Origin of the sequence: Rubrivirga marina (assembly GCF_002283365.1) — a bacterium.
GTDB lineage: Bacteria > Bacteroidota > Rhodothermia > Rhodothermales > Rubricoccaceae > Rubrivirga > Rubrivirga marina.
Window position 1 is genome coordinate 2120622 of sequence record NZ_MQWD01000001.1, and the last position, 97026, is coordinate 2217647.

At 72.8% G+C, this 97026-nt stretch carries 67 protein-coding genes (1 of these 67 cut by a window edge); 39 read left to right on the plus strand and 28 right to left on the minus strand.

The window, feature by feature from the left end; all coding sequences use genetic code 11:
• Window positions 1–84, minus strand: partial view of a NupC/NupG family nucleoside CNT transporter gene (locus BSZ37_RS08705; RefSeq protein WP_095510178.1) — the beginning only. The gene continues 1308 nt to the left of window position 1, outside the view; only the first 84 of its 1392 coding nucleotides appear in the window; it begins with the start codon at window positions 82–84; the stop codon falls past the left edge of the window.
• 360 nt (window positions 85–444) lie between these two features.
• Between BSZ37_RS08705 and BSZ37_RS08710 the strand changes: the two genes are divergently transcribed.
• On the plus strand, window positions 445–633 hold the full coding sequence (locus BSZ37_RS08710; protein WP_095510179.1) for a hypothetical protein: 189 nt from the start codon (window positions 445–447) through the stop codon (window positions 631–633).
• 32 nt (window positions 634–665) lie between these two features.
• On the opposite strand, the gene BSZ37_RS08715 is transcribed toward BSZ37_RS08710, so the two are convergent.
• Window positions 666–2435: a DEAD/DEAH box helicase gene (locus BSZ37_RS08715; protein ID WP_218830451.1), complete on the minus strand. Its 1770-nt coding sequence runs from the start codon at window positions 2433–2435 to the stop codon at window positions 666–668.
• A 170-nt stretch (window positions 2436–2605) separates the two neighbouring features.
• Between BSZ37_RS08715 and BSZ37_RS08720 the strand changes: the two genes are divergently transcribed.
• Window positions 2606–3010, plus strand: a complete 405-nt coding sequence (locus tag BSZ37_RS08720; RefSeq protein WP_095510180.1) for a BLUF domain-containing protein — start codon at window positions 2606–2608, stop codon at window positions 3008–3010.
• Window positions 3011–3063: 53 nt separating this feature from the next.
• Here the strand turns inward: BSZ37_RS08720 and BSZ37_RS08725 are convergent, their stop codons facing one another.
• The 7 genes from BSZ37_RS08725 to BSZ37_RS08755 all read right to left on the minus strand — a co-directional run bounded on the left by BSZ37_RS08725 (window position 3064) and on the right by BSZ37_RS08755 (window position 12829).
• Window positions 3064–3951, minus strand: coding sequence for an outer membrane protein (locus BSZ37_RS08725; RefSeq protein ID WP_095510181.1), 888 nt, complete (start codon window positions 3949–3951; stop codon window positions 3064–3066).
• Entirely contained in the window at window positions 3948–6089 is a 2142-nt protein-coding gene (locus BSZ37_RS08730) for a serine/threonine-protein kinase (RefSeq protein WP_095510182.1), read from the minus strand. The genes BSZ37_RS08725 and BSZ37_RS08730 overlap by 4 nt, the downstream gene beginning before the upstream one ends.
• A complete protein-coding gene (locus BSZ37_RS08735; RefSeq protein ID WP_218830452.1) occupies window positions 6086–6901 on the minus strand; it encodes a PP2C family protein-serine/threonine phosphatase in 816 nt (271 codons plus the stop codon). The genes BSZ37_RS08730 and BSZ37_RS08735 overlap by 4 nt, the downstream gene beginning before the upstream one ends.
• A gap of 40 nt (window positions 6902–6941) precedes the next feature.
• Window positions 6942–8162: a serine/threonine-protein kinase gene (locus BSZ37_RS08740; RefSeq protein ID WP_095510184.1), complete on the minus strand. Its 1221-nt coding sequence runs from the start codon at window positions 8160–8162 to the stop codon at window positions 6942–6944.
• Between the two features lie 54 nt (window positions 8163–8216).
• Window positions 8217–9902, minus strand: coding sequence for a trypsin-like peptidase domain-containing protein (locus BSZ37_RS08745; RefSeq protein ID WP_095510185.1), 1686 nt, complete (start codon window positions 9900–9902; stop codon window positions 8217–8219).
• 115 nt (window positions 9903–10017) lie between these two features.
• Entirely contained in the window at window positions 10018–10716 is a 699-nt protein-coding gene (locus BSZ37_RS08750) for a hypothetical protein (protein ID WP_095510186.1), read from the minus strand.
• Window positions 10717–10840: 124 nt separating this feature from the next.
• On the minus strand, window positions 10841–12829 hold the full coding sequence (locus tag BSZ37_RS08755) for a M1 family metallopeptidase (protein WP_095510187.1): 1989 nt from the start codon (window positions 12827–12829) through the stop codon (window positions 10841–10843).
• Window positions 12830–13008: 179 nt separating this feature from the next.
• On the opposite strand from BSZ37_RS08755, the gene BSZ37_RS08760 reads away from it, so the two are divergent.
• Both BSZ37_RS08760 and BSZ37_RS08765 read left to right on the plus strand, forming a co-directional pair.
• Window positions 13009–13962, plus strand: a complete 954-nt coding sequence (locus BSZ37_RS08760; protein WP_095510188.1) for a T9SS type A sorting domain-containing protein — start codon at window positions 13009–13011, stop codon at window positions 13960–13962.
• Window positions 13963–14018: 56 nt separating this feature from the next.
• Complete coding sequence (locus tag BSZ37_RS08765) at window positions 14019–14774, plus strand: ABC transporter ATP-binding protein (RefSeq protein WP_095510189.1); 756 nt, start codon at window positions 14019–14021, stop codon at window positions 14772–14774.
• A gap of 65 nt (window positions 14775–14839) precedes the next feature.
• On the opposite strand, the gene BSZ37_RS08770 is transcribed toward BSZ37_RS08765, so the two are convergent.
• From BSZ37_RS08770 to aspS, 4 genes are all read right to left on the minus strand, one after another.
• Window positions 14840–16411 carry a glycoside hydrolase family 43 protein gene (locus BSZ37_RS08770; protein ID WP_095510190.1) on the minus strand — a complete coding sequence of 524 codons (1572 nt, stop codon included), beginning with the start codon at window positions 16409–16411 and terminating at the stop codon, window positions 14840–14842.
• Window positions 16412–16489: 78 nt separating this feature from the next.
• On the minus strand, window positions 16490–18391 hold the full coding sequence (locus BSZ37_RS08775; RefSeq protein ID WP_095510191.1) for a DUF5060 domain-containing protein: 1902 nt from the start codon (window positions 18389–18391) through the stop codon (window positions 16490–16492).
• A gap of 56 nt (window positions 18392–18447) precedes the next feature.
• On the minus strand, window positions 18448–19629 hold the full coding sequence (locus BSZ37_RS08780; RefSeq protein WP_095510192.1) for a hypothetical protein: 1182 nt from the start codon (window positions 19627–19629) through the stop codon (window positions 18448–18450).
• Between the two features lie 151 nt (window positions 19630–19780).
• Window positions 19781–21658, minus strand: coding sequence for an aspartate--tRNA ligase (aspS, locus tag BSZ37_RS08785; protein WP_095510193.1), 1878 nt, complete (start codon window positions 21656–21658; stop codon window positions 19781–19783).
• 162 nt (window positions 21659–21820) lie between these two features.
• Here aspS and meaB point away from each other — a divergent pair, with 162 nt between their 5' ends.
• The 4 genes from meaB (at window position 21821) to BSZ37_RS08805 (ending at window position 25996) form a co-directional block, all read left to right on the plus strand.
• Window positions 21821–22759, plus strand: coding sequence for a methylmalonyl Co-A mutase-associated GTPase MeaB (gene meaB, locus BSZ37_RS08790; protein ID WP_218830453.1), 939 nt, complete (start codon window positions 21821–21823; stop codon window positions 22757–22759).
• Window positions 22760–22847: 88 nt separating this feature from the next.
• Window positions 22848–24455 carry a peptide MFS transporter gene (locus tag BSZ37_RS08795; protein ID WP_095510195.1) on the plus strand — a complete coding sequence of 536 codons (1608 nt, stop codon included), beginning with the start codon at window positions 22848–22850 and terminating at the stop codon, window positions 24453–24455.
• Window positions 24456–24557: 102 nt separating this feature from the next.
• Window positions 24558–25019, plus strand: coding sequence for a dUTP diphosphatase (gene dut / locus BSZ37_RS08800; protein ID WP_095510196.1), 462 nt, complete (start codon window positions 24558–24560; stop codon window positions 25017–25019).
• A complete protein-coding gene (locus BSZ37_RS08805; protein WP_095510197.1) occupies window positions 25019–25996 on the plus strand; it encodes a hypothetical protein in 978 nt (325 codons plus the stop codon). The genes dut and BSZ37_RS08805 overlap by 1 nt, the downstream gene beginning before the upstream one ends.
• A gap of 3 nt (window positions 25997–25999) precedes the next feature.
• Here the strand turns inward: BSZ37_RS08805 and BSZ37_RS08810 are convergent, their stop codons facing one another.
• From BSZ37_RS08810 to BSZ37_RS08840, 7 genes are read right to left on the minus strand one after another with little or no spacing between them, the layout of a single operon-like run.
• Window positions 26000–27145 carry a glycosyltransferase family 4 protein gene (locus BSZ37_RS08810; protein WP_095510198.1) on the minus strand — a complete coding sequence of 382 codons (1146 nt, stop codon included), beginning with the start codon at window positions 27143–27145 and terminating at the stop codon, window positions 26000–26002.
• On the minus strand, window positions 27142–28410 hold the full coding sequence (locus BSZ37_RS08815) for a glycosyltransferase family 4 protein (RefSeq protein WP_143537603.1): 1269 nt from the start codon (window positions 28408–28410) through the stop codon (window positions 27142–27144). The genes BSZ37_RS08810 and BSZ37_RS08815 overlap by 4 nt, the downstream gene beginning before the upstream one ends.
• The gene (locus BSZ37_RS08820; RefSeq protein WP_179299539.1) at window positions 28403–29611 is read right to left on the minus strand and encodes a glycosyltransferase; all 1209 of its coding nucleotides are present in this window, start codon (window positions 29609–29611) and stop codon (window positions 28403–28405) included. The genes BSZ37_RS08815 and BSZ37_RS08820 overlap by 8 nt, the downstream gene beginning before the upstream one ends.
• A complete protein-coding gene (locus BSZ37_RS08825; RefSeq protein WP_095510201.1) occupies window positions 29608–31020 on the minus strand; it encodes a flippase in 1413 nt (470 codons plus the stop codon). The genes BSZ37_RS08820 and BSZ37_RS08825 overlap by 4 nt, the downstream gene beginning before the upstream one ends.
• Window positions 31007–32446: an O-antigen ligase family protein gene (locus BSZ37_RS08830; RefSeq protein WP_095510202.1), complete on the minus strand. Its 1440-nt coding sequence runs from the start codon at window positions 32444–32446 to the stop codon at window positions 31007–31009. The genes BSZ37_RS08825 and BSZ37_RS08830 overlap by 14 nt, the downstream gene beginning before the upstream one ends.
• Window positions 32447–32449: 3 nt before the next feature.
• Entirely contained in the window at window positions 32450–33730 is a 1281-nt protein-coding gene (locus tag BSZ37_RS08835) for a GumC family protein (RefSeq protein ID WP_095510203.1), read from the minus strand.
• A gap of 5 nt (window positions 33731–33735) precedes the next feature.
• Window positions 33736–35517, minus strand: coding sequence for a polysaccharide biosynthesis/export family protein (locus BSZ37_RS08840; protein WP_095510204.1), 1782 nt, complete (start codon window positions 35515–35517; stop codon window positions 33736–33738).
• A gap of 134 nt (window positions 35518–35651) precedes the next feature.
• Here BSZ37_RS08840 and ispE point away from each other — a divergent pair, with 134 nt between their 5' ends.
• Entirely contained in the window at window positions 35652–36506 is an 855-nt protein-coding gene (gene ispE / locus BSZ37_RS08845) for a 4-(cytidine 5'-diphospho)-2-C-methyl-D-erythritol kinase (protein WP_179299540.1), read from the plus strand.
• Window positions 36507–36553: 47 nt separating this feature from the next.
• Here the strand turns inward: ispE and BSZ37_RS08850 are convergent, their stop codons facing one another.
• The 4 genes from BSZ37_RS08850 to BSZ37_RS08865 form a co-directional block, all read right to left on the minus strand.
• On the minus strand, window positions 36554–37822 hold the full coding sequence (locus BSZ37_RS08850; protein WP_095510206.1) for a metallophosphoesterase family protein: 1269 nt from the start codon (window positions 37820–37822) through the stop codon (window positions 36554–36556).
• Between the two features lie 185 nt (window positions 37823–38007).
• A complete protein-coding gene (locus BSZ37_RS21975; RefSeq protein WP_179299541.1) occupies window positions 38008–41508 on the minus strand; it encodes a malectin domain-containing carbohydrate-binding protein in 3501 nt (1166 codons plus the stop codon).
• A gap of 319 nt (window positions 41509–41827) precedes the next feature.
• Window positions 41828–44605, minus strand: coding sequence for a penicillin-binding protein 1A (locus tag BSZ37_RS08860; RefSeq protein WP_095510208.1), 2778 nt, complete (start codon window positions 44603–44605; stop codon window positions 41828–41830).
• Window positions 44606–44637: 32 nt separating this feature from the next.
• A complete protein-coding gene (locus BSZ37_RS08865) occupies window positions 44638–45498 on the minus strand; it encodes a UDP-2,3-diacylglucosamine diphosphatase (protein ID WP_179299542.1) in 861 nt (286 codons plus the stop codon).
• Window positions 45499–45658: 160 nt separating this feature from the next.
• On the opposite strand from BSZ37_RS08865, the gene BSZ37_RS08870 reads away from it, so the two are divergent.
• From BSZ37_RS08870 to BSZ37_RS08895, 6 genes are all read left to right on the plus strand, one after another.
• Entirely contained in the window at window positions 45659–46375 is a 717-nt protein-coding gene (locus tag BSZ37_RS08870) for a rhomboid family intramembrane serine protease (RefSeq protein WP_218830454.1), read from the plus strand.
• A 19-nt stretch (window positions 46376–46394) separates the two neighbouring features.
• Complete coding sequence (locus tag BSZ37_RS08875; RefSeq protein WP_095510210.1) at window positions 46395–47273, plus strand: rhomboid family intramembrane serine protease; 879 nt, start codon at window positions 46395–46397, stop codon at window positions 47271–47273.
• Window positions 47266–48441, plus strand: a complete 1176-nt coding sequence (locus tag BSZ37_RS08880; protein WP_095510211.1) for an endonuclease/exonuclease/phosphatase family protein — start codon at window positions 47266–47268, stop codon at window positions 48439–48441. Before BSZ37_RS08875 ends, BSZ37_RS08880 begins: the two co-directional genes overlap by 8 nt.
• A 77-nt stretch (window positions 48442–48518) precedes the next feature.
• The gene (locus BSZ37_RS08885) at window positions 48519–49478 is read left to right on the plus strand and encodes a calcium/sodium antiporter (protein WP_095510212.1); all 960 of its coding nucleotides are present in this window, start codon (window positions 48519–48521) and stop codon (window positions 49476–49478) included.
• Window positions 49479–49636: 158 nt separating this feature from the next.
• Window positions 49637–50608 carry a L,D-transpeptidase gene (locus BSZ37_RS08890; protein WP_095510213.1) on the plus strand — a complete coding sequence of 324 codons (972 nt, stop codon included), beginning with the start codon at window positions 49637–49639 and terminating at the stop codon, window positions 50606–50608.
• 140 nt (window positions 50609–50748) lie between these two features.
• Entirely contained in the window at window positions 50749–52752 is a 2004-nt protein-coding gene (locus tag BSZ37_RS08895; RefSeq protein ID WP_095510214.1) for a monovalent cation:proton antiporter family protein, read from the plus strand.
• A gap of 39 nt (window positions 52753–52791) precedes the next feature.
• On the opposite strand, the gene BSZ37_RS08900 is transcribed toward BSZ37_RS08895, so the two are convergent.
• Window positions 52792–53244 carry a hypothetical protein gene (locus BSZ37_RS08900; RefSeq protein ID WP_095510215.1) on the minus strand — a complete coding sequence of 151 codons (453 nt, stop codon included), beginning with the start codon at window positions 53242–53244 and terminating at the stop codon, window positions 52792–52794.
• A gap of 174 nt (window positions 53245–53418) precedes the next feature.
• On the opposite strand from BSZ37_RS08900, the gene BSZ37_RS08905 reads away from it, so the two are divergent.
• Together BSZ37_RS08905 and BSZ37_RS08910 are read left to right on the plus strand one after the other, a co-directional pair.
• On the plus strand, window positions 53419–55434 hold the full coding sequence (locus tag BSZ37_RS08905) for a tetratricopeptide repeat protein (RefSeq protein ID WP_095510216.1): 2016 nt from the start codon (window positions 53419–53421) through the stop codon (window positions 55432–55434).
• 80 nt (window positions 55435–55514) lie between these two features.
• Window positions 55515–56450: a calcium/sodium antiporter gene (locus BSZ37_RS08910; RefSeq protein ID WP_095510217.1), complete on the plus strand. Its 936-nt coding sequence runs from the start codon at window positions 55515–55517 to the stop codon at window positions 56448–56450.
• A gap of 40 nt (window positions 56451–56490) precedes the next feature.
• Here the strand turns inward: BSZ37_RS08910 and BSZ37_RS08915 are convergent, their stop codons facing one another.
• Window positions 56491–57771, minus strand: coding sequence for a phospholipase D-like domain-containing protein (locus BSZ37_RS08915; RefSeq protein WP_095512346.1), 1281 nt, complete (start codon window positions 57769–57771; stop codon window positions 56491–56493).
• Window positions 57772–57929: 158 nt separating this feature from the next.
• On the opposite strand from BSZ37_RS08915, the gene ispG reads away from it, so the two are divergent.
• On the plus strand, window positions 57930–59075 hold the full coding sequence (gene ispG, locus BSZ37_RS08920; RefSeq protein ID WP_095510218.1) for a flavodoxin-dependent (E)-4-hydroxy-3-methylbut-2-enyl-diphosphate synthase: 1146 nt from the start codon (window positions 57930–57932) through the stop codon (window positions 59073–59075).
• A gap of 30 nt (window positions 59076–59105) precedes the next feature.
• Here ispG and BSZ37_RS08925 read toward each other — a convergent pair whose 3' ends face one another.
• Window positions 59106–60671, minus strand: a complete 1566-nt coding sequence (locus tag BSZ37_RS08925) for a S8 family serine peptidase (protein WP_143537604.1) — start codon at window positions 60669–60671, stop codon at window positions 59106–59108.
• Between the two features lie 181 nt (window positions 60672–60852).
• On the opposite strand from BSZ37_RS08925, the gene BSZ37_RS08935 reads away from it, so the two are divergent.
• The 13 genes from BSZ37_RS08935 (at window position 60853) to BSZ37_RS08995 (ending at window position 86440) form a co-directional block, all read left to right on the plus strand.
• Window positions 60853–61890, plus strand: coding sequence for a LacI family DNA-binding transcriptional regulator (locus tag BSZ37_RS08935; RefSeq protein WP_143537605.1), 1038 nt, complete (start codon window positions 60853–60855; stop codon window positions 61888–61890).
• The gene (locus tag BSZ37_RS08940) at window positions 61887–63575 is read left to right on the plus strand and encodes a peptidylprolyl isomerase (protein ID WP_095510220.1); all 1689 of its coding nucleotides are present in this window, start codon (window positions 61887–61889) and stop codon (window positions 63573–63575) included. Before BSZ37_RS08935 ends, BSZ37_RS08940 begins: the two co-directional genes overlap by 4 nt.
• Before the next feature lie 3 nt (window positions 63576–63578).
• On the plus strand, window positions 63579–66422 hold the full coding sequence (locus BSZ37_RS08945; protein ID WP_095510221.1) for a TonB-dependent receptor: 2844 nt from the start codon (window positions 63579–63581) through the stop codon (window positions 66420–66422).
• A 3-nt stretch (window positions 66423–66425) separates the two neighbouring features.
• Window positions 66426–70406, plus strand: coding sequence for a hypothetical protein (locus BSZ37_RS08950; protein WP_095510222.1), 3981 nt, complete (start codon window positions 66426–66428; stop codon window positions 70404–70406).
• A gap of 8 nt (window positions 70407–70414) precedes the next feature.
• Complete coding sequence (locus BSZ37_RS08955; protein WP_179299543.1) at window positions 70415–71449, plus strand: PorV/PorQ family protein; 1035 nt, start codon at window positions 70415–70417, stop codon at window positions 71447–71449.
• Between the two features lie 127 nt (window positions 71450–71576).
• Window positions 71577–73712 (plus strand): T9SS type A sorting domain-containing protein, encoded by a 2136-nt coding sequence (locus BSZ37_RS08960; RefSeq protein ID WP_095510224.1) that lies wholly within the window; start codon window positions 71577–71579, stop codon window positions 73710–73712.
• Window positions 73713–73815: 103 nt separating this feature from the next.
• Window positions 73816–76716 (plus strand): alpha-amylase family glycosyl hydrolase, encoded by a 2901-nt coding sequence (locus BSZ37_RS08965; RefSeq protein ID WP_095510225.1) that lies wholly within the window; start codon window positions 73816–73818, stop codon window positions 76714–76716.
• Window positions 76717–76741: 25 nt separating this feature from the next.
• Window positions 76742–78646: a glycoside hydrolase family 13 protein gene (locus tag BSZ37_RS08970; RefSeq protein ID WP_095510226.1), complete on the plus strand. Its 1905-nt coding sequence runs from the start codon at window positions 76742–76744 to the stop codon at window positions 78644–78646.
• Window positions 78647–79945 carry a tetratricopeptide repeat protein gene (locus tag BSZ37_RS08975; protein WP_095510227.1) on the plus strand — a complete coding sequence of 433 codons (1299 nt, stop codon included), beginning with the start codon at window positions 78647–78649 and terminating at the stop codon, window positions 79943–79945.
• 107 nt (window positions 79946–80052) lie between these two features.
• Complete coding sequence (locus BSZ37_RS08980) at window positions 80053–81297, plus strand: extracellular solute-binding protein (RefSeq protein WP_095510228.1); 1245 nt, start codon at window positions 80053–80055, stop codon at window positions 81295–81297.
• Window positions 81298–81375: 78 nt separating this feature from the next.
• Window positions 81376–82335, plus strand: a complete 960-nt coding sequence (locus BSZ37_RS08985) for a carbohydrate ABC transporter permease (protein WP_095510229.1) — start codon at window positions 81376–81378, stop codon at window positions 82333–82335.
• Between the two features lie 119 nt (window positions 82336–82454).
• Window positions 82455–85610, plus strand: a complete 3156-nt coding sequence (locus BSZ37_RS08990; RefSeq protein WP_095510230.1) for an amylo-alpha-1,6-glucosidase — start codon at window positions 82455–82457, stop codon at window positions 85608–85610.
• Window positions 85611–85612: 2 nt separating this feature from the next.
• Window positions 85613–86440 (plus strand): sugar ABC transporter permease, encoded by an 828-nt coding sequence (locus BSZ37_RS08995; RefSeq protein WP_095510231.1) that lies wholly within the window; start codon window positions 85613–85615, stop codon window positions 86438–86440.
• A 28-nt stretch (window positions 86441–86468) separates the two neighbouring features.
• On the opposite strand, the gene BSZ37_RS09000 is transcribed toward BSZ37_RS08995, so the two are convergent.
• Window positions 86469–87782: a glycosyltransferase gene (locus BSZ37_RS09000; RefSeq protein WP_179299544.1), complete on the minus strand. Its 1314-nt coding sequence runs from the start codon at window positions 87780–87782 to the stop codon at window positions 86469–86471.
• 67 nt (window positions 87783–87849) lie between these two features.
• Between BSZ37_RS09000 and BSZ37_RS09005 the strand changes: the two genes are divergently transcribed.
• From BSZ37_RS09005 to fmt, 8 genes are all read left to right on the plus strand, one after another.
• Window positions 87850–88509, plus strand: coding sequence for a CDP-alcohol phosphatidyltransferase family protein (locus BSZ37_RS09005; protein WP_095510233.1), 660 nt, complete (start codon window positions 87850–87852; stop codon window positions 88507–88509).
• Between the two features lie 157 nt (window positions 88510–88666).
• Entirely contained in the window at window positions 88667–89635 is a 969-nt protein-coding gene (ftsY, locus tag BSZ37_RS09010; protein WP_095510234.1) for a signal recognition particle-docking protein FtsY, read from the plus strand.
• A 176-nt stretch (window positions 89636–89811) separates the two neighbouring features.
• A complete protein-coding gene (locus tag BSZ37_RS09015; RefSeq protein ID WP_095510235.1) occupies window positions 89812–91179 on the plus strand; it encodes a GWxTD domain-containing protein in 1368 nt (455 codons plus the stop codon).
• On the plus strand, window positions 91176–93440 hold the full coding sequence (locus BSZ37_RS09020) for a carboxypeptidase regulatory-like domain-containing protein (protein ID WP_095510236.1): 2265 nt from the start codon (window positions 91176–91178) through the stop codon (window positions 93438–93440). The genes BSZ37_RS09015 and BSZ37_RS09020 overlap by 4 nt, the downstream gene beginning before the upstream one ends.
• Window positions 93437–94243 carry a DUF4249 domain-containing protein gene (locus BSZ37_RS09025; RefSeq protein ID WP_095510237.1) on the plus strand — a complete coding sequence of 269 codons (807 nt, stop codon included), beginning with the start codon at window positions 93437–93439 and terminating at the stop codon, window positions 94241–94243. The genes BSZ37_RS09020 and BSZ37_RS09025 overlap by 4 nt, the downstream gene beginning before the upstream one ends.
• The gene (locus BSZ37_RS09030; RefSeq protein ID WP_143537606.1) at window positions 94240–95085 is read left to right on the plus strand and encodes a DUF4249 family protein; all 846 of its coding nucleotides are present in this window, start codon (window positions 94240–94242) and stop codon (window positions 95083–95085) included. Before BSZ37_RS09025 ends, BSZ37_RS09030 begins: the two co-directional genes overlap by 4 nt.
• Complete coding sequence (locus BSZ37_RS09035) at window positions 95082–95924, plus strand: hypothetical protein (RefSeq protein ID WP_143537607.1); 843 nt, start codon at window positions 95082–95084, stop codon at window positions 95922–95924. Before BSZ37_RS09030 ends, BSZ37_RS09035 begins: the two co-directional genes overlap by 4 nt.
• A gap of 49 nt (window positions 95925–95973) precedes the next feature.
• Complete coding sequence (fmt, locus tag BSZ37_RS09040; RefSeq protein ID WP_218830455.1) at window positions 95974–96912, plus strand: methionyl-tRNA formyltransferase; 939 nt, start codon at window positions 95974–95976, stop codon at window positions 96910–96912.
• Window positions 96913–97026: the final 114 nt, after the last annotated feature.

Sequence of the window (97026 nt, forward strand, 5' to 3'; positions counted from 1 at the left end):
GCGGCGGTCGGACGAGAGGGCGAAGGCGATGGCGAGGATGCCGAGGAGGCCGAGGAGGCCGCGGCCGATCGAGACGAGGTCCATGCGGGCGGGTGTGGGAAGCCGCGAAGATACCGGGTGCCAGAGCCGGCCTGCTCTGCCGGTGCCTCCGCCTCGGTCCCGTCGTGGAGGGCGTCGCTTCCTGGCGCCCGAGAGTCCCTCCCCTGGCCGGCTCCTCCACGTGTTCCACGGCGACGCCGGAACGCGTACGGAGGTCGGCCTCGTCGTCGGCTACTTCGACCAGTCGCACCTCATCCGGGACTTCCGGACGCTCGCCGGCATGACGCCGGGCGCCTACCGCCACCGGCGCGCCACGCCGGGCGAACGGCGCTGCTGGAGTGGGAGGCCACGTTCGAGCGGCTGCTCGGGCTCGTTCGCCCTGGCGGCCGCGTCGTCCTGTTCGACGTGTTCGCGGCGGAGCGGACCCCAACCACGCGGTCCGTCGAGCTCGTCGCGCGTGCCGACCTCTCCCGCCAGACGTGGCGTCCGCTGGCCGAGGCCACCGTCGACTTCGAGCGGGTACTCCTCCCGGCCGACCCGAAGGCGTTCGGCGGCGAGCTCTACGTGGCGTCTGGGACGCGTCCCCCGTCGTAGCCCCCTCCGCCTCGGCGCCGAGGCGGGCCGGGTCAGAGGAGCCGTCCCGCGCGGAGCGAGCGCTCCAGCCACGTCATCTTCTTCGCCAGCTCGACCACGCTCGCGTCGGCTTGCGCCTGCCCGCGGACCTGGCGCTTCCACGCGGCGTGGACCTCGCGGACCGACACGTCGGCGGCGTAGCTCAGCTCCTTCGCCAGCTCGGCGCACGCCTGGCGGAGCTCGCGCTCGCGCGCGGCCATGTCGACGGCGACCGGGCGGGGGCGCTCCTGCGGGACCTCGCGGTGGAAGTCGGCCGAGGACCGGTAGCCGGGCATCTGCTCCAGCGACAGCGTCTGGCTGTTCCCTTGGCGGACCGACTTGAGCTCCCAGACGCTGTGATCGGTCGGCTCGACGGTGGCGCCCTCGCCGCCCCCCTGGCCGCCCTTCGACGTCTTCGTGCCCAGCTTCTCCTCCGCCGCGATCCAGCGGAGCGTCTCGGCCACGCCCGAGTCCTCGGCCGCGTAGAGGTCGCACGTGTTGGCCTCCTCGGGCCACTGTGGGACGTAGCGCATCCCGCGGAACACCTGCTGCATCGTCTTGCCGACGGCCCGGACGAGGTCGGCCTTCACGAGCACCGAGATCGGCTTGATGTCCGTGCCCTCGCCGATCATGTCGACCTGGACCATCACGTCGATCTGGCCGCGGCGGTAGGCGTCGAGCAACTCCTGCCGCTCGCCGGCCGGGACGTCCTGGCCGATGCGGGCGCTCCGGACGTCCGGGAACTGGCGACGGACGAAGTCGAGGATGGCGGCGGCGTGCGCGTTGCTCATCCCGATGACGAGCATCTGGTGGTCGCGGTAGCCCGAGAAGCTGCCGGATCGCGCCATCTGCCGCGCCAGCGCTCCGCGCTTCTGGGCGAACCGCTCGAACGCCGGCCGGAGGAGCGTGTCGAGGTAGACCTCGTGGAACCGGAGCTTCCGCCGGGCGAGGTAGGCGTCGACGTCGCGGCTCGCCTCGGGGTCGTCGCGGAGGGCGGCCAGCGAGACCTCGACCTCCTCGCCCGTGTCGGTCCGCACCATCCGCACGGCGTAGTCGACGACGTGGGCGTCGACGCGCTTGAGGATGCCGCCCTCGGCGTGCGCCTCGCGCATCCCGACCTCGTGGAGCGCCTCGTAGTACTCGAACCCCTCGGCGTCGGTCGTGACGGGCACGCCGAACAGCGACTTGTTGTCGCTCCGCATCGGGGTGCCCGAGAGGGCCACCGAGGCGGCGTGGGGGAACTTCTCGATGGCCCTCGCCCACGTCCCGTCGTCGGCGAGGTGGTGGACCTCGTCGAACACGAAGAGGGCCTTGGCGCGGCGGCAGTACTCGACGAGCGCCTCGTTGCCGCGCTCGCCGCTCGCGTACTGGTAGGTCGTCACCACGACCTCAGTGTCGAGGTTCTTGAGGAAGACGCGGTCCGAGTCGGCCGAGCAGAAACTGACGGGCGGGGCGCCGAGCCAGTGGAACACCTGGGCGAGCTCGTCGGCGTCGGCGTACTGGTCGCGGAGGTTGCCACGGGGGACGAACACGACGAGCCGGTCGCAGATGCCGAGCGCGCGGGCGACGGCGTAGCTCGCGAGCGCGGTGATGGTCTTGCCGTAGCCCGGGACGAACACGCCGAGCGCGTTCCGCTCGCCGGACTGGAGCGCCTCGGCCCACCGCTCCAGGAACGTCCGCTGGCCCTCCCGCAGCGCGAACCCGTCGCGCGGCTGGATGCCCGGGAGGGCCAGCGGACGTTCCTGGAGCGGCGCTGGCGGCAGCGGGCGGGCGGGGGAAGACAACGGGCGATCTGCGGGGGGCACCCAACCTAGGCACGCCCGAGGCGACAGCGCCGTGTCAGGACTCACGAATTCCCGTCGCCGCCGGCCAGCGTGGGAGAGTCCTCGAGAGCCATCGTGCCTTAACTCCGGGTCAAACAGGGCGATGCTCCTGGCGAACGGTCCTCACGCCCATGCTGACCCAACTCGTCTACGCCTCGTCCGCCGTCGGCGCGCTCAGCGGCGACGACCTCGCCCAGATCCTGCGCGCGAGTCGAGCGAGGAACGGCGCGGCCGCCGTGACGGGCGCGTTGCTCTATCACGAGGGCAACATCATGCAGGTGCTCGAAGGCTCGCCCGAGGCGGTCGAGGCCGTCTACACCCGCGTTGAGGCCGACCCCCGCCACCGCGGCGTCATCATGCTGTACCGGGCCTCCGCCGAGGAGCGCGCGTTCCCCGACTGGTCGATGGGGCTCGTCCGGCCGGAGGACGTCGCAGGCGAACGCGACGGCGTCCACTCGTTGTTCGACGTGGCCGTGCCGGGTCCGGACCGCGCGCGGCGCTTGCTCCACGCCTTCCGCGCGCTCGTCAGCCGCTGACGAGCGCGCCCGCCTCGGCGGGCGGGTCGAGGTGGGCGGACCGAGACGAGAGGCTACGGCTGCCAGGTCAGTCCGGCGCCGAGGAAGACGGTCGTCGCCGCCACCGTGTCGGTCTGGCCACCGGCCTCGTAGGAGAGCGAGGCGAACGCGGCCGAGAGGCCCGCGTCGACGGCCAGCGACGGCGAGAAGAAGTACCGGACGCCGCCCTCGACCTCGCCCGCGGGGCCGGTGTAGTCGACCGAGCCGGTGGCGCCCGAGGTCGCGTCGGCGGAGTAGGTCGCCGTCTGGAACTCGACCCCGGCGCCGACGAACGGCACGAGCTGGGCCCGCCCGCCGCCGAAGTGGTACCGCCCGCCGAGGCCCGCGCGCCCGAGCTGGAGGTCGTAGGGCGCGTCGCCAGTGGCCGAGGACCCGCTGAGCTGGGCGTGAACCGAGAGCGTTGGTGACACCCCGTAGCTCAGGGTGAGGGCGCCGCCGCCGCCGCTGAACGAGTCGTCATCGTCGTCGGAGTAGCCGAGGGCGTGGGCGCCGAACGAGACGGAAAACCCGTCGCGGGTGGAGGCCACCGCGCCACCGGTGCGCGCCGGGGCCGGCCGGCCCCGCCGCATCTCGCTCACGAGGCGGACGAACGGGGGCGGGTCGAGGGCCGGGTCGGGCTCGTAGTTCGGGGCCACCTCGAGAAGGGATGCGACGGCCTCGCGGGCGTCGGCCTCGCGGTCCTTCCCGATGTAGCTCAGGCCGATGAGCCGGTAGGCTGCGCGGCGCTCCTCGATCGAGAACGCGTCGGCCTCCAGGCAGGTCGTCAGCCGGTCGATCGTCTGGTCGAACTCGCCGGACTGGTAGCTCGACTGGGCCCGGTCGAGGGCCTGGGTGCAGTTCTGGGCCGCGGCCGGGGTGAGGGCGAGGGCCGCGAGCAGGGCGGCGAGGGGGAGGCGCGTCATGGCGTCTGGAGAGGAGAGAGGGTGAGCGTGATGCGGGAGGGGGCGCGGCCGGCCTCGACCGTGACCGTCTGCGAGGCCGGCGCGAAGCCGTCGCGCTCGACCCCGATCGTGTGGCGCCCCGGTGGGACCGTCACCACGGCCGGCGTGTAGCGCCCCGTCGGCCGCCCGTCGAGGAGGATCTCGGCGTTGTTGGGGTCCGAGACGACGGTGACCTCGGCCGGCGTGGCGAACTGGAGGCGGACGTCGGCCGTCTCGCCGGCCCGCACGCGGACCGTCTCGGTCAGCTCGCCGAACTCGGGGTGGGTGGCGCGGACGGTGTAGGTGCCGGGCGCGAGGTCGGCGGTCACGGGCGCGTTCGTGCCCCGCGCCAGCCGCCGCCCGTCGATGTACACGTCGCCGAAGGGGCGGACGAGGACGCGGGCCGTGCCGGTCCGCGGCGCTGCGGGCTCGGCCGGCGCAGGCCGAGACTCAATGTGCTCGGGTGGGGCTGGCTCTTGGCGCTCCGTCGCGCGTCGCTCCTCCACCCGCCGGGGTAGCTCCGCTGGCGACGGGGACCGGGAGGTCTCCGGCGGGGGGCGCTCGGCACTCGAGGCGGCGTCGGCCGGCGCGATCGTCTCCCCCGGCCCCGCAGTCTCGGGCGAGCCGATGGCCGGGCCGTCCGGCCGTGCCGGCACGGGTTGGAGGGCCCGCGGCACGGGCTCGAGCGCGGATACCGAGCCCTCTCCCCGAGCCTCGGCGATCGGCTCGGCGGTGAGCGGGTCGGCCCCCCCGTTCGGCCAGACCGCCCACGCGGCCGCGGCCAGCAGCACGCCGGCGGCCGCCGCCAGCGCCGGCCGGGGGAGCGCGGCGACCCGGTCCCGGAGCGTCGGCTGCGGGGACCAGTCCCCACCCGGAGTCGGCACGGGCGCCGTCATGCCCGCGGGCGCGATCCGCGTCGGCGGCACGACGCGGGGCGCGGGGCCCGGAGTACCGCCCTCCGGGACGGCGAGGACGGTGGGTGACGGCCGCCGATCGTCGCCAGAGCGCAGGGCGTCGACGGATTCTGGTGCGTCTACCTCGGTCTCCTGCGACGGAGCGATCGTCGTTTCAGGAGGCGATGTTGGGGTCTCCGACGAGATCTCCGAGGTCGAGTCCGCGACCGCCGAGAGGCTGGTCGAGGCGGGCTCGGTGGCGTCCTTCCCCCGATCGCCCGGCTCAGGGCCCTCGCGAGCGCGAGGGGCCGGCGCGGCGACGGTGGCCTTTGGAGGGCGCTGCGGTTGTCGCTGGCCGCTCGGCTCCGCAGCTTCCGGTTCCGAGGGCGTCGGGATCGGGTCCGCGAGCGGTGCGTCGAGCGCCACGTCCGCCAGCGCGGCGCGGAAGGCGGCGACGGACGGGTGGCGGTCGGCCGGGTCCTTGGCGAGCGCCGTCAGGAGGGCGGCCTCGACCGCCTCGGGGAGGCCGGGGACGAGGTGTCGCGGCGACGGCGGGGCGGCCTGGAGGTGCGCCTGCATCGTCTCGAACGCGCTCTCGGCCTCGAACGGGACGCGGCCCGTCACCATCTCGTACAGCATCACGCCGAGCGCGTAGACGTCCGTCCGCGCGTCGACCTCGCGGGCGCGGACCTGCTCGGGGGCCATGTACTCGGCCGTCCCGATGGCGTGGCGGGTCTGGGTCATCCGCGTCGAGCCGAGGAGCCGGGCGATCCCGAAGTCCATGGCCTTGACGGTCCCGCCCGGCGTCAGCATGAAGTTGGCCGGCTTCACGTCACGGTGGACGATCCCGCGGCGGTGGGCGTGCTCCAGCCCTTGGAGGGCCTGGTCGAACAGGGCGAGCGCGCGGCCCACGGGCAGGCGGCCCTCGCGGTGGAGGAGGGCCTCGAACGTCTCGCCCTCGACGAACTCCATGACCATGTAGAGGTCGTCGCCGTCGCGGTGGAGCGCGTAGAGCGTGGCGATGTGCGGGTCGAGGAGCCGCGCGAGCGTCCGGGCCTCCTGCCGGAACCGCTCGACGTGCTGCGGCGAGGCGGCGACGTCGGCGCGGAGGGCCTTCACCGCGACGGGCCGGTCGAGCATGAGGTCGAGCCCGCGGTAGACGGTCCCCATGCCGCCCTTGCCGAGGAGCGACTCGATGCGGTACGTCCCGATGACGCGGCCGATCATGACGTCGGGCCCTCGGCCGTGGGCCGGGCCGGGCGGGCCGCCGTCGCCGTGCGCACCTGGACGACCGCCACGGTCACGTTGTCGTAGCCGCCCCGGGCCTTGGCCGTCTCGACGAGCACCGCCGCCGCAGCGTGAGCGCTCCCGCCCTCCAGCGCGTGGCCGATCTCGGCGTCGTCGACGAGGTCGTACAGGCCGTCCGACATCAGCACGAACACGTCGCCGGGCGCGACCGCCAGCGGCCCGCTCAGGGCCGGGTCGGTCTCGGCGCGGATCCCGAGGGCCCGCGTGATCACGTTGCGCGCGTCGTGGTGGCGGGCCTCCTCAGGCGTGAGGAGGCCTTCGGCCACCATCTCCTCGACCATCGAGTGGTCGGTCGTCAGCCGCTCGATCTGCCCGTCGCGGAGGCGGTAGAGGCGGCTGTCGCCGACGTGGGCCCAGAACGCCTCGGCGCCCCGGACCGCGAGGGCCGTGCAGGTCGTCCCCATGCCCTCGCGCCCTGGCTGGGCCGCCGCGGCGTGGATCCGGGCGTTGGCCGACACGAACGCCCGGCCGAGGGCCTCGCGCGGCGTGCCCGGTGCGGCGTAGTAGGTCTCGGCCACGACGTCGGCGGCGGTCGCGCTGGCGACGTCGCCGGCCTCGTGCCCGCCCATCCCGTCGGCCACGAGGACGAGGACGCCGCGCTGCCCGAGCGTGGCCGCGTCGCCCGGGCGGACGCACCGGCCCCGGTCCTCGTTCTGCTCCCGGACGTTGCCGACGTCGGACACGATCGCGACGTCGAGGTCGAACGGGTCGGGCGGAGCGGGGGCCGCCACCGTCGGTCGGGCGGAGCGGGAACGGAAGGGCCACATGGGGTCAGCGGGGGAGGGTGACGGTGTAGGCCCGCTTGCCGGCCGTCGTCTCGAAGCGGACGGGCTCGCGGGCGCTGTCGCGGCGGAGTTCGACCTCGACGGGCTCGCCGACGTAGCTGTCGATCACGAGGGGCGTCTGCCCGAGGCGGACGCCGCCGCGCCAGACCTCCGCCGGCGGCCCGACCGCGTCGATCGTCACGCCGACGGGGACCGCGTCGGCGGGCCGGGCCGCCTCGGCGACCGCGGGGGGCGGGTCGATCGCGACCGGCCCGTCGCTGAGCGTCCGCCCGACGAGGGCCACCAGCGCGAGGGCTGCGACGGCGGCAGCGACCCAACCGGCGTGGGCGCGGGTGAGCACGGGCCGTGGGCGACGGGCCCTTCGGACGGGACCAGAGCGGAGGGCGTGCTCAGGCGTGGGGTCGGGCCGCCGCGCGCTCGGGAGTGCCGCGAGGACGGCCCCGGCGTCGGCGAATCGGGCGGCTGGGTCCGGGCGGAGGCACCGGGCCACGAGGGCGTCGGCCTCGGGGGGGACCGAGCGGACGCGGGCCGAGGGCGGGGCGTACTCGCCGCGCGCGATCCGCTCGAACAGGCGGAACGCCGACGGCGCCTGGAACGGGACGTCGCCCGTGAGCAACTCGTAGAGGAGCACGCCGAGGGCCCATACGTCGGACCGGGCGTCGGGCGGCCGGCCGCGGACTTGCTCGGGCGAGAGGTACTCCGGCGTGCCGGGCACCGCGTCCCCGGCGGTCAGGCCCTGCGCGCCGAGCTCCTTGGCGATCCCGAAGTCGAGGAGCGTCACCCGGCCCTCCGGCGTGACCTTCACGTTGTGGCTCTTGAGGTCCCGGTGGATCACGCCGTGGGCGTGGAGGTAGGCCACGGCCTCGACGATGGGGCGGAGCACGGCGACGGCCTCGGGCCACGGCAACGGGCCCCGGCGGAGCCGGTCGGCGAGCGTCTCGCCCTCGATCAGCTCCATCGTGATGCACGCCCGGCCGTCGCACTCGAAGTAGTCGTAGAGCGTGGCGACGTTGGGGTGCCGGAGGCCGGCCTGGATCCTCGCCTCGTTGAGGAAGCGGGCGGAGAGGTCCGGGTCGCGGAGCACCTTCAGCGCGACGACCCGCCCGATCCGGACGTGCTCGGCGCGGAACACGGTGCCCATGCCGCCCTGGCCGAGCCGGGCGGCGAGGCGGTAGTCGCCGAGGAGGGTGCCGGGGCGGAGGTCCACGGGTCGGGGAGGCCAGGCCCCGTCCGCGCGTGGCGGACGGGCCCAGACCGGTGTCTAGAGCGTGCCCGTCGCGCGCATGAGGTCCATCCCGTACTTGATCGGGATGGCGTAGGTCACGTTCGTGCTCCCCATGGTCCGGCCGTACGTGAAGATGCCGATCACGCGGCCGTGGTCGTCGAACACGGGCCCGCCGCTGTTCCCGTTGCCGGTCTCGCTCGTCGAGAGCTGGTAGGCGTCGGGGAAGCCGCTGTACGAGACGACGCGCTCGTTCGGGTTGGAGCCCTGGGCCGCGTTCCGGCTCCGGTGGATCGACGAGATGTTGGCCGGCGTGACCGTCACGCGGGGGACGTACGTCCCGACCATCCCGCCCCCGCCGGCCTCGGTGTTCTGGACGACCGACACGTCGATCCCCGAGATGCCGGGGTAGCCCATGATCACGACGGGCTCGCCGACCTCAGACGTCTCGTACGAGTCGTGGAGCGTGACGGCGTGGAGCGGCTCCTGCGCGTCGATCTTGATGGTCGCCGCGTCGCCGCGCGGGGAGAGCCGCTCCATCTCGGCCTCGAACGGGATGTCCGAGTTCTGGAACGTGACCTGGATCTCGGGCTCGCCCTTGAGCGGGCTCTGGTTCGTGATCCCCGTCTGCTGCTGCTGGTAGAACACGGACCGCGTCGGGATCCACTGGCCGACCTGCTCGGGCGACTGGAGGACCGTCGGCTCGCCGAGCTGGCCGTCCTGCGTCACCGGGTACATCTTGGCGGGGAAGGTCCCCTGCGGGAAGAAGTACGGGTAGTTCCAACCCGCGACGACGTGCTTGTTCGTGAGGATGAACCCGTCCTGGCTGACCACGAAGCCGGATCCCGTCGACGCGCTCCGGATCGGCTGGTTGATCCCGTCGGGGTCCGCCAACTCGAGGAACGGCTCGACCTGGCCGTCGGGGAGCCGGACGAAGACGGCCAACGGGGTGACCTGCCCGTTGCCGAGGTCGGTCATCTCGTACCGCTGGTAGACCTGCCGGTCGGAGTTGGCGTCGAGCAGCTTCCAACTCGACTCGATGAAGACGACGGCGTCGCCGTGGGCGTTGGTGATCGCGGCCGGCGACATCGGGCCGGCCGCCGCCAGCGAGTCGACGACGGTCCGGACGTCGCCCCGGACGTCCTGGGGCTCGGGCCGGAGGAAGAAGAACAGGGCGGCGACGAGGGCGAGCACGCCGGCGCTCACCCCGAGGAGGAGGCCCGTCGACTTCCGCTGCGACTGGCGGTGGCTCTCGGTCACGATCCGCTCGACGGTCTCCCGGCCGACGCCGGCCTTCTCCGGGGCGCGCTCGGCGGCCGAGGCCAGCGACGGCGAGAGCGTCGTGGCCTTGCTCGAGCGGGGCCGGGCGATGACCGTCTCGCGGGCCGGGCGGGGCTCGGCGTCGAACACGAACTCGGGGCCGCCCTCGCCGAGCTGGACCGTGTCGCCGGGCCGGATCGACGCGCTCCCGGCCACCTGGATCTTGTTGACGAACGTGCCGTTGCGGCTGCCGAGGTCGGTGATCGAGTACGTGTCGTCGCCGTCGCGGGTGATCTTGAGGTGCTCGCGGCTGACGAGCTCGTCGATGTCGGGGTCGTAGGTCACCGCGGCGTCGGCCTCGCGGCCGAAGGTGACCTCGTCGAAGGCGGCGAAGGGGAACTCCTCGACCTGGTTGGCCTTGGAGCCGGACAGGTGCCGGATGACGAAGCGTTGGGGAGTGCTCATGGCGAGGGGGTGAGGGGTCTCTGCCCCCACAAGCGGAATCCCTCTCCAAACCGGCTCACGCCCCCTCGTCCTTCTCCTCGCCGCGCGCTGGCGCGGCCGTCCCGGGCCCGACGCGCTACGGACGGGCTGAGCGGACGAACCGCCCCTGGAGCACGCCGTCGTAGCGGAGCGCGTCGTACCGGACGAGCCCGGCCTCCCAGCTCCACCACTCGACGCCCAGCGCGCCCGTGCCGTCGGGATGGGCCGGGCCCTCGATCACGACGGCCTCGAACGTCCCGGCCGGGACCGTGACGGTCTCGACGCGCACGGCGCGGTAGTGGAGCGGGCTCTGCGTGCAGTCGCCCCAGACGTCGAGCGCCCCCGCGGCCTCCCTCGGGACCCGGACGAACGTGACCGGGCCCGCCTCGGCGGTCGATCGGACGCGCCAGAGCCCGAGGTCCGGGCAGTCGTGGGGGACCGTCACCGTGAGCCCCTCGCTCGAGACGTCGACGCGCGCGTCCGAAAGCGGGAGCCCCGCCTCCGCGAACCGAGAGAGCGGGCTGTCCGCGCCCGGGTCGCGCCACGCGACCCGGCGGCCGGTGGAGGTCCCGGGCCCACCGTCCGCCACGACGTGCATCTCAACGGCGCGTGGGGTGGCTGGCGCGCGGCGGAACGGGGGCGTCCGCCCGGGGCCGAGGACCGACAGTGAGTCGGGGCCGGGCGTGTAGTCGAAGGTCGCGACCGCGCCGACCTCGGTCCAAGCGGGGCCGTCGTCGGAGACCAGGTCGCACCCGGCGATCGAGAGCAGGAGGAGGGCGACGAGGGAGGCGCGCATCCGAGGAGACGGAGGAGAGCGCCCAAGGTGCGGAGCCGCCGTTTCCGCCGCCTGGTCCGTTCGCACTACCGACCTCGCCCGCCTCGGCGATCCTACCGAGGCGGGCAGAGTCAGGGCCTGCCCCTTACAGGTCGCGGGCGTCGTTCGAGACGTCGTCGTCCGGGTAGTCGCCGGAGCCGTTGATGCGGGCCGAGATCAGCGTCCGGCCGCCGAGCGGGACGCGGGCGCCGGCCGTGTCAGACGAGAAGTAGGCCTCGGACGGGATCACCGCCGTCTCCGTCGAGCCGTCCGAGAACGTGAACTCGACCGTGGTCGGGAGGACGAGGCCGAGCCGGTTCTCGACCGTCGCCACGGCCGCGTCGCCATCGACCGAGAGCGCCACGAGAGCCTGGTCGAACTGATCGGTCGTGTAGAACCAGCCGCGCCAGAACCAGTCGAGGTCCTCGCCGGTCACGTTCTCGATCGTGCGGAAGAAGTCGGCCGGCTGGGGGTGCTTGTAGGCCCACCGGCGGATGTACTCGCGGAACGCCGCGTCGAACCGCTCGGGGCCGACGACCTCGTCGCGGAGCAGCAGCAGGCCCTTCGCCGGCTTCCGGTAGGCCAGCCACCCGAGCGCGGGCCGGCGGATCCGGTCGGGGTACGTCATGACCGGCTGGTCGGCCGCGTAGTCCTGGCGGAGGAACTCGGCCGCGGCCGGGCCCTCCGTCAGCCGGACGATCCGCGTCGAGTCGCTCATGCCGTAGCCGGCGATCGTCGGGTCCTCGTTGTCGTCGTAGAAGGCGACGTTGGCGAACGCGTTGAGGTACGAGGTGAACCCCTCGTCCATCCACGCGTAGCGCCGCTCGTCGGAGCCGACGATCATCGGGAACCAGTTGTGGCCGAGCTCGTGGTCGATGACCCCGAACAGCGACATGAACCGGGCGTCGACGCTGGAGAAGTGGAGCATCGGGTACTCCATGCCGCCGACCACGCCGGCGACCGAGATCGCGACGGGGTACGGGTAGGGGTACCACCGGCTGTTGGCGAGGATCGACGCGCGGCCGAACCGCGTGGCCTCCTCCCACCCCGGGGTCTCGGGCGTGCCGATCCCCTCGTGCGGGTACGCGCTCATGACGAGGACGTCGTTGACGCTGCCGTCGTCCAGCTCGACGGACGCGTTCGCCGCGTCGAGGATGAATGCCTCGGACGCCGCCCACGCCACGTCGCGCACGTTCTCGGCGCGGAAGCGCCACGTCGTCGTGCCCGTCCGCCGCCGCGTCGCGCGCTGGGTGCCGACCTCGTCGGGCGGGATGATGTAGACGCGCCCGGCCGACCGGCGGGCCTCCGCGAGGCGGTCCCGCTGCGTCTCGGTGTAGACCTCGCCCTCGTTGAGGAGCTCGCCGGTCCCGACGACCGTCATCGTCGAGGGCACGGTGATGGCGTACTCGAAGTCGCCGTAGCCGAGGTAGAACTCGCCCTGGCCGAGGTACGGCATCGTGTTCCACCCGCTCACGTCGTCGTAGACGGCGACACGCGGGTACCACTGGGCGAGTTCGTAGACCACGCCGCGCTCGGTCTCGAGGCGGCCCATCCGGTCGGCCCCGTACTCCGGGACCACGAACGCGTACGGCACGACGATCTCGACGCGCCCGCCGTCGCGCTCGAGGGTCTCGGGCAGGTCGAGCCGCATGCGCGTGTCGTCGACCACGGGCTCGACGGGCTGGCCGCCGATGGTGACGGTCCCGAGGCGGTAGCCGCCGTCGGGGAACGAGCCGCGCCAGCGGCTGTCGGGCGGCGTCCGGCGCGCGCCGCGGGAGGCGGGCCCGAACAGGTTTTGCTCGAGGTGCATCCACACGAAGTCGAGGTCGTGCGGGCTCTCGTTCGTGTACGTCAGGGTGACGGTGCCCGTGACGGTGTGCGTGGCGGGGTCGAGGGCGGCCTCGATGTCGTAGTCGTTCTCGTTCTGCCAGTAGGCCGGGCCGGGGCGGCCGTCGGCGGCGCGGTACTGGTTGGGCGTGGGGAGGTCGAGCGGGGCGAAGAGCGCGTCGTTCGTCTCGGGGAGCGCGTCGGTCTGCGCGAAGGCGGGCGCGACGAGGAGCGTGAGCGCCAGGAGGGCGCCGGTCAGTCGATGCATGCGGGGGAGTCGTGGAGAAGCCCGGGGAACGTAGCGCTGTCCCGATCCCGTGTCGGACGGTGCGAAACGGTCCCGACCGCCTCGGCATAGCGGCCGAGGTGGGCACACGCTTCGTCCCGCACGGAGGTCGTGAGACGTGGTAGCATGTGGGGCACACATGCCACGCCCCGTCCCGTCCCATGCGGCATCTCCTCGTCCTCGTCGCCGCGTTCGTGTCGGTGGCCTCGGCGCAGACCGGCGGCGACCTTTTCCCGTACGCCGTCGGTGACCGGTGGGTCTACGAGGTTGAGGGCGTCGCGGCCCACAACGTCAGCCCTGGCGCGGACACGGTGAGGGCCCGTGTCGAGTGGCGGGTGGAGGAGGTCCGGGAGGGCGCTCCCGCAGACACCGTCCTGTTCCGCGTCGTCCGCGACGACGCCGGCGGCGGGGGGTACGAGACCGTCTGCGGATTCGCCGTCGAGCCCGGCCCCGACGCGCACAGCCTCCTGTTTCCCGCGGACGGCGCGGTCGAGGGGGCCGACCCGTACGACTACTGGCAGTGTCGGTGGTCCTCGGCGTTTCCGTCGGCGGCGGTCTCCTACCCGTTTATCCACTGGCCCGACTCGACGGAGGCGCGAGGGGTCGCCATCGGAGAGCAGACGGTGGTCCGAGAGGCAGGCACCGCGTGGTGGAGCTATAGCTACTGTGGGACCCCCTGCACGACGTTCCGCCGGACGGAGACCCGGTCGACGCTCTTGGCGGGGGTCGGGCAGGTCGAGCTCGAGGCGACGTACGGCGTGACGGACCAGGGCACGCCCGTGCGGCGTGACACGCTCCGGGCCAGGCTCGTGGGCGCGGAGGTCGGCGGCGTGGCCTACGGCGAGTTGCGGCCGGTCGCGACGGAGGCCGGCCCCGCCGCTCGGCCCACGCTCCACGCCGACCCGTCCGTGACGACCGGGCCCGTGACGGTGCGTGCCGAAGCCTCCGGGTGGCTCGCCGTCTTCGACCTCAGCGGGCGTCGCGTACTCACGACGGAGACCGCGCCGTCGGGGAGGGCCGACCTCGACCTCCGAAGCTTGCCGCCAGGGCTCTACATCCTCCGCCTGGTGACGGCGGAGGGGGCCGCCACGGCCCGGGTGGCCGTCGTCCGGTAGCGCGCCCGAAAACCCCGCACGCCGGGCGGCGTCCGAGCACGGCGCCCCCCGGACCGATGCCCGCTCCCGTCCCCGACTCCGCCCGCCTCGGCGCCGTCCACGAGGCGGCCGCCCCCAGCGGCCCCGCCGACTTCGTCCTCGATCTCCGCGGCGTCCTCAAGCGCTACCGCGAGGGCGACGCCACGCGCGAGGTGCTCCGCGGCGCCGACCTCCGGATGGAGCGGGGGGCCGTCGGCGCGCTCGTCGGCCGGAGCGGGGCCGGCAAGTCGACGCTGCTCAACCTCGTCTCCGGCATCGACCGGCCCGACGGCGGGACGGTCACCGTCGACGGCGTCTCGCTGGGCGACCTGTCGGAGAAAGAGCGGACGCTGTTCCGCCGCCGCCACGTCGGGTTTGTGTTCCAGTTCTACAACCTCGTCCCGACGCTGACCGTCGCCGAGAACGTCCGCTTCCTCCTCGACCTCGACGGCGCTCCCGACGCATCCGGGCGAGCTCGGGCGCTGCTCGACGAGGTGGAACTGGCCGATCGCGCCGACGCCTTTCCGGACCGGCTCTCGGGCGGCGAGCAGCAGCGCGTGGCGATCGCCCGCGCCCTCGCCCACGACCCCGCGCTCGTCCTCGCCGACGAGCCGACGGGGGACCTCGACGCCAAGACGGGCGCCCGCATCCTCGACCTCCTGGAGCGGATGACGCGCGAGCGTGGCCGGTCGCTCCTCATGGTCACGCACGACGAGTCGACGCTCGACCGGGTCGACGTGGTGTTCCGGCTGGCGGAGGGCTCGGTCACGCGCGAGCCCGGCGGCCGGGCCTGACTCCGTCCGCCTCGGCCCTTCGGCTTCGCTCAGGGGAGCCGCCGAGGTGGAGGGGGGGCACGACGTCAGAGCCGGCGGTACTCGAACCAGTCGAAGTCCGCGTGTTCCCGGCGGCCCGTCAGGTCGTGGCACGCCATGCCGACGAAGGCGCCCGTAAACCCGAAGGCCGGGACGGCGTGCTCGTCGGACAGGATCGAGGCGTCCTGCTCCCCGCCCATGGCGCCCCACTGCTCGCCGTCGACGGAGTAGAAAAAGCGGATCCGGTCGCCCTCGATCTCCAGCTTGAGGAGCACGCGGTCGTGCCCGTCGAGCGGGAACTCCTTCTCGACGGGGAAGCTCACCTGGCCGCGCTCGCAGCGCATGAGGGCGAGCGCCTTCTCGGCGTGCGCGGCCCGCGAGAGGTGGAGGTAGTAGAAGCTGTCGGTGCTGTAGAACGCGACGAGCCCGGCCATCTGCTGGAACGACTCGGGCTCGAACTCGACGCACGTCGAGGCCTCGACGTGGAACGCGTCCAGCCGCCGGGCCACGAGCGCCTGCTCGAAGTTGGAGACGATGCTCTCCCGGCCTCCGAGGCGCAGGTATCCGGGGCGCGCGTCGAGGCGGGCGATCTCGCTCGTCACGATCCGAGGCGAGTTCCACTCGAGGCCGAGCGCGTCGCCGTCGAAGTCGTCGCGGGCGGGCGGCTCCGGCCACGGGTGCGGCTCCAGATCCGGCCCCTCGACGGCCACCTGCGGCTCGACGCCCCCGGTCGCCAGTCGCGGCCAGCCGTCCTCCCAGCGGACCGCCTGATACGCCGTCTCGCGGCCCAGGACCGACCGGCCGTTCTCGAGCGGCCGCCGGCAGAGGTGGACGAAGCCCCAGCTTCCATCCGCGTGCTGGACGAGGCTCCCGTGCCCGGCCGACTGAAGCCGGAGCCCCGGATCGTGCGCGCTCGTGACGAGCGGGTTGCCCGGCATCACCTCGTACGGTCCCTCGATCTGGCGGGACCGCGCGACGGACTCGGCGTGCGTCGTGAACGTCCCGCCCTCGGCCGTCAGCAAGTAATACCAGCCGTCGATCGTGTAGAGGTGGGGCCCCTCGACGAGCCCGAGCTCCGTCCCCTCGAAGATGGTCGTGATCGGGCCGACGAGCTTCTTCTGCTCCGGGTCGTACTCCTGGAGGAGGATGCCGCCGAACGGGTTGTGGTTGGCCCGGTGGTCCCAGAGCATGTTGACGAGCCACTTCCGCCCGTCGTCGTCGTGGAACAGCGACGGGTCGAAGCCGGAGCTGTTGAGATAGACGGGCTCCGACCACGGGCCCTCGATGCTCGGCGCCGTGATGAGGTAGTTGTGCGCGTCTTTGAACCGGCCCGACCAGTCGCGGACGTCGGTGTAGATGAGCCAGAACTGCCCATCGGCGTACGTAAGCGCGGGGGCCCAGACGCCGCCCGAGTTCGGCCGGCCGCGGAGGTCGAGCTGCGACGGCCGCGTGACCGCGTACCCGGCGGTCCGCCAATGCACGAGATCCTTCGAGTGCGAGATCTTGACGCCCGGGTACCACTCGAACGTCGACGTCGCGACGTAGTAGTCGTCGCCGACGCGGACGATGGACGGGTCCGGGTGGAAGCCCGGCAGGATGGGGTTCTGGACGGTCGGCATGGCGGGTCGGGTGTCTCCGCCTCGGTGGCCCCGCTGAGCGGAGCCGAAGGGAAGGGCCGAGGCAGACGGAGTCGTGGGCTAGTCGGCGACGATCTTCGCGGCCCAGTCGGCGAACGGACGGTCCGTCTCGGGGAACGGCGGCGGCTGGAGCACGCCGTCGGCATCGGCCACGAGCGGGACGGGCGCGTGGGCCTCGCCGGTCGTCGGGTCGACCCAGCGGAGGGTGTGCGTCGCGCCGGGCGCGAAGCCGTGGAGCGTGGGGAGGGCGGCGCCATGCTCGAAGTAGAGGAGCGCGAGGCGGCGGTCGGGCGTCCGCATCATGTAGCTCCAGCCGTCGAGGCCGTTCGGCGGCGCGCCGGGCGCCGCGTTCGGGCGGATGTCGTCGCGGGCCAACACCAGATCCTGGTACGCCGCTCCCTCCGACAGCACGAAGGCGGCGAGCGGCGCCATGAACTCGGCCGAGCGGTAGCGGAGGGCGTCCCAGACGTGGGGCCGCCCGCCGGCCGGCTCGCCGGTCGAGGTCAGGTCGTAGGCCGCCGTCCCGTGGACGTGGCCCGAGAGGCCGCCGGCCAGCACCGACCCGTACATCTGGGCGCGGGCGAAGTAGTTGTCGCGGTCCGAGTTGGCCGGCGGCCGCTCGCCAGCGGGCTTGTTGATCTCGTGGTCCCAGCCCGTGTAGTACGGCTCGAAGTTGATGGCCGGGAGTGGCGGGTCGAGCCGGAAGATGGCCGCCAGCGAGTCCGCCACCCCGTGGTCGCGCGGCTTGTTGCCGACGCTGTGCATCGTCAGCCACGGGACCGCGTCGCCGTGCCCGAACGTGCCGAGCGTCGTGTCGTCGATGAGCGCCGTCACCGGCTGGCCGAACGGCGGCGGGCCGTACGTCTCGAGGTGGTACGTCAGGGCCGCGTTCCACTCCTCGGCCGTCAGGCTGAAGTCCTCGGGGATCCAGTCGAGGTGGACCCCGCTGAAGACCACGTTGTGCGCGCCGTAGCGCGAGACGAGGTACTGGACGTAGCGCGCGAAGCTCTCGTCGAAGTCGAAGTACGCCTTCCACGACGGCCCCACGTCGCGGCGGACGGTCTCGATGAGCGGGACGAACCCCTCTTCGGCGAGGTGGTCCATCTTCCGGTCGAGGCTCTGGAAGTAGGCCGGGTTGATCCGGTCGAAGTCCGACAGCCCCTCGTGGTCTTCGGACGGCGCGAACGGCACGTTGCCGACCTCGTCGCGCATGTTCTTGGCCGTCAGCGTGCCCCAGTAGCTGTCGCCGCCCGAGGCGTCGACGCCCGGCCCGTCGGCCACGTCGTAGCCCCACTTTTCCCACGCGTTGCGGAGGTAGACGCCGTCCTCGTTGGCGTGGGTGCTAGGGTTGAGGTCGGCCTCCCAGTTGGGGAACGCGGCGATCATGCTGACCGAGTTGAACCCCTGGCGCTTCCGGTACGCCACGGCGTCCTCGAACCCGATGCCGGGGCCGGGCACGTAGTCGGGGGGCGCGGGCGCGCCGCGGAACGGGAGCCGCCACGTCGAGCCGGCCAGCCACGTGTCGCCGACCATGAAGAACGGCGTCCCATCGGCGTGCTGGAGCGCCCGGCCGTTCGGCGTCGAGCGGACGAACCCGTGCCGCGTCGGGTTGGCGGCTTTCTCCGCCTCGGTCCACGCCTCGGCTGTGAAGGCGCCCGTGCGCCCGCCGAGGCCGGCGTCCTCCGGGTCGGAGCCGCTCGTCCACGTCCACTCGCCCGGCGCCGGCGCCGTCAGGCGGACGCGCCACGTGTCGCCGCCGTCCCAGAAGGCGTAGACGCGCTCCGAGAAGCCCGGACCGTCGAGGTCGACCCATGCCGTGACGTCGGCGTACGGGTTGCCGTAGTCGCCCTCGGCCTGAAACGTGACCTCGTGAACCTCCCAGACGTGGATCGCGGCGTCTTGGGCGAGCGGGGGGAGGGCGAGAAGAGCGGCGAGCGCGGCGCAGGCGAGGGCGCGAATCATGGAATCAGAGGAGGACGGCTAGGCCCGCCTCGGAACCGAGGCGGGAGGGGCCAGGGCTACCGGGTCGAAAAATGGAGCGTCGGGCGGGCGGCCTCGTCCTCGTGCTCCGTGGCGTAGAACGCGGCGTGGATCGCGCCGAGCGGGCGGAGGAGCAGGCCCGTCGTGGTCCCGTCGAGGATCCGCTGGAGGACAGGCCGCGAGATCGTGACGGTCGTCGTGCCCCCGCCGGGCGCGACGTCGGTGTCGAAGATCATCTGCCCGTTGATTGCTTCGTCCAGCGGCCGCCCGTCGAGGAGGCGGTCGTAGGTAACGGTCGCGTCGTCCCAGTCGGGGTCGCCGCCGAGGACCTCGACCACGCGGACCTTCCCGAACTCCATCCCGAGATCCTCTCCGTACTCGGCGACGTAGCCGCCGCCGCGGGCCACCGAGTGCGTCGTGAGCGTGAGGAGGCCGGGCCCGTCGGCCGTCGCGCCGTCGAGGCCGCCGAGGTCCCATCGGAGCACGGCCCACTGGTCACCGCCGACGGACAGCACCGGCACGGCGCGGTCGCCATCGTAGGCCCGCCAGTCGCCGAAGGCCACGTCCGGCTCGTCGGGGCGGATCGGCGCGTCGTGCGCCGCCGCGAGGTGGTGGGCGAACGACGTCACGGGCGGCGTCGGCGGGTGGTAGGGGAGGGGCTCCCCCAGGTCCGGCGCGGCCGGCGTGTCGACGACCTCGGCCCGGTACGCGTCGAGGTCGAGGTGGTACGTCCCAAGGCCCCAGTCCGTCATGCCGAGCTGGACGTAGAGCGTGTCGCCTGGGCGGACGTCGAGGTCCGTCGTGGTGTAGCTGATCGTGTGCCAGTCGGTGTCCGCTACGTCGTACTCCGCGAGGTGCTCGTGGAAGTCCGTCGTCCGGTTCGTGTTGATCATGACGTTGACCCGACGCGGCGCGTCCGAGAGCCGGATCCGGGCCTCGACGCGGAGCTCGGTGCCGGGCTCCGCGAGCCGCTCCAGATCCACGAACTCCGAGACAGGCCGCTTGAGGATGGCCCACCACACGTTGTGCCGGTCGGCCGTGGCGTCGACCGACATCCGGGCGACGCCGTCGCGGGCCTCGAAGTCCATCGTGGCGTCGCCGTCGCCGGTGAAGAAGTCCCACCCCGCGACGTCGCCGTCGTCGAAGTCGTCGACGAACTGGGCGCGGGCGGCGAGCGGCGCGAGGAGGGCGAGAGCCGCGAGGGCGAGCCGAGGCGTCATGGGAGGGCTTCCGGTGGCGGGACCCGGAAGCTAGCTCGATTCATCAGATGACTTCACACCCCCGGCTGCGCCCACCTCGGCGCCGAGGTGGGCACAGCCGGAGTCTCCGGTGGGGGAGGGAGACGTTGATCGTGTGGCGCCGTGGGCGGCCCTACGTCGGGTCCTCGGCGACCGGCCGCGTGGTGTGGACCTGGGGCGTCTCGGCCGTCGTGTCGATGTGGAGCTCCTTGAGCTGCTGCGCGTCGACGTAGTCGGGCGCGCTCGACATGAGCTCGGTGGCCTGCTGCGTCTTGGGGAACGCGATGACGTCGCGGAGCGACGAGGCGCCGGTGAGCAGCATCACGAGGCGGTCGAGACCGAGGGCGATGCCGCCGTGCGGTGGGGCCCCGTACTTCAGCGCGTCGAGGAGGAAGCCGAACCGGCGCCGGGCTTCCTCGGCGTCGATGCCGAGCAGCTCGAACATGCGCGACTGGACGTCCGAGCGGTGGATGCGGATCGAGCCGCCGCCGATCTCGGACCCGTTGAGCACGAGGTCGTAGGCCTGGCTCCGCACGGCGCCGGGGTCGCTCTGGAGCTTCCCGATGTCCTCGCCGGTCGGCGCCGTGAACGGGTGGTGCATGGCGTGGTAGCGCCCGCTCTCCTCGTCCCACTCGAGGAGCGGGAAGTCGGTCACCCAGAGGAACTCCCACGGCCCGTCGGCGCCCTCGGGGATGAGCCCGGTCTCCTTCGCCATGTGGAGGCGGAGGCCGCCCATCTGCTCGAAGACCTTGGGCTGCGGGCCCGCCAGCACGAGCACGAGGTCGCCCGCCTCGGCGCCGACGGCGTCGATGACGGCCTGCATCTTGTCGCGGCCGAAGACCTCGTCCTTGACCGACTGGCTAAAGTCGGAGCCGTCGCTCGGGAGCTTGGCGTAGAAGAGGCCGCCGGCGCCGATCTGCTTGCGGACGACGTCCTTGTCGAGCTTGTCCATCGGCTTCCGGCCGCGGTCGCCCTCCCCCTCGACGCGGATCGCCACGACGGCGCCGCCGTCGTCGAGGATCGAGTCGAACACCTTGAACCCGGAGCCCTCGACCTGCTCCGAGACGTCGGCGATCTCCATGCCGAAGCGGAGGTCGGGCTTGTCGGAGCCGAAGCGGCGGATGGCCTCGGCGTACGGCATCCGCGGGAACGGCGCCTCGATCTCGATCCCGCGCGTGTCCTTCCAGACCTGCTGAATGAGCCCCTCGACGAGGCCGTAGATCATCTCCTCCGTCGCGAACGCCATCTCGACGTCGATCTGCGTGAACTCCGGCTGACGGTCGGCGCGGAGGTCCTCGTCGCGGAAGCACTTCGTGATCTGGACGTAGCGGTCGAAGCCCGCCATCATCAGGATCTGCTTGTACGTCTGCGGGCTCTGCGGGAGCGCGTAGAACCGGCCGGGGTGGACGCGGCTCGGCACGAGGTAGTCCCGCGCGCCCTCCGGCGTCGACTTCATGAGGACCGGCGTCTCGACCTCGGCGAACTCGTGGGCGTGGAAGTAGCTCCGGACGCTCTGGTACAGCTTCGACCGGAGCATCAGGTTGTGCTGGAGCCGCGCCTTCCGGAGGGCGAGGTAGCGGTACTGCAGCGCGAGGTCCTCGCCCGGCCGCGTCGCCTTCGGGTCGTTCTCGCTCACGACGAACGGCGTGGGCTCGCTCACCGCCAGCACCTCGACGTCGGTGACGTAGACCTCGACGTCGCCCGTCGCCATCTCCGGGTTCTTCCGCTCCCGCACGCGGACCTCGCCCTTGGCCGAGATCACGTCCTCCATCCGGAGCTTCTCGGCGAGGTCGGCGAGGTCCTTGTTGAGCTCCGGCGAGAAGACGAGCTGCGTGAGGCCGTAGCGGTCGCGGAGGTCGACAAAGTTGAGCCCGCCGAAGTTGCGGAGCTGGTCGACCCAGCCCTTGAGCACGACGGTCCGGCCGGCGTCGCCCTCGCGGAGCGCGCCGCACGTGTCGGTGCGGTCGCCGTGGGTGGGGGCGTCGATGGGGGTCAGGCGGGCGTCGGCCATGGGTCTGCGGGGAGAGGGGCGGGAAAGCTAGAGGGGGCGAGGGAAGAGGATGGAGGATCGGGGATGGAGAGTTCCCCCGCGGCTCCGCCCGCCTCGGCGCCGAGGCGGGCGGAGCCGGCGTGCGCCTGCGAACTTCAGTCTCCCGTCTCCCATCTCCTGTCCGTGTCCGACGCCTCCGATCTCGACTCCGCCGTCCGTGACGGCCAGCGCCGCGCCGTGGCCCGCGCCCTCACGGCCGTCGAGAACGGGCTGCCCGGCGCGGACGCGCTCGTCGACGCGCTCTATCCGCACACCGGCCGCGCGTGGCGGATCGGGATCACCGGCCCGCCCGGGGCCGGCAAGTCGACGCTCACCGACCGGCTGGTGACCGCCTTCCGCGAGCGCGGCGAGACCGTGGCCGTCGTCGCGGTCGACCCGTCGAGCCCGTTCACGGGCGGGGCGCTCCTCGGCGACCGCGTCCGGATGGACCGCCATGCCGAGGACGACGGCGTGTTCGTCCGGTCGCTGGCGGCGCGCGGCGCGCTCGGTGGGCTGAGCGAGGCGACCGAGGCGGCCTGCGACGTGCTCGACGCGGCGGGCTACGACATCGTGCTGGTCGAGACCGTCGGCGTGGGGCAGGGCGAGATCGACGTGGCCGAGGCGACCGACACGACGCTCGTCGTCCTCGTCCCGGAGTCCGGCGACGCCGTGCAGGCCATGAAGGCCGGGCTCATGGAGGTCGCCGACGTGTTCTGCGTCAACAAGGCCGACAAGCCGGAGGCCTCGAACCTCGTCCGGGCGCTCCGGGCGACGCTCCACCTCCGCGACGTCGAGGCGCCGGCGGTGGTGAAGGCGTCGGCGCTCGAGGGCGACGGCCTCGGCGCGCTCGTGGAGGCCCTCGACGGACACCGAGCGCGGCTGGCGGCGCGGTGGGACGAGATCCGGGCCGAGCGGCTGCGGCGGCGCGTCCGGCGGCTCGTCGAGGGCCACTGGCGGCGCGACTTCTGGACCGGCGGCCGGGCCGACACGCTCGCCGAGGCGGTCCGGGAGCTCGACGCCGAGGGCCGGGCGCCGCACGCGCTCGCGGCCCGCGTGCTCGCCGGCGGCCTCCGCCGACCGTGACGTCGGGCGCCCCCTGCGCGGCTCTGGGGCTCGGGTAGGCCCTCCGCTATCTTCGCCCGTCCGGTTTTCCCCAACAGACCCCACCGATATGAGCAAAGGACCCGACGCCGAGGGCGCGAGCGACCTCGCCGCCCGCGAGATCGCCGCGATGGGCGGCTCTACCGCCACCGGCGCCCTCTCCGCGAACGACACGCGGTTCTTCGGCCACCCCCTCGGGCTCTCGAACCTGTTCTTTACCGAGCTCTTCGAGCGGGCGTCTTACTACGGGATGCGGGCCCTCCTCATCCTGTTCATGACGGCCGAGACCGTCGACGGTGGGCTGGGCTACGACGTCGGGACCTCGGCGTTGGTCTACGGGCTCTACACGTCGCTCGTGTACCTCGCGAACCTGCCGGGAGGGTGGATCGCCGACCGGATTCTGGGGCAGCGCCAGAGCGTGCTCTACGGCGGCATCCTCATCACGGCCGGCCACTTCACGATGGCCTTCGACTCGATCCCCACGTTCTACGGGGGGCTCGGACTCATCATCCTGGGCACCGGGCTCCTCAAGCCGAACATCTCGGTCATGGTGGGCCAGCTCTATGGCCCCGAGGACGGCCGCCGCGACGCCGGGTTCACCCTGTTCTACATGGGAATCAACATCGGCGCGTTTGCCGCCCCGCTGATCTGCGGCGCGCTCGCCGTCAACTACGGGTGGCACTACGGGTTCGCCGCGGCCGGCGTCGGGATGCTGATCGGCGTGATCGTGTACCTCATCTTCGGCAACCAACTCGGTGAGGTCGGGAAGCTGACGGCGGAGGCCGAGGCGGAGCGCGACGCGTCGCGGAGCCTGTTCTGGAAGGGGCTCGCCGGCACGGTCGTGTTCTTCGGCGGGCTCGCCGCGCTCATGCTCGCCGGCGTCGTTCCGGCCACGAACGGCGTCATCCAGGGGATCTACACCGTTCTCCTGCTCACGATCACGGTCGGCCTGTTCGCGTGGCTCCTCACGCGGCCGTACTGGACGGAGGGCGAGAAGAAGCGGCTGTGGATGATCATCCTCCTGTTCCTCGGCTACGCCGTCTTCCTGGCGGCGTTCGAGCAGGCCGGGTCGAGCCTCAACCTGTTCGCCGAGAACCAGACCGACAGGAGCCTCCCGGGCTGGCTCCAGTGGATCCCCGGCCTCCAGGACGGCGACACGGTCCCGGCCGCGTGGTTCCAGTCGCTGAACGCGTTCTTCATCTTCACGATCGCCCCGTTCGTCGCCATGATCTGGACGGCGCTCGCGCGGCGGAACGCCGACCCTTCGACGGCGACGAAGTTCGGGATGGGCCTCGTGCTCCTCGGCCTCGGGTTCGTGACGATGGTCGGTGCCGGGCTCGCGGCGGCCGACGGGGACGCCTCGCCGTGGTGGCTCGTCCTGACGTACCTGCTCCACACGCTCGGCGAGCTGACGCTCTCGCCGGTCGGCCTCAGCGCGACGACGAAGCTGGCGCCCGCGCGCGTCTCGTCGCTCATGATGGGCGTGTGGTTCCTCGGCGCGTCGGTCGGCAACTTTATCGCCGGCTCGATCGCCGGGTTCTACGACACGCTCGACCTCCCGGCGTTCATGGGCCTAGTGGCGGCCATCGCCATCGCGGCCGGCGTCGCGTTCTTCTTCTTCGCCGGCCCGCTCAAGCGGATGATGGCGCAGGCCAGCGACACGCCCGCCGCGGCCTGACCTCGCCCGCCTCGGTCCCCTCGTGGGGTCGCCGAGGCGGTCGCCCGGATTCTTCGCACGCCCCGCCGGCGCCGGCCGCCGGCGGGGCGTTTTCTTTGGGGCATGACCGATCTCACCGACGTCCGCGTCACCGTCCTTCCGCACGGGGAAGGCCTCGCGCTCCCCGCCCACGCCACGCCCGACGCGGCCGGGCTCGACCTCCGCGCCGCCGTGCCCGAGGCGGAACCGGTCGTGCTCGGCCCCGGAGACCACGCCCTCGTCCCGACCGGCCTCCAGATCGCGCTGCCGACCGGCACCGAGGGCCAGGTCCGCCCGCGCTCCGGCCTCGCGTTCAAGCACGGCGTGACGGTCCTCAACAGCCCGGGGACGATCGACAGCGGGTACCGTGGGGAGGTCGGCGTGCTCCTCGTCAACCATGGGAAGGCGCCGTTCGAGGTCACGCGCGGCGAGCGGATCGCGCAGCTCGTCGTCGCGCGCTACGTGCCCGTTCGGTTCGTGCCGAGCGAGTCGCTCGACGCGACCGAGCGCGGGGCCGGAGGGTTCGGGTCGACCGGGACGGCGTAGTGGCGCTCGTCTTCGTCCACCAGGGCTACAGCCCGTACCTCGAGTTCACGCTCCGCCAGGCGCGCACGGCGGACCCGGAGGCCGACGTCGTCCTGCTCGGCGACGCCGACAACGACCGGTTCCCGTTCGTCCGCCACGTCGACGCGACGGCGCCGGCCTACCGCGCGGCGACGGCCGAGGTCGCCGACGTGTACCGCCACTACTCGACGAACCGGGCCTCGTTCGAGCTCGGGTGCTACGAGCGGTGGTTCCGCCTCCGCGCGTTCGTCGAGGCGGAGGGGCTCGACGACGTGCTCGTCCTCGACTCGGACGTTCTCCTGTACGCGACCGAGGCCGAGATCCGCCGGACGCACCTCGGCGGCGCGTCGCTCGGCGTCGCCCACCCCCGCGAGCAGCCGCCGCTCGGGTGGACGACCTCGGCCCACGTCTCGTACTGGACGCGCGAGCGGCTCGGCGACTTCTGCGACTACGTCGTCCGGTCGTTCGCCGAGGCGGGAGCTCGCGCTCGCTACGAGGAGAAGTGGCGGCACCACCTCGACGAGGGGCTTCCGGGCGGCGTCTGCGACATGACCACGCTCTACCTCTACGTGACCGACACGTTCGGTCCGGAGGGTGCGTGGCCGGACGAGATCGTCAACCTGCTGTCCGTCCGCGACGGGGCCGCGTTCGACCACAACGTCGGCGAGGCCGCGAACGAGTGGCCGGGCGAGTACGTCGTCCACGGCGGGGCCAAGGCGATCCGGTGGGAGGAGGGAGCGCCCGTGGGCAAGAACCTCCGGACTGGGGAGGACGTCCGCTTCCACGCGCTCCACCTCCAGGGCCACAGCAAGGCCCGGATCCCCGCGCTGTACCGGGGCCCGGGCTTCCCGCAACAGGCGGCGATCCGGCGGCAGATGACGTCGCACTACCGCCTGCGCGGCCTCGCGAGCCGCCTCCTTCGGCCCGTCCGGTTCCTCGTCGGCCGCCTCAAACGCTGACCGCTACAGCCGTGCGAGGACGTCCTGCCACCGCGCGCCGACGGCCTCGGGGCTGAACGCGGCCTCGAACCGGGCCCGCGCAGCGACCGAGGCGGTCGCCCAGCGGTCGGCAGCGGCGAGGGCCTCGACCGCCTCGGCGACGGCGTCGGGCGAGTGGGCCGGCACGAACCGCCCTTCGACGCCATCGGTGATCATCTCCGGGAGCCCGCCTTGGCGCGTCACGACGACCGGCGTCCCGGCGGCGAGGGCTTCGATCACCGTGAGGGGCTGGGCTTCGATGGGGTAGGCCGTCGGGAGGGCGAACACGTCGGCGTCGAGGAGGAGCGCCCGGAGACGCTCCCGGTCGGAGACGCCGCCGAGCACGCCGACGCGATCGCCGAGGCCGAGTGCGTCGATCCGCTGGTGAAAGGCGGTCTCCTCCCGGTCCGACGGCCACCGCCCGACGAACGTCCCGTGTGCCTCGACGCCGCGGTCTCGGAGAGCGGCTAGGGCGTCGAGGACGTCGTCGTAGCCCTTCGACGGGATCATGTTGGAGAGGAACAGCACGCGGACGCCTGCCCGGCTCCGCCGCCGGTCTCGGGCTGCTGCGACCTCGTGGGGTGAGGGCGTGGCAATCGCGTCGATCGTGTTCGGCACGACCCACCGCTTGGCGTCCGGCACGAACGGGGCGCACCGGTCGGCGAGGCTTTCCGACAGGAACACGATGCCGCGGAGCCGGCGGACGAGCGCGCGGCCCGTCGCCGCGGTCGCGGGCGACCGGAACAGCTGGTCGAAGTCGCCGCGGTGCACGACGCCGACCACCGGGCGCCGTCCGAACGCCGGGACGACCGTCAGGAGATCACGCGCGTGCCCGAGCGCAGACGGCGAGATCGAGGGCCACAGGATGGGCGCCTCGGGGTGGGCCCGGAGCTCGCGGCGGAGCGCGCGCGGACGGCGGAGAAAGTGGAGCACGCGGCCCACCCCGAGCCGCTCCGACAACGCTCCGAAGTGGGTGTCGGGCGGGCCCACGTCGTGCCGGCTCACGTCGAAGCTCCCCCCCTCGGGCGACGTCAGCAGGGCGGCCAGCCGCTCCGTGGCGATGGCCTGCCCGTCGATGGGGGGCGGGAACCGGCCGACGACGGCGACGGGGCGGTCGGTCGCGGGGGTCATGCCTCGACGGTGTGGAAGGAGGACGCGTCGCGCGCGCCGACTCGGAGGGCCCAGAGCACGGCGCGCGCTGCGAGGCTCAGGCCGCGGTCGGAGCGTGGCTCCCCGAGGCGGACGGCTTTGTGCAACCCCTCGCCATAGGTCTCGGGCGTGAACCTCGACACGAGCGCACGGGAGTGCGCGCCGAACGCCGTCCGCTCCTCGTCGGAGAGCATGGCGAGCCGGAGCATCGCCTCCGTGAGCGCGGTCTCGTCGGTGGGGGGGAAGGTGTACCCGTTCCGGCCGACCTCGACGAGGTCGGCCGCGGCGCCCGTCCCGGTCGAGATGAGGAGCGGGAGGCCGGCCGCCGCCGCCTCGTTCACGACGAGGCCCCATTGGTCGTTGAGGGCCGGGTGGACGAACGCGCCCGCCAGCCCGTAGTACGCCGGGAGGACGGCCGCCTGCTGGAAGCCCGCGAACACGACGCCGTCTCCGGCCAGCCGCTCCAGTTCGTCCCGTCTCTCACCGTCGCCGAGGAGGACGAGTGGCCAGGGGAGGGGGCCCCCGGTCTCGGCTCGCGCTCGGTAGGCCGCGTAGGCGCGGACGAGCGCCGGGAGGTTCTTCCGCCGGATGAACCGGTTGGAGGCGAGGAAGAAGGGCACGCTCGGCTCGTCGAGGCCCGGCAAGTCACGCCACCGCTCGGGCGCCTGTCTGGCGGCCTCCGCCCCGGCCGCGAACGCCGCGTTGTTGACGACGTTCATGCCGGTGACGACCGCCTCGGGCGGGATTCCGAGGTCGATCGCGTAGGCGCCGTGTTCGGCGCCCGAGGCGAAGCACGAGTCGAACTGGCGGACGAGGGTGCGCTTGACGGCCTCCCGGAGCGGGCTCCGCGCGGCGTCGACGGCCCGGCTGTCGTAGAGCATGACGGCCGTCCGCCGGTGGCGCCGGCACCATGCCACGACCGCCCGGGCGTCCGGCGTCGAGTAGCTCGACACGGCGACGGCGTCGGGGTCGATCCGGTTGAGCGCGGCCGTCACGCCGGCTTGGATCTGGGACGGGGAGAGGTCCTCGAACACCCGGCCAGGAAACGCGACCTCGCGCCGAAAGGGCGTCGGCTCGCGCTCGACCTCCCATTCGTAGAGTCGGTCGTCGGTCGCCACGTCGAGGGCGACGGCCTCTCCGCCGTCGCGGGCGAACCGTTCGTGCGCGCCGCGGACGCGGGCGAGGTGGTACGGTCCCAGCCGCGGCCAGACCAGGCAGACGCGCCGGGGGGAGGAGGGCTCAAACACGGGTCGGTCCGGCGAGGACGTCGAGGATCGGGGCGGTGAAGGCGTCGACCGTGTGCGGGCGCACGAAGGCATCGGCGTCGGCGAGGTCCGAGTCCGAACGCGGGACCTCGAGGGCGTGCTCCAGCGCCCGTGCGAACGCGGCCGCGTCGGTGGGGTCGGCCGTGTGCCCCAAGCCGTGCGTGCGGACGGCGTGGCCCATCCACCCGTACGCCTGCGACACGACGGGCGTGCGAGACGCGGCGGCGCGGACCAGGAACCCGCTGGAGCCCACGTGCCGGTCGTAGGGCAGCGCCAGACCGTCGGCCGCGTCGACCAGCGCGGCGAGGGCCTCGGGCGAGAGGTACGCGTCGTGGAGCACGACTTGGACCCCGGCCGCCTCCGCCTCGGTGATCGCCCGGTCGAACTCGCCCCGGTCGGAGACGGCGACGCGTCCGGCAAGGACGGCCGCCGTGCGCGCGGCGACGTCCGGCCGGAGGGCGGCGAGCGCGCGGAGGCCCCGCGTGATCCCCTTCCGGTCGTCGAGGGCGCCCGCGAACGCGACGAGTTGGCGCCCCGGCTCGACGCCGTAGCGGGCGCGGACGGCCTCTCGCCCCTCGCTCGGAACCTCGGGCGGGGCCGGGTCGAGGAGCGGCCGCACACGGGCCCGCGTTCCTCGAGACAGCGCGGGGACCGCCGAGGGGTCGAGGCTCAGGACGTCTGTCAGGAGGGGGTGGCGGAGGGCGTGCCGCGTCAGCGCCGTCTTGAGCCGCTGGCGGACCTGCTCTCCGAGCGACTCGGGTGGAGAGCCGATCTCCGAGTAGTGGAGCGACGGCCGGAACAGGATGCCGCCCAGCCGCGCGACGCCGGGCAGGGGCCGCCGGGCCGCGAGCGGGGCGAGGTAGTGGTCGAGAATCTGGACGACGACTCGCTGGGCGTCGTGCCGTGCGACGGCGTCGGCGAGCGGGGTCCAGCGGTCGAGCGCCGTGAGGGTCGACAGCGACGAGCCGCGCGGTTCGCTCGCGGCCGCGAGGTCCAACTCGATGCCGGCTCGGTCGGCGGTGGCGCGGAGCTCGGGGCGTCGCGCGGCCAACTCAGCGGGCGCGCCGATCACGAGCCGTCGGCCGGCCGGCCGGGCGCGCTCCCAGGCCCGGGCGACCCAGAGGAGGTATTCCGCCTGGTGGGCGCCGACGTTCGGCTCGAAGACGAGGGAGGTCGCGGTCATGGGCCGGGGCGGAGCGCGTCGCGGAAGGCGCGGAGCCCGCCGCTGAGGGCCGCCGTCAGCGCCCAGGCCGCGAGGACCGCCGGGATCCATGCCCAGAGGGGCCAGACCGCACAGAACGCCCACGCCGCGACCCCGGCAGCGATGGCGGGCGGGACGGCCCGGAGCCACGCCGAGGCGTGGAGGGCGCCGGTGTCGCGTCTGTGGAGCGCGGCCATCCCCACGAGGATCGAGGCCTCGGTGCAGAGGGTCGCGCCGGCCGCCCCCGCGGTCCCGAACGGACCGATGAGCACGGCGTTGAGCACGGCGTTGAGCACGGCCCCGGCCGTGACGACGACGAAGTAGGCCCGCTCGCGGTCCCATGCGGTCAACGGCACGCCGTACGTCATCGCGAGGTAGACGACGCCGGCGTTGGCCAGGAGGAGCTGGAGGGCGGGCCCTGCCTCGGCGTACTCGGGGCCGAACAGGGCGTCGAGGAGGGGCGCGGCGGCGAACGGCGCCACAGCGATGACGGGCAGGCCGATCAGGAGGAGCGCGCTTGCGAACCGGCGGGCGGCCTCGGCCTTCTGCTCGCGCGTGGCCGCCCGGGCGAGGGACGGGAAGAACGCCGGGAACAGCGCCGTCGCCGGGGCCACCGCCAGGGCGTACACCTTGTAACCGGCCCCGTAGAGTCCCACCTCGGCCGTCGTCCGAAGCGCCTCGAGCATGATCTTGTCGAGGTTGTAGTACACCTCGCTCATGAACGCCGAGGCGGCCAGCGGGACGGCCGGGATCAGGAGCGCTCGCCACGACGCCGTGCTCAGCCTCGGACGCCCGAACTCGCCGGCGTACGCCACCAGCAGCACGGCGTTGGCGACGAGCGGGGCCACGCCAACGGCGACCGCCGCGACCACGACGTCCGTGCCGTCGCGCACGAGGGCGAACGCGAGGCCGGCGAGGAGGGCGGCGGCCCCGGCCGTCCGCAGCGCGACCACCCACATCCGCTCGACACCCTGGTACACCCAGTCAAGCTGGACGGCCCGGGCGACGAGTTGGAGCGACAGGATCGTGAGGGCGGCGGCGGCGGCGGCCGTCCCCGCTACCCACACCGCGATGCCGACGTAGGTCGCCGTGGCGACGAGCGCGAGCGCCAGTCGGAGCCCGAGCACGTTCGCGACCAGCCTGTGGAGCGCCGCGGCGCCGTCCGAGGCCCGGGCGATCTCGCGGACGGCGACGACATCAAGGCCCAGCGCCACCGCCAGCAGGAAGTAGGAGAGGATCGCGAGGCCGAGCGTGATCAGTCCGAACCCCTCGGGGCCGAGGACGCGCGACAGGTAGACCCACGCGGCGAAGTTGACCACGAGCGTGACGGCCTGCCCGACGCCGAGCGCCAGCGAGTTCTGACCGATGGTCCTCGCCTTAGGACCCGCCACGCTCGGCCCGGGCCGTCAGGAACGCGGCCCGATCCGCCACCCCGTTGGTGAGACCCATCAACAGCGTGACCACCAGCATCTGATCGAGGATCGAGAACGGGTTCGAGGTGACCGACGCGAGGGAGAGGGCGACGAGGGTGGCCGTCCCCCCGAGGGCACACGCCCGACTGGCGGCCTCGAGCCGCGGGTTCTGGGTGGCGACGACCCCCCGGAGGATCCCGCCGACCCACACCGTGAGCATGGCGAGGAGCCCGAAGATCCCGGTCTTGAACCACAGCGCCACGTACCCGTTGTGGAGGAAGGCCCAGTGGAGCGTGCTGTATGACACCATGTCGTAGCGCGTGACCTGGACGCCCCATCCGTACCCCAGGATGGGATTGACGCGGATCCGCTCCCACGCCGCCGAGGTCTCGGCGAACCGGTTGACGAGCGAGATGTCGCGCATCGTCGCCGTCGAGAGGGTTGCAAACCGGCGGATGGTCCCGTCGGCGAGCAGGGCCAGTTCCTCGGGGAACAGCGCGACGGCGAGCGCTGCAACGAAGGCCAGGCCGAGCGCTACGTACACCGCGATTTGGACGCGCGCGCGGCCCGGAGCGACGAGCCACAGGAACCCGAGCCCCAGCGCCCCGGAGACCCAGAAGCCCCGAGATCTCGTCAGGATGAGGGCGGCCAGGAAGGCGCCCGTCGCCACGATGCAGATCCCCCGCGTGGTCCACCGTCGCGACACCGTCAGCGCGGCGAGGCTGAGGAGGAGGCCCGACGTGATCGACGTCTCGCCCATGATGAACCGGGCGTCGGCAATCTGCCACGCGGCGTCGGCGCTGTTGACGACGGCACGGAGGGCGAGCCCGTTGGAGATGGCGGAGTAGGCGCCCAGCCAAGCTAGCCCGACCGCCACTGTGACGGCCCCTCTCGGAGAGCGCGTCGCGGCATCTTTGACGGGGAAGTACAGCGCGAATGGGAGGGTAGCCAGGAGGTCGGCCCGGAAGTCGTAGGCGTTCATCCCAAACACAACCCCGAGCACGGCTCCGAGCGGGGCGATCCCGAACAGCCACACCGCCGCGGCTCGGTCGGGCAGGGACGACACGAACCGCCGCCCGGTCGCGAGCGCCGTCGCGTACCACGTGGCGAGGTAGCCCACGAGAAGCACGCCTGCTAGGACCTCGCCGACCCCCAGGCCCTCTTCGCCACCGACGAGAAGCGCTGCTGACCCCAGCACGGTCGCCAGCTGCACCAGCGGCGAGGGCCGGCCGAGCGCGAGAGCCAGCCCGGTGGTCAGCGCGATGGGGACCGCCCACACGACCTGCGACCCGCTCGCGACGATGAGGCCGGTTACCAGGAGCACGAGCGCGCCGGCCCCGACCGCCGCGGCGACCGCGAGGCGCATCTGGAGGCGGAAGGAGGAGGCGAGGGAAGGGGCCTCCATGTCCTAAGCGCCCGCCTCCAGCCGGGCGAGCACCGAGGGCAGACGCTGGCGGATCCACGCGACGACGAGCGCCAGGACGACCGCGAGGAGCCCGACCGACAGCGTCGCCCCAATGACGAGGAGCGACCGGCGCGGTTCGGCCTTCCGGGCCGGCGGCGTTGCGGGGTCGAGGACCTGGACGGCGTCGGCATCGCGCTGTTCCTGGAGCGCGGCCTGCTCGTAGAGCGGTTGGACGGTCTCGATGATGGCCCGTTGGATCTCGAGCTCCTGGAGAACCTCGGCGTACTGACGCTGGACGCGCGGGAGGCCGCTGAGGCCGGGGAGGCCCGCCTCGGCCCCGCCCCGGAGTCGGTCGACCTGACCCCGCGCGGCCTGGAGCCCTGCGCGGGCCGACTGGACGTCGGGGTTGTCGGGTCCGAACTGGGAGAGGAGCGCTTGGAACTGGACCTCGGCCGTCGCCACCTCGGCCTGCGACGCCGCGAGCGCGGAGAACAGGGCCTCGGCTTGCGCCGTCGGCTCGACGACGCCGGAGCGCTCTTGGAGGGACTGGAGCTCGGCCTGGGCCGAGTCGAGGTCGGCGTTGGCCTGGTCGAGGCGCCGCTTGAGGAAGACCCGGTTGTCGGCCGCGCTGCTCGACTGGAACTCGATGTTCCGCTCGTTCAGCCGCGCGACGAAATAGTTCGCCATCTGGGCGGCCGTCTCGGGGTCCTCGTCGAGGACGGAGATCCCGAGGTAGTCAAAATCGAGGGCGACCTCGAACTGGGCCCGGTCGGTGAGCTCACGGACGGCCGCGTCGAACGGGTGGTCTTCGTCCTGGAGTTCGTAGCGATCGACGAGGTCGAACCGCTCGACCACGGAGGCCATCGTGGAGGGGCTCGACAGGATGGCCATGTAGCGCGTGAACCCGGCGCCACCGCCGGACAGCAGCGCGGCGGCCGTCGGGGAGATGCTGCTCAGGGCGCTCGCCATGAGGCCGCCGCCGCCGTCCTCGGGCATGAGCACGCGGGTCTCGGCGCGGTACCGGTTCGGGATCTGGAGCGAGATCGCGACCGAGGCGATCGCGGCCAGCACCGTCGCCCCGACGATCCACCACCGGCGGCGGTAGAGGACGGAGCCGGCCCACCACAGCCGGGCCCGCGAGCGGTCGGTCGCCGCCGCACGAGCCTCGTCAAGTCGGTCGGCGTCGAAGTAGTCGCCCCCATCGGGCGGGATCTCGCTGGCCCCGTCGCCGGCGGCGACGAGCCTCGAGGCGAGCACGGGGTCGGAATCGGACGGACGGGCCATGCCGGCTACTGCGCAGAGATGAAGTAGAGGATCGGGCTGATGATGGCGGCCAGCGCGGTGATGGTCTGGACCACGAACTGCCGGTTGGCCCGGGCCGCCTCCTGGTCCGCCCGCTCCGCTTGGAGCCGGAGGTTCTCTTCCTGGAGCGCCAAGCCCTCAATGGAGGGCGAGTCCGAGGTGTTCGGCCGGTCGACGAAGACGGCGTCGCCGGCCTCGACCGGCGTCTCGCGGCCGGCGGTGAACAGTCCCGTCCGCGCGTCGACGGTGTAGGTCGTGGTCGCGACCGGGCCCGGGCCGCCGGCGAGGTCGACGTAGTCGCCAGCGGTGAGGCCGGGCCGGAACGGGACGTAGCCCGGAGCCCCGACCTGCCCGAACACGCGGACGGCGCCGACGTCGTGGGGGACCACGAGCCGGTCGCCGTCGCGGAGGACGACGTCCCCGCCGCCCCGAAGGGCGGCGGGGACGTCGATGGAGAGCCGGGGGGTCGAGACGTATTCCTGGGCGTAGTAGCGGCGGCCGAAGAGGCCGAGCTCGCTGAGCTGCCCCGGCGCCGTGGCGGTCGAGTCGAAGGCGGAGACGGCCGCCGGGCGGTCGCCCTGAGGGGCCTGCGGGGACCGGAGCTGCTGGGCCCGCGCGGCCTCGGGCTCGGAGCGGACGGTGCGCTCGATGTACGCTCCCCGGACCAGCGCGTCGGGGGCGAGCCCGCCGGCGGCCTCGACGAGGTCGTCGAGGGTAGTCTCGCCCGATACGATGGGGTAGGCGCCTGGGAACGCGACGGCCCCGATGGCGCTGGCGTAGCCGGCCTGGGGCGCCGCGGCCACGACCGAGATCTGGTCCCGCGGGGCGAGGTCGAGGCGGGCCGCCTCGGCGAGGGGGACCTCGACGCTCTCCGTCTGGCTCCCCGCCCTCCGCGTCCGCCGGACGATGGCCCCGCTCCCCTCGAGGCCCAGGCCGCCCGCCACGGCGACGAGGGCCGCAGCGGTGTCGTCGGGCCGCCAGTCGTAGTACCCCGGACGCTCGACGTCCCCGCTCACGCTGATGCCCTCGCGGACCGGGTCGAACGTCGGGACGAACACGGCGTCGCCGTCGGCGAGCATCGGGTTGTACTCGAGGTCGCCCGTCGTGTAGTACCGGTAGAGGTCGACGCGGCGCTCGGACCCGTCTCGGCCCGTCACGCGGACGTTCCGAAGCGCGACGCGGCGTTCGACCTCGAACCGCGGCGGCGTCGCGTAGTCGGCCAATTCGAGCGGGTTGAGGCCGCCGGTGGTCTCGGCGATGGCGTCCTCGACCCGCCCGAGGGCCGTGACGATCTGGCGGCCGGGGAGGGGCACGGCGCCCGAGACGTAGACGGCGAACCGGCGGGGCACCGAGAGCGCCACGTCCGTCGGGACGTTGGCGTAGCGGCGGCGGAGGGCGGCGCGGGCCTCCGCGGCGACGGCGGCCAGCGTCCTCCCCGCGGCGTCGAACGTGCCGGCCTCGGGCACGACGAGGAGCCCGTCGGCCGTCACTACCGTCTCGGTCTGCCGCGGCGGGCTCGACACGGAGCCCCCGCCGACGGACACCGTGAACACGTCACCGGGCCCGACGACATACTCTCGCGGGTCCACCGGCCCCCCAAGGACGATCTCGTCCGTCGCGGACCGCGTCGCGCGAGCCGACGCGCTCAGCGCGGAGATCCGGGCCGACGACGTGGTGGGCGGGACGATCTGAGAGGCGACGTCAGGGCTCGCGAGGAGGCAGACGGCCGCGAGCACGGGCAGAGCGATCCCGCGGACGGGAAGAGGCATGGGGGCGCCGGGAGGAGAGCAGGCGTAGCAACCGTGGCCGAAGGTACGGTCCGATCTGAGAAGGCCGGTGGGATTCGGCCGGACCTCCGGGCCTCGGACGGGGTCAAAACGAGGCCCTTCCCCCGGCCGTGCCCGTGCCCGCTCGTCTCGCCCCCGCCAAGGTCAACCTCGGCCTCTATGTCCTCCGCCGCCGCCCCGACGGCTACCACGACCTCTCCACGGTCTTCCTGCCCCTGGGTTGGGCCGACCGGCTCTCGGGCCGGCGGGCCGACGAACTCGTCCTCACGACGACGGACCCGGGGCTCCCGACCGACGGGTCGAACCTCGTCGTCCGCGCGGCCCTGGCGCTCCGCCAGTGGGCCGGCAATCCGGCGCTCGGCGCCGCGCTCCACTTGGAGAAGCGTGTGCCCTACGGCGCCGGGCTAGGGGGCGGCTCGTCCGATGCCGCTGCCGCGCTCCGCCTCCTCACCGGCCTCTGGTCCCTCGACGTCCCCGAGGCCGACCTCCACGCCCTCGCCCTCGGCCTCGGATCTGACGTCCCGTTCTTCCTCGACGGCGTGCCCGCTTACGGGACGGGGCGCGGCGAGCACCTTGATCCGCTCCTCGACCCCGACGGGCAGCCGTACCGCTGTCCCTTCTGGCTCGTCGTCGCCGTCCCCGACATCCACGTGTCGACGGCCGAGGCGTTCGCGAGCATCACGCCCGACGATGGCTCCCGGCCCGACCTCGCCGCGGCGGTGGTCTCGAACGACCTCGTCCGGTGGCGGGCCGAGGTGACCAACGACTTCCAGGGACCGGTCGAGGCCACGCACCCCGAGATCCGAGCGGCCCGCGAGGCCCTCCTCGACGCGGGGGCCGGGCACGCCGTCCTGTCAGGGACCGGCGCCGCGGTCGTCGGCGTGTTCGAGGCGGAGGACACAGCGGTCGAGGCGGCCGAGGCCCTGCCGGCGACGTGCCGGGTGTGGACCGAGCTGCCGGAGGGGGAGTAGGCCGGCCCTCTCCGCCTCGACGCCGAGGCGGGCGCGCCCGGCGGGCACTACCGCGCCGCGTCCACCTCGCGCTCGATCTCGAGCGCCGCGGCCACGAGGTCGTCCTTGATCTTTTCGAGGTTCTCATGCTGGTCGACGTAGCGCTCGACGGCCTCTTTGAGCGACGTGTCCTTGCGGACGACCGTCCGCCGCTGGCGCTCGACGCCGTCGAGCTCGCGCTCGACCGCCGCGACCGTGTCGGCCTCGGCGAGCGCGTCGCGGATGGCGGCCTCGTCGACCGGCGGCTGCTCCTCGCCCACGCGGTACCGCACCCGGACGACCGCGTCGGCCACGTCGTGCCGCGCGATCTCTGCGAGGACGGCTGCCGTGGGGTCCTCGGCCTCGGTCGCGTCGACGGCGATGGGCACGAAGCGGCGGGCCGGCGTCGCGACGAACTCGAATGCCGTTCGCCTTCCCGGCTCGCCCTCGGGGTTGATCTCGACGAGGACGAACCCCTTGTCGGCGTCGTGCTCCTTGAACGAGATCCGCTCGATCGACGACGAGTAGACGACGGGCGGGCCCTCGCCGCGCGCGAACGCCTCTGCGTTCCGGTCCTGGAACCGGTGGATGTGCCCGAGCGCCACGTAGTCGACGCCCGGCTGCGCCAGCTGGGCAACGGTGAACGTCGGCTCGTGAGCGATGAGGCTGGCCCGCTCGCTCCCGCTGAGCTCCGAGCCCTGGACCGTGAGGTGCGCCGCGACGAGGAGCGGGACCGCCGGGTCGGCCTCGGCCGCGCAGCGCTGGACGAACGCCGTGTAGTAGTCCTCGACGAGCTGGCGGATCTCGTGGGGCGTCTTGCCGCGGTACTCGTCGCGCGCCAGGATTTTCGAGCGGATGGGCCAGGGGAGCGCGACCAACTGGAGCGGCCCGCTCTTGGTCTGGATCGGCCCGCCCGGCTGGCCCTCGGCCCGGAACGTCGGCTGGGCGAACACCTCGACCGTCCCGTCGAGCACGCCGAAGATGTCGACCGACGACGCCTTCCCGAAGCTGACCGGGTGGTCGTGGTTGCCCACGACCATGGCGACGGGGATGCCCGCCTCGAGCACGGGCCGGAGCGCCTCGGCGAACTGGCGCTGCTGCGTCGGCGTGGGGTCGGCCGTCCGGTAGGCGTCGCCCGCGAACAGGAACAGGTCGACGTCCTCGTCGAGCGCGCGCTGCACGACGACGTCGAAGCAGCGGCGGAAGTCGAGGAGCCGCGTGTTGAGGCCCGTCGCCGGGTCGAGCCGCCCGTGCGTCTCGTACCCGAGGTGGACGTCGGCGCAGTGGAGGATCTTCATGCCCCAAGACTACGACGACGGGGGGGCCAGCCTCGCGGGTGCCGCCGGCTTGGCGCGGAGGCTCCCACTCGTCGCGGGGGACCCCTCCGCCTACGGGCCGAGGACTCCTATCGACTTGGTCGCTGCGGTTCTCGTGCGCTCCTGGCGTCGGCCTGTGCGGACGCCAGGAGCAGATCCCTCTCGCGCTATCGGACGAGAGCCATTCGCATCGACCGGGCGAACGGGCCGGCCTCCAAGCGACACACGTACACTCCCGTCGCCAGCCCCGCCGGATCGAACGACGCCTCGTGCCACCCGGCCGGCTGGGCCTCGTCGACCAGGACGGCCACCCGTCGGCCCAGCGCGTCGAAGACCGTGAGCCGAACGGCGGCGTCCTCGGGGAGCGCGTAGCGCAGGATCGTCCGCGACCGGAACGGGTTCGGCCGGTTCGGCTCGAGCACGTACTCCTCGGGGAGCGCCGCCGCGGCGAGCGACCCGCTCGGGCCCTGGGCTACGAGCGGCGACGGTGGGGCCGCGTAGATCGGACCGGCCTTCAGCGCGGCGTACCCGACCACCTCCGCCCCGTGCGACGTCTCGGCATCGGCCGACTGCTCCTCCTCGACCCGGACCTCGATCCCGCTCGGGCTCAACGACAGGGCGCGGAGCGCGGAGGGGTCGGCTCCGTTCGTCGTCTGCATCGTGGCCACGACGACTGGAGCCGTGGCGAACGGGGCCCCGAACGAGATCGCGCCGGCCGTGTTGGTCACGCGGTTGGTCGTCCGGTTCACCTCGAGCTCCCCGGCGGTGCCCCCCGGCGTGACGGCCACGTACGCCAGCGTCTCCTGGCCGAAGCCTGGGATGGACTCCTGGGCCTGGAGCCTCGCTTGGAACGAGGTCGTCCCCACGTTCCGGAGCCGGACGGTCGCCGCCTGCGGGGCCGTGGCCGTCACCACTTGGGTGAGGACGACGGGCGCTGCGGCGAATGGCGCTGAGAGCGAAACCACCTGGAAGCCCCCATGGGCCACTGCGGTACCGGCTTCGAGCAGTTGCCCGCCGGCCAGCGTGTGGACGCCCCGCTCAACGACGAGGTAGGGGACCGTCTCCGTCCCGTGGACCCCATCGAGGTAGTCCCACTCGTCGAGTTGGAACTCGAACCCGGTCCCCGTCACGTTCCGGACCCGGATTGTCAGGGGCGCCGGGTCGGAATAGGAGGGGGGGGCCATGATGACGATGGGGTCCGAGAACGAGCGCTGAAGGAGCACCGTATTCCACGCGCTGCCGCTCGCCTGCGACACGGTCACGGAGCCCGCCTCGGCGATCGGGGGGGCGTTGCCAGAGCTGCGAGGGCTCTCCGCAGGTCCCGTCCCCGTCGGCGTGTACGATGCGTCTGTCGTGAGGAGGAGCCGGTCGAGGACGAGTCCGTCCTCCCGCATCCACACGCTGATGACATGCTCGCCCGCCGAGCCGACCGTGAGGGTCGCCCGCGAGTTCTGGTCCATCGTCCTGTTCGCCCACGAGAACCCGTTCCGGACGGTCGAGACCAAGCGGTCGGCCGAGGCCGGGCCCGTCCCGTCGATCCCGGCGTGGAACGAGTCGTCGGCGTCGGAGCCGGCGAGGACGCGGCCCCACACGTAGTACGTCCCCGGCGTCGAGAACTGGGCGCGGAACCGGAGCTCGGGGGCCGTGTCGACGAACCCGGCGTTGATGTTGGCCCCCGTGTTCGGGAGCGCCCCGAGGGCCGTCCCGACGGCGCCCGAGGCCGGGGTGGCCGTCCACGACTGGCCCCCGCGGGCGACCGACTCGTTGGCGTTCTCGGCCTCGGCGACGACGAGCCCTCCCGACTCGAGGAAGGGGCCAGAGCCCGACGGCGTCGGGGCCGTGGCCGTGACGGACTGGGAGGCCGTCCCGGTCGCCCCCTGGTCGTCGGTCACGGTGAGGGTGGCCGTGTACGTCCCGGCCGCCGCGTACGTGTGGGCGGTCGTCGCCCCGGTCCCCGTCGTCCCGTCCCCGAACGCCCACGCGTACGAGGCGATCGTCCCAGCGCTGTCGGTCGACCCCGACCCGTCGAACGTGAACGCGAGCGGGTTCGACGGGCTCGCCGTCGCCGTGAACGAGGCGACCGGCGGCTGGTTGGCCGCCCCGGAGATGACCTCGATGGCGGAGAGCATCGGGTTGTCCTTCGACGCGAGGAACGACACGTTCAGGACGTTCCCCGTGACCGTCGTCTGGAACGTCTTGACGAGGGCCGCCCGGACCCCGACCTCGGCGAAGATGTCGAGGTCCGTCAGGACCCGCTGGCCCTCCATCGTCACCGAGAACACGCGCTTCCCGACCGTCGCCGCCGGGGCCCCGCAGCTCCCCCAGTAGATCTCGGCGAAGTGAAGCCTCACCGTGTACGCCCCGTTCGGGACCGGGACGTTCAGGGCGAACGCCTTCGGGGCGCTCCCCGTGACCGGCTCGAGCTCCGTCCGGTAGAGGTCGTCGTCGGTCGTCCCGGCGATGTCGCCGAGGTCGCACGTCGGCGTGTAGCCCTGGCCGTTCGTCGTGAACCGGCTCGACTCGTACGCCACGCCACCCGTCGTCACGGCCGGGCCGCCGGCGTTGAGCCGGGCCGGGACCGTGGCGGCGACGGGGTCGGCCGGGGTCACGTTCGAGACGAGGTAGACGTTGTCGTTGAAGTCGTAGTTGATCCCGGCGAAGTCCATCCCCATGAGGTACGCGTTGGGGATGGGGGCGCCGCTCGGGTCCTTGGCCGGCCAGAACCGGACGTGGTGCCCGCACGTCCCGGCCCCGCTGGAGCAGTCGTCGGGCGTCGGGTCGTTCCGGTACGGGTCGCTCCACTCGGCCCCGCTTACGCGGAACCCGAAGACGGCCCCCGGGCTTGGGTCGAAGCTGCCCGCGGCCAGGTCTGTGGTGCTCATGTTGATGCGGGGGAGCACGGTCTGGCCGTCAGCCGGTCTATGGCGGAAGATGAGGTTAGCCGACGACGACCCCCGGACGAACCAGTAGATTGGGTCGCCGGTCGTGCAGCACCCGTGGTACGCCGCGAGTTGACGGACCGTGATCGGCTGGGCCGAGTCCGCGGCCCGCCAGTACGACGAGAGGACCTCGTCGCCGACCCGCTCGACCCGGCCCCGGTTGTTGATCGACTGGCCGGAGAGGAGGACCTTCGTCTTGTACCCGAAGAGCTGCTCGACGAGCTGGACGAGGCTTGGCTCCTTGTTGTTCTCGGACACGCTCTGCCAGTACCCCCGGAGCGTGACGGCCGCGCTCGGTCGGGCCGGGTCGTTCGATCCGACCGTGAGCGCGCCGGAGTGGGTCCCCCGCGTCCCGTTGTTCAGCGTCCCCGTCTCGGCGATGAGCCGGACGGCGAGGTCCGCCGTGCCCCCGGCCGGGACCGAGAAAGGGAGGGCCGGGGGGGCGACGAGCTCGAACGGGCCGGCGAGCGTGAGGGCCGAGACGGTGAGGGCGGCGGTCCCCTCGTTCCGGAGCCGGACGCGGGCGACGTCATGGACGCCGTTGGCCTCGGGCGGGGCGGCGAGCGTTCCGATCCGGCTCATGACGAGGCGGTCGGGGAAGGGGGCCCCGTCGAGGTTCTCGAACCGGATCACCGGCGACTGCGCGAGCGCCGTCGAGGCCGTGAGAAGCGCCGCGAAAGTGGCAGCGAAAAGGGCAAGAGCCCTCGGGAGGTGGCCTGAGAGGACCATTGCCGTAGGCCGCAGATAGGAGCGGCAAAACCGGTGGTGGGAGGGCCGCCGTGCGGGGCCCGACACGGTCGTCGAGGGTCCACGGGCTCCGGGGCGATACCGGTTCTCGTACCAGCGGGTCGGCGGTGCAGAGGGGCGGGCGCTCGGCCCACACATATTCTGACGGAACCGACTCCCGGAGCCGCCTGGGACCGTCGTTCACCCGCCTCGAGGCTCTCCGTGACCTCACCTCAAGGGAGCGGAGAAAGGGCCAGCGGCCGGTGTCTCCCCGGTCTTAGGGGGAGGCACCGGCCGCGAGCGGGCGCAAGCGAACGGGGGGTTACCAACCGATCCGGCCGCCGGAGCCGCCACCCTGGGTCTGCGGGCGCGGCTCGGGGGCCGGCGCAGCGCGCTCGCGCTGGCGGAACCGGTCGATCATCTCGCGGGCCGGTCGGTCGGCCGTCTCGTTCTGGCGGTTGCCGCCGGCCCCCGCCCCCCCGCGCGAGCGGCGCGAGCGGCTGTCGCCCGGCCAGTAGCCCGAGTCGCCGATCCGGCTCCGACGCGTCGGGGGCTGGTAGTCCTCCGGCCGCTCCAAGTCGAGGTCGGGGTCGAGGCGGATGTCCTCGGGCCCCTCCGTCTGGAGCTTGCTGAAGAACGCGCCCACGTTGCGGAGGCCCGTCCGGCCGCCCTGCCCGACCGACGTCGAGGGGTACTTGATGCGCCGGTCGTCGAAGCCCGTCCACGAGCCGACGACGAGCTCGGGCGTCATGCCGATGAACCAGCCGTCGGCGTTCTCCTGCGTCGTGCCCGTCTTGCCGGCCATGTCGAGGCGCGAGACGCCCTCGAAGCCGCCGATCCCGCGGCCCGTGCCCGCCTGCACGACGGCGCGCATGGCGTCGAACGTGGTGTAGGCCGTGCTCGGGTTGAGGACCTCGCGGGCGACCGGCGTGAAGTCCTCGATCACGTTCCCGTAGCGGTCCTCGATCCGGTCGACGGCCAGGACGATCTGCGGCGGGACGTCCGCGTTCTGCGGGCGGTCCTCCTGGAGCGTCGGCCCGTGGTAGACGCCGTAGTTGGCGATCGTGGCGTAGGCCGTGACCATCTCGAGGAGCGAGACGTCCTGCGTGCCGAGCGCGATCGAGCGGGGGTAGCAGTCGTTCTTGCGGGCCTCGAAGGGCGGGCACGTCTCGGCGTCGAACTCGGGGAGCTCGAGCGGCGTGCGGATGCCCATCTGGTAGGCCGTCCGCGCGATCTCGGAGGTCCCGAAGTGCTTCGTGATCCGGGCTGCGACGACGTTGCGGGAGCTCCGGAGGCCCTCGGCGAGCGTCGTGTAGCCGGCGTAGCCGCCGCCCGAGTTCTGCGGGGCCCAGTCGCCCCAGCGGAACGGGCTGTCGAAGACGCCCGACTGCGGCGAGTACCCGTTGTTGAACGCCGTCGCGTAGGCGAACAGCTTGAACGTCGAGCCCGGCTGGCGTCGGGCCTGGCCGCCGTGGTCGTACTTGTTGAGCACGAAGTCGCGGCCGCCGACCCACGCCTTGACCTGGCCGCTCGTCGGGTCCATCGCGATGAGGCCGGCCTCGAGCCGCGTGCGGGCCTGCTTGAGCGAGTCCATGAACGCGCCGTTCTGGCGGAGCTGGGCGACGGCCTGCTCCGCGGAGGCGCCCTCGGCCGTGAGGCGGCGGAAGCGGTCGGTCTCGCGGACGTATTCGTTGACGACGGCTGTATTCCGGCTCCACCAGTACCCGAACGGGTTTGAGGGCGAGCCCCAGCCGTTGTTGACGATCCCCTGGAGCCGGTCCATCTCCTCTTGGACGGCCGCCGCCGCGAGGGCCTGCATCCGGCTGTCGATGGTCGTGTGGATGACGAGCCCGTCCTCGTAGGGGTCGTAGCCGTTGGCCTCGGCCCACTCGCGGAACCACAAGCGGAGGACCTCCGCGAAGTGCGGGGCGATGTTGTCCTCGTGGCTGTAGACGTCGAACGCGAGCCGGATCGGCGCCTCGCGGGCCGCCTGGTAGGCCGCCTCGTCGAGGACGCCCTGGTTCCGCATGTTCATCAGCACGACGTTGCGCCGGTTGATGGCGGCCTCGTTCTGGCTCTCGACGATGACCGGGCCCGGCTCGCTGTCTGTCGGGTCGGGGTCGGCGGCCCGGCACTCGGCCGAGATGCCGCCCTCGGCGAGGCACGGGTTGTAGCGGCTGTTGGCCGCGAGCATCCCGATCAGCGTGGCCGACTCGCCGGCGTCGAGGTCGAGCGCGGGCTTCGAGAAGAACGTCTGCGAGGCGGCCTCGATGCCGTAGGCGTTATAGAGGAACGGGACCGTGTTGAGGTAGGCCTCGAGGATCTCTGGCTTCGTGTACGTCCGCTCGAGGCGGACGGCGATGAGGATCTCCTTGGCCTTCCGAACGACGGACTTCTCGCCGACGCGGAAGCCGGTCGCGTCGCGGTAGAGGTTCCGCGCCAGCTGCATCGTGATGGTCGAGGCGCCGCGGGCCTCGCCGGACGTCAGGAAGTCCTTGAGGATGGCGCCGAAGGCGTAGAGGTCGACGCCCCAGTGGTCGAAGAACCGGCGGTCCTCGGTGGCGATGAGGGCCTGGGGGACGTAGTCGCTCATCTCGTCGAGCCCGACCCACGTCCGGTTCTCGTCCGCGTAGTAGCGGGCGAGCTCCTGGCCGTCGGCGGTGAGGACCTGCGTGGCGAGGAGGTTCTCCGTGTTCTCGATCTGCTCGAACGAGGGGAGGTTCTGGCTGAGGTAGGCGACCACGCCGAGGCCGGCGAACACGCCGAGGCCGATCAGCCCGAGCACGATGGCGAGCGCGCGGCCGACGCGGCGGCGGCGCTCGGCGGCGGGGCCCGTCGGCGGCGGCGGCGCGGCGGGGCCGGGCGGCGGCACGAGGCCGGCGTCGCGGGCGGCCCCGTCGCCGCCCGGCGTCCGGACGTCGGGCGAGCCGAAGAACGAGGCGAGCTCGTCGTCCTCGGCCGACCGCGCGCGGCGGGGGGCCGGGCGGGCCGCCGGGGCGCCGGCCGTGCCGCGCCGCTCGTCGAGGGCGGCGTGGCGGGCGTCGGGCGAGCCGAAGAAGGTCTCGAGCTCGTCGTCGGTGTACTGCGTGTCGTCGTCCATGGGGCCGGGCGCGAGCGCCGGAGGTCCGGAATCTAGAGGGTGGGGGCCGCCTCGGGGCGGGGAGACGCGGGTCGGTCCGCCTCGGGCGTGTCGCCGAGGCGGGAAGCGAGGGGCTCGGCGGCCCCGTCGCGCCAGCGGAAGAGGGCCGGGCCGTAGGCGTCGAGCCGCGCGAAGGTCCGACGGCCGAACCAGTAGCCGGGGTTGAGGTACGTCCCGTGGGGCATCTCCGTGAGGGCCTCTTGGTGCGAGTGACCGAACGCCACGAGGTCGGCAGAGGTCCGCTCCAGCGTCCGGCGGGCGGCGTCGGCGAGGCGCATGTCCGTTGCGGGCGCGGGCGCGCCGTCGGTCCCGAAGGTCCGGGCGACGCGGCGGGCGAGGGCGTAGCCGGCGTCGCCGGGGAGGCCCATGCGGTAGAGGCGGGCCATGAGCGGGGCTCGGAGGAGCGGCTTCAGACGGGGGGAGAGCCGGTCGGAGGCATCGTGGACGTCGCCGTGCGCAATATACAGGGCCCGCCCGTCGCGGCGCGGCTCCCAGGCGTCCCGCACCAGCGTCACGCCGACGTCGCGCTCGAAGAAGTCGAGGTGCCACGGGTCCCGGTTGCCGACGACGTAGACCACCTCGGCGTCGCGGTCGCACCACTCGGCCAGCAGCCCGACGAGGCGGGGCGCGGCCTTGGGGATGAGGTGGCGGTACTCGATGTACTGATCGTAGACGTCGCCGAGGAGGACCAGGGTGCCCCCCTCGTCCACGATCTCGCGCTCGTGCCGCCGCAGCAGGGCGACGGCGTCGCGCTCGGCGGCGCGCGTGGCATCGCGCGTGCCGCGGCCGAGGTGGAGGTCGGAGAGGAAGAGGAGCAGGGGGCGGAGGGCCAGGGGCCAGGGCGTGCGGGGCAAGAAACGGCGCCCCCCGCTCGGTCGCGTGCGCTGCGAGGATTCTTCGACCCGGGTGCGGACGAAGCCTCTGCGAGGGCTCATGGGCGCACCGAGGCGTGCGCAACTTCCCCCGCAGCGCCCCGTTCGCGGCGTCCACCCTGGCGTCCCCCCTCCGCCCCTCGTGCAGAACGCGTACCACCCGCCCTCGTCGTTCGGCCTGTTTCCACCGGTCGTCAAGAACCTCCTGATCCTGAACGGGCTGGCGTTCCTGGCGCAGGTCATCTTCGAGGCGCGGACGACGGAGCCGTTCGACGCGATCACGCGCCTCTTCGCGCTGTGGCCCATCGGGGGCCCTGAGGCCATCCAGTTCCGCGACGGACTCGTCGAGTTCGGGACGTTCCAGCCGTGGCAGCTCGTGACGAGCGCGTTCCTCCACGGCGGGTTCGGCCACATCCTCTTCAACCTGTTCGGGCTGTGGATGTTTGGCGGGGCCATCGAGCGCGTGATGGGGTCGAAGCGGTTCCTCGGGTTCTACCTCGCGTGCGTGCTGGGCGCGAGCCTGCTCCAGGTGGCCGTCACGTCGTGGCCGTTCCTGATGGGCGACGGCACGGGCATCCCGATCCCGACGCTGGGCGCCTCGGGCGGCGTCCTGGGCGTGATGGCGGCGTTCGGGCTGTTGTACCCCGAGTCCCCGATCTACCTCCTATTTTTCCCCGTCCCGATCCCGGCCAAGTGGTTCGTGCTCGGGTACGCCGCGTTCAGCCTGTTCGCCGGGGTCACCGACGTCCAGGCCGGCGTGGCCCACTTCGCCCACCTCGGCGGGATGCTGACCGGGGCTGTCGTCGTGCTGTACTGGCTGGGGCGGCTGCCCCTCCGCCCCCGGACCCGCCCCCTCTAACCCGGACCTCGCCCCAGGCATGGCCGCCGCCGACTCCCCGCTCTTCCGGTTCCAGCTGTGGCGGGCCGCGCTCCCGCCGGCCCTCCGGCTGCTGCTGACGGTCAACCTCGTGACGTACCTCGCGTACGTCGTGCTGGCGCTGCTCGCCGCGTTCGGCGTGCCGGCGATCGCCGTCGTCGACTACCTGATGCTACCGGCGAGCCCCGAGGGGGCCCTCCGCCTCCCGTGGACGCCGTTGACCTACGGGTTCGTCAACGCCTTCGGCGGGTTCTTCGGGCTGATCTCGTTCGTGTTCGGGTTCTACTGGCTCCAGTGGATGGGTCGGGACTACGAGGAGAGCTATGGGGCACACCGGCTGTTCGGGCTCTACGTCCTCGGTGCGCTCGGGGGCGCCGTGGTGGGCCTGGCGCTCGGCGCGCTCCTCCCGATGCCGCGCCCGTTCTACTTCGGGCTGTGGACGCCCGTGACGGCCGTCCTCTGCGCGGTCGCGACGCTCCATCCCGACCGACAGATCGGCCTGTTTCTGCTCGGCGTGGTCCCGATGAAGTGGATCGCCGTCGGGTTCGTCGTGCTCAGCCTCGCCTTCTCGGCCGACCTCACGGTGCTGGGCGCGGCGCTCGCGGGCGTCCTGTTCGGACGCGCGCAGCGGGCGGGGCGTGACCCGGCCTTTTGGGCCGCCCCGCTCTTCGGCGCCCGCCGTCGCCGGCCGGCCGCGAAAGCCGCGCCGGTCCGCAACAGCCCGTTCGGCCGGTCCAAAGCGGCCGGTGGCGGCCGCCCGGGGGCGGCGCCGAGCGCGCGCCTCGACGTGGACGCGATCCTCGACAAGATCCTCGAGAAGGGCTACGACAGCCTGACGGCGGAGGAGAAGGAGGCGCTCGACCGGGCCAGCCGTGACTGAGACGACGCCGACCCCGCACCGTCGCCGCGGGGCGATCGGGCGGGCGCTGCTGGCCCTCGTCGAGGCTCCCGTCGCGGTCGCCGTCCTCGTGGGTCTCGCGGCCCCGTGGCTCCCGCCGCGGCCCTACTGGTGGGCGCAGCTCGTCGCCATCGGGCTGCCGTACGCGTCGTGGGCGCTGGCGGCGTTCGGCGTGGTGTGGCTGCTCGGGCGGCGGTGGCGGGCCGTGGCGTTCCACGCCGTGCTGCTCCTGATCGTCGGCGTCCGGGCCGGCGGCCTCGGGCGGCTCGCCGAGGCGGGCACGGCCGGGCCGGACGACCTCGTCCTGACGACGTTCAACGTGCCCCAGTCCGGCCCCAGCCGCGAGGCCCTGGCCGATTCCGTCGTGGCCTTCGTGGGTGCCGCCGCGCCCGACGTCCTCTTGATGCAGGACGCCCACGTGGCGACGCGCGTCCGCGGCCCGTCGCTCGAGGGGGTCCAGGTGGAGGCCGTGCGGACGCGGCTGCCGTACCGGCTCGTGCTCCCGGCCCGGCTGGCCAACCACCCCGGCTGGCAGAGCAACTCGACCGACGTCCCGGTCTTCCTGCGCGAGGGGGCGGGCGTGGAGGTGGTCGAGCAGGAGGTGCTCATCATCGGCGTCGAGCGCGACCCCGACGTGTCGCTCGCGCTCCGGTCGCACCTCCGCTGGGGTGGGCGCGAGCTCGTCGTGTACAACGTCCACCTCCGGTCGTTCGGCTCGCCGAAGCCGTGGGAGGACGACGCCGTCCGCCTCACGAGCCCCTCGACGTGGGCCCCGTACCTCCGCCAGTACCGCGGGGTCTACGCCCGGCGCGGCGACGAGGCCGACCAGATCGCCGACGCCATCGCGGCCGAGACGCTCCCGGTCGTCGTCGCGGGCGACTTCAACTCGACGGCCGACAACTGGAGCTACCACCGCCTCCGCACGGCCGGCGGCGTGTCCCGGACCGACGCCAAGCAGGCCGCCGGCGGGCTCGACTGGGGCCGGACGTACCACGCCGAGCGCCCGTTCGTCCGCATCGACTTCGTCCTCGTCGACCCGGCGCTCGAGGTGACCTCGGCGACGACGACGCCCGTCGCGTTCTCCGATCACCGCCCGGTCCGCGTCGGCCTCCGCTGGCGCGACGGGGTGGAGGGCGCCGAGACGGAGTAGGCGCGCCGGCCGGGAACGCCGGGCAGGGCGCGCATGTCTGGGGACATCCCCCAGTTGCTTCTCCCCGGACGCCCTCGATGACCCTGACCCAGAGCCTCTTCGCAATGGGGGGGGGCGTGCTCCTGCTGTTGGCCGGTGCCGAGGGGCTCGTGCGCGGGGCGTCCGCGTTGGCGCTGCGGATCGGGATCTCGCCGCTCGTCGTCGGCCTGACGGTCGTGGCCATCGGGACGTCAAGCCCGGAGCTGGTCGTGAGCGTCCAAGCTGCGCTGGCGGGCGAGGGCGGCGTGGCGATCGGCAACGTCGTCGGGTCGAACGTCGCCAACCTCGGGCTCATCGTGGGCGTGGCCGCCGTGCTCTCGCCGATGGCCGTCGACCCGAAGCTGGTCCGCCACGACGTGCCGGTGATGCTGGCGTCGATGGTCGTGCTCGTGCTGTTCCTGCTCGACGGCAAGCTGGTGCGGTGGGAGGGCGCGCTGCTCCTGTGCGCGGCGGTGATCTACACGTTCGACGGGATTCGGACATCGCGGCGCGACGAGCGGGCGCGGCGGGCGGCGCTGCCGCCGGAGGTCCGCGACGCGATGCACGAGGCGGCCGTCGGGTTCAAGCGGCACCTCCTGCTCGTGGTGGGCGGCGTCGCCCTCCTCGTCTACGGGGCCGACCTCCTGCTGGCCGGCGCCGTCGAGGCCGCCAGCCGGCTGGGCGTGAGCGAGGCCGTCGTCGGGCTCACGCTCGTCGCCCTCGGGACGAGCCTCCCGGAGCTGGCGACGACGGTCGTGGCGGCGCGACGGGGCGAGGCCGAGATCGCGCTCGGCAACGCCGTCGGGTCCAACATCTTCAACGTGTTCAGCGTGCTCGGCCCGGCCGCGCTCGCGGCGCCGATCGCCGCGCTCGGCGTCGGGTCCGACGTGCTCGCCATCATGGTGGGCTTCGGCGTGCTGACGCTGTTCTTCCTCATCACCGGCGGGCGGACGCGCCGGTGGGAGGGCGTCGTGTTGCTGCTCGGCTACGCCGGCTACATCTGGTGGATCGTGTCGTGAGCCGGTCCGGCGGTGCCCGCCTCGGCGCCGAGGCGGGCGGAGCTGAGGGTTTGCTGAGAACCGGCCCGAGGCGGGCGGATTCGCGCCAGATCCCCCGGGCCGTGCTGAACGAAGTCGGCCCCGAGCGCGTTCTTGCGCCGCGCCCCCCTTCCCACCTCATGCGCTTTCTCCTCCTCGCCGTCGCCCTCGCTGGGCTCGCCATCGCGCCGCGTGCGCAGAGCGACCGGTCGCTGTACAACCAGGACCGTCTCGCCGAGCTCCTCTACGCCAACCGCGCCGAGAGCCTCGCCGAGGTCCCGTCGGTCACCTACCGTTACCACACGCTCGACCACGAGAGCGGCAACTCGATCCTCGCCCGGCACATGCTGTACGAGGAGGTCGGGGAGGGCGACGCCCGCACGGGGCGCGACCTGCTCAACGGGATGGTCGCCTTCCTGAATGGCGTGTTCATCCAAGAGCTTCGGAACGGCGACACGATCGTGCTCCCGAGCGTGGTCGGGGCCGACCCGCGCGCCTACAGCCCGTTCCCGCTCGTCTACGACGGCGGCGAGCCCTTCGACAAGCTATTCGTCATCCACAAGTCGGTCCAGGCGTGGGCCGGTTACGAGAACGGCCGCCTCGCGCGGTGGGGCCTCGTCTCGACCGGGGCCGACGGCTCGGAGACGCCGAACGGCCGGTTCAACTTCAACTGGAAGGAGCTCCACCGCGTGAGCACGCTCTCGCCCCCGGGCCAGAGCTGGGACATGCGGTGGGTGTTCAACTTCCACGACCGGCGCGGCATCCACGTCCACCAGTACTACGCGCTCCCGACGACGGGCGCCGCGAGCCACGGCTGCGTCCGCCTCATGACGGCCGACGCGCAGTGGATCTACGACTGGGCCGACGGTTGGAAGACGACGAACGGCGGTGCCGAGCGCGGCCTCGCCAGCCGCGGGCGCATCCTGGAGCAGGGCACGATGGTCCTCGTGCTCGGCGACGCGCCCGACGGCGCGCCCCAGCGGTTCCGCGACGTGAACGGCTCGCCGGAGCTGATCCGCGTCGAGCTCCCCGACGACCCGTACAGCGTCGAGCCCGGGACCGACCAGCAGGTCCGGTTCGACCGGATCCGCCGCGCGCATACGGCGTCGTAACGTCTCGTCTCCCGTCCGCCTCGCCCCGCCTCGGCGCGTCTGCCGAGGCGGGGCGACTCGTTTCTTCGACGGTCAACGGCCGACCTCCCCCACCTCGATGCCGAGGCGGAGGGGGCGCCGCTCGATCTCCGTGCGTGCTCATGTCCATTGACTTCCCCCTCGCCGTCGGTGCGCTGCCGTTCGTGGGCGAGCTGGCCGCGCTGTTCGCGGCCGGTCTCCTCGTGGCGTATCTGTGCTACCGGGTCCGCCTCGTGCCGATCGCGGGGTTCCTGTTGGCCGGCGTCGCGATCGGGCCGAACGCGCTCGGGCTGGTGACGGACGTCGAACTGGTCAGCGAGCTGGCCGAAGTCGGCGTCATCCTGCTCCTGTTCTCGATCGGCGTCGAGTTCTCGCTGGGCCAGATGGCCCGCCTCGCCCGGCCGATCTTTCTCGGGGGAGGGGCCCAGGTGGCGCTGACCGTCGCGGCGGTGGCGGGCGGGCTGATCGTGCTCGGGGTGGGCGTCGGCGCGGCCGTGTTCACGGGGTTTCTCGTCGCGCTGAGCTCGACGGCGATCGTGCTGAAGGTGCTCGCGGAGCGGGCCGAGACGGACACGCCGCTGGGGCGCGTGGCCCTCGCCATGCTCCTCTTCCAAGACCTCGCGATCGTCCTGATGGCGCTCCTGATCCCCGTGCTGGCGGGGGAGGGCGGGTCGCCGCTCGAGGTCGCGTGGGCGCTCGGGAAGGCCGCGCTCGTGGTCGCCGCCGTGCTCGTGGGCGCGCGGCGGGTGGTGCCGGCCGTGCTGGAGCGCGTGGCGCAGACGCGCCGGACCGAGCTCTTCTTGCTCGCTGTCGCGGCGGTGTGCCTCGGGACGGCGTGGGCCGCCAGCCTTGCCGGGGTGAGCCTCGCCCTCGGCGCGTTCCTCGCAGGCCTGCTGGTCTCCGAAAGCGACTACGCCGAGCACGCGCTGTCGGAGATCCTCCCGCTCCAGACCCTGTTTACGGCTGCGTTCTTCCTGTCGGTCGGGATGCTCCTCGACCCGGCGTTCCTACTCGACAACGTGCTGTGGGTGGCGGGCGCGGCGCTCGGCGTGCTCGTGCTCAAGGGCGGGCTGGCGGCCCTCGGCGCGCGGGCGCTGGGCTACCCGCTCGGCGTCGCGCTGGCGTCCGGGCTCGCGCTCGGGCAGATCGGCGAGTTCTCGTTCGTCCTCGCCCTGAGTGGCGCCGAGGTGGGCCTGACGCCGGGCGGGCTGGGCGAGGCTGGCAGCCAGGGCCTCATCGCCGTGACGGTCGTGCTGATGCTGGCGACGCCGGGCCTCATCGCGCTCGCGCCCCGCCTCGCGGCGCTCGGACGGCGGGTGGAGGACGACACCGCGGGCGGAGGCGGGCACGGCCACGGGGTCGACCTGGAAGACCACACGATCGTCGTGGGCTACGGGCCGGCGGGGCGGCGGCTGGCGCGCGTGCTCGGCGACAGCGGCATCCCGTACGCCGTGAGCGACCTGAACCCGGCCTCGCTCCGCGACGCCGACGCCGAGGGCGCCGAGACGGTCTACGGCGACGCCGCGCGAGAGCCGATCCTCCAGAGCCTCGGGGCCGAGCGGGCCAAGCTCCTCGTCGTCGCCATCAACGACCGGGACGCGACGCGGCGGATCGTGGCCGTCGCGCGCCACCTCAACCCGACGCTCCAGATCCTCGCCCGCACGCGGTTCATGGCGGATGTCGAGACGCTCACGAAGGCCGGCGCCGACGTCGTGGTGCCGGAGGAGCTCGAGACGACGGTCCGCCTCTTCGCCCACGTCCTCGGCGCCTACCTCATCCCGAAGGACGAGATCGAGCGGCAGGCCAGTCTCGTCCGCCAGGACGACTACGGGGTCCTCCGGGGGTCGATCCAGGAGGCCCACCTTATGGTGCTCCAGGGGCTCGACGAGGAGGGGCTCCACACGCGCGCCGTGGCCGTCCGGCCCGGTGCGCCCGCCGCCGGGCAGACGCTCGCTGACCTCGCGCTCCGCCAGCGACACGGGATCACCGTCATGGCCGTCCGCCGCGGGACGCAGACGGTCGGGAGCCCGGCCGGCGACTTCCGCGTCGAGGCCGGCGACCGGCTCGTGATGGTCGCCGAGGCCGACCAGTTCGCGGCCTCCGCCGACCTGTTCCGGACGCCCTGACCGGCGGCGGCTCCCTCCGCCTCGGCGTCGAGGCGAGCACTATGGCGTGATGGCGTGGGGCGCGCGGAACGTGCCCTCGATCGTGACCTCGGCGCCGCCGGGCGACACGGCGACGGCCTCGAAGGCGCCCTCGATCACGTCCTCGATCCGGTCCAGTCGGAGCGTGCCGGACGTCGAGGCGAACGGGATCTGGCCGCCGCTCCCCGTCAGGGCGTAGGTCAGCGACGCGACGTCGCCGCCGAGGGGGAGCGTCGTCACGGTCAGCCGCGCGGGGTCGACCAGGATGCGGACGTTGGACCCCGTGTTCTGGCCCTCGGCGATGAGGACGATCGTCGTGCCCTCCTCCTGCACGTCGGAGATGGCGGGGCCGGCGAGGGTGGTGGAGACGTCGCCGGAGACGGTCGCCGTGAACTCGCCGGGGTCGGACCCGACGAAGTCGCACGCCGAGAGCGTGGTGAGAAGCAGGACGGAGGCGGTGACGAGGCGCAGCATCACGAAAACCGGGGTGGAGAGGCCCAAAGACTACGGCCGGACCCCTTCGGTCCGCAGTCCATCCCTCGGGACCCCATGGCCTCCTCTCGGGCCCCGCAGCGCCTCGGCGCGTTCGCTGGCCGATGCCGGCGAGGCAGGCCGTGGGGGTAGTTTGGCCGTCCCCCTGCCTTCCCAATGGCCGACACCCCCGACCCGACGCCCGAGGCCGCCGAGCCCGGGCTCTCTGCCGGTACCCGGCGCTGGTTCCTCGTCGTCACGGCGCTCCTGCCGGTCCTGTTCTTTGGGCTCCTCGAGGGGGGGCTGCGGGTGTTCGGCTACGGAGACGACTACCCGCTGTTCGTCCCGGTCGAGGCCGCGCCCGGACGCCTCACGGTCAACCGCCAGGTCGCCAAGCGCTACTTCGCCCAGGCCGCCTCGGTGCCGACGCCGAACCCCGACGTCTTCCTTGAGGACAAACCGGAGGGGACGTTCCGGATCGTCGCGCAGGGCGGCTCGTCGGCGGCGGGTTACCCGTTCTACCGGGGCGCGTCGTTCCCGCAGGTCCTCGGCACGCGGCTCCGGCTGGCCTACCCGGACCGCGAGATCGAGGTCGTCAACACGGCGATGGCGGCCGTCAACTCGTTCACGCTCCTCGACCTCGTCGACGAGGTGATCGAGGCCGAGCCGGACGTCGTCGTGGTGTACGCCGGGCACAACGAGTGGTACGGCGCGCTCGGGGCCGCCTCGACGGAGTCGTTCGCGAGCTCGCCCGGGTTGACGCGGGCCTATCTCCGGCTCCGGCGGTTCCGGACGGTCCAACTCGTGCGGGACGCCGTTGGGCGGCTGGCGGCGTTGCGGGGCGAGGAGCCGGCGGACGGCCGGCCGCCCTCGAACACGCTCATGGCCCGGATGATCGGCGAGCAGAACGTGCCGTACGGGGGCGAGACCTACCGCGCGGGCGTCCGGCAGTTCGAGGAGAACCTCGGCCGGATCCTCGCGGCCTACGAGGCGGCCGGCATCCCGGTCTACGTGTCGACGCTGGCCTCGAACGAACACGACCAGCGGCCCTTCATCACGGCCCACGGGGCCGACGCCGACACGGCGGCGTGGTTCGACGCCGCCCAGGCCGGCGCCGACGCGCTCTACGAGCAACGCATCCCCGACGCCATCGACCTGCTGGCGCGGGCCGCGGCGATCGACACCCTCGCGGCCGACGCCTACTTCGCGCTCGGCCACGCCTACGAGGCGGCCGGGCGGGGCGCCGAGGCGCGCGAGGCGTTCGAGCGGGCCCGCGACCTCGACGCCCTCCGCTTCCGCGCGCCGCGCGCCATGAACGACGTGATCCGCCGGGCCGCCGCCGCGCACGGCGCCCGCGTGGTCGAGGGCGACTCGGCGTTCCGCGCCGTCTCGCCGGGCGGCGTCGTGGGGCACCGGCTGATGCTGGAGCACCTCCACCCGAACCTCGACGGCTACGGCGTCCTGGCCGACGCGTTCTTCGACGCCTTCGTCGCCGACGGCCTCCTCGGCGGGGCGCCCCGGTCGACCCCGTCGGGCGTCCTCGTCCGCCTCGTGACGCCGATGGACTCGGTCGCGGGGCGGATCCGCGTGGCCCAGCTCACCGCCGGCTGGCCGTTCCGCCCCGAGGAGTCGCAGCCGTTCCGCCTCGACTCGGCCCGGACGCCGGCCTACGTCCTCGACTACGCCCGGGGGATCATGGAGGGCGACCCGTGGCTCCAGTCGGCGGCCGCGCTCGCCGATCGGTACGAGGCCGACGGGCGGATCCGCGACGCGCTCGTCACGCGCCGGGCCGTCGTCCAGGCCTACCCGTTCCTGCCCGAGGCGTGGAGCAGCCTGGCCTCGTTAGAGCTCCGCCGGATCCAGGCCGCGGGGCAGCCCGACCGGCTCCCGTACGCGGCCGGCCTGTTCCAGCGGGCCCTCGACCAAGACAGCGCGCACGTCCCGGCCCTCGCCATGCTCGGCGCCCTCGCGCTCCAGGCCGGCGACCGCGACGCCGCCATCGGCTTCCTCGAACGGGCCCGCGCCGAGGCGCCCGAGACCGAGCAGGTTCTCTACAACCTCAGCGGGGCCTACCTCATGCAGCGCCGCTTTGCCGAGGCGGCCGACCTCGCCGACAAGCTGGTCGCGATGGAGCCCGAGAATCCGCGCTACCGGTCCCTCCGTGAGGGCATCCGCCGCGACGGGGGGTCGTAAGTCACAGGTCTCGTGAAGGTTCGCGCGGGCGGACCGTCCGTGCGCGGCGCGGGTACGACTCGCCCTGACCCCAGCCGGCCATGATCCCCGACGTGCTCGCCCTTATCGGTGGGCTGGCGCTCCTCGTGGGCGCCGCCCACTACCTCGTGCGAGGCGCGGCCGCCCTCGCGCTCCGGCTCGGCTTGTCACCTCTCGTCGTCGGCCTCACGGTCGTCGCGTTCGGGACGAGCGCGCCGGAGTTGGTGGTCAGCGTCCAGGCCGCCCTCGACGGCGCCGGCGGGATCGCCGTGGGCAACGTGGTCGGGTCGAACATCGCCAACATCGGGCTGATCCTCGGCGCCGCCGCGCTCGTCCGGCCGTTCCTGACCGACGCGTCGGTCCTCCGGCGCGACCTGCCCGTGCTCGTGGCCGCGACGGGGCTGGGCGTCGGCGTGCTCTACGACCGCGCGCTGGGCCGCGCCGAAGGGGCGGCCCTCATCGTCGCGCTCGGGGCCTACCTCGCGTGGAGCGTCTACGAGGCGCGCCGCCAGCAGGCCACGGCAGAGCTCCCGGTCGCGCCGACCGGCTCCGCGTGGCGCGACGCGCTCTTGATCGGCCTCGGGCTGGTCGGGCTCGTGGTCGGCGCCGACATCTTCCTGAACGGCGCCGTCGGGCTGGCCGAGGCCGCGGGCATCCCGAACGCCGTGATCGGGCTGAGCGTGGTGGCGCTCGGGACGAGCCTGCCGGAGCTGGCGACGTCGATCGTGGCGGCCGTCCGGGGCGAGAGCGAGATCGCCGTGGGGAATGTGGTCGGGTCGAACCTGTTCAACGTGCTCGGCATCCTCGGCGTGGCCGCGCTCGTGCGGCCCATCGTCGCGCCGGGTCTCCAGACGATCGACCTCGCGGTGATGGCGGCGTTCGTGCTCGTCCTGTTCCCGATGATGTGGAGCGGGCGGCGGCTGGTCCGCCTCGAGGCCGCGTTCCTCGCGGCCGGGTACGTCGGCTACATCGGGTTCCTCGCCCTCGCGCACACCTGAGGCCGCCCGCCTCGGCGCCGAGGCGGAAGGCGCCGATCCGTCAGAGCTGCGACTTGAGCGGGCGGATCACGGTCTCGGCGAGCCGCTCGGTCCACGGGCGGTCCGCCCACATCGCGTGGGTGTAGAGGTCCCCGTCGGCCCAGTCGGCCTCGAACGTCTCGGTCATCCGCCCGGCGAAGGCCGTGTCGTAGAGGTTGAGGCTGGCCTCGTCGTTGAGCTCGAAGGACCGGACGTCGAAGTTGGTCGAGCCGACGGACACCATCCGGCTGTCCACGATCAGCATCTTGGTGTGGATCATCGTCGGCTGGTAGACCGAGATCTCGACGCCGGCCGCCAGGAGGTCGCCCCAGAGTTGCTTCGACGAGACGCGCACGAGCTCGGAGTCGATGTGCGGGCCGGGCACGAGCACGCGGACGCGGACGCCGCGCCCGGCCGCCGCCACGAGCGCGCGGACCATGATCTCGTCGGGCACGAAGTAGGCCGAGGCGAGGTCGATCGACTCCCGGGCCGAGGTGATCGACATGAGGTACATCAGCCGCATGCTGTCGCTGCCGCCCTCGGCCGACGACGTGAACGTGTGGGCGGCCACCGTCCCGGCCGCCTCGAGCGGGGGGAAGTAGTCGGGGCCGTTGAGGACGGCGCCGGTCGTCTGGATCCAGTTGTCGAGGAACGCCGCCTGCATCTGGGCCACGACCGGGCCCTCGACGCGGAAGTGCATGTCGCGCCAGTGGTCGGGGCTCTGGGCGTCGCCGCTCCACACGTCGGCGATGCCGACGCCGCCCGTGAACCCGACGCGGCCGTCGACGACGAGCAGCTTCCGGTGCGTCCGGCTGTTCATCCGGTCGAGGCGGTACCACGCGAGCGGGCGATACTGCTCGACCTCGACGCCGGCCTCGGCCATGTCGTCGAGCGTGGCATCGTCCATCTTGAGCGCGCCGGCCCAGTCGACGAGGACGTGGACGCGGACGCCCTCGCGGGCCTTCCTCGCCAGCGCCTCGGCGAACCGGTCGCCGATCTCGCCGGACCAGTAGACGTAGGTCTCGAACGTGATCGTCCGCTCGGCGCTGTCGACGGCGGCGAGCATGGCCGGGAAGATCTCGTCGCCGTTGTCGAGGGCCGTGACGGCGTTGCCGTCGAGTATCGGCGGGCCGAGGAGGGCGCCCATCTCGCGGGCGAACTGCTCGGAGCCGAGCGCGAACGGCGTCTCGACCTGCTCGTCGATCCGCTGCTCGCCCGTCGTCACGTTGAGCGCGACGAGGCCGAGGAGGACGGTGAGGAGGGCGGAGAGCGCGCCCACCCAGGCGACGTCCTTCTTGGACATGGAGTCGAGCATCGGTCGCGAACGTGCGCGCGGACCGCTCCGGTTCCTCGCGGGGCCGCTCACGTGTCCAGACGATCGGATTCGCCGGAAACGGAACGGGTCGGGCAGAACGTTGCCCCGCCGTCGCCGTAGTCTCCCCCCGATTTCCCCCCGCACCGATGGAGCTCTCGACAGACGAGTCGACCCAGGCCGCGCAGGCCCCCCAGCGGCCGCGCCGCCACTCCCGCCAGGTCACCCTCCGCCACACCGTCGACGGCGTAGAGCACGAGACGAAGATCGGCGGCGGCGCCCCGATCACGGTCCAGTCGATGACGACGGGCAAGACGCACGACGTCGAGGGCTGCCTCGCGGAGGTCCGCGAGCTCGCCGAGGCGGGCGCCGACGTCGTCCGCGTGGCCGTCCCGCGGCCCGAAGACGCCGACGCGCTCTCCGCGATCGTGGCCGGCAGCCCGGTGCCGATCGTGGCCGACATCCACTTCAACCACACGTACGCGCTGAAGGCGCTCGAGGCGGGCGTGGCGAAGGTCCGGATCAACCCGGGCAACATCGGGAAGCCGGAGTGGGAGCGGGAGGTCCTCCGCGCGGCCAAAGACAAGGGGGTGCCGATCCGGATCGGCGTCAACGGCGGGTCGCTCGAGAAGGACATCCTCGACAAGTACGGCTACCCGCGGCCCGAGGCGCTCGTCGAGAGCGCGCTCCGCCACGCCGAGGTCTGCGACCGCGAGGACTTCCAGGACGTCGTGATCTCGGTCAAGCACTCCGACGTCTACTTCATGATCCAGAGCTACCGGCTGCTCGCCGAGCAGACGGACTACCCGCTGCACCTCGGCGTCACGGAGTCCGGGAGCATGAAGACGGGCCCGATCAAGAGCTCCATCGGCATCGGCTCGCTCTTGGCCGACGGGATCGGCGACACGATCCGCGTGAGCCTCGCGGCCGACTCGGTCAACGAGGTGAAGGTGGGCCACCAGATCCTCAAGTCGCTCCGCCTCGGGCGGCCCGGCGTCAACGTCATCGCGTGCCCGACGTGCGGGCGCCTCGCCGGCGACCTGTTCTCGGTCGTCGACGAGGTCGAGGAGGCCGTCGCGAAGCGCGGGTTCGAGCGCGACCTCAACGTGGCGCTCATGGGCTGCGCCGTCAACGGGCCCGGCGAGGCGGCCGGCGCCGACCTCGGCGTGTCGCTCGGCCGCGGCCGGGCCCACGTGTTCAAGAAGGGCGAGATCGTCGGGACGGTCGACCAGGACGAGATCGCCGACGCCGTGATCGACCTCATCGAGCGCTGGGACGAGCCGGCGGCGAGCTAGCCCGTCTCGGTACCGAGGCGGGCCGAGTCGCTAGCGGACGACCGCCAGCCGGAGCGCGGCGTGCCCGCCATCGGTCGGGCGCACCAGGTAGATCCCGGCCGGGAGCGCCGGCACCGCCACCGGCCGCCGGCCGACGCCCTCCGGCCACCGCGCCACGCGCCGCCCGAGCCCGTCGAACACGTCGAGCGCCGTCGGGGTGGCCGTCTCGACCAGGACGCGCCCGCCGGGGCGGACGGTCGACGGGTACAGCCGCCAGTCGCTCTGGGCCGGACCGGGCTCAGTCGCGACGGCGAGTTCGACGGCCGCGAGCGCGTCGACGACGCCCCAGCCGACCTGGTTGTCGGGCGCCGTCGCCTGGCTGGCCGTCGAACGGAGGAGGTCTCGGACCTCGATCGGGTCGAGGTCGGGGCGGGCCTGGAGGATCTGGGCCACGACGCCCGTCACCATCGGGGCCGCGAACGACGTCCCGTTGCTGAAGGCGTAGCCGCCGCCCGGCGTTGCGATCCGCACGAGGGCGCCGAGTGCCGAGACGTCGGGCTTGATCCGCCCGTCGGCCGTCGGGCCGACCGACGAGAAGCCCGCCCGGAGCCCGTTCTGCCCGACGGCGCCGACGGCGATGGCCGAGTCGGCGTCGGCCGGGGCCGTGATGATCTGCCAGGGGCCGCCGCCCTCGTTGCCGGCCGCGACGACGACGACGAGCCCGCGCGCGGCGGCCCGGTCGACGGCCCGCGTCACGATCGCCGTCTCGCCGTCCATGTCCGACGGCGCGTAGTCGCCCTCGCCGGGGTCGAACGTGCTGTAGCCCAACGAGATGTTGACGACGTCGGCGCCGTTGGCTTCCATCCACTCGAGCCCGGCCACGAGCGCGTCCTCCTCGGCGTGGGTCTCCGTCGGGGCGAACTCCGTCGTCGCCGCGAGGACCTCCGCGTCGAAGGCCGGCCCGATCACCTCGCCCTCGGCGTGGCCGAGCGTGACCGACGAGACCGAGAGGCCGTGGTAGTTCGCCTGCGTGAGAGGAGAGAACGCCGTGACGGCCACGAGCCGCCCGTCGGCGGCGACGTCGGCGAGGGCCGGGTGGTCGAAGTCGAAGAGGGTGTCGAGGAAGCCCACGCGGACCCCGACCCCCGTGTAGCCCGCCTCGATCGCCGCGTCGGCCCGGACGAGGGCGAGTTGGGCGGCCGACGCCCCGTAGTCGAGGCGGACGAGCGACGGGGTCGGCGCGGCCTCCAGAGGGCTCGGCGGCATTCGTGCCTCGACGAGCCGCCCGACCGGCCGGACCTCGCGGACAAACGGGAGGTCCCGGACGGCCTCCAACTGCGCCGCCGTGAGGTCGGCGCTGAGGGCGCCGAGCCACCGGCTCTCGACGGCCGGCACCACGCCGAGGCGGGCGAGCTCGGCCCGTGCCGACGGTGCCACTGCGCGGTCCCGGCCGGAGCCCGCCGTGCCCCGAAGCGCGCGCCGGGCGGCGGCGCGGGCGGCCGGGGGCGGCGCGTCGACCGTCTCGGAGACCACGATCCAATACCGTCCGGGCTCTGCGGGTTGGGCGGCGAGCGGAAAGGCCGCGAAGACGAGGACCAAGAAAAGGACGCGGCGCATAAGGGGGCGGGGCCAAGAACTGCGGAAGGTCCGGCTCCGTGCGTTCTGGCGCCAGTCGGGATCCGTTCGACCGTTGCCTGGTAGCGCTTCCGGGATGCCCCTAGATGGGGGCGGTCGGCCTTGACGTTGCCGACATCGGGCGGTATCGTACGCGCACTTGTAAGCGCTTACACCCCGCCCGGTGCCCGTCACCATCTACGACATCGCCGAGGGCGCGGACGTCTCCATAGCGACCGTCTCGCGCGCCTTCAACGGGCACCCCCGGGTGTCCGAGACGACCCGCGAGCGCGTGTTCGCGGTGGCGCGGGCGCTCGGCTACGAGCCGCACGCGAGCGCCCAGAGCCTGGCCCGCCAGAACACCCAGCTCATCTCGGCGGTCGTCCCCATCATGACGTCGGCCTTCTTCATGGAGGTCCTCCGCGGGATCCAGGACCGGCTCGACGAGAGCCACTACGACCTCGTCGTCTACGCCAGCCGGACGCTCGACTCGATCGGCGGGCAGCTCTCGCGGGCCGTCCAGCGCGGCCGGGCCGACGGGATGCTCCTCATCTCGACCCCCATCACCGACGCCCGCGTCCGTCAGATCCTCGCTGCCCGCCAGCCCGTCGTCCTCGTCGACGCCTACCACGACGACATCGACTCCGTCACCGTCGACAACCGGCGGGGTGGGGCCGTCGCCACGCGGCACCTCCTGGCGCGCGGCCACGAGCGGATCGGGCTGCTCCTGCCGGTCGAGGGCTCCGGGCCGTCCGACCAGCGCCGGGCGGGCTACGAGGACGCGCTCCGCGAGGCGGGCATCGAGGTCGACGAGGACCTCATCCTCCACGCCATGTGGGACCACGTCCACCACGGGTACACGCGCTACGCCGGCTACCAGGGGATGCGCGAGTTGATGGGCCGGTTCGAGGGGCGTGACGACGGGCCGACCGCCGTGTTTGCCGCGGCCGACGTCCTAGCCTACGGCGCGCTCCGCGCCGGCCGGGAGGCCGGCTACCGGGCCCCCCGCGACATCGACGTCATCGGGTTCGACGACATCGAGCCGAGCGCCTACGCCGGCCTCTCGACGGTCCGCCAGCCGATGTACGAGATGGGCAAGATGGCGACCGAGCTCCTCATGCGCCGCCTCGGCAACCCGGCGTCGCCCGCTCAGCACACCGTGTTCGCGCCGGACCTCGTGGTTCGGGAGTCGAGCGGCGGCAGCGCCGAGAAGCTCGTATGACGCGACGCTTGGGACCGGTTTTGCTGCTGGCAGCCCTGCTCGGCGCCGGCGGGATCGCCGTCGGGTGCGGCGCGGAGGCCGCGTCGCCGGGCGGCAGTGCCGTCGTGGCGCGCGTGGGGGAGGGGGCCGTCACGCTCAACGAGGTGTCCGAGGCCTTCGCCGACCTCGTCGTCCGCGGTGGGCTCGACGCCTCGCCCGAGGCGCTCGACGCCGTCGTCCAGTCGCTCGTCCACCGCCGGCTCCTCATCGAGGGCGCCTACGCCGACGGGATCGAGCAGACCGACGACTACCGCGCCGCCCTCGCCCTTGCCGAGACGAAGGCGCTCCTCGACCGCTACACTGCACACGCGCTCCGCGACGAGCTCCAGGTCACCGAGGCCGACGAGCGCGAGGCGTTCGTCATGATGAACACGACGTACGACGCGCGGCACCTGTACGCCCGCGATCGCGAGACGGCCGAGCGACTCCGTCAGCGCCTGCTCGCCGGCGAGACGTTCGAGGCCCTCGCGGCAGAGACGTTCGCCGACTCGGCCCTGGCCGCCTCGGGCGGTCGGCTGGGGGCGTTCGGACACGACGAGATGGACCCGGCCTTCGAGGCCGCCGCCTTCCGGCTCCCCATCGGCGAGGTGTCCGAGCCCGTCCGCACCGCGACCGGCTACTCGGTGATCCGGGTCGACGCGCGCGCGTCGAACCCGCTCCTGACCGAGGACGACTTCGCGCGGAAGCGGCACCAGATCCGCCGCTACGTCGCCAAGCGGAAGCGGACGGAGGGCCGGTTCCGGCTCAGCCGCGAGGTCCGCGACGACCTCGCCCCTCGCTTCACCGACGCCTTCGACCGGCTCGTGGCCTTCGCGACGGGCGTCGCCCCGAACCTCGACGCCGAGGCCCTCGCCGAGTGGCGCCGCCAGCCGCTCGTCCGCTTCGACTCGGACGCGCTCGGCGGCGTCTGGACCGTCGCCGATGTGGAGGACCGCGCGGCGTCGATGACGGAGCGCCAGCGGGCGGCCGTCCAGGACGCGGCGACGCTTCGCGACTTTATCGAGGGCCTGCTCGTCCGCGAGGAGCTCGCCGCGCGTGCCGAGGCGGAGGGGCTGGGCGGCCCGGCCATCCGCGAGAGCGTCCAGCGCCAGATGGACGAGTGGGTCTTTTCGGAGGCGAAGCGCCGCCTGCGCCTCGACGTGGCGATCCCGGACGACTCGCTCCGCGCCCATTTCTCGGCCCATCCGGACGCGTACGTCGTGCCCGAGCGCGTCCGCGCCCGCGAGATTCTCGTCGCGACGCGCGCCGAGGCCGACGCCCTCCGCCGCCAGCTCGCCGACGGCGCCGACTTCGAGGCGCTCGCCCATGGGCATTCGCTTCGCCCTGGCGCCGCCACGGCTGGGGGCGACCTTGGCGCCGTCACGCGCGCCCAACTCGGCCGCCTCGGCGGCGCCGTGTTCGACGCCACGCCGGGCTCGCTCGTCGGTCCTGTCGAGGTGGCCGGTCGCTACGTCCTCGTCGAGCGCGGCGAGACGCTGCCGCCGCGGCCCATGACCTTCGCCGAGGCCCGTCCGCTCGTCCGCGAGGCGCTCGACGCCCCGTTCGCCCAGCGCCGCCTCGCCGCCGCCGTCGTCGGCCTCCGCGACCGCTTCCCCGTTCGCGTCGACCGCGACGCGCTCGCGCCGCTCCTCTCGGCCCGCCTCTGACCTATGCGCCTTCGCTCCTGTCTCGCCCTCGCGGCGATCGTCGGCTCCCTCTCGCTCGCCCCCGCGGCCCTCGCCCAGACGACCGGCCAGCTCTCCGGCACCGTCCGCGACGCCCAGAGCGGCGAGGCCATCATCGGGGCGAGCGTGCTCGTGGAGGGCACGACCCAGGGCGCCTCGACGAACATCGACGGCGAGTTCCGGATCATCGGCGTCCGCCCCGGCGCCTACACGCTCGTCGCCTCGTACATCGGCTACGCCACGACGCGGCTGGAGGGTGTCCGGGTCAACGTCGATCTCACCACGACGGTCGAGCTCGAGCTGACCTCGGAGACGGTCCAGACCGAAGAGGTCGTGGTCACGGCCAGCGCCGACCTGGTGCGGCGCGACCTCACGTCGTCCGAGTTCCGCGTGACGAGCGACGCCATCGAGTCGCTGCCGGTCCAGGAGGTCGGCGACATCCTCTCGACGCAGGCCGGCGTCACGACGTCCGGCGCCGGCATCCACATCCGCGGCGGGCGGTCGAAGGAGGTCGCCTACTTCGTCGACGGCGTCCGCGTGACCGACGCCTACGACGGGTCGGTCTCGGTCCAGATCGAGAACGAGGGGATCGAGGAGCTCCAGATCATCGCCGGGACCTACAACGCCGAGTACGGCCAGGCCAACTCGGGCATCATCAACGTGGTGACGAAGGACCCGGGGACTGAGTTCGAGGGGAACGTGGAGCTGTTCTCCGGGACCTACGCCGTGAGCGGCGACGGCGGCGCCGACGCGCTCCGCGGCTCGAACACCGGCGACTACCCGCTCCTCGCCAACCTCCCGTACATCGACGTCGACCCGTACTCGTACCTCGGCGTCAACCCGACGCAGTACGTCAACGGGCAGGCCTCGCTGTCCGGGCCGATCCTCGCCGACCGGCTCGGGTTCTTCGCCCTCGGGCGCTACTTCCGCAACGACGGCTGGCTCTACGGCTCGCGCGTCTTCAACACGGACGGGACGCCCGGCGACTCGGCGCTCGTGCCGATGAACGCGTTTGAGAAGTACAGCGGCCAGGCCACGCTCAAGCTCCGCGCCTCGAACCGGATCAACCTCTCGCTGACGACGCTCGCCTCGCTGACGACGGGCGACGGCGGGAGCAGCGCCTTCGACTTCCGCCTCAACCCCGACGGCATCCGGAGCTACCGCGACGAGGGGCTCACGGCCAACCTCCAACTCACGCACACGCTCTCGAACACGGCCTTCTACACGCTCAACGCGAGCACCTTCTACAAGCGCAACCGGACGGCGGCCTTCGACACCATCGAGGAGTACGAGGACAACGCGTTCCTCCTCCAGACGCCCGAGTTCGTCTACACAGGCTACGACGGGAACGGCCTGCCGACCGACTCCATCGCCGTGCTCCAGGGGCCGGGCCGGTTCCTCCGCGGCGGCGTCGACCTCGGGCGGTTCCAGCGGGAGACGCGGAACCTGTCCTTCAAGGGCGACCTCACGTGGCAGGCCCTCGAGCAGCACCTCGTCAAGACCGGGCTCGAGGTCCGCCTCGACGACATCTACCTCGAGAACTACGGGCTCACGCTCGCCGACGACGGGACGCTCCAGATCCCCGGGCCGGGGACCAACGAGTACCAGCTCATCGAGGACGTCCGGCCGCTGACCGTCAGCGCGTACCTCCAGGACAAGGCCGAGTACGAGTCGTTCGTGATCAACGCCGGCCTCCGGTTCGACTACTTCGACTCGAACGGCCAGATCCCGGCCGACCCCGAGGACCCCAACGCCTTCAACCCGCAGAAGCGGATCAACCGGTTCAACGACCTCGACGGGGACGGCCAGATCTCCGAGGCGGAGGAGGTCGACGAGAACCGGACGACGCTGGAGCAGCGCCTCGGGTACTTCTACGAGGACGCCACGCCCAAATTCCAGGTCTCGCCCCGCCTCGGCGTGGCCTACCCGATCACGGCGCAGGGCGTGATCCACTTCTCGTACGGGTACTTTTTCCAGATCCCGACCTACGAGTTCCTCTTCGCCAACCCCGGCTACCGCGTCGGGACGTCGTCCGGGACGTACGGGCCGTACGGCAACCCCGACCTCGACCCGCAGCGGACGGTGATGTACGAGATCGGGCTCCAGCAGGGCTTCGGGGACGACTTCCTGCTCGACGTGACGGGCTTCTACCGCGACATCGAGGACTGGGTCTCGGTCGGCTTCCCCATCGACGGGACGCTCCCGGGCGTGGACTACCTGATCTACGAGAACCTCGACTTCTCGAACGTCCGCGGCATCACGGCGGCCCTGAGCAAGCGGTTCAACGGCCGGTTCTCGTTCGACGTCGACTACACGTTCCAGGTGGCCGAGGGGTCGAACTCGGACCCGAACGACGCCATCGCGGCCCGCTCCGGCGCCGACGCGCCGACGCTCCGGATCATCCCGCTCAACTGGGACCAGCGCCACACCTTCAACGCGAGCCTGTTCGTGGGCGGCGGCGGGTGGGGCGCCTCGGCGATCGGGCGGTTCGGGACGGGCTATCCGTACACGCCGGCCGCCGACCCCGGCGGCGACCGGATCGGGACGCTCCCGGCGATCCCCACGAACGCGCTCCGCCGGCCCGCCACGGCGTCCGTCGACCTCTACGCCTTCCGCCAGTTCGACCTCGGCGGCGTCGCGCCGCGCGTGTTCCTCCAGGTCTACAACCTCCTCGACGCCCGCAACGCGACCGGCGTCTACGGCGACACGGGCCTCCCCGACGTCACCTTCCTCAACGTGGGCGCGCAGGACGACCCCGGCTACTACGTCCGCCCCGACTTCTACCAGGAGCCCCGCCGGATCCAGCTCGGCCTCTCCGTCGGCTTCTAATCGATGACTGCCTTGACCTTCTCCTCCCGGCTCCTCCTCGCCGCCCTCGTCGTGGCCGCCTCGGCGCCCGCGTGGGCGCAGGGCGTGATCGACCGCGACCACGTGCCGTCGGACGAGCGCGTCGACCTGTTCGAGCGGCGCCAGACCGACCTCGACGCCAACGTCGTCCGCACGACGGTCTTCAACTTCGGCCAGACCGGGCGGACGAGCGCCGCGCCCGACGAGATCCCCTACGAGTGGCCGCGCAACACGCGCCGGCACTACCTCGCGCTGACCGGCCTGTTCGCCGGCGCCGAGGTCGTCGGCGAGAGCGGCGAGCGCGAGTGGATCGTCGACGTGCCGAACTACCGGACGAACCTCAACAACCCGTCGGAGGCGTGGACCTGGGCGCCCGTCCAGGGCTACGTCAACACGGCGGACGAGGACCTCGGGATCGCGCGGAGCGACCGGCCCGAGACGTGGCCCGCGTTCTGGCCCGACAAGACCGAGGACCCGACGGACCCCGGCTGGGCCGGCTCCTGGAGCGGCCTCTTCGGCAAGGACGTGTTCAACGCCGACCTCGAGGTCTACTACAAGATGGGCGACGACGAGTACGCCAAGCCCAACAACACGTACTACCCCGACGAGACGGACCGCTCGCGGCGCGGCCTCGGCCTCCTCGCCGACACCCGCGTGCTGGCCTGGAGCCAGGTCCTCATCGACGACGTCGTGTTCATCCTCCACAAGGTCAAGAACGACGGGACGAAGGACCTCTCGACGGTCGGCGTGACGCTGTGGCTGGCCGACCTCGTCGGCGGCGACCCCGACGCGAGCGACGACCAGCCGTTCTTCGACCTCCTCCTCGACACGGCCTTCCTCGCCGACGCCGACGGCCGCTCGACCGACACGGCCTTCGAGGGCGCCGAGGTGGAGGGGGCCATCGCGTTCTTCCTCGAGACGCCGGGCAACGCGACCGACCGGATCGACAACGACGGCGACGGGACGACGGCGCCCGAGGCCGCCGAGTTCAACTTCCGCGGCGTCTCGAAGGGCGAGCCCGGCGGCCCGATCGTCACGCTCGGGCTCCTTGCGGGCGAGGGCGATCAGGCGGGCGCCGCCGGCCGCCGCCTCCGCTACGACGGCATCGACAACAACGGGAACGGGCTGATCGACGAGGACTCGACGCAGGCCGCCTTCGGCACCCAGGTCGGCGTCGGGTTCGCCGACTACATCGACAACGACGGCGACGGCGAGCCGGGGAGCCCGGTCGTCACGCAGGCCATGATCGACGCGGCCGCCGCCGACGTCTACGGCCGCTGGCCCGTGAACCCGAACACCGAGGCGGGCGAGCCCGTCCACCTCATCGGCGTCGGCGTCGCCTACGGCGTCGGCGACACCGACGACCTCGGCAAGGCGTTCCGCGACAACATCGACAACGACGGCGACGCCTTCTCCGACGGCCCGCCGCCGGACTTCCTCTGGGAGCCCGGGAGCCCGGTCGTCACGCAGGAGATGGTGAACGCCGCCGCGTCGGACGCGCCGTACTACCGGTACGCCGTGCCCGGCACCGACATCGTCCTCTACGACGTGAAGGCCGAGGACGTCGGGAGCCCCTACGCCGACGGTGTCGACAATGACGGCGACGGGGCCATCGACGAGGGGATCGACGAGGACATCGACGAGATGATCGACGAGCGCCGCGACGACGGGATCGACAACGACGGCGACTGGCGGGCCGCGCTCGACGACGTCGGCCTCGACGGCTCCGGCAACACGGTCGACACGGGCGAGGGCGACGGCGTGCCCACCTCGGGCGCCGGGACCGACCTGCCGGGCGAGCCGAACCTCGACGTCACCGACGTCTCGGAGTCCGACCAGATCGGCATCACGAACGTCCAGTACAAGCCGGCCGGCGGCGTCAACTACCAGTCGATCGCCGATCGCCAGCTGTTCTTCGACTTCATGGTGCCGGGCCAGTTCTCGCTCCTCCAGCCGGGCCAGTCGCCGGCCTCGCGCGACACCGACCTGTTCGTGTCGTCGGGCACGTTCCCGCTGCGGGCCGGCCAGACCGAGTCGGTCTCGTTCGCCGTCATCCTCGGGGACGTCGACTACGGCCGGCAGGCGACCGACGTGGAGGGCCGCTACCGCGACCTCCTGACGAAGCGCCAGGACGCGCTCGAGGCCTACGAGGCCGACTACCGCTTCGCGCAGGCGCCGATCTGCCCGACCGTCCGCGCCGTGCCCGGCGACGGGGCCGTCACGCTCTACTGGGACGACGCGGCCGAGTCCTCGTTCGACACGTTCATCGCCGACCTCGCGCAGCCGGGCCTCGACCCCCGCGACTTCGAGGGCTACCGCGTCTACCGCGCCACGGACCCCGGCTTCCTCGACGCCCGTCAGATCACGGACGGCTTCGGCAACGTAAGCTTCCTCCGGCCGATCGCGCAGTTCGACCTCATCGACGCCTACGAGGGGTTCCACCCGGTCGCGACGAACGGGACGCAGTTCTACCTCGGCTCGAACGTCCGCGACCCGGGCGAGGCGGCGAACGGGCTCGTCAACACGTTCACGGACTCGACGGCCGTCAACGGCGTCCAGTACTACTACGCCGTCACGAGCTACGACTTCGGCGCGGCGACCGTCAACATCCAGCCGTCCGAGTGCCCGATCTCGATCACGATCGGGCCCGACGGCACGGTCACGCGGACCGGCCCCAACGTCAGCGTCGTCACGCCGTCGCAGGCGGCGGCGGGCTACACCGAGGGTACCGCCGAGCTGACCCAGACGCAGGGCTTCGCGAGCGGGTCCGTCGCGTACCGGACGGTCGACCCGACGTCGCTGCGCGACGGCCACCGCTACCGCGTGACGTTCCGCGACACGCTCATCCTCGGCCAGATCAACACGAGCGGCCGGCAGATCACGCAGGACACGATCCGCACGCGCGACGTCACGCTGGTGGACGTGACCGACGGCCGGACGCTCTTCGCCAACTCGACGGCCTGGCGGCCCGAGCGCGACGCGCCGATCACCGACGGCTTCCAGCTCTCGTTCGACCCGGTCTTCTTCACCAGCCGGATCGCCGACTCGACGCGCTGGCAGGGCGCCGGCATCAAGCCGATCACGGCCGACGTGTTCAGCTTCGCCGGTAACCCGCCCGGCACGCGCGTCCCGGCCGACTACCGCATCGAGGTGGGCCCGCCCGGCTCCGGCATGTCGACCGCGTTCGCGCTCACGGTCGGCATCCCGCGGACGCTCCCGGCCAAGCCGACCAACGTCCGCGTGTTCAAGACGGTCGTGGACGGGGCGGGCAACGCGACCGAGGTGCCCGTCGCCTACGCCTTCTACGACGTGGCCGGCGACGGCGCGTCGCCGTTCGAGGTCGGCAGCGCGGCGACGAACCTGTTCTCGACCCAGTACAACATCGGCGGGGCCGGCATCGACGACTCGGACCGGATCTACCTCTTGGAGGACATCCCCGGCGATCGCCGCGACGGCCTCACGCCGACGTGGGAGATCCGGATGAGTCTCGCCGACCCGGCCCTCCGGGACCCCCAGCCGGGCGACACGGGCGTCCTCGTCACGAGCAAGCCGTTCCTCGCGTCCGACGTCTACGAGTTCACGGTGACCGGGCCGAGCTTCGACGCCGACGCCGCGGCCGGCCTGCTCGACCAGGTCCGCGTCGTGCCGAACCCGTACCGCGGGACGAGCCAGTTCGAGGTCGCGAACCCGTTCCCGACGGGGCGCGGCGAGCGCCGGATCCGGTTCGTCGGGCTCCCGCCCCAGGCCACGGTCCGCATCTTCACGCCCTCGGGCCGCCTCGTCCGGACGCTCGAGATGAACGAGGGCTCGAACGGCAGCATCACGACCGGGATGCTCCTCAACGGGTCGCTGTCGTGGGACCTCCTCAACGAGGACCGCCTCGAGGTCTCGTACGGCGTCTACCTCTACCACGTCGAAGCGCCCGGGGTGGGCGAGACGACGGGCACCCTCGCCCTCATCAAGTAGCCATGCCGATGCCCACCTCCCTCGCCCGGCCGACCGGCGGCGTCCTGCGGCTGGCCCTCCTCGCCGCCGTCCTCGTGGCCCTGCCCGCCTCGGCGCAGTCGGGGACGGCCGCGGCCGAGTTCCTCAACGTCCCGATCGGGGCCCGCGCGACGGCCATGGGCGGGGCCTTCGGGGCCACGGCCGCCGACGCCTCCGCGCTCTACTGGAACCCGGCCGGCCTCGCCGGGATGCGCGACGCGCAGGCCCAGTTCGAGTACGCCCAGTGGTACGTCGGCTCCGACGTCAACTTCGCGTCCGCCGCCAGCCCGACGCCGTTCGGCGTGGTCGCCGTCGGCGTGACGGCGCTGACCTACGAGGACATGGACGTGATCGAGGAGAGCGGCAACAGCCAGCTCCCGTCGGGCGAGACGTTCGCGGCGGGTTCCTACGCCGTCTCGCTCGGCTACGGGCGCCAGCTGACCGACCGGTTCTCGCTGGGCGGGACCGTCAAGGTCGTCCGCGAGCAGATCGCCAACTCGTCGGCGACGGGCGTGGCGTTCGACGTGGGGACCCTCTTCGTGACGCCGTTCCGGGGCATCCGCCTCGGCGCCTCGATCGCCAACTTCGGCCCGAAGATGCGGATGGACGGGTCGGACCTGAACATCCCGTTCGACCCGCTCCCGGGCCAGAGCGGCAACAACAACGCGATCCCCGGCCGGATCGCGACGGACGCCTACGACCTCCCGCTCACGATGCGCGTCGGGCTGGCGACCGAGGTCTACGAGCAGGCCGGCACGCGCGTGACGGTCGCCGTCGACGCGCTCTCGCCGTCGGCCACGGGCCAGCACGTCAACGCGGGCGCCGAGGTGGGCCTGCTCGGCGGGCTCGTCCAGCTCCGCGGCGGCGTCCAGGAGCTGTTCCTGGAGGAGAGCCCGCGGTCGTTCACGCTCGGCGGTGGCCTCCGCTACGGGTTCGGCGGGCTCGACCTCTCGGCCGACTACGCCTACGAGGCCGCCGACTACTTCGACGGCGTCCACCGCCTCGCCGTCGGCCTCCGGTTCTAGGCCCTCCGGGGCCCCGTCGATTCCCCCTCATCCGGTTCTGTACACCGGGCACGAAAGCGCTTACACTGCGCCGAAGGCCCCTCTCGCCGGCTCCGCCGGCCCTTTCCCCCAACACGGGACACAACCCATGCGACCCACTGCTACTCACCTCGGGCGATGGCTCGGCCTGGCGGCCCTCGCGGCCGTCCTCGCGACGCCAGCCCTCGCCCAGCGGACCATCACGCTCCGCATGAACTCGGCCACCCAGCCGGACACGATCGCGGCCGACGCGGCGCTCGCCGGCGCCCAGGTCCGCGGCCAGGTCGCCAGCGGCACAGCCCTGCCCGACGGCAACACCATCGACTGGAACGACAACACGACGCTGATCCCCGAGAACGTCGGCGGCGACTACTGGCAGATCGAGTTCCAGATCCCGGACAACGAGGAGCTCAAGTTCAAGTTTTTCTTTGGACAGTCCGAGCCTGAGGGCGACCTGCCTGGCGGCTGGGAGGCCGGCGGCGACCAGGTGATCCCGGCCGGGACCGGCGACGTGGCGCTCGACCTCCACTACTTCGAGAAGGTCGCCGGCGACCAGAACTACGACTGGCGGCCGTTCGAGGCCGGCGGCGACTCGGTCGCCGTCTGGTTCCGGACCTACATCGACACGGAGGACGCGCTCTCGAAGGGGCTCGACCTCGACGACGGCTCGCTCGTCGTCGGCGTCCGTGGCGACAACGCCACCGGCGGCAGCCAGGACGGCGGCGCGACGACCATCGACTGGGGCTCGACCAACATCGTCCTCAACCGCGAGAGCGACAACCCCTCCTCGCCCGGTTTCAAGCTGTTCTCGGGCGCCGTGTCGTACCCGGCCTCGGCGATCGGCTCGACGCAGGCCTACAAGTTCTTCTTCTCGGACAGCGACACGGACGCCGGTTGGGAGAACGACATCGACGGCGGAAACCGGACGTTCACGATCCCGGCCCAGGACTCTACCCTCATGTGGAAGTTCTACAGCAACAGCCCCGCCAACGAGGGGACGGCTGTGACGGCCCTCGTCGGGTTCCAGGTCGACGTCTCGCCGATCTCCTCGATCGGCCTCTACCAGGTCGCCGACGACCTTGTTCAGGTCCGCGGTGGGTTCAACGGGTGGGACTGCCCCGACGACAACCAGGACGACTGCCTGCTCCAGCAGATCCCGGGCACGCCGGACTTCGCCCGTCAGGTGCCGATCACGGCCGCGCCGGGCGGCGACCCGCTCCCGTACAAGTTTTACGTCGACTTCCGCAATGCGGACGGGACCGCCCAGTTCCAAGACGCCGCGGGGAACGACCTCGACGTCGGCTGGGAGGAGCCGCTCGACTTCGGCGGCGGCAACCGGTTCTTCGACTTCTCCGGCACGGAGCAGACGCTCGACGAGCAGTTCTTCAACGGCGTCCGCCCCGGCAACGTCATCGCCGATGGCCAGTCGGTCGACCTCACGTTCATGGTCGACATGAGCGAGGCCACGATGTTTGAGGACGCACAGGGCCGCGCGTTCGACCCGGCCGCCGACACGGTCTCGGTCCAGTTCGAGGACGTGGTCTGGCTCCTGACGCAGGGGTACATCCCCGGTGGGGAGGACCTCGTCGACACGGGCTCTGGGGGCAACCTCGTCAACGGGTTCTCGCTCTCTGACCCCGACGGCGACCTCGTCTACACCGGTACGCTTACGATCAACGGCCCGACCTACAACGGGATCGGCTACCGGTACGTCTTCGCCAATGACGACGACGGCCTCCAGGCCGAGGGCTCGGGCGGGTTCGACGCTGGCCGGCGCCGCTATCGGTACATCACCGACGTCACCGCCGACGCGTTCTCGTTCGCGAAGGACACGTTCCGGCCGGCCGGCCCGGGCGTTCAGGCGATGCCGTGGGAGATCAACCCGACCGGTCCGTTCGAGCCGGGCGACGTGCAGTTCTCGGTGCCCGTCGGCTTCGTCGACGAGGGCCTTGCCGTGTCTATCGGGGACGACCCGTCCCGCGACGGCGACCTCGCGCTCGGGGCCGTCTACCCGAACCCGACGACGGGCCTCGCCCGCGTCGTCGTGACCGCCCCGGCCGAGGCGCCGGTGACGGTCCGCGTGTTCGACGTGACGGGCCGCGTGGTGGCCCGTGTGGTCGAGGGCGCGTTCGTCTCGGGCCGCCCGCTCGACATCGACACGCGCGGCCTCGCCGCCGGCCTCTACCTCGTCCGCGCCGAGAGCGAGGCGGGCGTGGCCATCCGGAGCCTGACGGTCGTCCGCTAGCGACGCCGGCCCGGGCCGCCCCGAGAGGGGAGGGCCCGGGCCGCTGCTTTCGCGCCGGCCGCCGTAGCAGGCGGCCGGCGTTTTTTCGATGCCCACCACGCCCATGCGCCCGTTCCTTCTCCTGGCCCTGCTCGCCTCGGCCCTCGTCCCGGTCGGGTCGGCGCCCGCCAGCGCCCAGTCGGTCGACGTCACGTTCCGGTTCCTGCCGGACCTCACGACGCCGCCGATCTCGCCCGTGTCCCGCGCCTTCGTGCCGGGCTCGTTCAACGACTGGGGCCCGAACAGCAGCGGGGTGATCGCCGCCGGCGCGCCGAGCCAGGCGGCCTACGAGCCGGCCCTCGCCGAGTACCGGTACACGACGACGCTCCAGGCCGGGCAGAGCTACGCCTACAAGGTCCACGTCCACCGCAACGCGGCCGGCACCGACTACGTCTGGCTGACGGACCCGCTCGGGACCGAGACGACCGGGCCCAACAACGACTCGGTCGTCCGCGTCGAGGACCCGTTCGTGTTCCAGATCGCGCGCGAGCAGAGCGGGACGGCCGAGGTCCGGGCCGTCTCGGCCGGCGTGTTCGGCACGGCCGCGGTCGCGGCCGTCACGTTCACCGTCAACGAGACGACGTACACCGACGGCATCGAGGACACGGGCGACGGCGTCTACCGCCTGGTGCTGCCCGAGGCGGTCGCCCCCGGCGCCTTCGTCCGCGTCGAGGCGACCGACGCGGAGGGCCGGACCGCCCGCGCCGAGGTCGGCGCGATCCCGCCCGAGGTGACGGACGCGCCCGTGCCCGAGGGGCTGGAGGACGGCATCACCTACGACCCGGCCGACCCGACGCGGGCCTGGCTCGTCCTCCGCGCGCCCGACAAGCAGTTCGTCTACGCCCTCGGCGACTTCAACGGCTGGACCGCCGACGAGGACGCCCTGATGTTCCGCGACACCACCGACCCGCTCGGCACGCGCTGGTGGATCGAGGTCACCGGCTTGACGCCCGGCGTCGAGTCCACCTTCCAGTACTGGGTCGACGGCACGACGTACGTCGCCGACCCGTACACGACGAAGGTCTACTTCCCCGGCGAGCCCGGATACCCCGACGAGGCCGTCGACTTCGACGTCGGCGTCCTGACCCCGGGCGCCTCGGCGTTCCCGTGGACCGACCAGGACTTCGTGGCGCCGGCGCAGGAGGACCTCGTGATCTACGAGCTGCTCGTCCGCGACTTCCTGCGCGACCACAGCTTCACGGCGCTCGCCGACACGCTCGACTACCTCGAGCGGCTCGGCGTCAACGCCATCGAGCTGATGCCCGTCTCGGAGTTCGACGGCGACGAGAGCTGGGGCTACAACCCGGCCTTCCACCTCGCCCTCGACAAGTATTACGGGACGCCCGACGAGTTCAAAGCCTTCGTCGACGCGGCCCACGCGCGCGGGATGGCCGTGATCCTCGACGTGGTCTACAACCACGCCACGAACCGGAGCCCGCTCGTCCGCCTCTACAACGGCGGCGGCTACGGCGACCCGAGCCCCGGCAACCCGTACTTCAACGCGACGATCCCCGACCCCTTCGTCTTCTTCCCGGCCGACTTCGACCACACGAACCCGCTCACGCAGCTCTGGCTCGACAAGGCCAACCGGTTCTGGCTCGACGAGTACCACGTCGACGGGTACCGCTTCGACTACACGGGCGGGTTCATGCCGTCGGGCGAGTTCTTCAGCTACAACGTCCCGCGGATCGAGCTGCTGGAGCGGATGATGGGCGAGCTCTGGGCGACAAACCCCGACGCGCTCATCATCCTGGAGCACCTCGTCGAGAACGGCCAGGAGTACCGCCGGCTGGCGGACTACCGCGCGCCCGGGAGCACGCGTCCGGGCCCGCTCCTCTGGCACAACATGAACCGGGCCTACAACCAGGGCTCGATGGGCTACCCGACGGCGACCGACTTCCCGAGCGCGCTCACGGAGACCTACACGCCGAGCTGGTTCGGCGGCGTGCCCGTCGCGAACGTCGTGACCTACATGGAGAGCCACGACGAGCAGTGGATGATGTACCGGAACGAGGCCTACGGCAACAGCGCCGGCGCCTACGACGTGACCGACCTGTTCACGGCGCTCGACCGCCAGCGGCTGGCCGGCGTGTTCCTGTTCACCGTCCCGGGCCCGCGGATGATCTGGCAGTTCGGTGAGCTCGGCTACGGGGCCGGCCCGGGCGAGTGCCTCGTCAACGGCGACTACCCCGGCGAGTGCCCCAACGGCGTGCCCGGCCGCGTCGCCAACAAGCCGATCCGGTGGGACTACTGGAGCGACAGCGCCCAGCCCTTCCGCAACGGCTACTCGGGTACGCTGACGGCCGCCGACGAGACGGAGCGCCGCGAGCGCCGCGAGCTCTACGCCACGTGGGCCGCGCTCCTCGACCTCCGAAGCAACTATGACATCTTCCGGAGCCCCGACACCGAGGTCACGACGCGCCTCGGCCGCGTGCCCGACCGCTGGATCCGCCTCTCGCTCCCCGACGCCCCCGCCGGCCAGCCCACCGAGGCCGTCATCTTCGGCAACTTCGGGGTGACCGAGCAGTCGGTCACGCTCACGTTCGACGAGGCCGGGACGTGGTACGACTACTTCGACGACTCGGAGGCCGGGCTCCAGGCGGGCGTCCACACGGTCACACTCCGGCCGGGCGAGTACCACGTCTGGACGGACGTCGACGTGCCGTCGCCGGAGGGCGACCTCGGCGCCGTCGCGGAGGAAGGCGGGCCGGGCGACTTGGCGCCGGCGCGAATCGTCGCGCATCCGAACCCGACGGCCGGGCGGCTCGCGCTCCGCATCACGACGCACGACCCGGTCGAGGCGCCGATGGAGGTGTTTGACATGCTCGGCCGCCGCGTGCGGTCCGTGCCCATGCCGCTGGCGACGGGGTCTACGTCGGTCGAGGTCGACACGGACGGGCTCCCGGCCGGCGTGTACGTCGTCCGCTGGGGGCGCCACACGACGACCGTCTCGATTGTGCGATAGCACGCGGACCGCGCGTTCCCGGCCCATGACCGACTCCGCCCCGACCCCGTCCGCCTCGACGACGACGTGCCCGAGGCGGGCGCTCGCGCTCGCCGGCGCGCTCCTCCTCGCCGCCGCGCCGCTCGCCCAGCCCTCGCCGCCCGAGTGGGCGCAGGACGCCGTCTGGTACCAGATCTTCCCGGAGCGCTTCGCCAACGGCGACCCGTCGAACGACCCGACACGTGCCAGCCTGGAATGGCCGGAGAACGTGGGGGAGGACTGGGCCGTGACGCCGTGGACGGCCGACTGGTACCGCCGTGCGCCGTGGGAAGAAGCACGGGGCGAGGATTTCTACGACGACGGGGTCTTCGACCGTCGTCTCGGCGGCGACCTCCAGGGCGTCCTCGACCGGGTCGGCTACCTCGACTCGCTGGGCGTGACGGCCGTCTACTTCAACCCGGTCTTCTGGGCCGCGTCGCTCCACAAGTACGACGCGACGAGCTACCACCACATCGACCCGTTTTTTGGCCCCGATCCGGAGGGCGACATCGCGCTCGTGGAAGGGGAGACTGCCGACCCCGAAACGTGGGTGTGGACGAGCGCCGACCGGCTCTTCCTCGACCTCGTCGACGCGTTTCACGACCGCGGCATCCGGGTCGTGGTCGACGGCGTGTTCAACCACACCGGCACGCGGTTCTGGGCGTTCGACGACGTCCGCCGCAACCAGCGGGCGAGCCCCGTCGCCGATTGGTACGAGGTCACGGCGTGGGACGACCCGAGCACCCAGGCCGACGAGTTCGACTGGACCGGGTGGTGGGGCTTCAAGCCGCTGGCCGTCCTGGCGAACAACGAAGCGGGGACCGACCTCCACCCAGACGTCAAGGCCCACGTGTTCGACGCCACGCGCCGCTGGATGGACCCGGACGGCGACGGCGACCCGAGCGACGGCATTGACGGCTGGCGGCTTGACGTGGCGAACGAGGTGCCCGACGGGTTCTGGCGCGACTGGACGGCGCTCGTGGCCGAGATCAACCCCGATGCCGTGACGGTCGCCGAGGAGTGGGGCGACGCAGCGCCGTACCTCGAGCGGACCGGTTTCCACTCGACCATGAACTACCACGCGCTGGTCATCCCGCTCGACGCGTTCGCCTTCGACGGGCGGATCGACGGGGCGACGTTTGCCGACGAGGTCACGAGCCGGTTCGCGTCGTTCCCCGAGGCGACGCGGCCGGCGCTGATGAACGTCCTCGCGAGCCACGACACGGACCGCCTTGCGTCGATGATCGTCAACGGCGGGCTGGGGGCGAACTACGACCGCCTCGCGGGGCCGCGCGACACGCTGGCCTACCTCGTCCGCGCGCCGAGGCGAGCGGAGCGGGACCTCCAGCGGGCCGTCGTCGCGCTCCAGATGGCGATGCCCGGCGCGCCACACGTCTACTACGGCGACGAGGCCGGCATGTGGGGCGCCGACGACCCCGACGACCGGAAGCCGATGGTGTGGCCGGATCTCGACTACGAGTCCGAGTCGCGCGCCCCGCGCGGCCTGACGCGGGAGCCCGACCCGGTCGCCTTCGACTCGACGCTCTTCCGGTTCTACCAGCGCGCGATCGCCCTCCGCCAGTCCGACGTCGTGCTGCGCCGTGGTGACCTCGCCACGCTCGCCACGGCGGACCGCGCCGTGGCCTTCGAGCGCTCGCTCGGCGGCGACCGCCGCGTCGTCGCCTTCAACGCGGGCGACGAGAGCGTCTTCCTGGAGCTCTCCTCCGACGCCGTCCCCGAGCCGTTGACGCCCGTCTTCGTCTCCCGCGACGACGCCGGGCCGATCCCATCTCTCGTCGCGGCGCTGGACGAGGAGCGGGCGACCTACGGCCTCCGCGTACCGCCCCGCACGACCGTCGTCTACCGCCCGGCCGACCCGACCGACGTCCGCCCACGCGGGCTCGACGAGTAGATGCGCGCGCTCCTCCTCGCCGCGCTCCTGGCTCCGGCCGCGGTCGCGCAGGTCATGCCGATGGAGCGCGATCCTGCGCCGGCTGTCGACGGTCTCACCCCCGGCTCGCCAGCGGGCCGGGCGTTCGCCGAGGGCTGGGACGCCTTCGTGAGCCTCCAACTGGCCGATGCCGTCGACCTCTGGCGCGAGGCGGCGGACCTCAGCGACGAGCCGGCCGTGCGCGCGTGGCTGGCCGAGGCGCTCCGGCGCGTGGGGCAGCAGGCCCAGGAAGAGGCGCTCGTCCACGAGACCATCGGGGAGGCGCGGCGGGTGCTCGCCGCCGACGCGTGCCACGCGCAGGCCCACCTCGCCCTCGCCGACGCGTACAACGGGCAGTTCTTCGCCTGGCCCGGCGCCTCGGCCGACTCGACCGCGCTCCACCTCCAGCGCGCCGCGTCCTGCGACCCCGACGACGGCAACGTCTGGATGGCGATCTGGACCGAGTCCGCCCGCCTCGGTGACGCCGACACGGAGGCCGAGGCGCTCCGACGGCTCCACGAGATCGGCTTCTGGACGCCACCCGTCCTCGCCCTCGCCCGGTGGGCGCTCCGCAACCTGCCGCCCGACGCCGTCCTCCTGACCAACGGCGACGGGGACACGGTCCCGAGCCGGCTCCTCCAAGAAGTCGAGGGGCTTCGGCCGGACGTGGCCGTCGTCAACGTGCCGATGCTGGACCTCCCGGAGGTCGCCCATCGGACGGCCGAGGCGAACGGGCTTCCGCTGCCCGACTCCGTCGAGACGCACGTCGCACGCCACGACCCGCGCGGGAGCACCGCGACGCCCGACGGCCGCATCTACTCGCTGCGTGACGCTGTCGTCGACGGGTGGTTGGCGGCTCACTTCGACGGGACGCTCGGCCGGCCGCTCGTGGCCGCGATCACGCTCGACCCCGAGGTGCTCGGCACCAAGACCGAGATCGCCGATCACGTCGCCTACCTTGCCCCGTCCGAGACGTTCGGCTTCGACGCCCAGTTGGGCAGGGCGGCCGTCGCCGACCTCGACGGGACGGCGTTCGCGGGCCCGCTCGTGAGCAAGGGCGACCGGAGCCCGGTTCGCCGGATGATGCCGTTCGACCCAGCGGGCATCGTGCTCTTCCAGGCGCTCCAGACGGCCGTGGCGCTCGCGCAGGAGGGCGACTCCGAGGGCGCGGAGACCGTCTACGCCCAGGCCGTCGCGTTCTCGGTCACCTCCGGCCGTGCCGATGACCCCCTCGTCGGCGTCGCCCGCGAGTGGATCGACGACGCGGTGACGGGCCGGTGACCACGCCGTCGCCCACCCCGTCCGCCTCGGCGCCGAGGCGGAGCCCCCAGCGGGCGGAGCGCCGGCCTCCGTTCGTGCGTACCGTCCGTCTGATCTCCGTGCCTGCCATGCGCTTGCTCCTCGTCGCTCTCGGGTTCGCAGTCGCCGTCGGCGGCTGCGCGGGCGCGTCCGGCCCGCCGCCCGAGGGCGAGCCCGTCGTCGTTCGGATCTGGCACCAGAAAGACGCCGCCGAGCGCCAGTTCCTCGACGACTGGGCCGCGGCCTACAACGCGAGCCAGGACACCGTCCGCGTCGAGACGCTCTACAAGGAGACCGAGGAGCTCCGCAACCACTACGTCTTCGCCGCCATCGGTGGGAAGGGGCCGGACCTCATCTTCGGCCCGGCCGACAACATGGGCACGCTCGGCATCACCGAGACGATCCGCCCGCTCGACGACCTCGTCGACCCCGCCTTCCTGGCCGGCTTCACCGACGACGGCCGCGTGACCTACGACGGCCACCTCTACGGGCTGGCCGACCAGATCGGCAACCACCTCACGTTCGTCTACAACCCGGCCCTCCTGCCCGATCCGCCCGCGACGATGGCGGAGCTGGCCGCGCTCGGGAGCACGCTGACGCGGGACACCGACGGCGACGGCGACCCCGACCAGTACGCGCTCGTCTGGAACTACACCGAGCCGTTCTTCTTCATCCCGTTCCTCACCTCGTTCGGCGGCTGGGTGATGGACGACGCCGGCAACCCGACGCTCGACACGCCCGAGACCGTCGCCGCCATCCAGTACGTCCTCGACCTCCGCGACCGCTACGGCGTCATCCCGCGCGAGGCCGACTACGAGACGGCCAAGGCCCTGTTTCGGGACGACTACGCCGCGGCGACGATCGACGGCCCGTGGTCGTGGGGCGGCTACCAGGAGGCCGGCGTCGACGTCCAGCTCTCGCCGCTCCCGGTCAACGAGCAGACGGGCCTCTACGCCCAGCCGATGGCGGCGGCCAAGGCCTACTCGCTCAACCCGGCCGTCCCCGACTGGAAGCTCCCGACGGTCCTCGGCGTGCTCGAGCTCCTGACGGGCGACGCGATCCAGGCCCAGATGGCGCGCGAGCTGGCGACGATCCCCGTGCGCACGTCGGTCCGCGAGTCCGGCGTGATGCAATCGAGCGCGCTGCTCCGCCAGAGCCTCGCCCAGATCGAGCACTCGCGCCCGATGCCGACGGAGCCACAGATGCGCCAGATCTGGGACGCCATGCGCGGCCCGTACCAGCTCGTCATGAACGGCCAGGTCTCGGCGGCGGAGGGCGCCCGCCTCATGCAGGAGCAGGCCGAGAAGCGCATCGCCGACACGTTTTTGAACTGACGGACTCGGGACTGAGGGAAGAGGGGACCAGGGTCTCCATTCCGCAGTCCCCCAGTCCCCATCGTCCCCAGTCCCCACATGCTGAACGCCCCGAACGACGCGATGGGAGTCGAGGCGGCCACCCTCGCCTCGGCGCCCCAGCGGACGGGGCTGAGCGAGGCCGGCCGCCGCCGGTGGTTCCTGGCCGCCCTCCTCGGCCCGACGGCCGTCATCGTGCTGGCCGTGGTCGCCTTCCCGTTCGTCTACAACGTGGCGATCTCGTTCAGCAACATGAACATCTACACGCTGCGCGACTGGGAGCTCATCGGGCTCGACCAGTACGCGGCCGTGTTCCGGGAGCCGGCGTTCTGGAGCGTGTTCTTGAAGACCGTCATCTGGACCGTCGTGTGCGTGGCGTTCCACGTCGGGCTGGGCGTGCTGCTGGCGGTGCTCCTGCATCAGTCGTTCATCAAGGGGAAGAGCGCGTGGCGGGTGCTCCTCATCATCCCGTGGGCCGTGCCCCAGTACATCACGGCGCTGACGTGGCGCGGCGAGTTCAACTTCGAGTTCGGCGCGGTGAACCTCCTCATCGAGGGGCTCGGCGGGAGCGCGATCTCATGGCTCTCGGACCCCGTCACGGCCTTCGTCGCGGCCATCATCACGAACGTGTGGCTCGGCTTCCCGTTCATGATGGTGATCGCGCTCGGCGGGCTCCAGTCGATCCCGAAGGAGCTCTACGAGGCCGCCGAGGTCGATGGGGCCAGCGCCTGGACCCAGTTCCGCACGATCACGGCGCCGCTGCTCAAGCCGGTCATGGTGCCGGCCATCACGCTCGGGACGATCTGGACGTTCAACAACATCAACGTGGTCTGGCTCGTCTCGAACGGCGGCGAGCCGAACGACCAGACGCACATCTTGGTCAGCTACGTCTACGAGGCCGCGTTCTCGATGTACCGATTCGGGTGGGCGGCGGCGCTGTCGATGGTCATCTTCGCCGTGCTGTTCGTCTTTACGCAGGTGTTCCTGAACCGGACCCAGGCGACGGAGTCCGTGTACTAGCGCCTCGCCCCCTCCGCCTCGGCGCCGAGGCGGAGGGGGCGAGGCGCTAGTACACGGACTCCGTCGCCTGGGCTCCCCCCCGCGTGTCCCACCACGGCTTCGCTCTTCCCGTCCTCCCGATGCAGCCCTCCCGTCGCCCGTGGCGCCCCGTTCTCGCGGCGCTCCTGCTGGCGGTCGGCCTCGGCGCGTGCGGGGAGGAGCCGGCGGAGTCGCAGCTCGCGACCGAGGGGCCGGAGGCGCTCGTGGCGCTGGCCGTCGAGGTCGAGGCACCAGCGGAGGGCGACTCCCTCGGGGCCGTCCGCTCGACGTTCCAGGCCGACGCGGCCGGCGCCGCGTGGTACGACGCGCTCGCCGCGCCCGGCCGCGACCCGGCCATGGGCCTGACGGTCGGCGAGCGGACCGCCCTCCACTCGTGGCGCTGGTGGTCCGACGCCGACTCGGTCGCCCTCGGGCCAGCCGACCGGATCCGCGGCATCGCCCGGCCCGACGTCGCCGTCCGCTCCTACATGCAGCGCGACACGTCGGGGCTCGTCGCCCGCGTGCTCTCGCAGATCCAGGGCGACCGGCCGGCGCGTCTCAGCGAGCGCGTCACGCTGCTCGACGGGACCGGCGACGGGCAGGCCGCGCTCTTGGTGGAGGTCGCGGACTCCGTCGGCGTCGTCGGCTTCCGGCCGGTCCGGAGCGAGCTCCGCGCGGCCGGCGAGTACCGGATCCAGGATGTCGGGGGCGCGCTCGCCTTCGCCGCGGCGGGCGCCATCCCGACCGACACGGCCACCGTCCCCACCGGTGCCATCTGGACGGCCGTCGCGTCGGACGACGGCGAGGTCCGCTCCACGAGCGCCGCGGCCGACGTGCCCGAAGGCCGCGACCAGGCGTTCCGGCTCGGGGAGATCACCCTCCGGACGCCCGGCGCGCTCGCCATCGCGACCGGCGCCACGGCCGAGGCCGCCGCCGAGGCGGCCCGGCTCGTCCTCCGCACGGGGGACGCCCGACGGCGGGCGCGGAGCGAGCGGCTCGCCGAGGTCGTCGAGGCCGTCGTGTTCGACACGGAGGACGAGACGATGGACACGGCCTTCCGCTGGGCCGCCGCCACGCTCAGCTCGCTCGTCGTGCGCGACTCGGCGCGCGTGTCGGTCCTGCCCGGGCTGCCCGGCGCCGAGCCCGCGACGTACCCGACGGCCGCCCGGCTCGTCGGCGCCTTCCTCGACACGGGGCAGTGGGAGACCGCCCGCGCATTCCTCACCACGTACGGCGACGCGCAGGTGTTCGACCGCCGGTTCGACCTGCTCGGCCGCGCGCCCGACCTCGTCCGCCTCGGCGACGACGAGGACGACGTGTTCGCCACGGCCGACGGGACGCCGCTGTTCCTCGCCGCCGCCGGCGACTACGTCCGCACGACGGGCGACCGGTCGCTCGTCTCGGGCGGCCCGAACTTCTGGTTCAAGACGGTCTTCGCGCTCCGCGGCATCTACGAGCCCGACACCCGCAACGGCTCGGCGATGGACTCGCTCGGCTTCCTCGTGGCGAAGGGCCGGCGCGGGACGTGGCTCGAGGGCGACCCCGAGCGCGGCGGCATCGAGCGGCGCGGCGCCGTCGCCGAGGGGCAGGGCGCGCTCTATCGGTCGCTCCGCACCGCCACCCAGTTCGCCCGCATCATGGGCGTCTCGCAGCGGTCGTCGGCCACCTGGTACGCCGACACGGCGGCGGTGCTGGTGCGCGACTTCGACCGGCGGTTCGTCCGCGACGGCCTCGTAGCGGACCGGGTGGACGTCCGCGGGGCTTCAGCGGACCTCCGCCCCGGCGGGCTGCTGGCCCTCGCCGAGCTCGACGGGCTCCCGGCCGAGGCCCGCGCCCGGTACGCCCGCGCGCTCGCCGAGCGCCTCGTCTTCCGGTACGGCGTCGCCTCGCTCGCCCAGACCGACTCGACGTTCCACCCCTTCCTGAATGCGCCCGAGTTCTACACGCCCGAGTCGGCCCGGACGAACGGGGCGGTGTGGACCTGGCTGGCGGGCCCGGTCGCCACGCTGATGGCCGAGACGGGCGGGGCGGCGCCGGCCGCCGAGCTCGTCCAGTCGCAGGCCGAGCTCCTGCTCGACGCGGGCGCCGTCGGCGCGATCCCGGAGCTCGTCGCCGGCCACCCCCGCTCGGCCGAGGCGCCGCCCGAGGTGGGCGGGGCGCCGGTCAACCCGTGGAGCCTCGCCGGCTTCATCGAGGGGACGATCGAGGGCCTCGTCGGCGTGCGCTACGTCAGTGCCGACACGCTCGCGCTCGCGCCGCGGCTCCCCGAGGCGTGGGGGGCGACGACCGTCCGCCTCCGCCTCGGCGGCGGCGCGGTGGCCCTCCGGCTGGCGTCCGGCGTCGACGGCGTCGAGGCGCAGGTCGAGCCGTCCGGGGACCTGCCGGAAGGCGCGACCCTCCTGCTGGAGGGCGGGGGCCGGCGCGTGGCCATGCCGCTCGCGACGGTGCAGGGCGACACGCTGGTGACGCCGCGCGAGTCGTTCACCGTGTCCGTCACGAGCGGCGGCGCGACCGTGGACGGCGAGGAGGCGCCCTCGTCGGCGGTGGCGAGCACGGCCAGCGTGTGGGAGGGCTTCGCCTTCGCCGAGCCCGAGCTCCGCGACGAGTACCCGGTGATGCGGGCCGTCGAGAACCAGCGCGCGCTCGGCGACAACCAGATCCTCCGTGACAACCCGTCGGCGTCGGTCTCGCTCACCCAGACCGACCCGCAGGGCGACGACTGGGGCGCGACGAGCACCTTCACCTATCCCGAGGGCGTCGAGCCCGGCGTCCTCGACGCGACGTACATGGAAGTCGCCCGGGACGACTCGACGACGTACTTCCGCGCCGAGTTCGTCGGCCTCGCCGACCCCGGCCAGACGATCGTCGCCTTCGCCATCGACCTGGAGGAGGGCGGGGCGCGCACCGTCGGCCGGGGCGCCGACTACGACTTCCCCGAGGAGGGCGGCTACGAGTACGTGATCTTCGTCGGCGACGGCCTGATGGCGCTCGACGCGGCCGGCCGCGAGGTCGGCCGGCTCGGCTCCGGCACCGTCTTCGATCCCGAGACGGGCTCGCTCCAGTTCGCCCTCCCGACGTTCGTCGTCCCGTCGCTGGGGCGCTCGCGCGTGACGATGCTCGTCGGCGCGCTCGAGCCCGACGGCGGCGTCGGGAGCTTCCGGCGGGTCGAGCGCGAGGCCTCCGAGGAGACCGGCGGGGGCCGCGTCGACACCCGTTCGCCCAACGTCTACGACGTCGTCGTAGGCCGGACCCGCTGACCATGAAGACCATCCTGTCCCGCGTCGGCTCGTACGCGATCCTGGCCCTGTTCGTCTTCATCGCGGTCTTCCCGATCTCGCGGATCCTGACGATCTCGCTCCGCCCGAGCGACCAGCTCCTCTCGCGGTCGCTCGCGGTCATCCCAGACGGCGCGACGCTCGACAACTACCGTCAGCTCCTCACGGAGACGCCGTTCCTGCAGTGGCTCGGCAACAGCCTCTTGGTGGCCGGCGTCGTCACGATCACGGGCGTGGCGCTGGCGAGCACGGCCGGGTACGCGCTCAGCCGACACCGCTTTAAGGGCCGGAAGGCGGCCCTCAGCGGCATCCTCGTGACCCAGATGTTCCCGGCGACGATGCTCCTGCTCCCGCTCTACATCGTCCTCATCGAGCTCGGGCTGATCAACTCCTACATCGGCATCGTCGTCATCTACTCGGCGACGGCGCTGCCCTTCTGCGTGTGGCAGATGAAGGGGTACTACGACACGATCCCGGCGTCGCTGGAGGAGGCCGCGCGGATTGACGGGGCCTCGCCGTGGCAGGCGTTCTACAAGGTGATCCTGCCCCTCGCGGCGCCGGCGCTCGTGATCACGGCGCTGTTCTCGTTCATGAGCGCGTGGAACGAGTACGTCGTGGCCGCGGTGGTCCTGCAGGACGTCGAGATGTTCACGATGCCGGTCGGGCTCAAGCTCTTCCAGGGGTCGATGTCGTCGCAGTGGGGGCTCTACGCGGCCGGGTCGCTGCTCGTGTCGCTCCCGGTGATCGCGCTGTTCCTGGTCCTGAGCCGGTACCTCATCTCCGGCCTCACACTCGGCGCCGTCAAGGGCTGACTCCTCCGACCTCGACGCCGAGGCGGGCCTACCAGCGTTTCGGCGCCGGCAGGACGCCGAGCACGGCGAACGCCGCGTGGTAGAACGCGGAGAGCCCGTCGAGGACGGGCTGCCAGAGGCGGAGGTCGGGCTCGTCGCCGAGGCCGTCGAGCACGTCGTTGACCACGGTCCGCTGGAGGAGGAGCTTGGCGGCGAGGAGGCCCCAGCCGTAGGGCACGCCGGTGGCGAGGTGGAGGAGCGGGGCGCCGAGCCACAGCGCGTAGTTGGCCGTGTGGAACAGGCCGAGCCCGAGGAGGACGCCGGCCGGGTAGTGGGACCCCGCGCTCGCGTGCCGACGCTTCTGGCGCCAGAACGTCGCCCAGTCCGGCGGGGCAGGGGAGGGGACCGCGGCTCGCGGGCTCCACACGTAGCGGACGGGCGCCGCGCCGCGCCGGGCGGCCTCCTGGACCAACAGGTCGTCGTCGCCGGAGAGCGAGCGGGCCGAGTGCTCGAACCCGCCGAGCCGCTCCAGCAGCCCCTTCGGATACGAGAGGTTGCGGCCGACGGCGTGCCACGGCCGTCCCCACCCGACGCCGGCCGCGGCGAGGGCCGCCGTCTGGACCGTCTCGTAGCGGGCGAACCGGTTGAGAACCCCCGCCTCGCGTACGAGCGGCCCGTACCCGACGAGGACCGCGCCGTCGTCACTTGTTTCCGCGCCGGCCTCCTCCGCCTCGGCGCCGGGGTGGGCGGACTCGGCGGTGGCGAAGCGCGTGATCGTCGCGAGCCAGTCGGGGCCGGGGCGCCCGTCGGCGTCGGTGAAGGCGAGGCGGTCGTGGGTCGCGGCGGCCGCCCCCCGTTCGATCGCGTGCTTCTTGGGCGGGAGCCCGGCCGCCTCGGGCTCGCCGTCGGCCACCTGGACGAGGCGGAGCGGGACCGGGAAGTCCTGCGCCCGCCACGCCACGAGTGGGGCCGTCCGGTCGGTCGACCGGTCGTCCACGACGACGACCTCGAACGGCCGGTGGGTCTGGGCGGCGAGCGCGTCGAGGAGCACCGGGAGGCGCTCGGCCTCGTCGCGCGCCGCCACGACGACGCTGATCGGCAGGGCCGGCACGGCCTCGACCTCCTCCGCCTCGGCGTCGAGGCGGGCGGCCTCGGCGGGGAGGCCCTCACCGCGATCTTCGGTCCCCGGCCCCCCACGCTGGTAGCGCGCCGCGAGAGCGGCGAGGACCGGGTCCGGCTCGGGCGTGACGCCCGCCGCCTCCCGGGCCCGCCGGATCCCGGCGCCGACCCACGCCCACCCGACGCACTGGGCGACGAACGCGGCGACGAGGACGAACAGCCAAAGAGTCGACGAGGCCAGCACGGGCGGGGGGGGAGGGGGCCGGGAAGATCGGCCCGCCCGGTATCTTGCGCGTCCCGCCGCCCCGTCCATGCCCACGCCTCCCGTCCGTCCCCCCGGCTTCCCCGACATGGGGTCGTTCTGGACGGTGGCCAACGGGCTGAGCTTCTCGCGGGCGGTCCTCGTGCTGCCGATCGCGTGGCTCGTCTACCGCGGCGGCCCCATCGGGCCGATGTTCGCGCTCATCGGGCTGGCGATCGCGACCGACTGGTTCGACGGACGCGTGGCGCGGTGGAGCAACACGGTCAGCGAGTGGGGGAAGGTCCTCGACGCGACGGCCGACAAGCTGGCGGCGGCGGCGGTCACGCTCGCGCTCCTGCTTCGGCCGCCCGAGGCCGGGCCGAGCCTCCCGCTGTGGTTCGTGGCCCTCGCCATCTCGCGCGACGCTCTCCTCGCATTGGGGGGGCTCGTCCAGACGCGCCGCCTCGGCCGGTTCACGTCGTCGCTGTGGAGCGGGAAGGTGGCCGTGACCGCGCTCGCCGTCACCGTCGTGGCCGCCCTGTTCAGGGCGGCGCCCGCCGTGATGGAGGCGCTCATCGGGCTGACGGCCGGCGTCATGGCCTACTCCATCGTCAAGTACGGTGTCCGGTTCGCGGCCATCATGCGCCACGGGCCCGCCGCGCTGGAGCCCGACGGCAACACGCTTCGCCCCGAGCACCGCGTCGTGCGGGCGGAGGACGAGGGGCGGTAGTCCGCCTCGGCGGCCCGCTCCGACGCCGGGCCGAGGCGGGCGGACTCGCTGAACCTCCGTGCGCCGATTCCTCGTCTCCTCTTTTCTTCCCGGCCGGATCCGCCCGTCCGCCGGGCCGGTATCGCCCCAACGACACACGCACCCACCCGCATTTCCCATGGCCCTGTTCGGGTTTGGACGCAGCAAAGAGAAGCAGGAGTCGCTCGAGGCCGGCCTCGAGAAGACCCGGACCGGCCTGTTCGACAAGCTCAGCCGCGCCGTCGCCGGCAAGGACACCGTCGACGACGAGGTCCTCGACGACCTCGAGGAGGTCCTCGTGACGTCCGACGTCGGCGTCAACACCACGGTCGAGATCATCCGCCGGATCGAGGCGCGTGTGGCCGAGGACAAGTACGTCTCGACGAAGGAGCTCCAGGGCCTCATGCGGGCCGAGATCGCCGAGCTCCTGCTCTCGCACGCGCCGGAGCGCCCGGCCGATTTCGACGCGCCACTCCCGAACCAGCCGCACGTCGTGATGGTCGTCGGCGTCAACGGCGTCGGGAAGACGACGTCGATCGGCAAGATCGCCCACCACTACAAGGAGGCCGGCAAGAAGGTGCTCCTCGGCGCGGCCGACACGTTCCGGGCCGCGGCCACCGAGCAACTTGACGTGTGGGCTCAGCGGGCCGGCGTCGAGATCATCAAGCAGTACCAGGGCGCCGACCCCGCGGCCGTCGCCTTCGACACGCTCGCGGCGGCGAAGTCGCGCGGCGCCGACGTCGTCCTCATCGACACGGCCGGCCGGCTCCACAACCAGGTCGGGTTGATGGACGAGCTCGCGAAGGTCCGCCGGGTCATGGACCGCCAGGTGCCCGGGGCCCCGCACGAGGTGCTCCTCGTGCTCGACGCGAGCACCGGCCAGAACGCGATGCGCCAGGCCGAGGCCTTTACCCAGTCCGTCGAGGTCACCGGCCTCGTGCTGACGAAGCTCGACGGGACGGCCAAGGGGGGCATCGTGATTGGCATTTCCAACGAGTTCCAGATACCCGTTAAGTACATCGGCGTCGGCGAGGGGATCGGGGACCTCCAGGTCTTCGACCGCGCAGCGTTCGTCGCGGCCCTCTTCGGAGACGCCGCGGCGGCCTAACGGGCGGCCTCCTCGGACCCCGACGCCGGCCCACTCCGCTGGGCACGGGCCGACGACGGTTCGGCGCCCGCTGCGGACGGTTCGCGAAACGCGCTTGTGAAAGCGCTCCCGCGCGCCGCATCTTCGACGATGGTACCATGCCAGCCGCCCATCCCTTCCCCGCACTTGTCGAGCCTATGCGCGCTCGCTACTCCTTCCGCTCCGGTCTCCGGGGCGCCCGGGCCGTCCTCCTGACCCTCGTCGCGGCGTTCTGCGTCGCCGCGCCGGCCCTCGCCCAGGCCGCCTACACGCCTGCCTTCGACGTCGAGGTCGTGACCCAGCGGGGCGACGCCGACGCCGCCCAGGCCCGCGTCGACGTCTACACGGCCGTCCCCAATACGAGCCTCCGGTTCCTCGCCCGCGCGGGCGGGTTCGAGGCGAGCTACGCCGTGACCGTCGGGCTCTACGCGCTCGACGCCGACGGCGAGCAGCAGGGCCTCGTCGTGAGCCGTACGTTCGAGCGCGAGGTGGCCGTCGCCGAGTACGAGGCGACGCAGGACGGCGAGCGCGAGGACCGGGCCGTCCAGTCGCTCGCCGTCGCGCCGGGCCGCTACCTCGTCGAGGTGGCCGTCGAGGACGGCGCCAGCGGCCGGTCGCTGAGCCGCGAGGTGGCCCACGTGGTCCGCGACGTGAGCGGGGCCGACGTCGCGATCTCCGACCCGCTCCTCCTCCGCGCCTACGACCCCGCCGCCGGGACGGCCACGCCGATCGTCGGGGCCACGGTCTCGACCGAGGACGAGGTCTTCTGGGTGTCCTACGAGCTCTACGCGCCCGCGCCGACCGACCTCGAGGTCACCTACGTCGTGACCGAGCAGAGCCGGGTCCGCGAGCGGCCGACGTTCGGCGCGCTCCTCGGGCTCGCGCCGCGCCAGCAGGCCGACCTCGGCACGCCCGTCGCCGTGACCGAGACGCTCGAGCTCGAGCCCGGGCGGACGCCCGCGGCCTTCCGTATCGAGACCGAGGCGCTCCAGGTCGGCGACTACACGCTCACCGTCCGCCTCGCGACGCCCGAGGGCCAGGAGATCGCCTCCGTCGACAAGCGGTTCGCCGTCCGCTGGATGGGCCTCGACAGCCAGATCGCCGACCTCGACCAGGCCATCGCCCAGCTCCGCTACGTGGCCAAGGACGACGAGCTCCGCGCCATCCGCAACGCGCCGACGCCCGAGGAGCAGCGCCGCCTGTTCCTCACCTTCTGGGACCGCCGCGACCCCTCGCCTGGCACCGCCCGGAACGAGCGGATGGAGGAGTACTACTTCCGCGTGGCCTACGCCAACGAGCGCTACAGCCGCTTCCACGACCGCGGCTGGAACACGGACCGCGGCGAGATCTTCATCCGCTTCGGCGAGCCGGACTACGTCGAGGACCACCCGTTCAACTACGGGACCCAGCCGTACCAGATCTGGAACTACTACGGCCAGGGCCGCCGGTTCATCTTCGTCGACGAGACGGGGATGGGCGACTTCCGTCTCCTGATCCCGCACTGGGACGACCGGACGCGAATGTGATCCCACGCCCGGGGCGACGACTTCTCTTGGCCGCGCTGGCGACGCTCGTCGTCGGCGCGGCTCCCGTTTGGGGGCAGTCGGTGAGGGGGTTCGTGACGGCCTCGGGGCGCGGGCCGCTCGCCGGGGCCAACGTGGCGCTCCAGCGCGTCGAGGCGGGCGCCCCTGCCGGGACGCTCCGCGGGGCCGTCGCCGACGCGCAGGGGTTCTACGAGGTCGGCGGGCTCGACCCCGGCCGCTACGCCGTCCGCGCGACCTACGTCGGCTACGCCGCGGCCTTCGACACGCTGGAGGTGGCCGACGGGCCGACGACGTGGAGCCCGGAGCTCGAGCCGGCCGGCGCGCTCGACGAGGTCGTCGTCCAGGCCGACGGCGGGGCGGCCGACGTCTCGGGCGGCCTCCAGAAGATCCGCCCGGCCGACCTCGGCCGGATCCCGTCGCCTGACGTCGCGGGCGACCTCGCCGTCTACCTCCAGTCGTTGCCCGGCGTCGTGACCGTCGGCGACCGCGGCGGCGGGCTGTTCGTCCGCGGTGGGACGCCGGCCCAGAATCTCGTCCTCGTCGACGGCGCGCCCGTGTTCCAGCCGTTCCACGCCATCGGGTTCTTCTCGGCGTTCCCCGAGGACCTCGTGGGCGCGGCCGATTTTTATGCCGGCGGCTACGGGCAGAAGTACACCGGGCGCGTGTCGTCGGTGCTCGACGTGACGCTCCGAGAGGGGAGCACCGAGAAACTCCAGGCGGCGGGGACGGTCGGCCCGTTCGTCGTCACGGCGCAGGGCGAGGGGCCGCTCGTCAAGGGGACGTCGTCGTGGATCGCCTCGGCGCGGACGTCCGTGGTCGAGCCGCTCGCCGAGGCCGTCGGGGTCGACGTCCCGCTCCGGTTCATGGACGGGCTCGTGAAGGTGTCGACGGCGTCGGCGGCGTCGCGGTGCTCGGCCCACGCGCTCGGGACGTACGACCGCGGCCGCCTCGACCGCGAGTCGGAGGACGCCTTCGAGTGGACGAACCTCGTCGTCGGCGGCCGGTGCATCTCGGCCCCGTCGGGGCTCGACGGGCGGATCGACATCGCCGCCAGCGTGAGCCACCTCGACAGCGGGATCGGCCCGGCCACGGAGTTCCTCCGGTCGGACGGCCGCGAGCGGGCGTCGCGCCTCACGGAGGGCCGGTTCTCGGCGGACCTTTCGCGCTCGCTGGGCTGGGCGCGTCTCCAGTTCGGCGCACGGGGCTCGATGATCGTCACGCGCTACCGGTTCGGCGACGACGCGACGGCGCGTGAGGAAGGCGACTTCCTGCTCGGCGGAGCGGCCCATGTCGGCCTCGAGGTCCCTCTGGGCCCGCTCACGGTGTCGCCCGGCGTGGCGCTGGTGATGAAGCCGTACTCGGAGTCGTTCGGCCTCGAGCCGCGCATTCGGGCGTCGCTCCTGCCGGCCGGGCCGCGGGGGCCGGAGCTCTCGGCCGCCGCCGGCCTCTACCGCCAGTCGCTCGTGGGGCTGACCGACGAGCGCGACGCGGCCTCGCCGTTCATCGCGTGGACCGGCCCGCCCCCGGGGTTCGACGAACAGACGGCGCTCCACGCCCTCGCCGGCGCCACGGTGCCCCTGAGTCGCGGTCTCCGCGTCGGCATCGAGGGCTATGCGCGGCGGATCGACGGGCTGCCGATCCCGATCTGGAGCGCGCGGACACAGTTCACGGTCCTCCCGGTCGAGGCCCGCTCGACGTCGGTCGGCGCCGACGCCCGCGTCGAATGGCAGCGCGGGCCGGCCTACACCTACGTCTCGTACGCCTATGGCGTGACGGAGTACCGGGCGGTGGACGGCCCCTTTCTCGTCCGAGGCGGCCGGTCCTACGACCGCTACAACCCGGCCCACGACCGGCGCCACCAGCTCCAGGTGGCCTTTCAACTGGACCTCGGGCGGATCGAGGCCGGGGCGCGCTGGCAGGTCGGGTCCGGCCTCCCGTACACGCGGCCGTACGGGTTCGACGTGGTCGTCCCGCCGTTCGGGCTGCCCGAAGTGACGACCGACCCCGGCTATCCGCGCGTCGTGTTCGAGCGGCCGTTCAACGGGCGGCTCCCCGCGTACCACCGGCTCGACGTGTCGGTCGGCACGGACCTGCGGGTCGGCGACGCGGCGCTTGACCTCCGGGCCGGCGCGATCAACACGTACAACCGCGACAACGTGTTCTACTACGACGTCTTCCGCGGGCGGCGCGTGAACCAACTCCCGCTGATCCCCTACGTCTCGGCGCGGCTCCGGACGCCGTGACCCGCCTCGGCGTTCTGCTCGGGGCGGCCGCGCTCGCGGCCTGCGAAGTCCCGTTCGACCCCCGCATCCCGTCGGACGACGTGGTCTCGCTGAGCGGCTACCTCGACGCCTCTGCCGACACCCAGTGGGTCCGCGTGGAGCGGCTCGACGCGACGACCGGGACGAGTGGGCGGCCGCTCCCGATTACGGTCACGCTCGTGGACGCCGCCAGCGGGGCCGAGGCGGCGCTCGTCCAGCGCGTGTGGCCGACCGTCGTCGGGCCGGCGCACCTGTTCTGGACCACGGCGGGCGTCGCGCCGGGCCGGTCCTACCGCCTCCACGTCGACACCGAGGCGGGCGCGGCCACGGCCACCGTCGTGACGCCGGACACGGCGGACTACGTGGTCTCGGTCGAATCGGGGCCTCAGAGCTGCCCGGCCATCGTCACGGTCTCGGGCGACGTCGACGTGGCGGACGTCCAGGCGGTGTTCCGGGTCGTCCGGGCGGGACGGCCGTCCGACGTCCGCATCAGCCACGCGGCGCGGGTCGAGCGGGCGCCCGACGGGACGGCGCGCGTCTCGCTCTACTACGCCGACGACGCCGACGAGGCGCTCGCCGTCGGTCAGATCCTGAGCTCGCAGATCCGCGTCTCGGTGTCGGCGACGGAGTGGCCCGTCCACCCGGGCGCGTCGATCGAGAGCGTGCTCCTCGAGCCGACGTTCGGCGCAGAGGGCCAGATCGAGGGCGGCGTCGGGTTCGTGGGGGGCGTGGTGTCCGAGTGGTATGCTTACGTGCCTCCCATCGAGCCGTGCTCGCGCCCATGACCCGCCGGCCGCTCCTGCTCGCCCTCGTCGTGTTGGCCGGGTGCGAGGTCCCGCTCGACCCGATCGAGGCGTCGGACCGCGTGTTCTCGCTGAGCGGGTACCTCGACACGTCCGCCGACACGCAGTGGGTCCGCGTCGAGCCCCTCGCGCGGACGGCCGGCGGCGACCCGGCCCCGATCGACGCCGTCGTGACGCTGACCGATCTGGGCGGCGGGGCGGAGGTCGTGCTTGAGCAACGGGTCCGGTCGTTCCCCTCCGGGCCGGCGCACCTGTTCTGGACGACGGCCGACGTCGCGCCGGGCCGGACGTACCGCCTCGACGCGCGCCGCCCGGACGGGGCCGAGACGACGACTGAGGTGGAGCTCCCCGCCGCGGGCACGTTCTCGGTCTCGCTCGTGACGGGCCCGCGGGTGTGTCCTACCGTCGTCGAGGTATCCGGGGCCGAGCGCGTCGTCGACGTCCAGTCGCGGTACGTGGTGCTCGAAGAGGGCGTGCCCGTCGAGTACCGGTTCTCCCATGCCGACACGTTCCGGCGGCAAGCCGACGGGTCCATCGCCGCCTCGGTCTACTACGCCGACGACGCGCGCGTGATGGGCCTCGACCCGCTTCTCGACCCCGCGTTCGCCGGCGTCCTCTCCTCGGACGTGGTCGCGGCCGTCGCCACCGAGGACTGGCCGGATCCCACCGGCCTGAGCCTGGAGGCCGTCCTCCAGATCGAGGGGTTCGGCGTCGAAGGCGGGGTTGGGTTCGTGGGCGGTGCGGTGACCGAGCGGCGGCCGTTCACGCCGGGCGTTCTGGAGAGCGGGTTCGGCAACCTCCTCCCGTGCACCACGACCCCGTGAGGCGCGCGGCCCTCCTCCTCGGGCTCGCGTTGGCTGCGTGCGAGGCGCCGCTCGACCCCATCGCGCCGTCGGACCGCGTGTTCTCGATGAGCGGCTACCTCGACGCCTCGGCCGACACGCAGTGGGTCCGCGTCGAGCCCTTCGGGACGGTCGCCGGACCCGTTTCGGGGAGCATCGACGCGGCGGTCACGCTCGTGACGCCCGACGGCGCACGCGTGCCCATGACGCAACGGGTCCGCGACTTCCAGACCGGGCCGGCCCACCTGTTCTGGACGACGGAGCCCGTCGGCGCGGGCATGACGTACCGCGTCGAGGCCGAGCGGAGCGACGGGGCGCTGGCTCGCGCGACCGTTCGCATGCCGGACGACGAGGCCGTGACGCTCACCCTCGTCGACGGCCTCATCAATTGCCCGACGCTCGTGATCGTGGAGGGGGCCGAACGGCTGGCGGACGTCCGGGCGCGGTACGAGTTGTTGGGCCCGGCCCGCGCGGGCGAGGTCTACGAGTTCTCGAAGCGGGCCTCGCTCACGCGAGGCGCCGGCGGGGCGTTCACCGCCCAGGTCTTCTTTGGCGAGGACGCGACCGCCATGGAGATCAACCTCTTCCCCGGCGTCGAGCCGATCGCGCCCGAGATCGTCGTCGCCGTCGCCACCGACGACTGGCCCGAGGTCGAGGGGCTCACCCTCGAGGAGGCGCTCGCGTCGGCCGAACTCGACCGGGTCGAGGGCGGTGTCGGGTTCATCGGCGGGACCGTCACGACGACGGCCCGCTTCATCCCGGGCTACGGGCTCCTCCCGTTCCCGCTCGACCCCCGGCCGCCGGAGCCCTGCTTCCCGTAGCCGGCGCGCGCCGTCGGTAGCTTGGGGCCGCCCCTCCCTGACGCCTCTCGTGGACGCCCCCCGCATCGTGTTCATGGGCACGCCGGACTTCGCCGTGCCCTCCCTCGACGCCCTCGTGGAGGCCGGCCTCGCGCCGGTCGCCGTCGTCACCGTGCCCGACAAGCCGGCGGGGCGGGGGCAGACGGTCCGGGCGTCGGCGGTGAAGCGGGCCGCCGAGCGGCACGGGCTGCCCGTCCTCCAGCCGGCCTCGGTGAAGGACCCGGCGTTCGCCGAGGAGGTCGCCGCGCTCGAACCGGACGTCCTCGCCGTCGTCGCCTTCCGGATCCTGCCGCCGGCCGTGTTCGAGGCCGCCCGCCTCGGCGCGTTCAACCTCCACGGCTCTCTCCTGCCGGCGTACCGCGGCGCCGCCCCGATCCAGCGCGCGCTCATGGACGGCGTCGAGGAGACCGGCGTGACGACGTTCTTCCTCCAGCGGACCGTCGACACGGGCAACGTGATCCTCCGCCGTCGGATCACCGTCGGGCCCGACGACACGGCCGGCGACGTCCACGACCGGCTCGCCGAGGTCGGCGCCGAGGCCGTGGTCGAGACGGTCCGCCAGATCGCCGCCGGAACGGCCGAGGCGGAGCCGCAGGACGACGCGCTCGCCAGCCCCGCGCCCAAGATCTTCCGCGAGGACGCCCTGCTCGATTGGTCACAGCCGGCGCGGGCGGTTCACAACCACGTCCGTGCCCTCTCGCCGTACCCCGGAGCCTGGACGACGTGGGAGGGGGAGACGCTCAAGGTCCTCCGCACGCGGTTCGAGGAGGCCCGCCTCGACGGCCCGCCGGGCCGCGTCACGGTCGACGACGGTCGGATGCTCGTCGCCTGCGGCGCGGATGCCGTCGAAGTCCTCGAGGTCCAGCGCGAGGGGAAACGCCGCATGGACGCCGCCGATTTTTTGAACGGGGCGGACGTCGATGGCGCCACGATCGGGACGTCGGCCTAGGCCGCGCGAGACCGCCCGTCCAGGCCCGGCACCGCGACCGGAGGGCGGCGTATCCTCCGCACGACCGGCCGACGCCCGCCCGTTCCGCCGCCCCCCGACGACGCCCCGGCATGA

What these genes read in the sequence shown, in the direction of transcription:
- BSZ37_RS08720 (WP_095510180.1), top strand. Translation starts at nt 2,606, where the DNA reads ATGCTGACCCAACTCGTCTACGCCTCGTCCGCCGTCGGCGCGCTCAGC.
- BSZ37_RS08755 (WP_095510187.1), bottom strand. Translation starts at nt 12,829, where the DNA reads ATGCATCGACTGACCGGCGCCCTCCTGGCGCTCACGCTCCTCGTCGCG.
- BSZ37_RS08995 (WP_095510231.1), top strand. Translation starts at nt 85,613, where the DNA reads ATGAAGACCATCCTGTCCCGCGTCGGCTCGTACGCGATCCTGGCCCTG.
- BSZ37_RS08910 (WP_095510217.1), top strand. Translation starts at nt 55,515, where the DNA reads ATGATCCCCGACGTGCTCGCCCTTATCGGTGGGCTGGCGCTCCTCGTG.
- BSZ37_RS08725 (WP_095510181.1), bottom strand. Translation starts at nt 3,951, where the DNA reads ATGACGCGCCTCCCCCTCGCCGCCCTGCTCGCGGCCCTCGCCCTCACC.
- BSZ37_RS08900 (WP_095510215.1), bottom strand. Translation starts at nt 53,244, where the DNA reads ATGCTGCGCCTCGTCACCGCCTCCGTCCTGCTTCTCACCACGCTCTCG.
- BSZ37_RS08770 (WP_095510190.1), bottom strand. Translation starts at nt 16,411, where the DNA reads ATGCCGACCGTCCAGAACCCCATCCTGCCGGGCTTCCACCCGGACCCG.
- BSZ37_RS08750 (WP_095510186.1), bottom strand. Translation starts at nt 10,716, where the DNA reads ATGCGCGCCTCCCTCGTCGCCCTCCTCCTGCTCTCGATCGCCGGGTGC.
- BSZ37_RS08765 (WP_095510189.1), top strand. Translation starts at nt 14,019, where the DNA reads ATGCCCGCTCCCGTCCCCGACTCCGCCCGCCTCGGCGCCGTCCACGAG.
- BSZ37_RS08905 (WP_095510216.1), top strand. Translation starts at nt 53,419, where the DNA reads ATGGCCGACACCCCCGACCCGACGCCCGAGGCCGCCGAGCCCGGGCTC.
- BSZ37_RS08915 (WP_095512346.1), bottom strand. Translation starts at nt 57,771, where the DNA reads ATGTCCAAGAAGGACGTCGCCTGGGTGGGCGCGCTCTCCGCCCTCCTC.
- BSZ37_RS08885 (WP_095510212.1), top strand. Translation starts at nt 48,519, where the DNA reads ATGACCCTGACCCAGAGCCTCTTCGCAATGGGGGGGGGCGTGCTCCTG.
- BSZ37_RS08890 (WP_095510213.1), top strand. Translation starts at nt 49,637, where the DNA reads ATGCGCTTTCTCCTCCTCGCCGTCGCCCTCGCTGGGCTCGCCATCGCG.
- BSZ37_RS08850 (WP_095510206.1), bottom strand. Translation starts at nt 37,822, where the DNA reads ATGAAGATCCTCCACTGCGCCGACGTCCACCTCGGGTACGAGACGCAC.
- BSZ37_RS08745 (WP_095510185.1), bottom strand. Translation starts at nt 9,902, where the DNA reads ATGAGCACTCCCCAACGCTTCGTCATCCGGCACCTGTCCGGCTCCAAG.
- BSZ37_RS08830 (WP_095510202.1), bottom strand. Translation starts at nt 32,446, where the DNA reads ATGGAGGCCCCTTCCCTCGCCTCCTCCTTCCGCCTCCAGATGCGCCTC.
- BSZ37_RS08925 (WP_143537604.1), bottom strand. Translation starts at nt 60,671, where the DNA reads ATGCGCCGCGTCCTTTTCTTGGTCCTCGTCTTCGCGGCCTTTCCGCTC.
- BSZ37_RS08860 (WP_095510208.1), bottom strand. Translation starts at nt 44,605, where the DNA reads ATGGACGACGACACGCAGTACACCGACGACGAGCTCGAGACCTTCTTC.
- BSZ37_RS08970 (WP_095510226.1), top strand. Translation starts at nt 76,742, where the DNA reads ATGACCGACTCCGCCCCGACCCCGTCCGCCTCGACGACGACGTGCCCG.
- aspS (WP_095510193.1), bottom strand. Translation starts at nt 21,658, where the DNA reads ATGGCCGACGCCCGCCTGACCCCCATCGACGCCCCCACCCACGGCGAC.
- BSZ37_RS09030 (WP_143537606.1), top strand. Translation starts at nt 94,240, where the DNA reads ATGACCCGCCGGCCGCTCCTGCTCGCCCTCGTCGTGTTGGCCGGGTGC.
- dut (WP_095510196.1), top strand. Translation starts at nt 24,558, where the DNA reads ATGACCGATCTCACCGACGTCCGCGTCACCGTCCTTCCGCACGGGGAA.
- BSZ37_RS08945 (WP_095510221.1), top strand. Translation starts at nt 63,579, where the DNA reads ATGCGCCTTCGCTCCTGTCTCGCCCTCGCGGCGATCGTCGGCTCCCTC.
- BSZ37_RS08990 (WP_095510230.1), top strand. Translation starts at nt 82,455, where the DNA reads ATGCAGCCCTCCCGTCGCCCGTGGCGCCCCGTTCTCGCGGCGCTCCTG.
- BSZ37_RS08940 (WP_095510220.1), top strand. Translation starts at nt 61,887, where the DNA reads ATGACGCGACGCTTGGGACCGGTTTTGCTGCTGGCAGCCCTGCTCGGC.
- BSZ37_RS08895 (WP_095510214.1), top strand. Translation starts at nt 50,749, where the DNA reads ATGTCCATTGACTTCCCCCTCGCCGTCGGTGCGCTGCCGTTCGTGGGC.
- ftsY (WP_095510234.1), top strand. Translation starts at nt 88,667, where the DNA reads ATGGCCCTGTTCGGGTTTGGACGCAGCAAAGAGAAGCAGGAGTCGCTC.
- ispG (WP_095510218.1), top strand. Translation starts at nt 57,930, where the DNA reads ATGGAGCTCTCGACAGACGAGTCGACCCAGGCCGCGCAGGCCCCCCAG.
- BSZ37_RS08960 (WP_095510224.1), top strand. Translation starts at nt 71,577, where the DNA reads ATGCGACCCACTGCTACTCACCTCGGGCGATGGCTCGGCCTGGCGGCC.
- BSZ37_RS08730 (WP_095510182.1), bottom strand. Translation starts at nt 6,089, where the DNA reads ATGATCGGCCGCGTCATCGGGACGTACCGCATCGAGTCGCTCCTCGGC.
- BSZ37_RS08955 (WP_179299543.1), top strand. Translation starts at nt 70,415, where the DNA reads ATGCCCACCTCCCTCGCCCGGCCGACCGGCGGCGTCCTGCGGCTGGCC.
- BSZ37_RS08820 (WP_179299539.1), bottom strand. Translation starts at nt 29,611, where the DNA reads ATGACCGCGACCTCCCTCGTCTTCGAGCCGAACGTCGGCGCCCACCAG.
- BSZ37_RS08975 (WP_095510227.1), top strand. Translation starts at nt 78,647, where the DNA reads ATGCGCGCGCTCCTCCTCGCCGCGCTCCTGGCTCCGGCCGCGGTCGCG.
- BSZ37_RS08985 (WP_095510229.1), top strand. Translation starts at nt 81,376, where the DNA reads ATGCTGAACGCCCCGAACGACGCGATGGGAGTCGAGGCGGCCACCCTC.
- BSZ37_RS08780 (WP_095510192.1), bottom strand. Translation starts at nt 19,629, where the DNA reads ATGACGCCTCGGCTCGCCCTCGCGGCTCTCGCCCTCCTCGCGCCGCTC.
- BSZ37_RS08835 (WP_095510203.1), bottom strand. Translation starts at nt 33,730, where the DNA reads ATGGCCCGTCCGTCCGATTCCGACCCCGTGCTCGCCTCGAGGCTCGTC.
- BSZ37_RS09005 (WP_095510233.1), top strand. Translation starts at nt 87,850, where the DNA reads ATGCCCACGCCTCCCGTCCGTCCCCCCGGCTTCCCCGACATGGGGTCG.
- BSZ37_RS08840 (WP_095510204.1), bottom strand. Translation starts at nt 35,517, where the DNA reads ATGCCTCTTCCCGTCCGCGGGATCGCTCTGCCCGTGCTCGCGGCCGTC.
- BSZ37_RS08980 (WP_095510228.1), top strand. Translation starts at nt 80,053, where the DNA reads ATGCGCTTGCTCCTCGTCGCTCTCGGGTTCGCAGTCGCCGTCGGCGGC.
- BSZ37_RS09015 (WP_095510235.1), top strand. Translation starts at nt 89,812, where the DNA reads ATGCGCGCTCGCTACTCCTTCCGCTCCGGTCTCCGGGGCGCCCGGGCC.
- BSZ37_RS21975 (WP_179299541.1), bottom strand. Translation starts at nt 41,508, where the DNA reads ATGGTCCTCTCAGGCCACCTCCCGAGGGCTCTTGCCCTTTTCGCTGCC.
- BSZ37_RS08795 (WP_095510195.1), top strand. Translation starts at nt 22,848, where the DNA reads ATGAGCAAAGGACCCGACGCCGAGGGCGCGAGCGACCTCGCCGCCCGC.
- BSZ37_RS08875 (WP_095510210.1), top strand. Translation starts at nt 46,395, where the DNA reads ATGGCCGCCGCCGACTCCCCGCTCTTCCGGTTCCAGCTGTGGCGGGCC.
- BSZ37_RS08965 (WP_095510225.1), top strand. Translation starts at nt 73,816, where the DNA reads ATGCGCCCGTTCCTTCTCCTGGCCCTGCTCGCCTCGGCCCTCGTCCCG.
- BSZ37_RS08775 (WP_095510191.1), bottom strand. Translation starts at nt 18,391, where the DNA reads ATGATTCGCGCCCTCGCCTGCGCCGCGCTCGCCGCTCTTCTCGCCCTC.
- BSZ37_RS08760 (WP_095510188.1), top strand. Translation starts at nt 13,009, where the DNA reads ATGCGGCATCTCCTCGTCCTCGTCGCCGCGTTCGTGTCGGTGGCCTCG.
- BSZ37_RS08810 (WP_095510198.1), bottom strand. Translation starts at nt 27,145, where the DNA reads ATGACCCCCGCGACCGACCGCCCCGTCGCCGTCGTCGGCCGGTTCCCG.
- BSZ37_RS08950 (WP_095510222.1), top strand. Translation starts at nt 66,426, where the DNA reads ATGACTGCCTTGACCTTCTCCTCCCGGCTCCTCCTCGCCGCCCTCGTC.